Raw genomic sequence first — 115,343 nt, 5'->3', positions numbered from 1 at the left:
TGCAAGAGCAAGATGGGTCCCAGCCTTCGCTGGGACGACGGAGGGGAGTGCTGGCGCGTGATCCGCCCGAAGCCGTCATTCCAGCGAAAGCTGGAATCCATTGGCCGTGAGTGCCGTGGTGATCGCCGCAAGAGCAAAATGGGTCCCAGCCTTCACTGGGACGACGGAGGGGAGTGCTGGCGCGTGATCCGCCCGAACCCGTCATTCCAGGGAAAGCTGGAATCCATTGGCCGTGAGCGCCGTGGTGATCACCGCAAGAGCAAGATGGGTCCCAGCCTTCGCTGGGACGACGGAGAGGGAGTGCTGGCGCGTGATCCGCCCGAACCGTCATTCCAGCGAACGCTGGAATCCATTGGTCGTGAGCGCCGTGGTGGTCGCCGCAAGAGCAAGATCGGTCCCGGCGTTCGCTGGGACGACGGAGACGCAGATCAGCGCAACGACTTGCGCCGCTTCTCGTCCATCCACTTGTCGGCCTGCGCCGGGGAGTAGGCGCGCATCCAGGCGACCATCGCATCGAGGTCGTCGCCATGCCAGAGGTCGTTGCGTTGCTCGGGGTGCAGGAAGCGCTCCTCCACCATGCGGTCGATCATGCCCATCAGCGGCGCGTAGAAGCCTTCCACGTCGAGGAACGCGCAGGGCTTGTCGCCGATGCCGAGCTGGCGCCAGGTCAGCATCTCGAACATCTCGTCGAGCGTGCCGAAACCGCCGGGGAGAGCAACGAAAGCGTCGGACAGGTCGAACATGCGCTTCTTGCGTTCGTGCATGTTGGCGACCACTTCCAGCCGGGTGACGCCCTTGTGCGCGACTTCCCAGCCCACCAGTTGTTCGGGAATCACCCCGATGACTTCACCGCCAGCAGCGAGCACCGCGTCGGCGACGATGCCCATCAGACCGACGTTGCCGCCACCGTAGACCAGCTGCAGGCCTTCCTTCGCGATGCGGTCGCCCAAGGCGATGGCGCGTTCGGTGTAGGCGGGCTTGTTGCCCGCATTGGAGCCGCAGTAAACGCAGAGGGAACGCATGGGTCAGTCTTCCTTCAAGGGCGAGGGGACGGCGGACGCGACGTCGACGCGGCCGCAGTCCACGCTTTCGATGGTGCCGCCGCTGTAACGCAATGCGGACGTGCGGCGGACGCCCTGTGCATCGGTGGTCTGCCAGAAGTCGATCGCGAAGCTGCCTGCGGGTGGATCACCGGCCGCGCCGGCGGCGCTGTGGCCACTGAGCGTGCTGTCGGGTGGGCGTCGCATGATTGCCAGCGCTTCTCGAAGGTTCATGCCCACGTTCACCAGCGCGCATCTTGCGTGCGGATCATCGTGCCCGTCGGGAGATGTCATGGGGGTGGCCGATGTCGTCAGGGGAATCAGGAGCAGCAAGGAGAACATGGTTTTCCGTCGGCGGTGGAATCCCGGAAGCAGAACGGCCCGGAAGACCGGGCCGTTGGTGCGGAGCATCAGGATCAGTTGGCCTTGTGGATTGCGCGCTTGTCCACCGCCATGGCCGCATCGTGGATCGCTTCGGACAGGGTGGGGTGTGCGTGGCAGATGCGGGCCAGGTCGTCGGCGGAGCCGTTGAACTCCATCGTGATGACGCCTTCGTGCACCAGTTCCGACACGCCCACGCCGACCAGGTGCAGGCCGAGGATGCGGTCGGTCTCGGCATGCGCGAGCACTTTCACGAAGCCGGCCGGTTCGCCCATGGCAACGGCGCGTGCGATCGCCGCGAACGGGAAGCTGCCCGCCTTGTACGGAATGCCTTCGTCCTTGAGCTGCTTCTCGGTCTTGCCGACCCACGCGATTTCCGGCTCGGTGTAGATGACCCACGGCACGGTGTCGAGGTTGACGTGGCCGGGCAGGCCGGCGATCAGTTCGGCCACCGCGATGCCTTCCTCGAAGCCCTTGTGCGCCAGCATCGGGCCACGCACGCAGTCGCCGACGGCCCACACGCCATCCACGCCGGTGTGGCAGTGGTCGTCCACTTCGATCTGGCCGCGCTCGTTGAGCTTCACGCCGGTACCGTCGGCCAGCAGGCCCTTGCTGGCGGCCTTGCGGCCGACCGCGACCAGCAGCTTGTCGACCGTCAGGGTCTTCTCGCCTTCGGCATCGGCGTAGGTGACCACGACTTCCTTCTTCTTGCCCTTGCCGGTGACTTCGGTCTTGCTGACCTTGGCACCCAGGCGGATGTCCAGGCCCTGCTTCTTGAATTCCTTGGCGGCGGTCCTGGCGACTTCCGCGTCGGCGGCGGCCAGGAAGTCGGGCAGGGCTTCAAGGATCACGACCTCGGCGCCCAGGCGCTTCCACACGCTGCCCAGTTCCAGGCCGATCACGCCGGCGCCGATCACGGCCAGGCGCTTCGGCACTTCGGTGAAGTCCAGCGCGCCGACGTTGTCGACGATGGTCTCGTTGTCGAACTTGGCGAACGGCAGTTCGATGGAATCCGAACCGGCGGCGATGATGACGTTGGTGCCCTTCAGCTCGACTTCGCTGCCGTCGTGCTGCTTCACCTTGACCACGTTGCCCGGCTGCAGCTGGCCGAAGCCGTAGTACGGGGTGATCTTGTTCGCCTTGAACAGCATCGCGATGCCGCCGGTGAACTGCTTCACGATCTTGTCCTTGCGGCCAACCATCGCTTCGACGTCGATCTTCGCGTCCTTGAAGCTGATGCCGTGGTCGCCGAACAGGTGGCCCATGTTCCAGAACTGGCGCGAGGAATCCAGCAGCGCCTTGGAAGGCACGCAGCCCACGCGCAGGCAGGTGCCGCCCAACGCGGGCTTGCCGTCCTTGCCCAGCGCGGCGTCGATGCACGCGACCTTCATGCCCAGCTGCGCGGCGCGGATGGCGGCGTGGTAGCCGGCCGGGCCGGCACCGATGACGACGACGTCGAATTGTTCAGCCATTTCAGTGTCCTTTGCCTTTTCCCTTCTCCCCTCGGGAGAAGGTGCCCGAAGGGCGGATGAGGGGCGATGGAGTGGGAGACTCCAAATCAGAGGTGGGGCTGCCGCGTTCTATCGCGAGGCCAGAGGGTGTGACTCCGTTGCCCCTCTCCCCAACCCCTCTCCCGCAGGGAGAGGGGCTCACAAGCGGATTACATGCCCAGCAGCATGCGGTGCGGGTTTTCCAGCTGGTTCTTGATGTCCACCAGGAACAGCACCGCGTCCTTGCCGTCGATGATGCGGTGGTCGTAGCTCAGCGCGATGTACATCATCGGCGCGGCGATGACCTGGCCGTTCTCGACGATCGCGCGATCCTTGATGGCGTGCATGCCCAGGATGGCGCTCTGCGGCGGGTTGACGATGGGCGTGGACATCAGCGAACCGAAGGTGCCGCCGTTGGTGATGGTGAAGGTGCCACCCTGCAGGTCTTCCAGGCCCAGCTTGCCGTCGCGCGCCTTCTTGGCGTACTCGGCGATGCCCTTCTCGATGTCGCCGAAGCCCATGCGCTCGACATTGCGCAGCACCGGCGTGACCAGGCCCTTCTCGGTGGAGACGGCGATCGAGATGTCGGCATAGCCGTGGTAGATGATGTCGTTGCCGTCGACCGAGGCGTTGACCACCGGGTGGCGCTGCAGCGCGTTGGCGGCCGCCTTGGCGAAGAAGCTCATGAAGCCCAGCTTGATGCCATTGGCCTTCACGAAGTCGTCCTGCAGTTCCTTGCGCATCTCCATGACCTTGGCCAGGTTGACCTCGTTGAACGAGGTGAGCATGGCGATGGAGTTCTTGGACTGCATCAGGCGCTCGGCGATGCGCGTACGGATGCGGGTCATCGGCACGCGTTCTTCCGGACGCGCGCCACCACTGACGCCGGCGGTCTTGCCGCTGGCGTAGTTGATGAGGTCTTCCTTGGTCACGGCGCCCTTGCGGCCGGTGCCTTCGACGTTGGCCGGGTCGATGCCCTGGGTGACGGCGGTGAAGCGGGCGCCCGGCGGCAGGCCGTCGGTGCTGGCGGCAGCCGGAGACGGCTTGGTGCTGGACGGCGCGGCCGCGTCGGCCTTGGCGGCTTCGGCCTTCGGCTGCACTTCCTGCGCACCGGCGGCAGGCTTCTTCTCTTCGGCGGCAGCGGGCGCGGCGGCGGCCACGGCACCTTCTTCGATGATGGCCAGCAACTGCTGGCTGGTCACCGTGTCGCCTTCCTTGAACTTGATTTCCTTCAGCACGCCATCGACGGGCGAGGGCACTTCCAGCACGACCTTGTCGGTTTCCAGGTCCATCAGGTTCTCGTCGCGCTTGACCGCGTCGCCCACCTTCTTGTGCCAGGCGGCGATGGTGGCATCGGAGACGGACTCGGGCAGAACCGGAACTTTGACTTCAGTGGCCATGGGATGGGACGTCCTGGTGGTGTTGTTCTAGGAATTTTGGGGTTTATTCGGCAACGTTGTCGTTGCCGAGCTTGTTGACCAGCGCATCGGCGACCAGCTTCAGCTGTTCCTCGACATGCTCGGCGAAATGGCCGGCGGCAGGCGAGGGTGAGCGCGGGCGGCCGGCATAGTGCAGCGACTGCTTGTCCGCCAGGCATGCCTGCAGGTGATGCTTGATCTGGTACCACGCACCCTGGTTCTGCGGTTCTTCCTGGCACCAGACCACTTCGGTGGCCTTGCCGTAGCGCTTGAGTTCGGCAGCCAGCTGCTCGCGCGGGAACGGGTAGAGCTGCTCGATGCGCAGGAGGGCGACGTCGTCCTGACCGCGCTTCTGCTGGTCTTCCACCAGGTCGTAGTAGACCTTGCCCGAGCACGCGACGACGCGCTTGACCTTCTTGGCATCGGCGCCGGCGTCGGGGATCAGGTGCTGGAATTCGCCATTGGCCAGTTCGTCCAGGGTGGACACGGCCAGCTTGTGGCGCAGCAGCGACTTCGGCGTCATCACCACCAGCGGCTTGCGGGTGGTCATGCGCATCTGGCGGCGCAGCATGTGGTAGCACTGGGCGGGCGTGGTCGGCACGCAGACCAGCATGTTCTCCAGCGCGCACAGCTGCAGGAAGCGCTCCAGGCGGGCGGAGCTGTGCTCCGGGCCCTGGCCTTCGTAACCATGCGGCAGCAGCAGGGTCAGCCCGCTGATGCGGCCCCACTTGGCTTCGCCAGCGGCGATGAACTGGTCGATCACCACCTGCGCACCATTGGCGAAGTCGCCGAACTGCGCTTCCCAGATGCACAGCGTGTTGGGATCCGTGGTCGAGAAGCCGTACTCGAACGCCATCACCGCTTCCTCGCTGAGCAGCGAGTCGATGACGGTCGCCTGTTCCGGCTGCTCCACCAACTGGCGCAGCGGAAGGTAGTAACTGTCGGTCTTCTGGTCGTGCAGGATCGCGTGGCGGTGGAAGAACGTGCCGCGCCCCGCATCCTGGCCGACCAGGCGCAGCCCGTGGCCTTCGGCCAGCAACGTGGCGTAGGCCAGATTCTCGGCAAAGCCCCAGTCGGCCGGCTGTTGGCCGGCGGCCATCTTCACGCGGTCTTCGTAGATCTTCGCCACGCGCGGATGCAGCACCACGCCGGCCGGGATCGTGGTGATGATCTTCGCCAGCGAATCCAGCGACGTGCGCTTGACCTTGGTGTCGACCGGATCGCTGAGCTTGCCGGACAGGTAGCGCGACCAGTCGATCGCCAGCTCGTCGCCCTTCTGCTTGGCCAACTCGGTGGTGTACTCGCCCGAATCCAGCTTGTTGCGGTACTCGTCCACCAGCGCCTTGCCGCCCTCGGTGGGGATGATGCCCGCACTTTCCAGCTTGGCGGCATACATCTCGCGGGTGGTCGCGTGCTTGCGGATGGTCTGGTACATCACCGGCTGCGTCGCAGCGGGTTCGTCCGCCTCGTTGTGGCCGTGGCGGCGGTAGCACACCAGATCGATCACCACGTCCTTCTTGAACTGCTGGCGGAAGTCGTACGCCATCTGCGCCACGAAGACCACCGCTTCCGGATCATCACCGTTCACATGGAACACGGGGGCGCCGACCATCTTGGCGACATCCGTGCAGTACATGGTGGAACGGGCGTCTTCCTTGTTGCTGGTGGTGAAGCCGATCTGGTTGTTGATCACGACATGCAGCGTGCCGCCGACGGCGAAGCCGCGCGCCTGCGACATCTGGAACAGCTCCATCACCACGCCCTGGCCCGCGAACGCGGCGTCGCCATGCATGATGATCGGCAGCACGGTCTGGCGCGCGGTGTCGGTGCGGCGCTCCTGGCGCGAACGCACGCTGCCGGCCACGACCGGGTCGACGATTTCCAGGTGCGACGGGTTGAAGGCAAGCGCCAGGTGGACCGGGCCGCCGGGCGTGGCGATGTCGGCGGAGAAGCCCATGTGGTACTTCACGTCACCGGCGTGGGCCAGGCTGTTGTCGTGTTCGAACTTGCCTTCGAACTCGTCGAACAGCTTGCGCGGACTCTTGCCCAGGGTGTTGACCAGCACGTTGAGACGGCCGCGGTGGGCCATGCCGACCACGATGTCCTTGACCCCACCTTCGCCCGCGCTGCGGATCATGGTGTCGAGCAGCGGGATCAGCGCGTCGCCACCTTCCAGCGAGAAGCGCTTCTGGCCCACGTATTTGGTATGCAGGTAGCGTTCCAGGCCCTCGGCCGCCGTCAGGCGCTCCAGCGTGCGGCGCTTGGCCTCCGCGGACAGGCCGAACTGGCCACCGGCGGTTTCCAGGCGCTGGTACAGCCACTGGCGCTGGTCGACTTCCGGGATATGCATGAACTCGACGCCGATGGGGCCGGTGTAGGCCGCCTTCAGCCGAGCCAGCAGGTCACGCAGCTTCATGCGCGTGTTGCCGCCGACATTGCCGGTGCTGAACTCGCTGTCGAGATCGCGCTCGGACAGGTTGTGGAAGGCCAGGTCCAGGTCCGGCGGATTGACCGGCGGGGTCAGGCCCAACGGGTCGAGCTGCGCCCCCAGGTGCCCGCGCGAACGATAGGCGGTGATCAGGCGACCCACGTTGCGCTCGCGCTCGTCGCCGCCGGCGGCCACGACATGGCCGTTGTTGGCGGCCTGGCGGGCGGCGTCGGTGATCTGCTGGATCACCACCGAATGCGGGACATCACCCGCCTCGTGGCCCTTGAATCCGTCGAAGTAGGCCTTCCACTTGGGGCCCACGCTGTCCGGGGCGACGAGGTATTGCTCGTACAGGTCTTCGACGTAGGAGGCGTTGCCCCCGTTGAGCTGCGAGGATTGCGCGAACTGCTTCAGGAGATTGTCCACGATGGCGATGGCGTGCTGTGGGTAGTCGAGGGGGCGCTTGCGGCCCATATCGCGCTGTGTCTCACGCGCATGGACGAAAACCCGGAAATTATACCCCCATGCCGGGAGGGGGGCGTAACCGGATTGGACTAAAGGCGCAGGTTGCGGGCAGGCGATGCGGCCGGGCGTGGCGACGGCGGTGCCTGATCAGATGCCCAGCGCACGGTATTCCGTCACGGGACGCGCACGCTCCCACATCCGGGTGAACTCGTCGCTCAGCTGGCGGGCACGGCCGGCATGCGTCAGGTCGGCTTCGCCGTCGAAGCGATGGCCCAGCGGCCGGTGGTAGTAGCCGTGATCATCGTTGGCGACGAAGGCGGCCGTATAAGACAGGTCGACCGGGTCCTGCACTTCGCGGAAGGCGAACACGCTGGGCAGGCGCTGCCCGAGCCCGATCAGGGGAGCCAGCATGCGCTGGGGCGTGCCGGCATCCTGCAGCAGCACCTGGATCTGTGCGCCTGTCTGGCGGGTGGCGAAATGGCGGACTGCATCCACTACGGAGGGAGCATCCCACAGGCCCGGGTCCAGCGCGCGGCTGCAGATCACCAGCGTCCGCCGGGCCTGGGCCACGATGGCCGTGGTGATGGCGACCGCTTCGGCGCGATGGGCGATGGTGGCGGGTCCGGACAATGTGCGGCGCATGCCCTGGTGCTCGATGCCGGCTTCGAAGAAGCGCTCGCCTTCGGGCAGGAAACCCAGGCGGGCATAGAAGCCTTCGGCATCGACCTGTGCGTGCAGTGACACGTCGGGCCAGTGGCGACGGCGCGCTTCCTCCAGCAGCGCGCCCAGCATGGCCGCGCCGACACCGCGGCCACGCCAGGCCGGGAGCACCGCCATGCGACCGATCCGGTGGTCGGGCGTCAGGCGCGCAGTCCCGATGGCATGACCGGCGCCGTCGCGGGCGAGCACGTGATGGCTGAGCGGGTCCAGCGCATCGCGTTCCAGATCGCGGGGGACCTGCTGTTCCTGCACGAATACGGCATCCCGCACCTCGTGCAGCGGCGCGGAGGTGGTAGCGTAATCGACGGCTTCGACGTGATAGTCCTGCGCAGTCTTCATGCGTCTTCGTCCTGCGGGTCGGGATCGTCGTCGTCGAACGCCAGCTGATAGTGGCCCTGCGCGGCGAGCGCCATCACCGCGTCGCGGCCGGCATCGCTGAGCGCGCCGTACGTGGTGCTATCCAGTCCTTCCAGCGCCGCCAACTGCTGGGCGTCCTTCACCGGCAGGGCATAGTCCAGGCCATTGCAGAACAGGCTGGCGCTCTGGCGGCGGCGGCGCCATGCGAAACGCGAGAAAGGATGACGCAACAGGCGTGCTCCCTGTTGCAGGTCCCATTCCATTTCGATGCGGGACGGCGTCTCCGGCGCGGGCATGACATCGCCGGACGCGCGATACGTGGTGATGAAGCGGCCGAACCAGTCCCCCACGAGGTCGGGGTCGTTCATGCGCAGGGCATTCAGCGCCTCCACCACGCGCTCCATCGCACGGGCGTCGATTTCGTTGGGGTCCTGCGGAGCCGTCAGGTCTTCGTCGTGATAACGCACGGCCTCGTCGGCATCGGCGATGAGCGTGTCCAGGTAGTCGCCGATCAGTTCCGCCGACGAGGGCGCGCGCATGCCCACCGAGAACGTCAGGCAGGCGCTTTCCGCCACGCCGTGGTGGGGCACCAGCGGCGGCAGGTAGAGCATGTCGCCTGGCGACAACACCCATTCGTGCGTGGCATTGAAGTCGCGGAGCAGCTTGATCGCCACATCGTCCTGGAATGCCAGGCTGGGGGCGGCATTTCCCATCGCCACGCTCGCATCGATCATCCAGCGTCGTTCGCCCTGTGCCTGCAGCAGGAACACGTCGTAGTGGTCCACGTGCGCGCCGACCGAACCGCCGGTGGCGGCGAAGCTGATCATGATGTCGTCCACGCGCCAGCGCGGGAGGAAGCGGAACTTCTCCAGCAGCGCGCGTACGTCGGGATCCCACTTGTCCACGTCCTGCACCAGCAGGGTCCAGTCGTGGTGCGGCAGGCCGGGGAAATCCTCTTCCTGGAAGGGGCCGGTGCGTACATTCCACGTGCCGGTGTCGCGGTCCAGGCTGATCAGCCGGGCCAGGACGCCTTCCTCGCAGGCCAGCCCGGCGAGGTCTTCAGGCTGCACCGGGGTCTCGAAATCCGGGAACGCATTGCGGATCAGCAGTGGCCGCTTGTGCCAGTAGTCGCGCAGGAAGCGTTCGGCAGGCATGCCGAGCGGGAAATCGCGGGTCGCATCGATCTCGAAGGGAAGGGAGGAGGACCGCGAGGACTTTTTCTTTTTCATGGGTTCGGATTCGCGCGGCGGCAAACCGGGCATGGGAGAGGGTGGCCAGCGTCGCGAAGGACGAGGCGCCGGGCATTGATGCCGATCAAGGCAGCGCACTCGTCAGGGCGATGGCGTGGCGGCTTCATCGGCGAGCCGTTTGTCCAGGCGCACGGTGGCGGACTGCGCATACGCGCGGCAGGCGGCGGCGTCCACTAGCGGACTGTCCGCACGGGGGCCGATCCGCGTCCACAGGCGGCTCGCGGACGGGTGGGGCGTGACGAGAATGCCGCAATCGAGCGCAGCGATGCGTGCCAGCGTGTCGCGGAAGGCCGCGACGTAGCCTGGATGCGCGGCGTCGTCGCTGTAGCGATACACATCGTCGGAGATCGCGGTCAGGCTGTCGGCGTAGACCATCGGGTGGCAGGCGTCGCCTTCACAGGAGCGCCAGGTCCAACTGGTGCCGCCGGGTGTATGCCCGGGCGACGCGACCGCTTGCAGGGCCAGCGGGCCGACGCGCACCACGCCGTCATCGGCGAGCGTGATGACATGCCCGACCGGAGTGATGGGTTCCGCCACCTCCAGCTGCGGGTCGCGGCGGTCCGGCATGCCGCGTTTCAACGTGTCCACGGCGGGTGCGCGCGCATACACGGGCGCGCCGGTGGCACGCTGCAACTCCGCCAGGCTGCCGGCATGGTCGTAGTGCTCATGCGAGAACACGATGGCGCGCACATCCTCCGGCTTGAAGCCGAGCGTACGGATGTTGGCAAGGATCTGCGCGCCGGCCTGCGGCGTGGCGGCGTCGACCAGGATGTGGCCTTCGTCGGAGGTCACCAGCAGTGCGCTGATGCCGCAGGTGCCGACGTACCACGTGTTGCCGTAGACCCGCAGCGGCGTGGCAGGGTCGTTCCAGCCCTCGTCATCGGTGCAGGCCTTGGCGGCAGGCGTGTCGGAGGCGAGCGCGGCGGTCGGAAGGGCGAGGGCAAGCAAACCGCAGAGCAGCGTGGCGCGAAGCATCATGTGGCTATCTCGTCGTAGCCGCGATTGACGAACTGCAGCAGGCACCAGCCATGGCCCCAAGGGTCGGCCAGGCGGACGATGCGGCCCCAGTTCGTCTCGCGGATGGAGGTTTCCTGTACCAGACCCGCCTGCAGGGCGCGGTCGAGGGCAGGTTCAAGGGATTCCACCACCACGTCCAGGTGCACGGGCGTCCAGTGGCGGGTGTAGTCGCGCTGCGTGTCCGTCGTCGCGCCGGAACCCGCGGCGTTCTGCAGCAGGTAGATGGGCGCCTGCGCACCCAGCAGTTCCACGCCACCATCGCCGAAACGGCGCGCGGCGGCCAGGCCGAATGCGTGCGTGTAGAGCGCTTCCGCTGCGGCCAGATCGGGTACGTCGATGTTGATCAGCAGGTGCATCGTCGTCCCGTCCGGCTCGGCCCCGGTCAGATGCCGCGCGCCAGTCGTTCCGCCAGGCCGGTGTAGCTGCCGGGTGTCATCTTGTGCAGGCGCTGCTTGGCATCTTCAGGCAGGTCCAGCGTTTCGATGAACGCACGCATCGAATCGGCCGTGATGCCCTGGCCGCGGGTCAGCGCCTTGAGCTGTTCGTACGGGTTCGGCAGGCCGTGGCGACGCATCACCGTCTGCACGGCTTCGGCCAGCACTTCCCAGGCGGCGTCGAGGTCGGCGTCCAGGCGCTGCGGGTTCACTTCCAGCTTGCCCAGGCCGTTGGCCAGCGAATCCAGCGCCACCTGCGTGTGACCGAAGGCCGTACCCAATGCGCGCAACACGGTGGAGTCGGTCAGGTCGCGCTGCCAGCGGCTGATCGGCAGCTTGGCGCTGAAATGCTCGAACAGCGCGTTGGCGATGCCGAAGTTGCCTTCCGCATTCTCGAAGTCGATCGGATTGACCTTGTGCGGCATCGTCGACGAACCGACTTCGCCTTCCTTCAGGCGCTGCTTGAAATAGCCCAGCGAGATGTAGCCCCAGATGTCGCGGGCCAGGTCGATCAGGATGGTATTGGCGCGGCGCGCGGCGTCGCCGATTTCGGCCACGTTGTCATGCGGCTCGATCTGGGTCGTGTAGGGGTTGAACACCAGGCCCAGGCCTTCGACGAAGCGCTGCGCGAAGGCGGGCCAGTCCACGTCGGGGTAACTGGCCACGTGGGCGTTGTAGTTGCCCACCGCGCCATTGATCTTGCCGGTCAGCTCGACTGCGGCGATCTGCGCGCGCTGGCGCTCCAGGCGCGCCACCACATTGGCGATCTCCTTGCCCAGCGTGGTGGGCGATGCCGTCTGGCCGTGCGTGCGGGACAGCATCGGTTGTGCGGCCTGCGCATGGGCCAGCGTGCGCAGCGTCGCGGCGACGCCGTCCAGTGCGGGGAGCAGCACTTCGCGGCGCGCCTGTTCCAGCATCAGGCCGTAGGACAGGTTGTTGATGTCCTCGCTCGTGCAGGCGAAGTGGACGAATTCCAGCGCCGGCGCCAGTCCGGCATCGTCCTTCAGCTGTTCCTTGATGAAGTACTCCACCGCCTTGACGTCGTGGTTCGTGGTGCGCTCGATTTCCTTCACGCGTGCGGCGTCGGCAACGCTGAAGCCGTCGGCCAGCGCGCGCAGCTTCGCAGTCGCCGCCGCGGAGAAGGCGGGCAGCTCCACGATGCCCGGTTCGGCGGCCAGCGCCAGCAGCCACTCGACCTCCACCTTCACGCGGGCGCGTATCAGGCCGTATTCCGAGAAGATCGGACGCAGCGCATCGACCTTGCCGGCGTAGCGGCCATCGAGGGGGGACAGGGCGAGCAGGGACGAATCCGACATGGGCGCGGGGGAGGGAGCTGAAAGGGAGCGTTCCATTTTACCCCGGGAAGGCGGCGATCCGGCCTGGCGTATCCTGTGGCCCCCGCCAGCCGCCGGCTTCCTTGCCGTCGCGCAAGCCGTGAATCCCTCCAGGAGACGGTGATGACCCAGAAGAAGACCGCAGGCAAGCCCCGCGCCGCACGCACCCGTATCGAGCACGACAGCATGGGCGAACTGCAGGTGCCCGTGGACGCGCTATGGGGTGCGCAGACCCAGCGGGCCGTGCAGAACTTCCCGATTTCCGGGCGGCCGATGCCGCGCGGGTTCATCCGTGCGCTCGGGCTGGTGAAGGCGGCCGCCGCCGACGTCAACGCCGCCCTCGGCCTGCTGCCCAAGGGTATCGCCAAGGCCGTGCAGGCGGCCGCGCAGGAGGTTGCCTCCGGAGCGCACGACGCGCATTTCCCGATCGATGTCTACCAGACCGGATCGGGCACCTCGTCGAACATGAACGCCAACGAGGTGATCGCCACGCTGGCGACGCGTGCGGGCAAGGCGGCGGTACATCCGAACGACCACGTCAATCTGGGGCAGAGCTCCAACGATGTCATCCCGACCGCCTTGCGCGTCGCGGCGCAACTGGCGGTGATGGAGGACCTGCTGCCGGCCATCAGGCACCTGCGCAAGACCATCGATGCGCGTGGCAAGGCGCTGGCGAAAGTGGTCAAGACCGGCCGCACGCACCTGATGGATGCGATGCCGCTGACCTTCGGCCAGGAGTTCTCCGCGTGGTCGGCGCAGCTGTCCTCGGCCCAGGCGCGCATCGAGGACACGCTCACGCGCGTGCGCCGGCTGCCGCTGGGCGGCACGGCGATCGGGACCGGCATCAACGCCGATCCGCGCTTCGGCACACGCGTGGCAAAGGTGTTGTCCACGCGGACCGGTACGCGCTTCGAAAGTGCGCAGAACAAGTTCGAGGGGTTGGCGGCGCAGGACGACGCGGTCGAACTGTCCGGCCAGCTCAGCGTGCTGGCCGTCGCGCTGACCAAGATCGCCAACGACCTGCGCTGGATGAACTCAGGGCCGTTGGCGGGCCTGGGCGAAGTGGAACTGCCGGCGCTGCAACCGGGCAGTTCCATCATGCCGGGCAAGGTGAATCCGGTGATCCCGGAGGCCACGGTGATGGTGTGCGCGCAGGTGATGGGCTACCACACCGCCGTGACGGTGGCCGGCCAGACCGGCAACTTCCAGTTGAACGTCACCCTGCCGCTGATCGCGAACAACCTGCTGGACGGCATCCAACTGCTGTCGAACGTGACGCGGCTGCTGGCGGATGACTGCATCGCCGGCCTCAAGGTGCGTGGCGACCGTGTGCAGGAAGCGCTGGACCGCAATCCGATCCTGGTGACGGCATTGAACCCGGTGATCGGCTACGAGAAGGGCGCCGCCATCGCCAAGCAGGCCTACAAGCAGAACCGGCCGGTGCTGGATGTGGCGCGCGAAGTCACCGGGTTGCCGGAAAAGACGCTCAGGCCGCTGCTGGACCCGGCCGTGCTGGCCAAGGGGGGCATCCATGGCAAGCCGGGTGGCGGGGGCGGTTGAAGGTGTCGCCGCGCGTCAGTCGCGCGGCGGCCACTCGCCGGGGATCTTCGTCCCCGACAGCATCGCCAGCGCGCCTTCGCACATCTGCTGCTTCTGCTCGGGCGTGCCGGTGTCCAGCCGGCCCAGTCGTTGGGCCAGGGTGCGCTCCCGGTATCCGGCCAGCGTGTCGCCGGGTTCGAATTCGGCCAGTGTCAGCAGGCGTCCTCGTTCAATCTGGTCCTGGTGGGTGTTGACGTAGCGAAAGTACGCCGGCGCGGCGCGCTGCAGGTAGGTGGCATCGGTCGCGACACACTTCTCGATCAACACCGGCATCGCGAACGTCGCGACGTAGGCGATATGGTCCTGGAACGCGCGTTCGCGCACTGGATCGGCGGCATCCGCCGCATGCGCGGTGGAGATGCCCAGGGCGACAGCCAGGGCGATGGGCAATAGGGTCTTCATGTCGTTTTCCGCAGGGTTGGTATGCGCACTAGGGTGCTGGCGCGCCGCCCGGGCGGCGCGGGAGGCGTCAACGGGAGGGGGATTCCGCCGGCTCAGCGGCTGCGGCCGCATCGGCTTCCGCCGCCGCGTTCACGTTCGAGCCGTCCTTCGCATCACCGTGGATGGTTTCGCCGATCGCGCGTCCGACGTCTTCCCCTGCGGCATAGCTGCTGCTCTGGCTGCTGCGACAATCCTCGACGTCATCCAGGTCCATCGTCGCGTACGGCTGGAACGCGGGCAGTGACGCGGCGAGATCCTGCTGCGCCTTGTACAGGCCGGGCAGGCGCTCGCAGATCTTCATGGCCTCGGCTTCCACCTTCTTCGCTTCAGACTCGATCTGCTGCTCGATCTGGTCCGGATTGCCACTGAAGATGCCTTTCACTGCGGCACCGACGGCCTTGCCCGCCAGCTTGGCGCCTTCCTTGCCCGTCGCGATGCCCGCATCGGCAATGCCGCCGAGTTCACGGTGGTAGGCCACCAGCAGCGTGCGCTGGGCATCGGTCACCTCGACCGTCTTGCCGTCGATGATGAAGTCGCCCTTGGCCGAGATCTCCGCCTTCGGGTGACCGGTGGCGTTGAGCTTGAGGTTCTGGCCCCACAAGGCACCGGATACTTCGGCGCTGTCGCCGGGCTGCGGGCCCCGGGAACACGCGGCCAGCAACAGGAGGGAGAGTGCCGACGCGATCGGAATGATGCGGTTCATGTCGTTCCTTGAAAGTCAGTGATGCTTGGGAATGTCGAGCGCGCCCTTGACGCCTTCGTGGTCAATGTCGCCACTGCCGACGGAGCGGACGGTCAGGCCACCGCTGACGTTATGGACCTCCACGCCACCGGAGCCAACCGAGCCGACTACCACGTCACCGGTGATGTCGCGCAGATCCGCGCCGCCGGAGCCGATCGAGCCGATCTCGACGTCACCGCTGCCCGCCAGGCTGAAGCCGCCCGATCCGATGCTGCCGACATGGGTCGTGCCACGCACATTGTGCGCCTCCACATCGCCCGAGCCGATCGAGACCACGTTCAGGCTGCCGGCACCCTGGATATCGATATCGCCCGAGCCCACCGAGGTGGCGGCGAGTCCGCGGATGTCGCGGCCCACGGCGTGGCCGGAGCCGACATCGGCGCTGAACACCGGCGCGCCCGTGACCTCGGCTTCGCCCGAGCCGACCTTCACCTGCACGGGCAGGTGGTCGGGCAGGGTCGCCGTCAGGTTCATGTAGGCGTAGTTGCTGCCGAACGAAATACCGCTGAAGCTGCCTTCCTGGTACATCCGCACGATCAGCTTGTCGCCGGCACGCCGCTGTTCGATCTTCAGGCGAGCGAGCCGGTCGGCGTGACTGCTGCAGGCCCTGCCATCCATCGCGGCAGGCGCACCGGCGCGCGATTCCACCGTCAGATCGTGCGGGCCGACCTCGAACACCACGGTCTTTGCGTCGCCGATGTCGAGCGTCAGCTGGCGTGGCGCTTCGTGCTTGCAGTACCTGTCCGACGCCAGCGCGGGTGCGGACAGGGAGAGCAGGGCGAGCAGCGGGGAAGCGATAAGGGCGGTACGCATCGGCGGGTCTCCGGAATCAGGTCAGTCATGCGGAAGCTGCCGGCGGCGAGGGGCGGCGCGCCCGGCGGACTCAATGGGGGTTACCGCTTGGCAAACTCGCGGCGGACTTCCTTCTCGCAGTCCTCGACATCGTCCGCTTCCAGCGTGGCATAGGGACGGAATGGCGGCAGGCTGGCGGACAGGCGTTCCTGGCTGTCCAGCAACGCAGGCAGGCTGTGGCAGATCTGCCGAACGCCCGGTTCGATGGTTTCCCTCACGGTCTTTTCCACGCGGCGCTCCAGGCTGCCGGTCATGGCGCCGAACACCAGGCTGAAGATGCCCCGGTCCACCACATCCAACGCCGCTTGCGCGCTGCGCTCGCCGATATCGATGCCGGCCTTGGCGATGTCGATCATCTGGCCGCGATAAAGCAGCAGTTCCTGCCGCTGGCGGCCGTCGATGGCGACCGGCCTGCCTTCGATCAGGAAGTCACCAAGGGGAGTTATCTCCGCCTTCGGAAGTGATGTGTCCTTGCCGGCGGCGCGGTTGCCGGACGATGCCCCGAAGCGCATGTTCTCGCCCAGCTGCAGGTTGCCGGTTTCCAACTCACGGCGGGCAACGGCCAGTTCTGCCTGCACCTCGTTGCGCGCGCTCGCCAGGTCGGCACTGATCTCGCGGTCGATGCTGCCTTCCTTCGTGTTCGCGGCCTGCGCGGCGAGCGGCAGCAGACTCGCCAGCAGCAGGGGCATCAGGGCGCGGTGGATGCGTGTGGAATGCATGTCGGATCTCCTTCGTATGGGGGATCTGTGCGCGTCTTGCGCGAATCCCCCGGGGCATGCGTGCCGCGCATGATGCGGCCGACGGCAGAAAACTCAGAAGCTCCAGTTGCCGTCGCCGTTGGCATCGCCGCAGTCATCCACGTCGGACTGGTCCATGCCCGCGTAAGGCTTGAATTCGGGCAGTGCGGCGGCCAGCGCCTGCTGCGCGTTGAGCAGTCCAGGCAGGCGTGTGCACAGCTGCGCCACCATGGGCTTGATCTGCGCCTTGGCCTGTTCACCGACCTGCTGGCCGATCTCGTCGCCGGACTGGCCAGCCAGCACACCCTTCAAGGCCGAGGCCGCAGCATCGATGCCTACGCGGGCGCCTTCCATGCCGATGGCCATGCCGTCGCCGACCACGCCCAGCAGTTCACCGCGATAGGCCAGCACCAGCGCCTTCTGTTCCGGCGTGGTCGCGACCGCCTTGCCTTCGATCAACAGATCGCCGGTCGGGGTTATCTCGGCCTTGGGCAGGGATTCGTTTTCGTTGCGGTTGAGCGACAGGTTCTCGCGCGCCAGGCGTTCTCGCGCGGTGGCGATTTCCTCGCGGGCCTTCTCCATTTCCTGGCTGGCCTCGCCCAGGCCCTTGGCCACTTCGCCCATCGCTTCAGCGGCGATGCCGGTGGGCGCGTTGTCCTGCTTGTCCTGTGCCGGCTGGCAGGCCGCCAGCAGCAGGACGGCGGCGATGGAGGCGCTGCGGACCAGTAGAGCGTTCTTGCGCATGGGATGTCCCTTGTCGTGTCGGATCAAAGCGGGCGGCGGTGGGGAGCGCCGCCCCGGGGAGGCTTATTCGCTTTCGCGCCAGCGACGCAGGTAGATGGCACCGATGATCAGGGCCACGCCGATCACCGCGCCGATCCACAGATCGGCCGTGGCGAAGGCCTGCCAGCTGCGGGTCAGGTCGATGGCATTGGCCAGTTCGTCCGGGGAGTTGAAGTCGGCATGCGGGTTGGTGGCTCCGCCCGGCAGGGTGGGGAACCACGCGCCCGGGATCACGCTCGCCAGCCCGCGGTAGACCACCGTGTACCAGATCAGATCGTGGCGGACCTCCAGGCCCGGCAGGATGTCGGTCATGCTGATGATGACGCACGCCAGCACCGGCACCAGCACCGCCCAGAGGAACGGCTTGCTGCGCGACCAGGCCGAGCAGAACATCAGCCAGCCCACCGCCGGCAACGCCCAGAACACGTAGACGGGCAGGGAGGCAAGCACGCCGCCGATGATGCGCAGCGGATGCGAGTGGGTGAACACCGCGCCGCCGGCCGGCAAGCCGTTGATCGAAATGGTCAGCGCCGAGATCAGCCACATCGCCACGCCGATCAGGATGCCCACGCCCACCGCCAGCAACGGCGCCAGCAGCAGTGCCCACGCCAGCTTGGACAGCACCATGTGCGTGTCGGAGATGGGCAAGGACTTCCAGAACAGCACGCTGCGGTCGCGGCGGTCGTCGTACAGCGTGCCCAGCGCATAGAAGAACACCACGAAGGCCAGGACCACGCAGGCCAGGATCACGCCGCCCAGCAGCATGCCGTCGCCGATGCCGCCGACGATCTGGTGGGCCTTTTCCGGCGCCTCCTCGACGCTGAAGCCACCGCCGTTCATCTGGCCACGTGCGGCGATGCTGCCAATGACGGCCAGGATCAGGTTGAGCACCACGAAGATGCCGCCGGTGATGACGGGTGCCCAGAAGAAGCCGCCACGGTTCTCCCAGAATTCGCGCTTCAGCAGCCACGTGAACGCGCCCGGCTTGGAGGATTTGCCCAACGTCGAAGTCACGGCGTTCATGCGTAGGTTCCTTTCATGATGGCGACGAACAGGTCGGCCAGGCCAGGGGTACGGGTTTCGCCGAGGGCGGCGAGATGTCCTTTCGGCACGCCGTCGAACAGCAGCACGGTCTTGCCGAAGGGCAGGGCGCGTTCGTCGATGGGTTTCAGGGCGCGGGCCTGGTCGACCGCCTCGCCACTGACCAGCACTTCGGTGTAGCGCTCGGCCATGTCCTCCATTTGCGACGTGAGCACGATCTTGCCGTCGCGGATGAACATGACGTCGGTGAGGATGTGCTCGATCTCTTCCACCTGATGGGTGGTGACGATGATCGTCTTCTGTTCGTCGAAGTAGTCCTCCAGCAGGCGCTGGTAGAACTGCTTGCGGTACAGGATGTCCAGGCCCAGCGTGGGTTCGTCCAGCACCAGCAGCTTCGCGTCGATGGCCATCACCAGCGCCAGGTGCAGCTGCACGATCATGCCCTTGGACATTTCGCGCACGCGCAGGTTGGGCTTCAACTGGGTATTGGCGAGGAAACGCTCGCATTTGGCGCGGTCGAAGCGCGGATGCACGCCGCCCACGAAGTCGATGGCCTCCTTGACCTTCATCCAGCGCGGCAGCACCGCCACGTCGGCGATGAAGCAGACATCCTTCATCAACTCGTCGCGGTCCTTGCGCGGATCCATGCCCAGCACCTTCAGCTGGCCTTCGAATGGCGTCAGGCCCAGGATGGCCTTCAGCGCGGTGGTCTTGCCGGCCCCGTTGGGACCGATCAGACCGATGATCTTGCCCGCTTCGATCTCGAAGCTCGTGTTGTCCAGCGCAAGCTTGTTCCTGTAGGCCTTGCGCAGGCCGTGGGCCGACACCACGGCGTTGGCGATTGCGGCATTCATCACTTATTCCCCTTGGATTGCAGCAGATCTTCGATGGACAGGCCCAGGCGCTCGATGCGCTCGGCGACAGCGGGCCATTCCTCGGTCAGGAACCGCTCGCGCTCGGTGCCGCGCAGCTTCTTGGCCGCCTCGTCGGTGACGAACATGCCCAGGCCGCGGCGCTTCTCCACCAGGGCTTCATCTGCCAGCTCCTGGTAGGCACGCGAAACGGTGATCGGGTTGAGCTGGTACTCCGCCGCCACCTGGCGGACGGAGGGCAGCGCGTCACCCGGCTTCAGGATGCCGTCCAGCATCATCGCGATCACGCGATCCTTCAGCTGGCGGTAGATGGGAGCGCCGTCGCTCCATTGGATGGATGTCATGGCTCAGCTCCTCGGACGCAGTGATTGGCCAAAGGAGAAATAGGGCATGGCCAGCGATGCCCGGGTGCGGCGCTTGTGCTGCCGGGCTTCGGGCTTGCCGTCGTCGCCTGCGATCTCGAGGGCTTCGGATTCCAGCGCGCCCACCAGCGCGGCGGACTCCACCTCGGCCGTGCGTGCGCCGGTGACGGCCGCCAGCGCGCCCACCGCCAGCAGCAGGCCGCCGACGGCGATGCTGGGCAGGGCGTGGGTCAATTTCTGGTTCATGGCATCCCCCCGTGAGTTGGGTGAGTGGTGTTGTATTCAACTATAACACCAAAACACAGGGCGTCAACGGGGTGACCGGGTTTTGTCACCCAACTGAAGGCATACTTGTCATGTTCGTAATAGCGGGGTGAGGTCATGAAGTTCAAGTCATTGAAAATGCTGTCATTTCTTGCGCTCGTGAGCGTCTCCGCGACCGTGCTGGCAGCAGGTTTGCTGGACGTCGCCTACCGCCCACTGGCCGGCAAGGCACCCGTCAACCTGAAGGAAAAGTATGCGGGCCAGGTGTTGCTGGTGGTGAACACTGCCAGCAAATGCGGTTACACGCCGCAGTACGAAGGGCTGGAGGCGCTGCACAAGCGCTATGCCGGTCAGGGATTCGCGGTACTCGGTTTCCCCTCCAACGACTTCAAGGGTCAGGAGCCGGGCAGCGAGAAGGAGATCCAGGAGTTCTGCACGCTGACCTATGGCGTGAAGTTCCCGATGTTCGAGAAAGTGGTGGTGACGGGCGAGAAAGCGACGCCGCTTTACCGTTCGCTGGCGCAGGCCACGGGCACTGCCCCGGGATGGAACTTCCACAAGTACCTGATCAGCCGCGACGGTCGCGTGGTCGCGAATTTCCCCAGCAAGGTCTCGCCCGAAGACCCCGCCGTGGTGGAAGCGATCGAGCGCGAATTGAAGGCCCCGCGCGCCGCGCGTTGATGCAGTGCCTTCGCGGGTGGCTGGCATGCCACAATATGGGTTTGGCGCCGCCATCGTGGCGCAGGTTCCAGGAGCAGAAAGGATGAAGCGGTCGGTCCGCGGCGCAGCCGTGTTGTTGGCAATCTCGTTTTCGATGCTGGGAGGCAGCGTGTCTGCACAGGAAAAAACCGCGCTGGTCACCGAGCGCGACAAGGTGAGCTACGCGATTGGCGTGGATGTGGGCAATTCGCTGCAGCCGGTGGGGCCATTCCTCGATGTGGCCGCATTCGAGCGCGCGATCACCAACACGTTCGCCGGCAAGCCCGCGCTTATCTCCGAGCAGGAAGCGCAGGCGACTGACCAGTTGCTGCGGGTGAACCTCGCCGTGGCCGAAGGCCAGCCGGTCCCCGGCATGCCGCCGGGCAGCACGCCGCCGGCGGTCGACAAGACCAAGGTCGGCCTGTTCCTGGGCACCTATGTGGTGGGCCCCTCGCTGATGCCGTTCAAGGATGAGCTGGACACGGCCGTGCTCGCCCAGGCCGTGCGGACGCTGACCAGCAAGAGCGGCACGCCCCTGCTGAGCGTGGAGCAGGCGCAGGCCGAGATGCAGGCCTACATCGCCAAGCGCCAGGCCGGGGCGTCGCAGCGCAATCGCGACGAGGGCGCCAAGTTCCTCGCCGCCAACAAGACCAAGCCCGGTGTGGTCACCACCCCGTCGGGGCTGCAGTACATGGTGCTGCGCCAGGGCAACGGACAGCGGCCGATGTCCACCAGCCGCGTGCGGGTGAACTACGAAGGCAAGCTGCTCAACGGCGAAGTCTTCGACAGTTCGTATGCGCGGGGTGAGCCGGCCGAGTTCGGCCTGAACCAGGTCATCGCGGGCTGGACCGAAGGCGTGGCCCTGATGCCCGTGGGCGCCAAGTACCGCTTCTGGATCCCGTCCAACCTGGCCTATGGTCCCAATGGTGCACCCGGCGGCAAGATCGGCCCGGATGCGACGCTGACCTTCGACGTCGAATTGATGGGCGTGCTGCAATAAGTCGTTGGTGTAATCGCGGCTCCCCCGGCCAGGAAGTGCTTTCATGCGCGTTGCGATCTTCGGTACCGGTTACGTCGGGCTGGTGACAGGCACCTGCCTGGCCGAGGTCGGGCATGACGTGGTCTGCATGGACATCGACCCCGCGAAGGTCGATGGCCTCAATCACGGCGTCGTCCCCATCTACGAGCCCGGCCTGTCGCCGATGGTGAAGGCCAACCATGCCGCGGGGCGCCTGCGGTTCACCACCGTTGCGGAAGAGGCCATCGCGCACGGTGACGTGGTGTTCATCGCCGTGGGTACCCCTCCCGACGAGGACGGCAGCGCCGACCTGCAGTACGTCCTGGCGGTGGCCCACACCATCGGCCGCAACCTCCAGCAGCCTTGCATCGTGGTCAACAAGTCCACGGTGCCGGTCGGCACCGCCGACAAGGTGAGGGCGGCCATCGACGCCGAACTCGCGGCGCGCGGCGTGGAGATCGCGTTCGATGTCGTCTCCAATCCCGAGTTCCTCAAGGAAGGCGATGCGGTCAACGACTGCATGCGCCCTGACCGCATCGTCATCGGCGCGTCGGATCCGCAGGCCGTGGAGAAACTGCGTCGTCTCTACGCGCCCTTCAATCGCAACCATGAGCGCATCGTCGTCATGGACGTGCGCTCTGCCGAGCTGACCAAGTACGCCGCCAACGCGATGCTGGCCACCAAGATCAGCTTCATGAACGAGATCGCGAACATCGCCGAACGCGTCGGTGCCGACGTGGAGCATGTGCGGCAGGGCATCGGTTCCGACCCGCGCATCGGCTGGCATTTCATCTATCCCGGCGCAGGCTACGGCGGCTCCTGCTTTCCCAAGGATGTGCAGGCACTGGCACGCACCGCGCAGCAGCATGGTTACCAGGCCGAACTGCTGCAGGCCGTGGAGGCCGTCAACCACCGCCAGAAGGCCCATCTGTTCGAATTGATCCAGCGCCACTATGACCGCGGCGAGGACGAGGGCATCCGTGGCAGGACGTTCGCGGTCTGGGGGCTGTCGTTCAAGCCCAACACCGACGACATGCGCGAAGCCAGCAGCCGCAGGCTGCTCGCGGAGTTGTGGGACGCCGGTGCGAAGGTCCGCGCCTACGACCCGGAGGCCCGTGAGGAAGCCGCCCGGATCTTCGGTGAGCGCGACGACCTGGTGCTTTGCGATGACGCACGCACTGCCGTTGAGGGTGCCGATGCGCTGGTGGTGGTGACCGAGTGGAAGCAGTTCCGCAGCCCAGATTTCGCGCGCCTGCGCGACACCCTCGGCGATGCGGTGGTCTTTGACGGCCGCAACCTGTACGACCCCGGCGAAGTGGAAGCTGCGGGCATTGCGTATTACGGCATCGGGCGCGGGAGGTCCGTGCATGCAGACTGACCTGCCGTTGCAGGGCGACACGCTCGAGCGCCGCCTGGTGGAAATGGAAACCCGACTGGCGTTCCAGGAGCATTCGCTCAACGAGCTGAGCGAGGCGCTGGCGGACGCACGGGCCGAGAACCAGCGCACCGCGCTGCTGCTCCGGCACATGGTGGAGGAGCTCGGAAAGGTACGTACCTCGCTGTTCGAGGACCCTGCCAACGAACCGCCGCCGCCGCATTATTGATACGCTTGGGACACAGCAGTCCCCACGAAAGACCGATGACCGATTCACTCCGCGACCAGTTGCTGGGTCTGGGCTTCAAGCCTGCACCGAAGCCCGAGCGCAAACCCGACCGTCGGCCCGATCAGCGGCGCGACGCGCAGAAGCCGACCGGCAAGGGTGCCGCGCACCCGAAACCGGGCCACGGCGGCAAGCCGCGCCCGCCGCAGGGTGGAGGCAAGCCCAGGCCCAAGCGCAGCCAGGAAGACATCGACCTCGCCAAGGCCTACGCCATCCGCGCCCAGCGCGAGAAGGACGAGCGCATCGAAGCCGAGCGTGTGAAGCAGGAGGAAGCACGCCTGCGCCGCGAAGCGAGGGCGAAACTCGATGCGTTCCTGCAGGACAAGGGCCTCAATGACGCGGAAGCCGACATCGCACGCCATTTCCCGTATGGCGGCAAGATCAAGCGCATCTATGTCAACGCCGAACAGTTGAAGGCCCTGAATGCCGGCGAGTTGGGCGTGGTGCAGCAGAACGGCCGCTACCTGCTGGTCACCGCCGCGGTGCTCGCCGAAGCTGAAGCGATCTTCGCGCCCGCCGTCGCGCTGAAAGTCGATCCGGACGCCCCGGCCGATCAGGACCCCTATGCCGATCCGCAATACCAGGTGCCCGACGACCTGGTGTGGTGACGCGTACTGATCGTCGTCCCCGTCTCTGCCTGCTGCCCGGGCTGGATGGCACCGGTCGGCTCTACACCCCTTTGCTCGATGCATTCCAGGGCGATTGCGACGCCGAGGTGCTTGCGTATGACGCAGGGTGCTTCAGCGGCTATGCCGCGCTGGCGGAAGCGCTGGGTCCGGCATTGCGGCGGCACACGGATACGGTACTGATCGCCGAGTCGTTTGCGGGTCCCCTGGCCGTGATGCTCGCCCATCGCAACCCACGTCATGTCAGAGCCGTGGTGCTGGGGGCGAGTTTCGTCCGCGCACCGCTCCCTTTCAGCCACGCTTGTGCGGCGGTACTGGATCGATTGCCTGCCATGTCGTTGCCCGTGTTCGCACTGGAACGCGTTCTGGCAGGCGGGATGCTGCCGGCGCCATTGCGGAGAGAGTTGGATGCCGTCCTTGAGGCAATCCCCATCGACGTGTTGCGCCAACGCGCGCTGGCGGCGCTGCGCGTGGACGTCCGTCGTCAACTCGCTGCGCTGGACCTTCCGCTGCTCCATCTGCAGGCCCGCCGGGACAGGCTCATAGCAGCAAGGGCAGGTGACGAGATCGTTTGTCTGGCACGCAATGCGCAGCAGGTCGTCATCGACGCACCGCACTTCCTGTTCCAGGTGGCACCGGTGGCGGCGGCAGGCGAGATCGGGCGATTCCTGAAGAGGGTATGCATCCTGGAGGGTGCACGCCACGATTCTTAGGCCGAGGTGGATCGATCAGTCGTCGCTCGACTGCGCTGGAGACGTTCCGGGCCGGATCAGCCAGTTCCAGACGATGAATGCGGCGATCAACGCGATCACCGACGAAGCAAAGAATGCGGTCTCGCCCCCGAAGCGCCACAGCTGGCCTGCCAGCAATGCGCCCACCACGCCGCCCACGCCGGACGACAGACCATAGAACACGCCCTGGCCGTGTCCATTCATGCGGCCCGGGAAGAAGCGCACCAGCAACTGCATGGCGGCCGCGAAGAACGCGCCGAAGTTGAGCGCATGCGTCAGCTGCGCCAGCACCATCACCGGCGTGTTGTCGGGAAACAGGGCGGTAACCAGCCAGCGCACCGACGCACTGAGCAGCGCGACCATGAGGACGCGACTGGCATCCCAGCGCCGGAAGATGCGGCTGGCCAGGAAGAACACGCCGATCTCGGCCAGTACGCCGACCGTCCACAGCACGCCCTGTGTCGCGGTCGTGTAGCCGTGTTCCGAGAGGTAGATCGAGAAGAACGTGTAGAACGGGCCGAACGAGATCTGGGTGAGGAATGCCGCCACGAAGAACGCGATCACCCGTGGCCTGCGCAATCGCGCGCGGAAGCCGTCCTGCGGATCGATCGGGTGGTGTTCCGGCTCGCGTGCGTAGCGGTTCGACAACGCAGATGCGAAGACGGCCGCCAGCACCGGCAGCATCAGCCATGGCAATGCACCCACGCCCAGCCGGCGTGCGTCGATCAGCCAGCCGAACAGCGATACCACCAGGATGAAGCCGATCGAGCCCCACACGCGAATCAGGCCATAGCGGTCGCTGCGCGCACCGAGATGCGACATCGTGATCGACTCGAACTGCGGCATCACGGCGTTGTAGGCAAAGCAGAAGCCGAGCATCACCGCGAACAGGCCTGCGTGTTCCAGGGGCAGCAGGAACAGCGCAAAGCAGCCGAATGCCAGCGCGCAGCCCAGGTGCAGCCAGCGGATGGGATTCGGCGAGCGCGCGGCCAGCGTGGTCCACAGGCTGGGCGAAACGATACGCGTGGCGTACCACAGGCTCATCAGCACACTGATGGCGGCCACGCTGAGGCCGCGCGATTCCAGGTACAGGCTCCAGTACGGTGTGAAGGCGCCCAGTACCGCGTAGTACGAAAAGTAGAAGCTCGACAGGCGGACCGCGGGATACGCGGTCGGCGGGATGGCATCCCTCATGTCGCTGCTCGATATGCGGCGACGGGTGACGTCCGGCCTTCGGCAGCGGGCGAGGGTGGCATGAGGGACGCAGGCACGGGCGGGATGCACATTCTAGCGGAGCGCGCATTGCGCTCCGCTCTCCCGGGCCTCTCGAAAGGGGGTGAACGCGCCGCTGCGCGCGATGGCGCTTATTCCGGGTCGTAGTCCAGGTTGGACGCCAGCCATCTTTCCACCTGCGCCAGCTCCACGCCCTTGCGTTTCGCGTAGTCGGCCGCCTGCTCCTTCGATACTCGACCTACGACGAAGTACTGGCTTTGCGGGTGGCTGAAATAGTAGCCGGATACCGCCGCCGTCGGCAGCATCGCGAAACTCTCCGTCAGCGACATGCCGGCATTGCCAGGCGCGTCCAGCAGGCGGAACAGGGTGGCTTTCTCGCTGTGTTCCGGGCAGGCGGGATAACCCGGTGCCGGACGGATCCCGCGGTACTGCTCGGCGATCAAGGCCTCGTTGCCCAATGCTTCGTCGGACGCGAACCCCCAGAACTCCTTGCGCACGCGCTGGTGCAGCCGCTCGGCGAGGGCCTCGGCAAGCCGGTCGGCGAGGGCTTTCAGCAGGATGGCGTTGTAGTCATCGTGGTCGGCCTCGAACCGGGCGACATGTTCATCGATGCCGATGCCGGCGGTGACGGCAAAGGCGCCGATCCAGTCCTGCCTGCCTGAATCCTTCGGTGCGATGAAGTCCGCAAGGCAGAAGTCCGGACGCTCGGCAGGCTTGTCCACTTGCTGGCGCAGGAAACACAGGCGCTCGGTGGTGCCCGCGTGCTGGAGTTCTACATCATCGCCGACGCTGTTGGCCGGCCACAGGCCGAATACCGCTTTCGCCGTCAACCATTTCTCGGCAACGATGCGCCCCAGCATTGTCCGCGCGTCCTGGTACAGCTCGCTGGCCTGCGCACCCACCACGTCGTCGGTCAGGATGGCGGGATACTTGCCCGCCAGCTCCCATGCCTGGAAGAAAGGCGTCCAGTCGATGAACTCGACCAGTTCCGCCAGCGGGTAGTCCTCGAAGACGTGCAGGCCGGGCTGGTTGGGCGCGGGCGGTGAATAGTCGCCCCAACCGCCGTTGAACTTCTGGCCGCGCGCCTTTTCCAGCGAGACCAGCCGTTTCGCATCGCCACGGTTGCGGTGGCGTTCGCGGATTTCCGCGTAGTCGGCATCGTTGGCGGCCACGAACGCCGCGCGCATGTCGCGCGAGATCAGCGATTGCGCCACACCCACGGCACGCGAGGCATCCTTCACCCACACGGTGGGCGCATCGTAGTGCGGATCGATCTTCAGCGCAGTGTGCGCACGGGAGGTGGTCGCGCCCCCGATCAGCAGGGGCATGGAGAAGCCTTGCCGCTGCATCTCGCGCGCCACGTGGGTCATTTCCTCCAGCGACGGCGTGATCAGGCCGGACAGGCCGATCAGGTCCGCGTTCTCGGCCTTTGCGCTGTCCAGGATCTTCTGCGTGGGCACCATCACGCCCAGGTCCACCACGTCGAAGTTGTTGCAGGCCAGCACCACGCCGACGATGTTCTTGCCGATGTCGTGCACGTCGCCCTTGACGGTGGCCATGACGATCTTGCCGTTCGACTTGCCCACGTCGCCGGTGCGCAGCTTTTCGGCTTCGATGTAGGGCAGCAGGTAGGCCACCGCCTTCTTCATCACGCGGGCGGACTTCACCACCTGCGGCAGGAACATCTTGCCGGCGCCGAACAGGTCGCCGACCACGTTCATGCCGTCCATCAGCGGGCCTTCGATCACGTCCAGCGGGCGCACAGCCTGCGCGCGTGCCTCCTCGGTGTCCTGGTCGACGAAGGCGTCGATGCCGTGCACCAGCGCGTGCGCCAGGCGCTCGCGCACCGGCTTCTCGCGCCAGGCCAGGTTCTCCACCGGCGCTTCGCCTTTCCTGCCCTTGTAACGCTCGGCGATCTCAAGCAGCCGTTCGGTCGAATCCTTGCGACGGTTGAGGATCACGTCCTCCACGCGTTCGCGGAGCTCGGCGTCGAGGTCGTCGTAGACGGGCAGGCCGCCCGCATTGACGATACCCATGTCCATGCCGGCCTGGATGGCGTGGTACAGGAACACCGAGTGGATCGCAGCACGCACGGGCTCGTTGCCGCGGAACGAGAACGACACGTTCGACACGCCGCCCGAGACATGGCAATGCGGCAGCGTCTGCTTGATGATCCGGGTGGCTTCGATGAAGTCGACGGCGTAGTTGTCGTGTTCCTCGATGCCGGTGGCGACCGCGAAGATGTTGGGGTCGAAGATGATGTCTTCGGGCGGGAAGCCGACTTCCTCGGTCAGGATCCGGTAGGCGCGGGTGCAGATTTCCACCTTGCGCGCGCAGGTGTCGGCCTGGCCGGTTTCGTCGAAGGCCATCACGACGGCGGCCGCGCCGTAGCGCAGCACCTTGCGGGCATGCTCGACAAAGGCTTCCTCGCCTTCCTTCAGCGAGATCGAATTGACCACGCTCTTGCCCTGGAGGCACTTCAGGCCCGCTTCGATGACGCTCCACTTGGATGAATCGACCATCACCGGAATGCGGGCGATGTCGGGTTCGGACATGATCAGGTTGAGGAAGCGTGCCATCGCTTTCTCTGAATCGATCAGGCCTTCGTCCATGTTGACGTCGAGGATCTGGGCGCCGCTGGCGACCTGCTGGCGCGCGACCTCGACCGCTTCCTCGTAGCGCTCTTCCTTGATCAGCTTGCGGAACTGGGCGCTGCCGGTGACGTTGGTGCGCTCGCCCACGTTGACGAACAGCAGGTCCGGGGTGATGACCAGCGGTTCAAGGCCGGACAGGCGGGTGTGGCGGACGCGGGTATTCACGCGGCGGCCTCCAGCAGGGCAGGCAGGCGGCGGGGCGCGACGCCCGCGACGGCGTCGGCGATGGCCCGGATGTGTGCGGGCGTGGTGCCGCAGCAGCCGCCGACGAGATTGAGCAGGCCGGACTGTGCGAACTCCTTCAACGTGGCCGCCATTTCCTCGGGTGTCTCGTCGTACTCGCCGAACGCATTCGGCAAACCGGCGTTGGGGTGTGCGCTGACATACGCGTCGGCGACGGTCGACAGGGTTTCGACGTGTTCGCGGAGGTCTTTCGCACCCAGCGCGCAGTTGAGCCCGACGGACAGCGGGCGACCATGCGCGACCGACGTGTAGAACGCTTCGGCGGTCTGTCCCGACAGCGTACGGCCGGAGGCGTCGGTGATCGTGCCCGAGATCATCACCGGCAACCGTCCACCGCGCGCATCGAAGACTTCCTCGATGGCGTACAGGGCGGCTTTGGCATTGAGCGTGTCGAAGATGGTTTCCACCATCAACGTATCCGAGCCACCATCGATCAGGCCTTCAATGGCCTCGCGATAGGTGGCGCGCAACGCGTCGAAGCTGGTGTTGCGGTAGCCGGGATCGTTCACGTCCGGGCTGATCGAAGCGGTGCGGCTGGTCGGTCCCAGCACGCCGATGACGAAGCGGGGCTTGTCCGGCGTGGTCGCCTCGATGGCGTCGCAGCACTGGCGCGCGACGTGCGCCCCCGCCTTGTTCAACTCGTAGACCAGGTGTTCTAGGTGGTAGTCGGCCTGGCTTATCGAGGTTGCGTTGAAGGTGTTGGTTTCGACCAGGTCGGCACCTGCCTCCAGGTAGGCGCTGTGCACGCCGGCGATGACTACAGGCCGGGTGAGCAGCAGGAGATCGTTGTTGCCCTTGAGGTCGTGGCCGCAGCCCGCGCCGTGCTCATGCGTGTGCTGCGCATCGCAACCCTCGGCGAAACGGGTACCGCGGTAGTCGGCTTCCTGCAGGCCATGACGCTGGATCATGGTGCCCATCGCGCCATCGATGATCAGGATGCGTTCTTCCAGCGCCTTGAGCAGCAGGGACACGCGGGCGGGATTCAACCAGGGCAGGACGTTCATGGCTTTACCGCCGTGAGGGAAAGGACTTCGAAATGCGGTGGCCGGCGTTCACGGGTGACGGTTTCCGCATTGGCGATCTCCAGCCCGGCCTTCTCGGCGAACTTGCGGAGCTCCCTGTCCGAGAACCCGAGATTGACGTGCCCGTAGGCTTCCACGACCGAGCGGTGCTCGTGCTTGCCCAGACTGCTGAGCAGCAGGCGGCCTCCCTTGCGCAGCACGCGTGCGGCCTCGGCCACGGCCTGTGCGGGTTTGCTTGAATAGGTCAACGCATGCATCAGCACGACCAGGTCGAAGCTGCCGTCCTTGAATGGCAGTGCGTGCATGTCGCCTTCGCGCACTTCCACGTTCGGGAAGCGCCGCAGGCGTTCTCCGGCCGCAGCCACCACGCGGGTGCTGGTGTCGATGCAGACGTAGCGGCTCGCATGTGGCGAGAGCAACTCGGCCAGCACGCCGTCGCCGGATGCGATGTCCAGCACGTCGCCGGTCTCGAGCAGCGGCAGGGCGGTCCGGGCCAGGGCCTCCCAGGTGCGGCCGGGCGAATAGTGGCGCTCCATGTCGCCGGCCACGCTGTCGGCCCAGTTCTGGTCGGCGGCACGGTTGGCCAGCACGCTGGCCACGCGCTCGGCGTCCTGTCGCAGAAGCGGATCGTCACTGCCATCGCGCAGGCTGCGCCACAGTTCACGCTGCACCGTGTCCAAGTTGTCTTCGTCGAAACGGTAGTAGGCCGACACGCCCGCGCGACGGTCGCGTACCAGCCCGGCCTCCTTCAATTTTGCTAGGTGGGTCGAGACGCGCGGCTGGGCCAACTGGGTGATTGCCGACAACTCGGCGACAGTCAGCTCTTCGCGCGACAGCAGCGCCAGCAGGCGCACACGGGTGGCGTCGGCGAAGACTTTCAGTCGGGTCGACCAAGCCTCCAGATCCATAAATATCTTCCTATCGCGATATAGAGATATTCTGCCCCCGCGGCGGCGCCAAGGTCAACCAGTGGCATACGCCCGCGGATGGTCGCGGGTTACAATTGGTATTCAAGTACGTATGCCGAGGGGTACCCGTGGATTTCGCATTCACCGAAGAGCAGTTGATGATCCAGGACGTCGCGCGCCGGATCGCCCAGGAAAAGATCGCGCCCAGCGCGGAGCACCACGACAGGACCGGCGAGTTCCCGCTGGACAACATCCGCCTGCTGGGCGAGAACGGCCTGATGGGTATCGAGGTGCCGGCCGAGTACGGCGGGGCGGGCATGGATCCTATCGCCTACGTGCTGGCGATGATCGAGATCGCCGCAGGCGATGCGGCCCATTCGACCATCATGTCGGTCAACAATTCGCTGTTCTGCAACGGCATCCTGAAGTTCGGTACCGAGGAGCAGAAGCAGACCTGCGTGCGCGCCATCGCCGAAGGCCGCGAGATCGGCGCGTTCGCGCTGACCGAGCCGCAGTCGGGTTCCGATGCCACCGCGATGCGTTGCCGCGCGGTGAAGCAGGCCGATGGCAGCTTCGTCATCAATGGCAAGAAGAGCTGGATCACCTCCGGCCCCGTGGCCAAGTACATCGTGCTGTTCGCGATGAGCGAACCCGACAAGGGCGCGCGCGGCATCACGGCCTTCCTGATCGATACCGCCAAGGCCGGTTTCCACCGCGGCAAGACCGAGCCCAAGCTCGGCATCCGTGCCTCGGCCACCTGCGAGATCGAGTTCACCGACTACGTGGCTACGGCGGACGATGTGCTGGGCAAGGAAGGCGAGGGCTTCAAGATCGCCATGGGCGTGCTGGATGCCGGCCGCATCGGCATCGCGTCCCAGGCCATCGGCATCGCCCGCGCCGCTTACGAGGCCACCATCGCCTACGTGAAGGAGCGCAAGGCGTTCGGCGCGCCGATCGGCACGTTCCAGATGACCCAGGCCAAGATCGCCGACATGAAGTGCAAGCTGGACGCGGCCACGCTTCTGACGCTGCGCGCGGCGTGGGTGAAGGGCCAGGACCAGCGTTTCAGCAACGAGGCGGCGATCGCCAAGCTGACCGCGTCCGAGGCCGCCATGTGGATCACCCACCAGGCCCTGCAGATCCATGGTGGCATGGGCTATTCCAAGGAAATGCCGATCGAGCGCTACTTCCGCGATGCCAAGATCACCGAGATCTACGAAGGCACCAGCGAGATCCAGCGCCTGGTCATCGCCCGCAATGAGACCGGCCTGCGCTGAATCCAGCGCCTCCGGAAAACGAGCGCCGCCTACGGGCGGCGTTTTTTTTTCCGCAGATCCGTGAGCGAGGCCACATCGCGACCCCCATCTTTGGTCATGGGACGGGGCGGGGCGGGTTGGGTAGAGTGTCCGAATGCGGGGGTCTGTCCTCCGTATCCTTCCTGGAGACCCCGATGCGCAAAACCCTGATTGCCTGTGCCCTCGCACTTGCCCTGACCGCTTGCGACCGCGTCGCCACGCCGGAGACCGGCGCTGCCGGCGCCCCCGCCGTCGCTGCGTCCGCCGCCGACATCGCCGCCGAGAGCCAGCGGCTGAATGCCTGGTTCGAGACGAAGTACGAGGAACAGTTGAAGTTCAGCCCGATCCAGCTGACCTTCCAGGGTCGCAAGGACCTGTACGACCAGGTGGACGACATGTCCGAACAGTCGCAGCGCGATCAGGTGGCCTGGGCCAAGGCCAGCGTCGAGGAGATGGAGAAGACCTTCGACTACGCCAAGCTCGACGATGAGGCCAAGTTCTCCTACGACCTGTGGAAGCTCCAGTACGAAAACGCGAGGGACGGACTGGCCTTCCTGCAGGACGGCTACGCCTTCGACCAGATGAATGGTGCCCAGGGTTTCTGGCCGACCTTCCTGATCAGTTTCCACAAGGTCGACGAGGAAGCGGACTACACCGCCTACATCGCCCGCCTGAAGGCGACCAGCCGCGCCTTCGACCAGTTGCTGGAGCGGGCGCGCGCATCGGCCGGGCAGGGTATCCGTCCGCCCAAGTTCGCCTATGAAGGCGTGATGGAGCAGGCCAGGAAGGTCATCGCCGGTGCGCCGTTCTCGACCGGCAAGGATTCCGCGATCTGGGCTGACGCGCAGGCCAAGGCCGATGCGCTGGTCAAGGCCGGCAAGATCGATGCCGCCCGCGCCACCGCGCTGAAGGACGAGGCGCGCAAGGCGTTGCTGGAGCAGTTCAAGCCTGCGTACGACCGCCTGATCGCGTGGAGCGAGGAGGAGCTTCCGAAGGCTGCCGTCAACGCCACCGGCGTGGGCGCGACGCATCCGAACGGCAAGGCGTACTACGAGTACCAGCTGCGCCAGATGACCACCACCGGCATGACCGCGGACGAGATCCATGCGCTGGGACTGAAGGAGGTGGAGCGCATCAAGGGCGAGATGACGGCGCTGAAGGACAAGGTGGGCTTCAAGGGTGATCTGGATGCCTTCTTCGCCTTCATCGACAGCGATGCGCAGTTCAAGTACCCCAATACCGACGCCGGCCGTCAGGCCTATATCGATGACGCCACGGCGGCCATCGACAACATCAAGAAGGTGCTCCCGGACTACTTCGGCCTGCTGCCGAAGGCCGACCTGGTGGTCAAGCGCGTGGAGCCGTTCCGTGAGCAGGACGGCGCCGCCCAGCACTACTACCCGGGTACGCCGGATGGTTCGCGCCCGGGCGTGTACTACGCGCATCTGTCGGACATGGGCGCGATGCCCAAGCCCGAGCTGGAGGTGATCGCCTACCACGAGGGCCTGCCGGGCCACCACATGCAGATCGCCATCGCGCAGGAGCTGACCGGCGTACCGAAGTTCCGCACGCAGTACGGCGTCACCGCGTATGCGGAAGGCTGGGGTCTGTATTCGGAATGGCTGGCGAAGGAAATGCCGGGAACCTACAAGGACCCGTACTCCGAGTTCGGTCGCCTGAGTTCCGAGATGTGGCGCGCGATCCGCCTGGTGGTGGATACCGGCCTGCATGCCAAGGGCTGGACCGAGCAGCAGGCGGTGGAATACTTCGATGCCAACAGCGCGGTGCCGCGGGCGGCGATCGAGTCCGAAGTGAAGCGCTACCTGATCATGCCGGGGCAGGCCACGGCCTACAAGATCGGCATGATCAAGATCCAGGACCTGCGCAGGAAGGCGGAAACCGAACTCGGCGACAAGTTCGACATCAAGGGATTCCACGACACCGTGCTCGGCGGGGGCGCGCTTCCGCTGACGTTGCTGGAGCGTCGCGTTGATCAGTGGATCGCGAAGCAGAAGGCGGCCAAGCCGGCCTGATCATCGATCTCCAGTGATACCGAGAACCCCGGCGTTGCGCCGGGGTTCTTGTTTTCGGACTCAGTGCGCCTTGGTCAGCAGGTCGAGGTTTGCCGGCAGCCACGCATCCAATGCGGTCGGCGACCGGCCGGTGAGCTGGCGGTAGTCGTCCGTGACCTCGCCGAGATCGCCGGCAGCGGTCGCGGCGTCGAACGAGGCGAACACGTCGGCCAGCACCGGCGGAAAGCCGTGCGCTTTCAGGCCTTCGATCAACTTCTCTGGCGTGATGTCGACGACGGCAAGCGGCTTGCCGATGAGTGCCGAGGCGCGCGCGGCGACGTCGCGCGCCGACCACGCCTGTTCACCGGTCAAGGTGAGGATCTGGTTCGACGTATCCTCGGATGACAGTGCTACCGCCGCGGCGTGCGCCAGATCTTCGCGCGCGATGTAGGCGATGCGTCCTTCGCCCGCCGCCGTCGCCCACTCTCCGGATGCCAAGGCGCCCGGCAGGGAATAGGCCAGGTTCTCGAAGTACCAGGCGTTGCGCAGTACCGTCCAGCCGAGGGACGAGGCGGACAATGCCTGCTCGGTGCCCCAGTGGTCGGGCGCGAATGACACGTGCGATGTGGCGGCCGACGGCAGCGAGGTATAGACGACATGCCCGACGCCCACGTCCGCAGCGGCCTTCACGGCGGCGCGGTGCTGGGCGAGGCGCTTGCCCGGTTCCATCAAGGCATCGGTGCTGACGAGCAGCAGCCGGTCGGCCCCGGCGAAGGCGGCCGCCAGCGTGGCCGGCTGGTCGAAATCGGCGGCACGCACGGTCACGCCGCGCGCAGCCAGGCCCGCCAGCGATTCCGGAGTGCGACTGGTGACGATGAGCCGGTCGGCAGGAATCTGCAGCGTATCCAGAAGATGGCGGACGACGGCGCTGCCCAGCTGTCCGGAAGCGCCGGTGACCAGCAGGGTGGGGGCGGGGGCGTTCATGACAGGCTCCTGTTTTGGTAACGGAAAGGATGTTGGTTACGATATGGTAGTAAAGGCTGCCGCCCCCACAAGCAGGGAGCGTGAAGTAACCGGGTTACCAGTCAGTAACCATGCCCCGGAGTCGGACCATGACCCTGCATCGCCAATCGCTGATCCTCGTCGAAAACTGCCCTATCCGCGATGTGCTGGACCGGCTGGGCGACCGTTGGACGGTCCTGGTCCTGCACGAGCTGTCGGCGGGGACGCTGCGCTTTTCCGAGATCCGCAAGCGCATCGCCGACATCTCGCCGCGCATGCTGGCCCAGACGCTGCGGCACCTGGAACAGGACGGGTTGGTCAGCCGCGAGGTATTCCCGACGGTGCCGCCGCGCGTGGATTACGCGCTGACGTCACTGGGGCTGTCGTTCTTCGAGCGGGTGGAGATGCTGGCGCAGTGGGCTTCGGACCATCACGATGAGGTGCGTGCGGCGCGCAGGGCGTACGTGGCGCCGGCGACCAACGCGCCCAAGTAACCCTCTGTAGGAGGGGCTTCAGCCCCGATCGTGTACCTGTCTCGTCGGCTGTCGGGGCTGAAGCCCCTCCTACAAGAAAGCCCCGGCATGGCCGGGGCTTTTCTTCATTCCATCGACTGCATGCCTGGTCAATGCCCGTGCACGGGCTCAGCATCCACTGATGGCGACGCGTCATCCGCATCTTTGCGGTCGTGCGCATGGTCGCGGGCCAGGTACAGGTAGAACGCCGGCAGCACGAACAGGGTGAACAACGTACCGATGGTCATGCCCGAGGCGATCACCACGCCCATCGAGAAGCGCGACGCCGCACCTGGGCCGCTGGCGATCAGCAGCGGGATCATCGCGAACACGAGCGCGGCGGTGGTCATCAGCACCGGGCGCAGGCGGATGGCGGCCGCTTCCTCGATCGCTTCGCGCTTGGACAGGCCTCGCTCGATCTGCAGCTTGTTGGCGAACTCCACGATCAGGATGCCGTGCTTGGAGATCACGCCGACCAGCGTCACCAGACCCACCTGGGTGTAGATGTTGATGCTCATGCCGGGGAAGGCTTCGATCTGCATCATGCCCAGGATGCCGCTGAGGATCGCCAGCACGTTCACCGTCAACAGCGCGCCGCAGATCGCCATCGGCACGGTCAACAGCATGATCAGCGCATCGCGGAAGCTCTCGAACTGCGCCGCCAGCACCAGGAAGATCACGATCAGCGCCAGTGCCAGCGTGACCAGCATCGCCGCGCCTTCTTGCTTGTACTGTCGCGACTCGCCCGCGTAGTCCACCGAGTATCCCTGTGGCAGCACTTCCTTCGCGGCCTGCTCCAGGATGGCCAGCGCCTCGCCCTTGCTCACGCCGGGGCGCGGGGCGAAGGTGATGGACACCGCGTTGAGCTGCTGGAACCGCTTCAGCGATTGCGGCTGCGCGCTTTCCTTCAGCGTGACCAGGGTCGACAGCGGAATCAGTTCGCCGTCGCGGGTGCGCGTGTAGTAGTTCTCCAGGTCGCTGGCATTGAGGCGATCGCTGCGCTGCACCTGCGGGATCACCAGGTACGAGCGGTTCTGCATCGCGAAGCGGTTGGTATAGCCGCCGGACAGCATCGCCGCCATGTCGGCCGCCAGCGTGCGCATGTCGATGCCCAGGCTGGCCGCCTTGTCGCGGTCGATGTTGACCTCGATGCGCGGCTTGTCGATCTTCAGGTCCTTGTCCAGGAAGATGAAGCGCTTGCTCTCCATCGCCTTCATCAGGATCTGGTCGGCCAGTTCCGCCAACTGGCTCAGGTCGCCCACGCCCCCGATGACGAACTCGCCACCACCACCATCGCCGCCCGCGCTGGGCAGGGAGGGCGGGACCAGGGCGAAGATGTTCAGGCCGCTGACCTGGCTCATCTTGGGCTGCAGTTCCTGCTGCAGCACCGCGTTGGTCGAACGATCACGCTCGCTCCAGGGCTTCAGCACGAATCCGGCCATTGCCATCGGGCTGGCACCGCCGCCGCTGCCGCCGAAGCCGCCGTTGAACAGGAAGTAGTCCTGCACTTCCGGCACGCCCTTGGCGATGGCGGTCACTTCCTCGGTGTAGCGCTCGACATAGTCCAGCGTGGAGTAGGGGTCCGCGCTGGCGACGGAGAAGATGAAGCCTTCGTCCTCCAGCGGCGCCGGCTCCTTGGGCGCGGTCATGTACAGGAACACGCACGACACCAGCACCAGGATGCCGAACACGCCGATCACCGACTTGGTTTCCATCGTGCCGTGCAGGCGGCGCTGGTAGCCGGCATTGATCTTCTCGAAGCGCTCGTCCAGCCACTTTTCGAGCTTGCCCTTGCCGCCTTCGCTGTGCGGCTTGAGGATCTTGGCGCACATCATCGGGGTCAGCGTCAGCGCGATGACACCGGACAGCAGCACCGAACCGGCCAGGGTGAAGGCGAACTCGGTGAACAGCACCCCGGTCATGCCGCCCTGGAAGCCGATCGGCAGGTACACCGCCACCAGCGTGGTGGTCATCGCCACGACCGGCCAGGCCAGTTCGCGTGCGCCCTTGATCGCCGCCTCGTACGGCGACATGCCTTCCTCGATGTGGCGGTGGATGTTCTCCAGCACGATGATCGCGTCATCCACCACGATGCCGATCGCCAGCACCATCGCCAGCAGGGTCAGCAGGTTGATGGTGAAACCCATCAGCAGCATCAGGAACAGCGCGCCCACCAGCGACAACGGCACCGTCACCGCGGGAATCAGCACACTGCGCAGCGAGCCCAGGAACAGGAAGATCACCACGATCACGATGATCACCGCTTCCACGATGGTGCTGACGACCTCGTCGATGGCATCCTGGATCTGCTCGGTACTGTCGTAGGGGATCGTGGCCTTGATGCCTTCCGGCAGCTGGGGGACGATCTCGTTGTCCCACAGCGTGCGCACGTCCTTGATGACGTCCAGCGAGTTCGCGTCCGGCGACACGAAGATGCCCATGAACGTGGCGGCTTCGCCGTTGATGCGGACCGACGTGCCGTAGCTCTCCGAGCCCAGCTGCACGTCCGCCACGTCGCCCAGGCGGACGATGGCGCCGTTCTGCTCGCGGATGATCAGCTGGCGGAACTCGTCGGCATTGCGCAGGTCGGTGCGCGCGGTCATGTCGATGGCGACCATCTGTCCCTTCGTCGAGCCGACCGCGGCCAGCACGTTGTTGGACGACAGCGCCGTGGCCACGTCGCTGGCGGTCACCTGCAGGGCCGTCATGCGGTCAGGCTTCAACCATACGCGCATGGCGAACGTGCCGGCGCCGAGGATGTCGGCACGCTGCACGCCCGAGACCGTCACCAGCTTGGGCTGCACCACGCGGGTCAGGTAGTCGGTGATCTGGTTGTTGTCCAGGGTCTCGCTGGCGAAGGACACGTACATCGCCGCGATCTGCTGGCCCTGTTGCAGGTCGATCACCGGATCCTCGGATTCCGGCGGCAGCTGGCCGCGCATCTTGTTGACCTTGGCGGCGATCTGCGTGAGTGCCTCGTTCGGATCCTGGTCCAGCTTGATGTAGGCCTGGATCAGGCTGACACCGGCCGAACTGGTCGAACTCAGGTACTCGATGCCTTCGGCACTCGCCACCTCGCGTTCCAGCGGCGTGGTGATGAATCCCTGGATCAGGTCGGCGTCGGCACCGTAGTAGGTGGTGCTGATGTTCACCACGGCGTTGCGCAGCTCGGGATACTGGCGCACGTTCAACTCGGTGAACGAGCGCAGGCCGAACAGCAGGATGAACAGGCTGACGACGATCGCCAGCACCGGTTTGTTGATGAAGATGTCGGTGAATTTCATGCCGTCGCTCCGTCAACGGTTTTCGGGCTTGGGCTGGGCCTCGGTCACCGGCTGCACCTTGTTGTTCACCACCACTTCGGCGTCATTGCGCAGCTTCAGCAGGCCACTGGTGGCCACGCGTTCGCCGGGCTTCAGCCCTTCGGTGACGGCGATCAGGTCGCCGCGGGTGGTCCCCGTCTTCACGAAGCGCTGGCGTACCACCAGCTTCTTGCCGGTCAGCGGCTTGCCCTGCATGTCCTTCTCGCCTTCGGCGCGCTGGACTTCCTGGATCACGTACACCGCGTTGCCGTAGGGGTTGAAGCTGATCGCGGTCTGCGGCACCACCACCACCTTGCGGCTGTCGCCGGTATCGAAGCCCACGTGCGCGAATGCGCCGGGTCGCAGGTTGTATTCGGGATTGGCCAGCGTCGCCTGCACCTTGAAGTTGCGCGTGGCCGGGTCGACCTGCGGTTCCACCGCCGTGACTTCGCCTTCGAACACCTGGCCGGGCAGGGCGTCGACGGTGGCACGGATCTTCGCCCCCGGCAGCATCTGGCCCACGCGCTGCTCGGGCAGGGTGAAGTCGAGGTAGATGGGGTCCAGTGCCTGCAGGCTGACAATGGCATCGCCCGGCGTGAGGTACTGGCCCAGGTTGACCCTGCGGATGCCGAGCACGCCGTCGAACGGGGCGCGGATGGTCTTCTGCGCGATCAGGGCGCGCTGGGCTTCTACCTGTGCGTGCGATGTGGCGGCCACGGTGGCGCGCTCTTCGGCCTCGGCCTGCGAGACCAGCTTGTCGCGCGCCAGGGCCTGCCAGCGGTCGCGCTGCACCGCTGCCAGCCTGGCGGAGGCTTCGAGCGATTTCATCACGGCCAGTTCGTTGGCGGTATTGAGCTGGGCCAGCACAGTGCCGGCCTTGACCGGCTTGCCGACGTCGATGGACAGGCTGCGCACCACGCCCCCGGCTTCTGTGGTCACGTCGGTGCCGTTGATGGCCACGAACGTACCGACCGCCTGCTGGGCGTCGACCCATTCCTCCTGCTTGGCGGTCCAGTCGGTCACCGCCGCGGCCGGCTGCGGCATGTTGTCGAAGAAATCGTTCATGCCCTTGCCCATGATCGCCTTGACGGCGAACACGCCTCCGAAGATCACCACGACGGCGATCAGCATCAGGATCATGCGGCGGGTGGTGGAGGGCGTTTTCCTTGCGTGCGGATCTTTCCGTGTCATGGAGGGGTCTTCGTCAAGTCGGGGGAAGTCGTCAGGTCGACGAACGAGCGATGGCGCGATCGACATGATCAGGCGCGCGATTATCACGGATCGAGACCGGCGCACATAGTGCAGGAGGGCATGGCGCGTGGTCGGGCGCTGGCCAGCACGCTTGTCCGTGGCCCCGGAGGCCCGGGATGGAGCGGCTTCGCGGACAGCAGGGCGAGCTCCGTGCCCGCGATGGGGTGGCCCGCAAAAGGAAAGCCCCGGCATGGCCGGGGCTTTCTGCACCTCCACCCGTCTCAGCGTGAGGCGGGGTTTTCCTGCTCCAGCAGGTACTCCTTCGAGGGCTCGTCCATCTTGTCGCCCAGCATGCGCCGCACCGCGATGAAGAACACCGGGATCAGCAGCAGGCCCAGGAACGTGGCGAAGAACATGCCGCCGATGACACCGGTGCCGATCGCATGGCGCGCGTTGGCGCCGGCGCCGGTCGAGATCGCCATCGGTACCACGCCCATGATGAAGGCGAACGAGGTCATCAGGATCGGCCGGAAGCGCAGGTGCGAGGCCGAGATCACCGCTTCGCGCAGCGTCTTGCCCTGCTTGCGCTCCATCACCGCGAACTCGACGATCAGGATCGCGTTCTTCGCCGCCAGGCCGATGATGGTGATCAGGCCGATCTTGAAGAACAGATCGTTGGACAGGCCGCGCAGCAGCGTGAACGCGAGCGCGCCCAGGGCGCCCAGCGGGACCACCAGCAGCACCGCCACCGGGATGGACCAGCTCTCATACAGCGCCGCCAGGCACAGGAATACCACCACCAGCGACAGCACCATCAGCAGGGTGGCGCTGTTGCCGGCCAGGATCTCCTGGTAGGACATGCCGCTCCAGTCGTAACCGAAGCCTTGCGGCAACTGGTCGGTGACGATGTTCTCCATCGTGGTCATCGCCTGCCCGGACGAACCGCCCGGCGCCGCGGAACCGTTGATGTTCACCGCCGAATACCCGTTGTAGCGCGACAGCGAAGGAGGCACGGAAGCCCACTGCGACTGCACCACGTTGGACAGCGGGATCATCGCGCGACCGCCGCTGGCGTCGGTCTGCTGGCTGCTCGGCGTGTAGATGCGCGAAAGCGAATCGGCGCCGGTGCGGTAGGCGGCGTCGGCGCGCATGTTCACGCGCTTGATGCGGCCTTCGTAGAAGAAGTCGTTGACGTACACCGGCGCCAGCATCAGCTGGATGCCGTTGTAGATGTCGCTGACCGACAGCCCCATTGCCTGCGCCTGCACGCGGTCCACATGCAGCTGCAGCTGCGGCGCGTTCTCCAGCGTGTTGGGACGCACCGCCATCAAACTCGAGTCCTGCGCCGCCGCGCCCAGCAACTGGTTGCGGGCGGCCATCAGCGCCTCCTCGCCCAGGCCCGCGCGGTCCTGCAGCCACATGTCGAAGCCGCCGAACTGGCCCAGGCCCTGGATGGTCGGCAGGTTCACCACGAAGATCTGCGCACCCTTGATCCCGTACAGGCGCTGGTTGGCCTGCTGGATGAACTCCGGCACGGTCACGTCGCGGTCGTCCCAGGCCTTGAGCCGGATGAAGGCCATGCCGACGTTCTCGCCGCGGCCGACGAAACTGAAGCCCGCGATCTCCATCACGCCTTCGAACCCGTCCATCTGCTGCAGCGTGCCACGCACCTGGTTGAACACCTGCTTGGTGTTCTGCAGGGTGTTGCCCGGCGGCAACTGCACGATAGCCAGGGCATAGCCCTGGTCTTCCTCGGGCACGAAGCTGCTCGGCAGGCGCGTGAACAGGAAGCCGCACAGCACGGTCAGCAGGGCGAACACCACCATCCAGCGCGGCGCATGCTTGATGGCCGAGCCGATGTGGCCCACGTAGGTCTTCTCGACCTTGCCGTAGTACTTCTCGAAGACGCGGAAGACGATGTTCTTCTTCTCGTGGCTGTCGTGTTCGTGCTGCTTCAGGAAGGTGGCGCAGAGCGCCGGCGTGAAGCCCAGCGCCAGGAAGGCCGAGAAGGCCATCGAGATGGCGATGGTCAAGGCGAACTGCTTGTAGATCTCGCCCGAGGCGCCACCCTGCAGCGCGGACGGGATGAACACCGCCGCCAGCACCACGGTGATCGCGATCACCGCGCCGGTGATCTGGTCCATGGCCTTGATCGTGGCTTCCCGCGGCGGCAGTTTTTCCTCCGCCATGATGCGTTCGACGTTCTCGATCACCACGATGGCGTCGTCCACCACGATGCCGATGGCGAGCACCATCGCGAACATCGTCAGCTGGTTGATCGTGAAGCCGATCAGGCTCAGGCCCCAGAACGTGCCGAGCAGCGCGACCGGGATGACCAGGGTGGGGATGATGGTGGCGCGGAAGTTCTGCAGGAACACCAGCATCACCAGGAACACCAGGATGACGGCTTCGATCAGCGTCTTGACCACTTCCTCGATGGAAATCTTCACGAAGGTGGTGGTGTCGTACGGCGAGAACCAGCTGACGCCCGACGGGAAGCTGGGCTGGAGCTCATCCAGCTTGGCGCGCACGGCCTCGGCCACGTTCAGCGCGTTGGCACCGGGCAGCAGCTGCACCGCGAAGGCACCGACCGGCTTGCCGTTGTACTGCGTGTCGAAGCCATAGCCCTGTGCGCCGAACTCCACGCGCGCGACGTCCTTCAGGCGCACGGTGGAGCCGTCGCTGTTGGCGCGCAGGATGATCTGCTCGAACTGCTCCGGCGAGTTGAAGCGGCCCTCCGCCGACACCGTGGCGGTGAAGGCCTGGCCCTCGGGAGCCGGGTCCGCACCGATGGAGCCCGCGGCGAACTGCACGTTCTGGCCGCGCACGGCGGCCAGGACTTCGGTGGCCGACAGGTTGTAGCCCTGCAGCTTGCCCGGGTCCAGCCACAGGTTCATGGCGTACTCGGAGCCGAAGTGCTGTGTGCTGCCGACGCCGGGCACGCGCGAGATCTGGTCCAGCACGCGCGAGGCGATGATGTCGTTCAGGCGATTGCGGTCGATGCTGGGGTTGTCGGACTGCAGGCCCACCACCATCAGGAAGCCGGCGTTGGCCTTGGCCACCACCACGCCCTGGGCCGTGACTTCGCTGGGCAGTCGCGGCGTGGCCAGCGACACCTTGTTCTGCACCTGCACCTGGGCGATGTCCGCGTCGGTGCCGGTTTCGAAGGTCAGCGTGATCGAGGCCTGGCCGGAGGAACTGGAACTCGAACTGAAGTACAGCAGGTTGTCGATGCCGGTCAGCTGCTGCTCGATCACCTGGGTGACCGACCGTTCGGTGGTCTGGGCACTGGCGCCGGGGTAGGTCGCGCTGACCGTTACCTGCGGCGGCGCGATGGAAGGATAGGATTCGACGCCGAGGTTGAGGATCGCGATCACGCCGGCGAGCGAGATCAGGATCGACACGACCCAGGCGAAGATCGGGTGGTTGATGAAGAACTTGGGCATGGGGGAGGGTCCTTCTTACTCGGCCTTGCCTTGCGCCGGGGCGGCCTTGGCCTGCGCAGCCTTGGCGGCAGCGGCCTGCTCGGCGGTGATGCCCTTGGCGGGCGCGCCTTCCTTGACCTTCTGCAGTCCCTCGACGATCACCTGGTCGCCGGCGGCCAGGCCGTCGGTGATGAGCCAGTCATTGCCGACGGCCTGCTGCGTGGTCACGTTCTTGCGCACGACGTTGCCATCCTTGCCGACGATCATCGCGTAAGCGCTGACGGTGTCGCGCTGGATCGCGCTCTGCGGGATCAGGAAGGCGCCCTTCTGTTCGCCCAGCGTGGCACGCAGCGTGACGAAGGTGCCCGGCAGCAGGGTGCGGTCCGGGTTGGGGACGGTGGCGCGCAGGGAGACGCTGCCGGTGGCGGGGTCGACGACGGTGTCGGAGAAGTCCAGCGTACCGGTCTGGTCGATGGCCTGCCCGTTAGGCAGGAGGACCTGCACCGTGCGCTGGCCTTCGGCGGCCAGTTGCACCTGGCCTGCGCCCTGCGCCTGGCGCAATGTCTGCAACTCGCTCGAGCTCATCGAGAAGTTCGCATACAGCGGATCGATCTGGTCGATGGTGGTCAGCAGCGTGGCATCGCCCTGGCCGACCAGGGCGCCCTCGGTGACCTGCTGCTTGCCCGCGCGGCCGGAGATCGGCGCGGTGACGCTGGCGTAGCCCAGGTTGATGCGCGCGGTCTGCACGTTGGCACGGGCCTGCTGCACGGCAGCGGCGGCGCTGCGTTCGGCGGCTTCCGCGTTGTCCAGGTCGGACCTGGAGACGAACTTCTGCGGCGCCAGCTGGCGCGCACGATCAGCGGCCGCCTTCGAATTCGCGTAGGTGGCCTGGGCCGACGCGAGATTGGCCTGCGCGGCGCTCAACGAAGCCTGCAGCGGGGCGGGATCGATCAGGAAGAGGGTCTGGCCTTCCTTCACGTCGCTGCCTTCCTGGTACACGCGCTTCTGCACCACGCCCGCCACGCGGGCGCGGACATCGGAGCTGCGGAACGGCGACAGGCGACCCACCAGCTCGCGCTCCAGCGGCACGTCCTTGGGCGTCGCACTCATCACCACCACTTCGGGTGGGGGCATCTGCTGCTGTTCGGGCTTGCTGCACGCGGCCAGGGCCGCGAACAGGGCGCTGGCCAGTACCAGGGAACGGATGGGGGCGGTCATGGGGAAGCTCCGTTTCTTTTTCTTGATGTCGGGGAAGGGGTAGGCAGGGATCGCAGGCGCCGGCCGGGCACGGCAGGCGCGGGACTTTCGTGGTCTGGCGTGGCGGGAGCGAAGGCGCGCAGGAAGGCATCGACCGCAAACCCGGCCCAACGGCCGCGTGCTTTCGCGCTGGCGCGATGCGGCACGCCGAAATGCTGCCTGTCGAAATCGAGTCCCGTCATCATGCTGAGCAGCAGCTCCGCGGCGTAGTGCGGGTCGTCATGCCTCAGCCTGCCCTGGTCCATCGCGTGCTGCAGCCAGGCGGCAAGGCGCTGCACGAGAGTATCGCAGGCGTCACTGTAGAGCGCCTGCGCTTCCTGGGGAAATTGGTGCGCTTCTGCCATCAGCAGCCGGCGCGTGGCGACCACCGAGGGATCGCACAGGCGCCGCAGGTGTTCTTCGGCGAAGGCCAGCAGCGCCTGGCGCGGGTCTTCGACCGCGGGCGACAGGCGGGCCGTGGCGGGTTCCTGGTGTTCGGCGATCACGCTGCGCAGCAGTTCCTGCTTGCTGCCGAAGTGCGCGTACAGCGTCTGCTTCGAACAGCCCGCGCGTGCGGCCACGGCGTCCATGCTGATGCGGAAGCCCTGCTCGGCCATGAGCTCGCGCACAGCGTCGTGGACACGGCTGCGACGCTGATCGAGCGCGGGAGTGGTGGCGGGTTGCATGCGGGCTAGACTATACCGTCCAGTTTAGAATTACGACAGCCTTGTATTTGTGGCATTTCCGTGCACAAAGAGGCCGCTCGCCCGGTAAAGACCGCGTGACGATCCGGCGCTCCGTCCATGCGGCGGCGCACGGTGCGTCTTGCGATGGGCACTGCTCGCACGCGGCGGAGGTCACGGAGCGTGTGCAGCTAAACAATCATCCGCGCGATTGCAAGCCTTGCTTATGACGCCTCGCAGCAAGTTTTGTCATGGCGCCGGGGGATACAATGACCATTCGACTACCAATTGTTGAGCCACTCTCTGCATGAACGCTGTGCGCAGCCCGAAAAAAGCCTCGAAAAAGACGCCCAAACCGGAAGCCATCAAGGCCACCAGATCGGTGACCCCGAAGGCGACGCCCACCAAGAAGGTGGCCGCCCGACCGGTGAAGGCGGCGAAGGCCGCGGTGGAGAAGGGCAAGGCGGCGGCCGACGCGTTCTCCCTGTCGCCGATCCTCGCGGCGATCCGCAAGCGGGTGTCGGGGGCCTCCGCGCAGGCCGAGGCACAGACATTCGCCGAAGCGTTCTACAAGCGCATGGAAGAAGACGAGTATCCGCACCACACGGCGGACGGATGGGCGGCGATCGCCGCCGACACCCTGGCGTTCGCGCGTACCCGCAAGCCCGGCACCGCCAATGTGCGGATCTTCAATGCCATGCTGAAATCGCATGGCTGGGAATCGCCGCATACCGTGCTGCAGATCGTCAACGACGACATGCCGTTCCTGGTGGACTCCGTCAGCATGGCGCTGGCCGAGATGGGAGTGGGCGTACACGTGCTGGGCCATCCGCTGGTGCGCTTCACGCGCGACAAGGCGGGCAAGGTGCAGGCCGTGGGCGAGGGCAAGCCCGAATCGCTGATGCTGCTGGAGATCGATCGCCTGCCACCCGATGAGATGGCGGCCATCGAGAAGCGCATCCGTGCCGTGCTGGAAGAAGTCCGGGCGATCGTCCGCGACTGGAGCGCCATGCGCGAGAAGATGCTGTCGCTCGCCGACGACATGGCCACCCGCCGCATGCCGGTGGATGACGACGGGCGTCGCGAAGCGCAGGAGTTCATGCGCTGGGCCGCCGCCGACCATTTCACCTTCTTCGGCTATCGCGAATACCGGGTCGAGAAGGGCACCGGCATCCTGGCGGCCGTCGAGGACAGCGGCCTGGGCCTGCTGCGCGAAGGCGATACCACGCCGCCGCGCAACATCAAGACGCTGGCCGCGCACTACCTGCCGCAGGGCGGTTCGGTGGATGCGCTGATCCTCACCAAGACCAATCGCCGGTCCACCGTGCACCGCCCGGGCAACATGGATTACATCGGCGTGCTCGAGTTCGATGCGAAGGGAAACCCCGTCGCCGAGCAGCGCTTCATCGGCCTGTACACGTCCAGCGCCTACAACCGCCGTCCGTGGGAAATCCCGCTGGTGCGCGAGCGCCACGAATACGTGATGCAGAAGTCCGGCCTGTCGCCCAGCGGCCACAGCGGCAAGGCGCTGCGCCACATCCTGGAGACGCTGCCACGCGAGGAACTGTTCCAGTCCAGCGACGAAGAGCTCTACCGCACGGCGATGGGCATCCTCGGCCTGCAGGAGCGCGTGCGCAGCAAGCTGTTCCTGCGCCGCGACCGTTATGGCCGCTTCTATTCGGCCTTGGTCTACATCCCCCGCGAGCGCTTCAACACGGATGTGCGCCTGCGCATCGAATCGCTGCTGAAGGACGCCATGCGGGGCGAGTACGTCGACAGCAGCGTGCTGCTCGGCGAGTCGCCGCTGGCGCAGCTGCACATCACCATTCGCCCGAAGGCGGGCGAGCAGGTCGAAGTCGATACCTCCGCGCTGGAAGGCGACATCGCCCACCTGCTGCGCAACTGGCAGGACGACCTGCGTGAAACCCTGATCACGCGCCACGGCGAGTCGAAGGGCCTGTTGCTGGCGGGCGGCTATGGCCGTGCGCTGCCGGCGGGCTACATCGAAGTGGTGTCGCCGGAAGGTGCCGCGCGCGACGTGGAGCATCTCGCTGCACTCACCGGTCCGGACGACCTGCGCCTGAGCCTGCACGAGTCGCGCCGCAAGCGCCCGGGACAGGGTCGCCTGCGCCTGAACCTGTATCGCCAGGAAACCGACATCCCGTTGTCAGATGCGCTGCCGCTGATGGAGAACATGGGACTGCGCGTGATCTCCGAGCATCCGTTCCGTCTGGAGACGGGACAGGGCGCGCGTTACATCCAGGAATTCGAGGTGGAACCGCTCAGCGGCGAGTTCGACATCGCGCGCCTGGCCTCCACCTTCGAGGAGGCCTTCGCCCGGGTGTGGCGCGGGGATGCGGAGAACGACGGCTTCAACAGGCTGGTGCTGGGCGCCGGCCTGGCCTGGCGCCAGGTCGCCCTGCTGCGCGGCTACTGCAAGTACCTGTTGCAGACCGGCGTGCCGTTCTCGCAGAGCTACGTCGAGGAAACCCTCAACCGCTATCCGCTGCTTGCGCGCCTGCTGGTGGAACTGTTCGAGGCACGCTTCGATCCCGCCACCGGCAGCGAGAGCAAGGCGCAGATCAAGGAGGGCCAGGACCGTTTCGCTGCCGAACTCAAGGCGTTGGCCGGCAATGACGACGCTGCCCAGAAGATCCTGACCATGCTGGTCGACGCGCGCGGTGGCAAGCGCGACCTGCAGGTCGAGACTGCGCACCGGGCGCTGATCAAGCTGATGGACCGCGTGTCCAGCCTGGACGAGGACCGGATCCTGCGCGGTTTCATGGGCGCTATCGAAGCCACGCTGCGCACCAGCTTCTACCAGCGCGGCAAGGACGGGCAGCCGGCACACACCATCAGCTTCAAGTTCGACTCCGCCAAGGTGCCGGACCTGCCCAAGCCGCGTCCCTATCGCGAGATCTTCGTGTACGGCCCGCGCGTGGAAGGCGTGCACCTGCGCTTCGGCCCGGTGGCGCGTGGCGGCCTGCGCTGGTCGGACCGCCGCGAGGACTTCCGCACCGAGGTGCTGGGACTGGTGAAGGCGCAGATGGTCAAGAACACCGTCATCGTGCCGGTCGGCGCGAAGGGCGGCTTCTTCGTCAAGCGTCCGCCCGCCGGCGGCGACCGTGACGCCGTGCTGGCCGAAGGCATCGCCTGCTACAAGCTCTTCATCCAGGGCCTGCTGGACATCACCGACAACATCGTCGGCAACAGGATCGTGCCGCCGGTGGACGTGGTGCGCCACGACCAGGACGACCCGTACCTGGTGGTCGCCGCCGACAAGGGCACGGCCACGTTCTCCGACATCGCCAACGGCCTGGCCATCGCGCACGGTTTCTGGATGGGCGATGCGTTCGCGTCCGGCGGCTCGGTGGGCTACGACCACAAGGGCATGGGCATCACCGCGCGCGGCGCATGGGAGTCGGTCAAGCGCCATTTCCGCGCGATGAATCGCGACAGCCAGACAGAAGACTTCACCTGCGTCGGCATCGGCGACATGTCGGGCGACGTGTTCGGCAACGGCATGCTGCTGTCGGAACACATCCGCCTGCTGGCCGCGTTCGATCACCGCCACATCTTCCTGGACCCGAACCCCGATGCGGCGAAGTCGTTCAAGGAACGCGACCGCATGTTCAAGGTGCCGCGCTCCAGCTGGGCCGACTACGACGCCAAGCTGATCTCCAAGGGCGGCGGCATCCATCCGCGCAGCGCGAAGTCCATCGACATCACCCCGGAAGTGCGCGCCGCGCTCGGCATCGCCGACGGCGTGAAGTCGATGACGCCCAACGAACTGATGAGCGCCATCCTGAAGTCGCCGGTCGACCTGCTGTGGAACGGCGGCATCGGCACCTACGTGAAGGCCGCCAGCGAGACCCACGCTGATGTGGGCGACCGTGCGAACAACGGGTTGCGCGTCGATGGCCGCGACCTGCGCTGCAAGGTGGTGGGCGAGGGCGGCAACCTGGGCCTGACCCAGCTGGGCCGCATCGAGGCCGCGCAGCATGGTGTGCTGCTCAACACCGACTTCATCGACAACTCGGCCGGCGTGGACACTTCGGACCACGAGGTGAACATCAAGATCCTGCTCAACGGCGTGGTGCAGGCCAAGAAGCTGGGCATGGATGCGCGCAACAAGCTGCTGGCCGACATGACCGGCGAAGTGGCCGAGCTGGTGCTGTGGGACAACTACCGCCAGAACCAGGCGATCAGCCTGATGGAGCGCATGAGCGTCTCGCGCCTGGGCTCCAAACAGCACTTCATCCAGACGCTGGAATCGCAGGGCCTGCTGGACCGGCAGATCGAATTCCTGCCATCCGACGCCGAACTGGCCGAGCGCAAGGCGCGTGGCCAGGGCCTGACGCGTCCGGAACTGTCGGTGCTGTTGTCGTACTCCAAGCTGGTGGCGTTCCAGCAGTTGCTGGAATCCGACATCCCCGAGGATCCTTACCTGTCGAAGGAGCTGCAGCGCTACTTCCCGCAGCCGCTGCAGAAGAAGTACGCCTCGGAGATGGAGAAGCACCGCCTGAAGCGCGAGATCATCGCCACGGCGGTCACCAACACCACCATCAACCGGATGGGGGCCACCTTCCTGCTGCGCATGCAGGAAGACACGGGCCGCTCGCCGGCGGAAGTCGCCAAGGCCTTCACCATCACCCGCGAGACGCTGGACGCGCGGGCGTTGTGGAACCAGATCGACGCGCTGGACGGCAAGGTGCCGGAATCGGTGCAGATCGACGCCCTGCAGGTCATCTGGCAGGTGCAGCGCAACTTCACCCGCTGGCTGCTGACCCGCCAGGGTCCGATCCCGGCCATCGCCACCGCGGTGGAGCGTTATCACGACGGCTTCAACGAGATCCGTGCGGCCGACGGCGTGCTGCCGGACTCGCTGCGCCCGGCGTACAACGCCAGCCTGCAGGAATGGAAGGACAAGGGTCTGCCGCCTGCGCTGGCCGGCCAGATCGCGGCGCTGCCGTACCTGGAGCCCTCCTGCGACATCATCGAACTGGCCCGGGCGCGCAAGCTCAAGCCGGTCGAGGTGTCGAAGGCGCACTACCGCCTGGGCGAGGCGCTGCACCTGCCGTGGCTGCAGGACCAGATCGAAGCGTTGAAGGTCGATGGCCGCTGGCATGCCGTCGCGCGCGGTGTGCTGCGTGATGAACTGGCGGCGCACCAGCGCACGCTGACCAACCAGCTGCTGTCGCTGCCGGGCGGCAACGCCGACGCCAAGGTCAAGGCCTGGCTGGGCCGCGACGACGCCGGGCTGCGCTTCACGCTGAACATGCTCAACGAGCTGGCCGCGCAGAAGACGCTCGACTACCCCACCGCATCGGTGGCGGTGCAGCGGCTGGGGCAGCTGGCGTCCCAGGGCTGATTGCACGTCATGTGAGTGGAACGGGGCGGCCTTCGGGCCGCCTTTTTTGTGGCCGCCTTCCATGGCCGCCACCCGGTGGGCCAACGCTGCGCGTTGTCGAAAAACGCTCCCGGCGTTTTTTTCTGTACGCTGTGCAGGCCACGATGGAGCCACGGATGTCCACACCCCGCATCGCCTTCCTCGCCAGTCCCACGCCTGAGGCACAGGAGGCGCTGGCGACACTGCAGCGCGAACACGGTGCGCATGTGCCCGACCAGGCGGACGTGCTGTGTGCGCTGGGCGGCGATGGGTTCATGCTGCAGACGCTGCATCGGCACGGCGCGCTCGGCAAGCCGGTGTTCGGCATGAAGCTGGGCACCGTGGGTTTCCTGATGAACCACTATCGCTCGGACGGCCTGTTCGACCGGATTGCCGCGGCGGAACCGGCCAAGCTGCGGCCGCTGGAAATGCAGGCACTGACCGAGTCCGGCACGTCCACGTCATCCCTGGCCTACAACGAAGTGTCGCTGCTGCGCCAGACACGGCAGGCGGCGCACATCCAGATCGACCTCAACGGCGAAACCCGCCTGGACGAGCTGATCTGCGATGGCGTGCTGACCGCGACGCCGGCGGGCAGCACCGCCTACAACTTCTCCGCGCACGGGCCGATCCTGCCGCTGGGTTCGCACACCATTGCGCTGACGCCGATCGCGCCGTTCCGTCCGCGCCGCTGGCGTGGCGCCATCCTCAAGGCCGATACCGAGATCCGGTTCCGCGTGCTCGACCCTTACAAGCGCCCGGTCAGTGCCACTGCCGATTCGCACGAGGTGCGGGACGTGGTGGAGGTGACCATCCGCGAGTCGCGTGACCGCACGGTCACCCTGCTGTTCGACCGCGAACACAATCTCGAGGAACGCATCCTCAGCGAGCAGTTCATGACCTGAGGATTGTCCCGGCGGACATCGTGGTTTCGCCGCATTGCGGCTTGCCGGGTCATCCCACGCATGGTATCCAGCGCCCCATAGCGATTCGGTTCGCATCCGCCCGGGGAGGGGTCACGATGCAGTTGAAGTGCGCGTTGGCGCTGTGCGCCATGCTTGCCGCGACCGACGTGGCGGCCTGCAATCTGTCCACTGGCACCACCGCGTTCGCGGCCGGCGGTGCGTCGTCGGCGCTGGTCGAAGACGGCACCCTGAAGCCGCCCTTGCTGGAGGTGGTCAGCCTGACGCGAGGCGTGGACGGACACGCCTCGTGCGATGCCAGTGGCCTGCTGACGCTGGGCGTGGAGTGGCCTCGCGGCACGGATTACAAGCTGCGTGAACTGGGGTTCGAGTTCCGCGTGCTCGGTGAGGACGCCCTTGCGATCTTTCCCCGCGAGCCGGTGGCGGGGCGCGTTGAGGGCCGTCGCAGCGAGTTCGTGTTCCTCTGGCGCGATGGACCGCCTTCGGAACAGTCGCCGATCGACCTGTTGGTCGAAGTACGCGCCATCACGCCCGACAATCGCAGGGGGCCGCCGGCACAGGTGCGTATCGCCGCTGCACCGGGGGGATAGGGGCACGGCGTCTCGCGTCATGCGCCACAGATCGCCGATACTGTGCGCATGGCCGACAACACCCCCCGTTTGCTGACCGTCGCGGTCACGTCGCGCGCCCTGTTCGATCTGGAGGAAAGCCACGCGCTGTACGAGCGCGAGGGCGTACAGGCCTATTCCGACTACCAGCGCACGCACGAAGACGATGTGCTGGCGCCGGGCATCGCCTATCCCGTCGTGCGCAAGTTGCTGGCACTCAACGTGGGGGCGCCTCCGGAAGCGCCGCGCGTCGAAGTGATCCTGCTCTCGCGCAACTCGGCCGATACCGGCCTGCGCATCTTCAACTCCATCCAGCACTACGGCCTGGGGATCGTGCGTGCCACGTTCACGGCCGGCGAGCCCACCTGGCCCTACGTCAAGCCGTTCGGCACCGACCTGTTCCTGTCGGCCAACCCGGAATCGGTGCGGCGCTCACTGGAGCACGGCATCGCGGCGGCGACCATCCTGCCGGCAGGCGCACCGCAGCAGCGCCACGAACACCAGCTGCGCATCGCGTTCGATGGCGACGCGGTCATCTTTGGCGACGAGAGCGAGCGCATTTCCCGTGAACAGGGCGTGGAGGCATTCGGCCGGCACGAGCAACAGCGTGCACGCGAGCCCTTGTCCGGTGGTCCGTTCCGCAACTTCCTGTCGGCATTGCACCAACTGCAGCAGGTATTCCCGCCCGATGAGCGTTCGCCTATCCGCACCGCACTGGTCACCGCGCGTTCCGCGCCGGCGCACGAGCGGGTGATCCGTACGCTGCGCGAGTGGGGCGTGCGCCTGGACGAGGCGCTCTTCCTCGGCGGCCGCCACAAGGGGCCGTTCCTGGAAGCCTTCGGCGCCGACATCTTCTTCGACGATTCGCAACACAACATCGACAGCGCGCGCCACCATGTGGCCGCGGGTCATGTTCCGCACGGGGTGGCGAACCCGTAGGGCGGGCCTTCGCTCGCCCTAAAGCGGCAGGCGGATGTCGGTCAGCCGCCAGCGCAGGCCCTGGCGCGTGAAGACGAACACCACCGGGTCGCCCTCATCGTCGTGCACGGTGGCAGTGAAACGGGACAACGACTCGTAGCGGTGGCTGGCCTGCCTGAGCGGATCTGCCGGCGTCGGCGGGGCGTAGGTGTCGCCGCCCACGGTGTCGCCGACGGCGCGCTTCCACGTGGCGCGGCCTTCCAGGATCGCGGCGATACCCATCGGCGTGACCATCGTATCCACCCCGCGCCCCAGCATGCTGTTGGCGATCGAAAGCGCCGCGGCACCGAACAGGTTGCCGCTGACCTCCGGTCCGGCGCGCCGCGCGAGCGAGTCCTCCACCTGCGCGCGCAGGTTCACGCGCAACGAAGCGAAATCGACATGCTTCTGCAGCTTGCCGGTGTCCTGCTCCGCCAGCGCCGTACGGATGCCGTGGATGGCCAGGTAGGGCCCGGCGGCCACATAGCCCGCCAACCCCAGCAGGAGGGCGACCACCACTCCGATCACGAGCCACTTCTTCATCGGCAAACCTCCGGGTCAGAACTCCAGGTCCAGCGCAGCGCACAGGTAGTCCACGAACGGGCCAAGCGCCTTGAGATCGGCCGCCACGGTCTGGCGCAGCTTCGGACCGGTCATGGTGGCGTCGTCCAGCGAGCGCCAGAACACGAAATTGCGGTGCTTCAGGTCTTCGATGAACTCGAAGTCGGCGGGAAACCCGCGCGGAGGGCGGACCAGTTTCTCGCTCTCTTCGAACTCGAAGCGCCGCCGGAAAGGCGCATCGTGCGCCGCCTTCTTCCAACTGCCCGGGTTGTCCAGGATGAACTGCCGCACCCGCCGCTGCGTGTCCGGCTCGGGATGCCAGAGTCCGGCACCGACGAAACATTCGCCAGGCTGCAGGTGAAGGTAGAACGAGGGCGCGGGCACCTGTTTGTGGCGCTCGTGGAACAGACGTGCACCCTGCCAGGACTTGTACGGGGATTTGTCGTTGGAAAAGCGTGCGTCACGGTAGATGCGGAACAGCGACCCGCCTACCGTCTTCGGTTCGGAGCGGAAGTGCAGGCTCACTGCCGCCAGGTCGGGCTGCAGGTCCGTCAGGAGCCGGAGGAATGGCTGCCGGACGTGATCCTCGTACTGCGCCTTGTGGTCGTTGAACCAGGTCTTGTCGTTGTGGCGGGCCAGCCCGCGCAGGAACTTGAAGCTGGCATCGGAGAAGTAGGTGGCCATGGCCGCCATTCTAGACAAGCCGGCGTCATCAGGCCGACAAGGCTGCCCTCGATGTCGCCTGGCGTACTAGAGGCCGGCCTGCAGGTCCTGGCGCCACTGCTGGATCCTGTCCAGCAGCACGAGCCGGTCCGCATCGGCGGCGTGCGTCATCCGCAGTTCCGCAAGTTCGGCGTCGAAGCTGGCGAAGCTGTATTCGGACATCCCGCTGTCGGTCGCGAGGCGCTGCCGGCGATAGTCGTCCCAACGCTGGCGCTCGGCGGGAGACAGCGAGCCGGGCCAGTTGCGCGCGCGATAGCGGAACAGCAATTCGGGCAGGCGGGCATCGCGGAAGCCGAAATCGCGTTGGCCCAGCAGCGCAGGCGGCGTGGTCCGTACCTCGGTGAACCGGCGTTTGTCCGCGTCCGCCAGGAAAGCATCGTAAAGCGAGGCATCCACGTCGCCTGGAGTGAACTGCCGCTCGCCGGCAAACACCTGCCGCACCTTCTCCGCAAGCTCCGGGCCGGCCTCGCGCAGGACTTCCGCATGGCGCTCGCAGCGCACGGGATCGATGCCGAGCCGGTCCATGTCGGCGGGGCGCAGATGCGACCAGGCGACCAGCGCCGGTGCACGGTTCAGATGGACTTCCTTCAGTGGGATCCGCTGCTCGCCTTCCGGCAGATCGGCGGCCGGGGTGTAGAGACGGTCGGCGATCTGGTCGGGCGCCAAGGCCAGCAGCGCGGCCGGATCGCTTTCCAGGTCGAACACCACCACGCGATTGTCGATGCGCGGATGCCGCGCCAACGGCAGCACCGGCGCCGCACAGAGGCGGCTGGCGGGATAGCGCTGCGAGACATGCAGTACCGGTTGCATGGCCGTCACATCCAGCAGGCGCGCGGCGAAGCGCTTGTCGCGCAGTTGCAGTGCGTAGTCCCACAGGCGGGGTTGGGCCTGCCGCATCAGCCGGGCCAGGCCGATGGTGGCGTACACATCCGACAGAGCCTCGTGCGCATCGCCTTCGCGGACGCGGTTGGCCAGCGCCAGGTGTTCCAGCTTGAAGGACGTGGCACCGTCGTCCCGCTTCGGCCACACGATGCCGTCCGGCCGCAGCGCATGCATCAGCCGCATCACGTCCAGCAGGTCCCAGCGCGAGTTTCCGCCACGCCACTCGCGCTCGTAGGGCTCATGGAAATTGCGGAACAGGCCGTGACGCACGAACTCGTCATCGAAGCGCAGGCTGTTGTAGCCCAGCGTGCAGGTTTCCGGCCGCCCCATCTCGTCGGCAATGCGGGCGAAGGCTTCTGCTTCGTTGACGCCGTCGCGCAGCGCCTGTTGCGGCGTGATGCCGGTGATCAGCGTGGCGATGGGCGAGGGCAGCAGGTCATCCGCTGGCTGTACGAAGAAGCTGACCGGCTCCTCCATCAGTTCCAGCGCGGGCGTGGTACGCACGGCCGCGACCTGCGCGATCCGGCTGCGGCGCGGATCCGCGCCGAAGGTCTCGAGGTCGTAGAACAGGAAGCTGGCGCTCACCCCGCCATTTCCTCCAGCACCGGCAAGCGCGCGAGCACATCCGCATCGACCGCTGCCCAGTCGATTCCGTCGAGGGCACCGCGCCCGGCGGTATGCCGTACCAGAAGGTCGCGCTGCGCGTGGCTGCGATGCTGCGCCACCGAGTACGGGATGCGCATGAAACTGACCATCGTGTAGTGCGGCACGAAGCGGTGCGGATGGCGCTCCTGCAGCGCGCGCTCCAGTTCCCGCTGCAGCAGGAAGCCGCTGTCGTCCACCTTGTCGCGCATCTCCACGTAGTTCTCCAGCGCCATTTCCTGGATCGCCAGTGCATTGGGCTTGCGCTCGGCTTCGAAGGCGGCGAAAGCCTCCGCCAGGTCTTGCGTGGATTGCAGGTGGTGGGCGAGGGCGACGCAATCCTCGAACGCACAGTTCATGCCCTGGCCGTGGAACGGCACCATCGCGTGGGCGGCGTCGCCCAGCAGCACGGCCTGGCCCTGCAAGTGCCAGCGTTCGAGATACAGCGTGGCGAGCAGGCCGGTGGGGTTGGCGTCCCAGTCCTGCTCCAGTCGCGGGATCAGCGGCACCGCATCGGCGAAATCGCGCAGGAACAGCGCCTTCGCATCCGCGCCGCTGCGCACGCTGTCGAAGCCCGGATCACCTTCGTTGGGCAGGAACAGCGTCACCGTGAACGTGCGCTCGTCGTTGGGCAACGCGATGCACATGTAGTGGCCGCGCGGCCAGATGTGCAGGGCGTTCGGTTCCATGATGAAGCTGCCGTCGGCGGCAGGGGGAATCTCGAGCTCCTTGTAGGAGTGGTCGAGGAACTCGGTACGTTCACCGAGATCCTCCCGCTGTTGCATGGCGCCACGCAAGGACGAGCCGGCACCGTCGGCGCCGATCAGGGCGGTGAACCCGACAGGGTGGACGCCGCCATCCTGCTCGTCGACGAAGCGGGCGATGTGCGCGTCGAAATCTACGGATTCCAACCGGCGGTTGAACTGGATGACGGCGCCTGCGCGTTCGGCCAGATCCAGCAGCGTGATGTTCAAGTCGCCGCGATGGATCGACCAGATGACCTCGGAGTCGTCGCGCCCGTAGCGCTGCAACTGCAGCCGTCCGTCGAGGGCATGCACCATGCGCCCGCGCATCATTACTGCCTGCCGCATCACCGCATCGTCCGCATCCGCCATCCGCAGCGCATGGCGGCCACGTTCGGTCAGTGCCAGGTTGATCGAGCGGCCTCCCGCATAGCCTTGCACGCGCGGGTCGCCGCGTTTTTCGAACACCTCCACGCGCCACCCTGCGCGCGCCATCAGGGTGGCCAGCAGCGCACCGGCGAGGCCGGCGCCGATGATGGTGATGTGTCGCTTGCCGTCAGTGACCAAACTCGTTTCTCCGGATCAGAACCCCCGCCACGTCTCGACTTCCTCGACGAAGCGGTGGACATCCATGTAGCGGTTGTACAGCGGGGCGGGCGAGATGCGGATCACGTCCGGTTCGCGCCAGTCGCCGACCGTACCGACGGACAGCAGGTACTCGAACAGTTCGCGGCCGCGTTCGCGTCCGCCGGTCACTCGCAGCGAAAGCTGGGCGCCGCGCTGGGAGGTGTCTGCGGGCGTGATGATCTGCAGCACGTCCGACAGCCTTGCCTGGATCAGCGCTTCCAGCAAGCCGGTCAGCTTGAGCGACTTCGCGCGTATCGCCTCCATGCCACCCGCTTTGTCGAACAGCTCGAGCGAAGCGCGCAGCGGCGCCAACCCCAGGATCGGCGGGTTGCTGAGCTGCCAGCCCTCGGCGCCGGGCGTGGGCACGAAGGCCGGCTCCATCCGGAACCGGGTCTCCTTCTCGTGACCCCACCAGCCCGCAAACCTTGGCCTGTCCGTCCGGGCATGGCGCGCATGCACGAAGCAGCCCGCAACCGCGCCCGGCCCCGAGTTCAGGTACTTGTAGTGGCACCACACCGCGAAATCCACGCCGCTGTCGTGCAGGCGCAAGGGCAGGTTGCCCACCGCGTGCGCCAGGTCGACGCCGACGACGGCGCCCTGCGCATGGCCCAGCCGCGCGATCTCCACCAGATCGAAGGCCTGTCCGGTCCGGTATTGGACACCGGGCCACAGCACCAGCGCCAGGCGTGGGCCGTGCTCGACGATGGCGCGTTCGATGGCCGCCATCGACAACGTGCCATCGGGCAGGTCCGGTTCCACTTCGATCAGGTCGGTGGCGGGATCGAAGCCGTGGAAGCGTACCTGCGACTCCATCGCATGCCGGTCGGACGGGAATGCGCCGGCCTCCATCAGGATCGCCGGACGCTCCGCCGTCGGACGGTAGAAGCTGACCATCATCAGGTGCAGATTGGCGGTCAGCGTGTTCATCGCCACCACTTCCGCCGGCTCCGCACCGACCTGGCGTGCCAGCGGTTCGCGCACGAGTTCGTGGTACGTCATCCATTGCGCGTTGCCGGTGAAGTGGCCTTCGACGGCTTCGTTGGCCCACTTGTCCAGCACCTCGTTGAGGTAGGTGCGCGCTGCCTTCGGTTGCAGGCCGAGCGAGTTGCCGCAGAAGTAGACCTGGTCGTTGTGCTTGTGGCGCGGAATCAGGAACTCGTTGCGCAACGGACGCAAGGGGTCGGCGGCATCAAGGGCGATGATGTGGGTGCGGGACAGCGGGTCGGTCATGGAATGTGGTTTGGAGATGATCTTTGGGTTGTAGGAGCGACGTCAGTCGCGACCGTGGAGTGTCGGTGGAGATGACGTCGAATGGGCTGGCCTCCCACGAAGATACTGAAGGTCCTGGCAAGATCGTGCCGTGCGGTCGCGACTGACGTCGCTCCTACAGCGAGCCCTTTCACAGGAACCTCGAGGCGGGCAAGCCCAGCCATTCCAGCGCGGTGCCGTGATACAGGCGCGCCTGCCGGGCCTCGTCCAGGCCCAGGGCGGCGATGCCGGCACCGGGCTCCTGTTCGCCCAGCGGGAAGGGGTAGTCGGTGCCCAGCATCACGCGCTCGTGGCCGACCGTGTCGAGCAGGTAGTGCAGCGCGCGTGGATCGGCGACCCAGGAATCGAAGTAGACCCGGTCGAGGTACTCACGCGGATTGCGATGGTTGTCGGTGGCCACCAGGTCGGGCCGCATGTTGAAGCCGTGCTCGATGCGGCCGATGGTGTAAGGAAAGCTGCCGCCCCCGTGGGCGAAGCAGACCTTCAATCCGGGCAACCGTTCGAGCACGCCGCCGAAAATCAGGCAACAGGCGGCGCGCGATTGTTCGGCGGGCATGCCGACCAGCCAGGGCAGCCAGTACTTGGGCATCGATGCGGCGCCCATCATGTCCCAGGGGTGCACGAGGATCGCCGCGCCCAGTTCGCTGGCCGCCTGGAAGAACTCGAACAGTTCCGGTGCGTCGAGGTTCCAGTCGTTGACATGGCTGCCGATCTGCACGCCCTGCAGGCCCAACTGGTCCATGCAGCGCTCCAGTTCCTGCACCGCCAGTCGCGGCGATTGCATCGGCACCGTGCCGATGCCCGCATAGTGGCGCGGATAGTCGCGGCAGGCGGCGGCGGTATGGTCGTTGAGCGCCTGGTGCAGCTCCAGCGCATGGTGCGCCTTGGCCCAGTAGCTGAACATCACCGGCACGGTGCTGATGACCTGCACCTGCACGCCGAATTTGGCGTAATCGGCGATGCGTTCTTCCGGATCCCAGGTCTTGGGCCAGATCTCGCGGAAGAACTTGCCGTCCTTGTAGATGCGATGGCGGCCGTCGTCGCCGTGGTGGATCACGGGAAAGCGCAGGTCACCGTACTTGGCCGCCAGGTCGGGCCAGTCGCGGGGCAGGAAATGCGCGTGGGTGTCGATCTTCAGCATCGTGGGATTGTAGGGGTTGCCTGCGCGGGATTCGCGCTGCAGTGCCGAACGGGACCCATCCCCCGGGGCGCGCGCACCGCCACCTCAGGTGATGTCGGCTTGCGAATCGGCCTGCATCTCGTAGCGGCTCGGGCGGGGGTTCAGATGGCCGCAGGCCTTGCAGGTGCGCAGGTCGTCGCTGCGGTAGAAGGCCTCGAACACCCTGAAGAAATCCTGCTCGATGTCGTTCAGGTGGAAGTACTCCTCGTACACCTTCGCGTTGCAGTGTTCGCAGAACCACAGCAGGCCGTCGTCTTCGTGCGGCAGGCGCTTGCGTTCGATCACCAGGCCGACCGAGCCCGGCATGCGTTGCGGCGAATGCGGCACACGCGGCGGCAGCAGGAAGATCTCGCCCGCCCGGATCGGAATGTCACGCGGCGCGCCATTCTCCTGGATACGCAGCACCATTTCGCCTTCCAACTGGTAGAACCACTCCGGACCTTCGTCGTAGTGGTAATCGGTGCGCGCGTTCGGGCCGCCGACCACCATGACGATGAAGTCGCCGTCGTAGATGACCTTGTTGCCGACCGGCGGCTTCAGCAGGTGGCGGTGCTCGTCGATCCATGCCTGGAAGTTGAGCGGATTGGGCAGCATGTCAGCGGGCCTCGGACAGGTGCGCGATGCATTTCAGTTCGATGGCGATCGGGGTCGGCAGCGAGGTGATACCCAGCGTGGTTCGGCAGGGCGCCGCCGCCGGGTCGGGGAAATACTCCGCCCACACCTGGTTGTACGTCTTGAAGTCGTGCGCCATGTCGGTGAGGTACACCGTCACGTCCACCAGGTCTTCCCAGCGTGCGCCGCTGGCCTTCAGCACTGCGCGGACGTTGGCGAACACGGCACGGCACTGTGCGTCGATGTCGTAGCTGATGAGGCGTCCCTCGGCGTCGTGCACGTTGCCGACGATGGCATTGCTGGCCGGATCGCGCGGGCCGATGCCGGACAGGAACAGCAGGTCGCCCACGCGGCGCGCGTGAGGATACTGGCCGACGGGCTTCGGCGCGGCATCGGCATGGATGACATCACTCATCGCGCTTCCCCTTGCCCGGGACGCCGGCGAGCGCACGCTGGTACGCAGGCTGGAGTTCATCCTGCGCAGCCACGTCCATGCCGAGTTCGCGCACGCGGCCGTCGAACAGGCTGTAGACCCAGCCGTGGATCGCGAGCGGCTGGCCGCGTGCCCATGCATCCTGCACCACGGTGGTCTGGCACACGTTGAACACCTGCTCGATCACGTTGAGTTCGCACAGGCGGGCATGGCGCAGGGATTCGGTATCGACCTGTTCCAGCAGATCGTTGTGCTTGAGTGCGACATCGGCGACATGGCGCAGCCAGTTGTCGGCCAGCCCCACGCGCAGGCCGGTCATGGCGGCGTGCACGCCGCCGCAGCCGTAGTGACCGACCAGCAGGATGTGTTCGACCTTCAGGATATCGACGGCGAACTGGACGACCGACAGCGCATTGAGGTCGCCGTGCGACATCACGTTGGCGATGTTGCGATGGACGAAGACCTCGCCGGGATCGAGGCCGAGGATCTGGTTCGCCGGCACGCGCGAATCGGAGCAGCCGATCCACAGGTAGCGCGGTGATTGCTGCTGCGACAACCGCTTGAAGAAGCCGGGATCCTCCTGCTTGATGCGGGCGGCCCAGTCGCGGTTGTTCTGCAGCAGTTTCTCGAGTTCGGTCAGGTCGGACATGGGGTTTGATGGTCCTCAGCGCAACGCCACGCAGACGTTCTTGGGTTCGGTGAAAAAACGCATGGCCTCGTGGCCGCCTTCGCGGCCGAGACCGGATGCGCCCACGCCGCCGAACGGCGTGCGCAGGTCGCGGGTCATCCAGGTATTGATCCAGACGATGCCGGCACGCAGTTGCGACGCCAGTCGATGGGCCCGGTCCAGGTCGCGCGTCCATAGCGTGGCCGCCAGGCCGTAGTCGCCGGCATTGGCCAGCGCGAGCGCATGGGCCTCGTCCTCGAACGGCTGCAGGGTCACGACCGGGCCGAAGATTTCCTCGCAATTGGTGGCTGCCTGGGGTCCGAGGCCTTCGATGACCGTGGGCGCAATGAACCAGCCGGGCCGCTCCAGCGCATGCCCACCGAGCAGCACGTGGCCGCCTTCGGTTCGCGCCCGCGCGATGCAGGCCAGCACCTTGTCGAAGTGCGCCTGCGACACCATCGCGCCGAGGCGCGTGGTGGGATCGTCCAGTGCCCCCGCCTGCAGTCCCCGCGCGCGTTCGATCAATGCATCGCGGAATTCGTCGTAGATCGCCTGCTGCACCAGCAATCGCGACCCGCACAGGCAGATCTGCCCGGCGTTCTGGAAAGCGGAGCGGAGCAGCGTGTCGAGGTGCGCGCGCCAGTCGCTGTTGGCGAATACCAGCGTGGCGTTCTTGCCACCCAGTTCCAGCGAGACCTTTTTCAGCAGCGGCCCGGCGAGGCCTGCAATGCGACGGCCCACCCCGGTGCTGCCGGTGAAAGACACTGCCCTGATCGCAGGATGCAGCACCAGTGGCTCGCCCACCGCCGGGCCTGTGCCATGCACGATGTTGAGCACGCCGGGCGGAAGGCCGATCTCTGCGGTCAACGCGCCAAGCATCGAGGCCGTGGCGGGCGTGATCTCCGAAGGCTTGGCCACCACCGTATTGCCGGCGGCCAATGCCGGGGCGATCTTCCAGGTGAAGAGATATAGTGGCAGGTTCCATGGCGAAATCGCGGCGACCACGCCCAGTGGCTGCCGCAGCGTGTAGTTCAGCCCGGCTTCGCCATGGTGCGACTCGCTGGCGAACTGGGTTGCCGCGTGGGCGAAGAAGCGCAGGTTGGCAATGGCACGGGGAATTTCGATGTCGCGCGCCAGCGCCAGCGGTTTGCCGGCATCGCGCGATTCGGCGAGGGCGAATTCCTCAAGCCGGCCCTCGAGCGCATCGGCGAGTTTTTCCAGCCAGCGCGCACGCCCGGTCGTGGTCAGCGCCGCCCACGCGGGAAATGCCGATTCCGCCGCATCGACGGCAAGCACCACATCGCTTTCGGTGCCCTCGGCGACCTCGGCATAGACCTGGGCCGACGCGGGTTCAAACACGGGACGCCATGCGCCGCCGTGGCGCGGTTCGCCCGCGATGAAGTGGCTGAAGCGGTCCATGTCCACTAGCTTAACCCGGCTGGCAAGCCCCCTGTGCCGGCGGATCAGATCGATTGCATGCGTCCGCCATCCACGGCCAGGCTGACGCCGTTGATGTAGCCCGCGGCGGGCGAGGCGAGGAAGGCGATGGCGGCGGCGACCTCGTGCGCGTCCGCGAAACGACCTGCCGGCACGGTGGCCAGCATCGCGCTGCTGACGGTGGCCTCATCCTTGCCGGTGGCCTGCATGCGGTCATGCAGGATCTGCTCCAGCCGCTGCGTGCGCGTGTAGCCGGGCAGCACGTTGTTGACCGTGATGCCATTCGGGGCCAGTTCCTTCGACAGCGTCTTGGCCCAGCTGGCGACAGCGCCCCGGATGGTGTTGGACACCCCCAGATTGGCAATGGGTTCCCGCACCGAGGTCGAGACGACATTGACGATGCGGCCCCAGCCGGCTTCACGCATGCCGGGTACGGTTGCCTGAGCAAGCACCTGGTTGGCGAGCAGGTGCTGCTGGAAGGCGGCCAGGTAGTCATGCGCCACGGCCTCGATGGCTCGCCCACCCGGTGGGCCGCCGGTGTTGTTGACCAGGACGTGGATCCGGTGCGTGGCGACCAGCCCGGTGACGTTGTCGCGGAGCGTTGTCGCATCGGCGATGTCGACGGCCAGCGTGCCGTGGCGCTGGCCGGTGGCGACGACAGGCAGGGCGTTGGCCACGTCCCGCAGCACGTCGGATCGGCGCGCCAGCACGGTGACATCAGCGCCGAGCAGGGCGAGCTCGTGCGCGGCTGCGCGTCCGATCCCCTCGGACGCGCCGCATACCAGTGCGTGCCGGCCGGCAAGATTGAGATCCATGCATCGTTCCCCGATGGACAAGGCGTCGAGTGTAGCCCTGTGGGAGCGACGCAAGTCGTGATGCTTTCCCGGCAAACCCGGAGGACTGAAATCCCCCGTCGCGACTTACGTCGCTCCCGCGCCGTCCTTGCGGAGCTCCAGGCGCTCGCGCATCAGGCTGGCCACCGCCAGATTGTCTTCGCCGCCCAGCCGCTGCAGCGCGGCGGCGGCGCCCTCGACGTTGGCGACAGGATGGTTCTGGCTGAGCTTGAACTTCAGTTCGATGCGCTCGACGACGAAACGGAAACCCACGATGCCGCGCAGTTGCCGCACGTGGTCAGCGCGCTCGTGTTCGAACCGCCAATCGTTGCCGACGGAGGCCTCGTTCACCTGGCTCAGGCGATCGACGATCCCGGCCAGGGCGCCGGTCTCCTCGGTGATGTCCAGCGTGCCGTGCAGGTGCGCAACCGCGTAGTTCCACGTGGGCACGCGCGCGGCTTCTTCCTTGTCCGCATACCAGCCGGGCGACAGGTAGGCATGCGGGCCATGCACGATCATCAGTGCGCTGCCGGCATGCCGTGCCTGCGGGTTGGGCCTGGCCCAATGGCCTTCGATCAGCACGCGGTCGCCATCCCGGGTGTAGAGCACCGGCAGGTGGCTGACGAAGGGCAGGCCGTCGGCGACGGTGACCAGTGTGACGAAGGCGTCGCGTGCGATCAGCCGGTCCAGTCCGGCCAGGTCGGTCTCGGCGAACGCGCGCGGCGTATACATGGCGCGTGCCTCAGGCGCGGGCGCCCAGCGACTGCACCATCATCGGTCGCAGCACGTCGTCGCTGTCCGCATGCGGGGGAGAGACGTCGTGCAGCGAGAAGCCGCGCGCGAGCGCGTCATCTTCGTCCAGACCGTCCCAGGCGACGAATTCGGCATCGAACAGCGCGGCGCGCGCGGTGTCTTCGCTGTCATAGGGCAGGGTATGCCCATCGCTGTCCAGTACCTCGGCCGTGCCTGCCTCCAGTACGCGCAGGCGTGCCCAGATCAGCGTGCGGCCCAGTGAAGCCAGGTACCAGTGTTCGCTCATGTGGTCGCTCATCCCAGGGCCTCCGCCCACAGCCAGAGCAGCCCGGCCATGCCCAGCCCGACGAAGATCACGCACAGCGAGATCCGCGCCGGGGTGGCCAGGCCGGACAACGAGCTGTCGGTGATCCGGCGATAGCCACCGCCCAGCAACCAGCGCAGCGCGACCGGCTTCAGGAAGGCGCCTTCGCCCCATTGCGCGCCCAGCGCCGCATGGCGGTCGCGGACGTGCACCAGTGTCAGCGGCCAGAAGATCACGAACGCACAGAATCCGGCGATGGCGATGCCGACGAAGCAGAGGGCGAAGAACAGCAGCATCGATCAGAACTCCGCGTTGCCGGGTGCGCGCGGGTAAGGGATGGCGTCGCGGATGTTGCTCAGTCCGCAGACGTATACCACCAGGCGCTCGAAGCCCAGGCCGAAGCCGGCATGCGGCACGGTGCCATAACGGCGGAAGTCGCGGTACCAGCCGTAGTGCGCCGGATCCAGGCCGAACTGCGCCATGCGCGCGTCCAGGATGTCCAGGCGCTCCTCGCGCTGGCTGCCGCCGATGATCTCGCCGATGCCCGGGGCCAGCACGTCCATCGCGGCGACGGTCTTGCCATCGTCGTTCAGGCGCATGTAGAAGGCCTTGATGTGCTCGGGGTAATTGGTCACCACCACCGGGCGACCGACATGCTGCTCGGTCAGCCAGCGCTCGTGCTCGGTCTGCAGGTCCAGGCCCCATTCCACCGGGAACTCGAACTTGTGGCCCGACTTCTGCAGCAGGCCGATGGCATCGGTGTAGTCGATGCGCTCGAACGGCGCGTTGACGAAGGCTTCCAGGCGGGTGATCGCATCGGGCTGCACGCGTTCGGCGATGAAGGCCAGGTCGTCGCCGCGCTCATCCAGCACGGCGCGGAACATGTACTTCAGGAAGTCCTCGGCCAGCTGCGCGTTCGCGGCCAGGTCGTTGAAGGCGACCTCCGGCTCGATCATCCAGAACTCGGCCAGGTGGCGGGTGGTGTTGCTGTTCTCGGCCCGGAACGTCGGGCCGAAGGTGTAGACCTTGCTCAGGGCCAGCGCATAGGCCTCGGCATTGAGCTGGCCGGACACGGTCAGGAAGGTTTCCTTGCCGAAGAAGTCGCGCGAGAAATCCACCGCGCCGTCCTTGCCACGGGGCAGGTTCGCCAGGTCCAGCGTGGACACGCGGAACATCTGCCCGGCGCCCTCGGCATCGGAGGTGGTCACGATGGGCGTGCTGATCCAGTAGAAGCCGTTCTGGTGGAAGAAGCGGTGCGCGGCCTGGGCCAGGCAGTTGCGGATGCGCGCGACCGCGCCGAACAGGTTGGTGCGCGGACGCAGGTGGGCGAACTCGCGCAGGTATTCCAGCGAGTGCTGCTTGGGCTGCATCGGGTAGGTGAGGGGATCCTCCACCCAGCCGACGACCTCGATGGAAGACGCCTGGATCTCGAAGCTCTGGCCCTGGCCCTGCGAAGCGACGAGGATGCCCGTGGCGATGACCGCGCAACCGGTGGTCAGGTGCTTCACTTCGGACTCGTAGTTGGACAGGGTGTCCGGGGCCACCACCTGGATCGGCGCGAAGCACGAGCCGTCGCTGACGTTGACGAACGACAGGCCTGCCTTGGAGTCGCGCCGCGTGCGCACCCAGCCGCGCACCGTGACTTCGCCGCCGGCCGGGAGCTTGCCCGCCAGCGCATGTTCGACGCTCACCACCGTCATGGCTTGAATCCTTCCGTAAACAGACACATTAATGGAACGCGGAGTTTACAAGAGCCGCGCGGCCCACGCTGCGCGGCCACCGCTATAATTCCTTCCCAGTTGTCCCGCAGGAGCACCGCATGGCCATCACCCTCACGCCGGTTGCGCTGGAACGCGTGCAGCGTTTCGTCGAACAGACCCCGGGGGCACTTGGCCTGCGTTTCGGGGTGACCCGCACCGGCTGTTCCGGCTGGGGCCATGTGGCCGACCTGGCCCGCGACCAGCGCGAGGGCGACACGGTGTTCGACTTCCAGGGCGTGCGGATCTACGTGGATGCCGACAGCCTGGCGCTGGTGGATGGCACCGAGATCGATTTCGCGAAGCAGGGCCTGGGCGAGACCTTCCTGTTCAACAACCCCAACGCGGCCGCCGAATGCGGCTGCGGCGAGAGCTTCACCACCACGGCCGACGCGGCCTGAGTGTACTGGTGGGGGCCGGAGTTGCTGCCCCCTTGGGGTGTTGGTGGCCCGGTCTTGCCCCTAAGTCACTGACCTGACATAATTTCCGGCTCCCGATGGCCTGCTGGCCGCGGGTCCTTGCCCCACCGCACCCCGCCGGCGCCATCGCGGAGTGGTCGGGGGGCTGTCCCGCCCGGCGCGCACTCCGCATGCCGGGCCCACATCCGAAAGGTAAATAACGATGCGTCACTATGAAGTCGTGTTCCTGGTCCACCCGGACCAGAGCGAGCAGGTGCCGGCCATGATCGAGCGCTACAAGTCGCTGATCGAGACCGGCAACGGCAAGATCCACCGTCTGGAAGACTGGGGTCGCCGCCAGCTGGCGTACCCGATCCAGAACCTGGTGAAGGCCCACTACGTGCTGCTCAACATCGAAGCCGACCAGGCCGTCCTGAACGAACTGGTCGAGAGCTTCCGCTTCAACGATGCGGTGCTGCGCAATCTGGTCATCAAGCGCGATGGTCCGGATACCGAGCAGTCCCTGATCATGAAGAACAAGGACGAGAAGGGCGACAAGCCCGAGCGTGGCGAGCGCCGCCGCCGTGACGATGACGAAGGCGAGGCCAGCACCGAGGCTTCGACCGATTCCGACACCGCCGAAGCCGCCTGAGCACGCCATCTAGGAGCGCCACACCATGTCCAAGTTCTTCCGCCGCCGCAAGTTCTGCAAGTTCACCGCCGAAGGCGTGAAAGAGATCGACTACAAGGATCTCAACACCCTGCGCCAGTACCTGACCGAGAACGGCAAGATCGTGCCGAGCCGCGTCACCGGTACCAAGTCCCGCTACCAGCGTCAGCTGTCCACCGCGGTCAAGCGCGCCCGTTTCCTGGCGCTGATCCCGTACACGGACAACCACGACGTGTAATCCAGAACCTCCCCTCGCGGGGAGGTTCTTCTTCCTACTGTCATTCGGACAGCCAATCGCTGCAGGCCAGGCCTGCTAACGAATACGGAGCAATACGATGGAACTGATTCTTCTGCAGAAAGTGACCAACCTGGGTGTCCTGGGTGACAAGGTCAGCGTGAAGCCGGGCTACGGCCGCAACTACCTGGTGCCGCAGGGCAAGGCCGTGCCGGCCACTGCCGCCAACGTCGCCGAGTTCGAAGCCAAGCGCGCCGACTACGAAGCCAAGGCCAAGGCCGTGCACGACGACGCCGAAGCCCGCGCCGCCAAGCTGGAAGGTGCCAGCGTCACGATCACCGCCAATGCCGCGACCGAGGGCAAGCTGTTCGGTTCGGTCGGTCCGCGCGACATCGCCGACGCGTTCACCGCCGCTGGCCTGCCGCTCGAGAAGAGCGAAGTCATCATGGGCGAAGGCGCGCTGCGCAACATCGGCGAGTACGAAATCGCCGTGAAGCTGCACGCCGACGTGCAGACGACGGTCAAGGTCGTGGTGCAGGCGGAAGCCTGATCCAGCCAGCGCATCATCCGTGATGCCGACAGACGGGCGCCGCAAGGCGCCCGTTCTGTTTCTGCCGTCGGCGCATGCCGACAGGTGGCCCGCGCCGTCGCAGCGGGTGAGACGACAAAAGATCAGTCTGAAGATACTTATCCACAGGTTGTTCCGTCGCGTGCCCACAGGCCGGGCTCCTACGATGTCCGGTCCGGCCCCATTCCGACCTGGTTGTACTGTCCATGCCCGCACGTACCGGCTTCCGCACCGACCCGCACGACTCGCGCATCGAACAGCTGCGCGTTCCGCCGAATTCCATCGAGGCGGAACAGGCGGTGCTGGGCGGCCTGATGCTGGCGCCGGAAGCGTACGACCGCATCAACGACAAGCTCACGCCGAATGATTTCTACCGTCGCGACCATCAGCTGATCTATCGCGCCATCGGCGAACTCGCGGAACGGAACCGTCCGTTCGATGCGGTCACGCTGGGAGAGTGGTTCGAGTCGCAGGGGCACATGGAACTGGTCGCTGGCGGTGCCTACCTGGTGGAACTGGCCAGTACTACGCCGTCGGCGGCGAACATCACGGCCTATGCCGAGATCGTGCGCGACAAGGCGGTGATGCGCCAGCTCATCGAGGTCGGCACCGAGATCGTCAACGACGCCTTCCAGCCGGAGGGCAAGGAAAGCGACGAGATGCTGGCGGTCGCCGAACAGAAAGTGTTCGCGATCGCGGAGCAGGGCGCACGCGGACGTACCGACTTCGTGGCGATGAACGATGCGTTGAAGGATGCGTTCGAAGTCCTGCGCGTACGTTCGGAAAGCGGCGGCACCGTCACCGGCCTGCCGACCGGCTACACCGAGTTCGACATGATGACCGCGGGCCTGCAGCCCACCGACCTGGTGATCCTGGCGGCGCGTCCGGCGATGGGCAAGACCACGTTCGCGCTGAACATCGCCGAGTACGCGGCCATCAAGTCGAAGAAGGCCGTCGCGGTGTTCTCGATGGAAATGTCGGCCGGGCAGCTGGCGATGCGACTGATCTCGTCGGTCGGCCGCATCAATGCCACGCGACTTCGCACCGGTTCGCTGGAGGATGAGGACTGGAGCCGCGTCACCAGCGCGATCCGCATCCTCAAGGACCAGGCCAAGGTCTTCATCGACGACACGCCTGGCCTCTCGCCGGACGTGCTGCGTTCCAAGGCGCGCCGGTTGAAGCGGGAACACGACCTCGGCCTGATCGTCATCGACTACCTGCAGCTGATGTCCGTGCCGGGCAACAGCGAAAACCGCGCTACCGAGATTTCCGAGATCTCGCGGTCGCTGAAAGGACTAGCAAAGGAACTCAACGTGCCGGTGCTCGCACTGTCGCAGCTCAACCGATCGCTGGAAACACGCACCGACAAGCGTCCGGTGATGGCGGACCTGCGCGAATCGGGCGCCATCGAGCAGGATGCCGACATGATCGTCTTCATCTACCGCGACGACTACTACAACAAGGAAACCTCGCCGGACAAAGGCCTGGCCGAGATCATCATCGGCAAGCAGCGTTCGGGTCCGACCGGCTCGTGCAAGCTGCGCTTCTTCGGCGAATACACCCGCTTCGACAACCTGAGCCACGACAGCATCGGCGCGTTCGAATGACCCCATCGATGTTCGCGGCGGTGCTTGTCGCGTAGTACGCTGCACGGGGCAGGACCGGTCCTCGGGGGAGCCGATACCAGGCATTGAAGGGCGCTGCGGGGCGCCCGGACGCGGTGCCCGGTGCGGCGGTGGTCCGGAACACGAATGGCCAGATGGCCCGTCGCCGTGGCGATGGCAGTGGCGGAACAGAGCCGCCAGCGAATAGACGTGCAGGGGAATCCAGTGGCCAGTGCGTCGGGCGCGGGCACAAGCAGGCGGTTGCGTGGCTGGCGGGCCGCATGGGCCGGTCTGGTGCTGCTTGCGTGCATGCAGGTGGCGTCGGCCCTCGAGATCCACCGCCAGCTGTCGCAGTTCCACCACACGGCCTGGAACGTCAAGGACGGTGCACCGGGTCAGATCACCGCATTGGCGCAGACCGCGGACGGCTATCTCTGGCTGGCCACCCAGATCGGCCTGTACCGCTTCGATGGCGTGCAGTTCGAGCGTTATGCGCCTCCGGCCGGCGAGTCGCTGCCCGCGACCAGTGTTTCGGCCCTGTATGCGCCTCCCGAGGGGGGGCTCTGGGTGGGCTTCCGCTACGGTGCCGTCAGCCACATCCACGCGGGCGGACTGAATCACTACGGTGAAGCACAAGGTCTGCCCAGCGGAACCGTCTTCGGTTTCGCCCGCGATGCCGATGGCCGGCTGTGGGCCGCCACCTTCACCGGACTGGTCTATCTGGAACGGGGACGATGGCACGCGCTGGGGCCGGAATGGAAATTCCCCGGCCGGCAGGCGCGCACCGTGTTCAACGATGCGTCCGGTACGCTGTGGGTGGCGACCGAGCAAGGCGCCGCTTTTCTGCCGCGTGGAGCACGGGCCTTCCAGCGCGTGCAGGCGCCGGTAGGCAGGATCAGCCAGTTTTCGCAGGCGCCGGACGGCGGCATCTGGATTGCCGAGGCCGACCGCGCCGTACGCGTATTGCCCCTGCCGGGAGTTCCGATGTCGACCGCGGCGCTGCCGCTGTCATCGGCCGGCCTGCTGTTCGACCGCGACGGTGCGCTGTGGGCCACCACCCTGGGCGACGGCGTCTACCGGCTGGCGGGCGAAGGGCAACCGCACTTCGAGAGCTATCGCCAGCGCGACGGCCTCAGTTCGGACTATGCGTTGCCGCTGCTGGAAGACCGCGAGGGCACGATCTGGGTAGGCAGCAGTCGCGGACTGGACCGTTTCCGCCATGCCAACGTGGTGCTGGCCCGTCTGCCCGACGGCGCGCACGACTTCGCCATCGTCGCCGATGACGGCGCAGCCGTGCTGGCGGGAAGCCGCAACCGGCCCCTGATGCGGCTGCGGGACGGTGCGCTCGAGACGTTGTCGCTGCCTCCGCCGCTGACCGCAGCCTACAAGGACGACCAAGGCGTGGTCTGGCTCGGTGGTCCCAAAGGACTGTGGACATTGCGTGACGGCAGGTTGGCGCCCGCAGCACCCCTGCCGGTCAGCGCGTATTCGGGCGTGCAGGCGATCGCGCGGACGACCGACGGTACGCTGTGGGTGTCGTTGAACACGCCAGGCATCCATCGCCTGCGCGACGGCCACTGGACCCATCTGCAGGAACTGGCGGGTACGCGCGATGGCTCGTCGCCGCTGAGCCTGCTGGCCGACCGGGAAGGTCAGCTGTGGATGGGCTTCGCGCACAACCGCATCGCGCGGATGCGGGAAGGCAGCCTGCAGGTATTCGGCCCTTCAAAGGGTCTGGACGTCGGCAACGTCAGTGCGCTGCATCAGGGGCGTTCCGGCATCTGGATCGGCGGCGAGCGGGGTCTTGCGCGTCTGCGCGGCGACCGCATCCAGAGCCTGCGCGCGCGCGCGGACAGCCCGTTCCGTGGCATTTCCGGCATCGTGGAGACGGCGGACGGTGATCTCTGGCTCAACGGTGCGCGAGGCATCGTGCGGGTGCCGGCCAGCGCCATCGAGGCCGTGCTCAAGGATTCGCCGCACGCTGCGTACGATCTCTTCGACTTCCTTGACGGACTGCCTGGCGTCCCTGCGCAGTTCCGACCCATCCCGACCGCGCTGCAGGCCGGGAATGGAAAGCTCTGGTTCGCCACCACCAGCGGCGTGGTGTCGATCGATCCGAAGGCCATCCAGCGCAATCCGTTGCCACCGCCAGTGGCGATCCGCGCGCTGTCCGTCGACGGCCGGGACCATCGCCTGGAGGGCGGCCCGCTGTCGCTGCCTGCCGGCGCGCGCAACCTGCAGATCGGCTACACCGCGTTGAGCCTGGCCATCCCCGAGCGGGTCCGGTTCCGTTACCGGCTCGAAGGCTACGAGCAGGAATGGCAGGAGGCTGGCACGCGTCGCGTGGCGTACTACAACGATCCGGGGCCGGGGCACTACGTGTTCCGCGTGCTGGCGGCCAACAACGATGGGGTGTGGAACGAGACGGGCGCCAGCATCGCGTTCTCGATCGCGCCGCGGTACTACCAGACCCCATGGTTCGCCCTGCTGTGCATCGCCCTGATCGCCGGACTACTGTGGGTCGCCTACCTGATGCGTCTTCGCCGCGTATCCCGGCAGATCCATGACCGCCTGCAGGAGCGCCACCGCGAACGCGAGCGCATCGCCCGCGAGTTGCACGACACCCTGCTGCAGAGCGTGCAGGGGCTGATCCTGCGCTTCCATGCGGTGGCAGGATCGCTGGGGGCGAGCGCACCCGGGCGGGATGCCCTGGAGTCCGTGCTGGAGCGCGCCGACGACGTACTGGTGGAGGCGCGCGACCGTGTGCTCGACCTGCGTGCGACCCACCATGCGGGCGGACTGTCCGACGTGTTTGTCCGGATGGCGGCCGACCTGGCCAGCGATGCGGATGTCTCCTGCCGGGTGACGATGGAGGGACTGGCAGTGCCCCTGGATCCGATCGTGCAGGACGAACTGGTGCAGATCGGGCGCGAAGCGCTGGTCAACGCGTTCCGTCACGCGCACGCGGGGCATATCGAAGTCGTGATCGAACAGGCGACGGATGGCGTGCGCGTCCGCTTCATCGATGACGGCCGCGGCATCGAACCCGATGTACTGGCACGCGGAGGCAGGCACGGGCACTGGGGGCTGGCGGGCATGCGCGAACGCGCAGAACGGCTGGGCGCGACGCTGGACGTCGCATCGCGACCGGGCGAGGGCACCTGCATCGACGTCCGTGTGCCGGCGGCGCTCGCCTACCGCGCGCGGTCACGCCGGTGGCAACGCTGGTTGCTTGGGCGCCATGACGGGAAGGACGGGCGCTGAAGCAGCGGGCATCCGCATTCGCACCGCTACAATCACCCCATGCCTGGACCCGACCACATCGAGGGAATGGACTTCGCGACCTCGTTCCGTCCCGAAGCGAACGACCGTCCCACCCGCATCCGCGTGGACCTGGACGCGTTGAGCCACAACGTCCATGCGCTGCAGGTGCACGCGGGCGTGCCGGTGATGGGCATCGTCAAGGCCAATGCCTATGGGCACGGGCTGGTGCCCGTCGCACTGCACCTGCAGGCCGAGGGCATCGGGCAACTGGGCGTGGCGCTGGTGGAGGAGGGCATCGCGCTGCGGCGCGCGGGCGTGACGGTGCCGATCCTGGTGCTGGGCGGCATCCATGCACCGCAGGTCAGCCAGTTCCTGGCGTGCGATCTTGAGGTGACCGTCTCCTCCATTGCCAAGCTGCGCCAGGTGGAACTGGCGGCCGAATCGCTGGGACGTCGCGCGGTGATCCATCTGAAGGTGGACACCGGCATGGAGCGCATCGGCGTGCACAGCGAGAATGCCGGACCCTTCATCGAGGCCGCAGTCGCCTCACGCTGGTGCACCGTGAAGGGCGTCTATTCCCATCTGGCGTGTTCGGACGATCCCGCCTCGCCGATGACGCAGGGACAGCTCGCGCGCTTCCTCGACGCCTGCCGGCATTTCGAGCGCATCGGTGCGCCGATGCCGATCCGCCACTTGGCCAACTCAGGCGGCGTGCTGCATTTCCCTGAAACCTGCCTGGACATGGTGCGCCCGGGCATCGCGCTATACGGCGTGATGCCCGATCCCGCCTCGCGCCCGACCGTGGCGTTGAAGCCAGCGTTGTCGCTGGTTTCGAAAGTGGTCTATTTCAAGGTGGTCGGCGCCGGACGCACGGTCAGTTATGGCGCCACCTGGACCGCGCCGACGGATACCCGCATCGTCACCGTGCCGATCGGCTACGGCGACGGTTACCCGCGTTCGCTGTCATCGCGTGGCGAAGTGCTGGTGCGGGGTGCGCGCCATCCCATCGTCGGGCGCGTATGCATGGACCAGTTCATGGTGGACATCGGTCCCGGCGGCAGCGCCTACAACGAGGACGAAGTGGTGCTGATCGGCCGCCAGGGCGGCGATGGCATTACCTGCGAAGCCGTGGCGCTTGCAGCGGGCACCATCCCGTACGAGATCCTGACCGGGCTCAATGCCCGCATCCCGCGCGAATACATCGGCGGTGCATCCGGCATGGCGCCTGCGACGTAAGCAACCGGACCCGTCTTCGAGAGTTTCCTGCATGCCCAACGCCCTCGTCTGGTTCCGCCACGACCTGCGCCTGGACGAGAATCCGGCGCTGCAGGCCGCGCTGGATGAGGGCTTCACGCCACTGCCGGTGTACGTGCACGCGCCGGCAGAGGAAGGCGAATGGGTGCCCGGTGCCGCATCGCAGGCCTGGCTGGGCAGATCGCTGGCATCACTCGATGCCTCCCTGCGGCAGCGCGGTTCGCGCCTGCTGATCCGGCATGGACCCAGCCGATGCACGTTGCAGGATCTGATCGATGCATCCGGTGCCACCGCGGTTTTCTGGAACCGCAAGTACGAACCCGCCACGCAGCCACGCGATGCCGCGATCAAGCAGGCATTGCGTGACAACGGGCTGCGCGCGGAGAGCTTCAACGGCAGCCTGCTGATCGAGCCGTGGGACATCGCCACCCAGCAAGGCCAGCCCTACAAGGTATTCACGCCGTTCTGGCGCGCCGCCCAGACCCGATTGCGCCTGCCTGCGCCGTGGACGGCGCCACCGCGGTTGCCGGCGGTGGATGACGCCATCACCGGCGTGCCGCTGGAGGCATTGGAACTCCGTCCGCGCCCTTCGTGGGATATCGGGTTCTGGGAAACATGGACCCCGGGCGAAGCGGGGGCTCGCGAAGCGCTCGAGGTCTTCATCGAGGGGGCGCTCAACGGCTACCGCACCGATCGCGATCGCCCCGACCGAACCGGCACATCGCGACTGTCGCCGCACCTGCACTTCGGCGAGATCGCGCCGTGGCGGATCATGGCGGAGCTGGAGCGCGTTCGTTCGGCGGCCAACGGCGCCGACATGGAGGGCTACATCCGTGAGCTAGGCTGGCGTGAGTTCGCGTACCACCTCCTGCATCACTTCCCGCATACGACCACGCAGGACCTCAACCCGCGTTTCGCGCATTTCGACTGGGCGAAGGTGGACCTGGCCGCGTTCGAGGCCTGGCAGCGTGGCCGGACCGGCGTCCCGATCATCGATGCGGGCCTGCGCGAACTGTGGACGACCGGTTACATGCACAACCGCGTGCGCATGATCGTGGCCAGTTACCTGACCAAGCACCTGCGCTACCACTGGCTGCACGGCGCGCACTGGTTCTGGGACACGCTGGTCGATGCGGACCTGGCCAACAACACGCTGGGCTGGCAATGGACCGCCGGCACCGGGGCCGACGCCGCGCCGTACTTCCGCGTCTTCAATCCCGTCACCCAGGCGGAGAAGTTCGATCCCAGGGGCGAGTACATCGCGCGCTGGGTGCCGGAACTGGCGCCGTTGCCGGTGCCGCTGCGCTTCGCGCCCTGGCAGAAACCGGACCTGCTGGCGCACGTGGCGCCGGACTATCCACGCGGACCCATCGTGGACCTCGCCGAGGGCCGCGACGGTGCGCTGGCGGCGTACCGCGACAGTGTTGGCTGAGATGCGTTGACGCCTTTCGGCGCCGCGTGCTTCACTCGGCGCGGGAGAGGAGGGCAAGCATGGCCACGAAGAAGGCGCCGGCAAAGCCGCGTCGCGAGCCGATGTCGCGGGTGGATACCGCCTGGTTGCGGATGTGTCGTCCGACCAATCCGATGATGATCACCGGCGTGCTGATGTTCGACGAGCCGATGTCGCTCGACCGGCTCAAGCAGGTGGTGAAGAAGCGCTTCCTCGCTTATCCGCGCTTCCTGCAGAAGGCCGTGGACACGCCGGCCGGTGCCTCGTGGGTGACCGATCCCGACTTCGACCTCGACTGGCATGTGCGCCTGTCCGCACTGCCGGGACGGCGCGATCCGGCGTCCGAGAAGAAGGCGCTGGAGCGCTTCACCAGCCAGATGGCCTCCACCCCGCTGGACAAGACCAAGCCGCTCTGGCAGTTCCACCTGATCGAGCGCTATGGCACGGGTTCGGCGCTGGTCGCACGCATCCACCACAGCTATGCCGACGGGATAGCGCTGGTGCAGGTGCTGCTGTCGTTGACCGATACCAGCCGCAAGCCGGACGCCGGCAAGGACCTGCGCTCGGCATGGCTGAAGAAGGACGGCGTGGAGGTCGTGCGCCGGGTCGGCGCGATCGACCGCTACATGCAGTTGGGCGGCAAGGTGCTGGGCAAGGGCATGGAGATGTACCGCGATCCCTCGCTGGCCACGGTGCTGGCGAAGGAGGGTGGCGAGATCGGGCGCGAACTGTTGCATGCGCTGTCGCTGTCGGACGACCCGCCCACGCTGCTGCGCGGCAAGCTGGGCGTCAGCAAGCGGGTGGCCTGGGCCGAGCCGCTGGACCTGGAGGAAGTGAAAGCCGTCGGGCGCGCCTGCGACTGCACCGTCAACGATGTACTGATGGCGGCCGCAGCTGGCGCGCTGCGCAGCTACATGCTGGAGCGGGGCGAGCAGGTCGATGGCATCACCCTGCGCGCGACCGTGCCCGTGAACCTGCGACCGCTGGAGCACGCGCGCAAGCTGGGCAATCATTTCGGCCTGGTGTTCCTCGACCTGCCGGTCGGCGAAGACAACCCGGTCCGCCGGCTGGAGCGCGTGGCGGCATGCATGCGCGATCTCAAGAACTCACGCCAGGCCATCGTCGCGTTCGGGCTCCTGGCTGCGCTTGGCATGGCACCGTCGGCGGTCCAGGGCGTCGCGCTGGAGCTGTTCTCCCGCAAGGCCACGGCCGTGGCTACTAACGTGCCCGGTCCGCAGCAGCCGCTGTACATGGGCGGATCGCGACTGCGCGAGATGATGTTCTGGGTGCCGCAGACAGGTTCCATCGGCATCGGTGTCTCCATCCTCAGCTACAACGGCCGCGTGCACTTCGGATTGATCGCCGACGCCAAGCTGATCCCGGACCCGGACGCGGTGATCCGGCGTTTCGGCCCGGAGTTCGACAAGCTGCTGTACCTGTCGCTGATGGGCGACTGGGAGCGGACGCTGGACGCGCCGGCGGCGAGCGCATTGCTGTCCTGATCCCCGCCGCCACCTGAATGAACAGGGGAGAAATCGCGCGTTCTACACAGCGCGATGGTTAGGCTTGCGACCGTTCCGGGTATTCACCCGACGCCACAAGGAGGATCCATGAATACGATGCTGAAGACCGGCGCCCTGGCAGCGCTCACCGTCACCCTGCTGGGCGGTTGCGCCAGCTACACCGGCCAGACCAACGATCCCAACGACCCCAACCGCACCCGCACGGGTGCCCTGATCGGTGCCGGTATCGGTGCCGTGGCCGGCCTGCTGAGCGGCAGCGATGCCACCGAACGCCGCCAGCGCGCGCTGGTGGGTGCCGGTGTCGGCGGTTTGGCAGGTGGCTCCATCGGCGCCTACCAGGATCGCCAGGAAGCCGAACTGCGCCGACAGACGGCGGGCACGGGCATCGACGTCAGCCGTGACGGCGACGTCATCAAGCTCAACCTGCCCGATGGCGTGACCTTCGACTTCGGCAAGGCCGATCTGAAGTCGCAGTTCTATCCCGCGCTCAACAACGTGGCGTCCACGCTGCGCGAGTACAACCAGACCATCGTGGAAGTCAGCGGCCACACCGACAGCATCGGTTCCGACGCGGTCAACCAGCGCCTGTCCGAGCAGCGTGCGGCCGCGGTCGGCAACTACCTGATCGGCCAAGGCCTGCAGCGTGAGCGCTTCGAGATCGTCGGCATGGGCAAGCGGTATCCGGTCGCCAGCAACGATACCGATGCGGGTCGTGCAATGAATCGCCGCGTCGAAGTCCGCGTGCTGCCCGTGCGCTCGTAAGCCATCGTCGCAGCGTGTGGGAGACGGGCCGCGCAAGCGGCCCGTTTTCTTTGTCTGTTCCGCCGGGTGCTGTCAACCCGTTTCCAGCGCCGCCATCCGTTGCCACAATCGGCATCCCACCCGGTCCATCGGGTTTTCCAGTACGGACGCAATGCAAGACCGCAATCTCCACATCGCCCAGCACATCGCCGCCACCATTGCCGCCGAGATCGGTGCACAGACCGCGCAGGCCAAGGCCGCCATCGCGCTGCTGGACGAAGGCGCCACGGTGCCCTTCATCGCCCGCTACCGCAAGGAAGTCACCGGCGGACTGGACGACATCCAGTTGCGCAACCTCGAAATGCGCCTGACCTACCTGCGCGAACTCGAAGACCGCCGCGCCGCCGTGCTGGCCAGCATCGACGAGCAGGGCAAGCTGACCGACGCGCTGCGCGCCGACATCGAAGCCGCCGACAGCAAGGCCCGCCTGGAAGACCTGTACCTGCCTTACAAGCCCAAGCGCCGCACGCGCGCGCAGATCGCCCGCGAGGCCGGACTCGAACCGCTGGCCGACGGCCTGCTCGCCGATCCGACCCAAGTGCCCGAAACCGCCGCCGCGGCGTATGTCGATGCAGACAAAGGTGTCGCCGACGCCAAGGCCGCACTCGACGGCGCGCGCGCCATCCTGATGGAGCGCTGGGGCGAGAACGCCGCGCTGGTCGGCGAACTGCGCGCATGGATGACCGAGGTCGGCGTGATCCGCGCGAAGGTGGCACAGGGCAAGGAGAACGAAGGCGCCAAATACCGCGACTACTTCGACCACGCCGAATCGCTGGCGAAGATTCCCTCGCACCGCCTGCTGGCGCTGTTCCGCGCGCGCCGCGAAGAGATCCTGCTGCTCGACCTCGACCCGGGCATGGAGGCCGAGGCCGGCCACCAGCAGGCCGAGGGCCGTGTGGCGGTGCATGCCGGCGTGGCGGCGCAGGGGCGCGCCGCCGACAAGTGGCTGCTGGACGCGTGCCGCCTGACCTGGCGCGCCAAACTGCACATGCACCTGCTGCTGGATCTGTTCAACCAGGCGCGCGAAAAGGCCGAGGCCGAGGCGATCGCCGTGTTCGGCGACAACCTGAAGGACCTGCTGCTGGCCGCGCCCGCCGGGCCGAAGGCCGTGCTCGGCCTCGATCCGGGTCTGCGTACCGGCGTGAAGGTCGCCGTGGTGGATCGCACCGGCAAGCTGGTCGACCACGCGACCATCTACCCGCATGAACCCAAGCGCCAGTGGGACCCATCGCTGCACGTGCTGCGTGCGCTGTGCGCGAAGCACCAGGTGGAGCTGATCGCCATCGGCAACGGCACCGCCAGTCGCGAAACCGACAAGCTGGCCGGTGACCTGATCAAACAGGCGGCGGACCTGAAGCTGGAGAAGATCGTCGTCAGCGAAGCGGGCGCGTCGGTCTATTCCGCCTCGGAGTTCGCGTCGAAGGAATTCCCCGACCTGGATGTCAGCATCCGCGGCGCGGTCTCCATCGCGCGCCGACTGCAGGATCCGCTGGCCGAGCTGGTGAAGATCGAACCGAAGGCGATCGGCGTGGGCCAGTACCAGCACGACGTGGACCAGTTCCGCCTGGCCCGTGCGCTGGATGCGCGCGTGGAGGACTGCGTCAACGCCGTCGGCGTCGACGTCAACACCGCCTCGGCCGCGCTGCTGACGCGCGTGTCCGGCCTGTCGTCGACGGTGGCCGAGAACATCGTGCGCTTCCGCGACGAACACGGTGCCTTCCGCACGCGCAAGGCGCTGCTGGGCGTGCCGCGCCTCGGTGAGAAAACGTTCGAGCAGTGCGCGGGCTTCCTGCGCATCGCCGACGGCGACGAACCGCTGGATGCCTCGTCCGTGCATCCGGAAGCCTATCCGGTGGTGGAGCGCATCCTGTCCGGCAGCGGCAGGCAGGTGAAGCAGATCGTCGGCGACATCGTATTCCTGCGCGCGGTGAAGCCCGAGCAGTACACCGACGGGAAGTTCGGCGTGCCGACCATCCGCGACATCCTGAAGGAGCTTGAGAAGCCCGGCCGCGACCCGCGTCCCGAGTTCAAGGCCGCGCGCTTCGCCGACGGCGTCGAAGACATCAAGGACCTGCGCGAGGGCATGATCCTGGAAGGCGTGGTCAGCAACGTCGCCGCTTTTGGCGCGTTCGTCGATATCGGCGTGCACCAGGACGGCCTGATCCACATCTCCGCGCTGGCCGACCGCTACGTGAAAGACCCGCGCGAAGTGGTGAAGGCCGGCGACATCGTCAAGGTGAAGGTGCTGGAGGTCGACGTGGCCCGCAAGCGCATCGCGCTGACGCGCCGCCTCGACGATGCGCCAGCGCCGCAGGCACCGCGCGAGACGCGGGTGAACGATCCGCGTCCGTCGCGCGGACAGGAGCGTGGTCCTTCCCGCGACAACCGGCGTGGCCCGGCCCCGGCCAAGCCTGGCGCAGCGCCAGCCGACAATGCGCTGGCTGCGGCCTTCGCCCGCGCGAAGGGGCAGGGCTGATCGGAGTCAGCCCTCGCTCCCACCCGGGCATGCGTGATCAGCGGTCGCGCATCGTCGTCGCATAGGGCGCCAGGTAGCGGCTCAGCCCACCGGCGCGCAGGTGGGAGGCGGCCGCGTTCCAGTCGATCGGCGCGCCGGCCTTCAGCGCGTCCAGCACCGCCACCACCGATAGCTCGACTTCCGGCAACCCGCTCGCACCCGGTGCGTTGCGGCGCTGTTCGATCGCCTCGAACAGCACCGCATTGGCTTCGGCATAGGCCAGCGGCGCGGTGCGACCGTACGCATCGCGCCATGCGGGCGTCTCCAGCACCGCATTGACGTGCGACAGGATCAACCAGGTCGCGCGGCCGATCAGTTTCAGGTTGCCGGGCTGCACGCTGGTCATGGTATTGCCGACCACGCGGCCACGCTTGGCCATGACGCCGGTGGAATGGGCATTGAGCAGCATCTTCAGCGCGATGGTCTGGTCAAGCTCGAACGCATCGCGCTGCGGCACCGTCACCGCGATCACCGGCACGGGACGGGGCAGGGCGGCGGCATCGCGCACGACCTCGGAGGCCAGTGGACGTGCGGAGACCGACACCAGCACCAGGTCCGCGCCTGCTGAAGAGAAAGCGTGCAGCCACTGCCGGTTCGCCTCGTCATGCGCTTCATCGCCGAGCAGGATCAGCGCGCCGGAATCGCCCGCCTGCGGTCCGCTGCGGCGCATGTTGGCGTCGGAGTACGACAGGTCGTACAACGCCTGCTGTTCGTCGCCCGCGTTGGCCAGCCCGCGCAGCGCGGATTCGCGCAGATACGGGTCCTGGATGCCGGTTTCGAACGGTGGCAGGTACAGCGCCTTGTCCAGGCCATGGAAGGGGCGGTGCAGCAGTGCCTGCCACGCCTGTTGTGCATTGCCTGCGGGCGTCCATACCTGGATCCACGAACGCCGTTCCGGTGTGTCCACGGGGTCCAGCGGGCCGAGCCGGAAGGTCGGCGCGCGCTCGGTGACATCCACGAACACCGGCATCAACGCGCGCGTGGCGAGATAGGTGGCGCGATGTCCGGCGGCGTAACCGGCGGCTTCGCGGTCCGTCCACGCCGCGAGTTTCGGCGCGGCCGCCGCCACAGTCTGCTGGATGCCGGCGAAGCCGCGCAGGCGATCGGCGATACCCGACTCGCCGAAGCCCAGCGAGGCCAGTTCTTCCGCCGTCAGCACCTCGCTCAACAGCGTGCGCGTCGCATCCTCCAGCACCACGCCCAGCACGTACAGGCTGGTGGTGGTGGCCTGCATGCGGGTGGAACCGGTGATCGCCTGCGGCCCGGTGGGCAGCGGGATCTTGGCGATCCGCGGATCGTCCAGCACGCGACGGCTGCGCTCGAACGGACGCAGCACGTCGTCGGGATTGTTGTAGACGAACCACGTACGCCGCGCGTCCGCGCCGGCCTGGTCGGCGGCCGCCAGTGCGGTGCCGATCACGGCCGAGGTTTCGCCGCCTTCGGTGACAGCGAAGACCAGGTCATCGCGCTGGATGCCGTTGTCCTGCAACTGCAGGCGGCCGATCTCGGGGATGTCCTCGAAGCCTTCCAGCGAGGCGATCAGTGCACGGTCGCCACCGGTGATCTCGCCACGCACGCGCTCGCCCAGGCCGGGAAAGCGCGCCTCGATCTTGGCCATTGCCGGCGACGCCGCGGCGCGCTGCCAGAACGGGCGCCACAATCCGCTTTCGATCGTTTCAGCCAGGCGTCCGGTCGAGCCGGTGCCATAGAAGTACAGGCGATGCCCGTCGCGCAGCGCGCGGGTGATGTCGTGCGAGGCCGCTTCAAGTGCTGCCCGCCGTGCCGGATCGTCGGCCACGCCCTGCAGGGCCTTCGCGATGTCCTCGTCCACCGCCAGCAGCGCCGCCAGTCCGTCGGTGGTGTCGGCCGCGATGCGCGTGCTCAGGTCGAAGCTGCGCGGATGGCGCTGTTCGGTCAGCAGGCTGTGCAACTGGAACTGCTGCTTGTGCGCCACGAAGTCCTGCGACTGCGCCGAGGGCGTCACGCCCAGGCGGGACGGCGCAGGTTGCGCAGTGGCGGGGGCCAGGACACCGGCCATGGCAAGGAAGGACATGCTTCGCATGATGCATTTCGCCGTACGGGACATCGGATCCCTCATCAGACAACGGAAGACGGTGTCGAGACCGGCGATGTTCCCCTTGCGCGGCGCCCGACGCGGGCTGCTATCGTCATGACAACGATAGCAAACGAGAGCGACACTATGCCCCGGAACTCGCGACTGATGCATGCCGCGCCGCGCCACCCGCGCCGGCGCATCGCGATGCTGGCGCTCGGCGTGGTGTTGGCCTGCGGCGCGCGCGGGGCATCCTCCGCGATATCGCCGCCGGCTCCCGCAGCCTGCGATTGCGCCACCTCGGCACCGCTGCTGGGCATCGATGTCCTGCTCTCCTCGCGCCTGGACCTGCTGCGCGGCAAGCGCGTGGGTCTGGTGACGAATGCCACCGGCATGGACCATGCGTTGCGCAGCAGTGTGGACCGTTTCGCCGCACGCAGCGACTTCAGGCTCGTGGCGCTGTTCGGGCCGGAGCATGGCGTGCGGGGCGACGTGCAGGCCGGCGACAAGGTCGCCTCATCGCGCGATGCCGTGACCGGGTTGCCGGTGCACAGCCTGTATGGCGAGCACCGCGAACCGACGCCGGAGATGCTGGCCGGCGTCGACGTGCTGGTGTTCGACATCCAGGATGTGGGCACGCGGTTCTACACGTATCCGTACACGCTGGCGGGCGTGATGCGCGCGGCGAAGCGCGCCGGCATTCCGGTGATCGTGGCGGACCGGCCCGATCCGCTCGGTGGGGTGCGGGTCGAGGGCCCGGTGCTGGATCCGGCGCTGGCGTCGTTCGTGGGCATGTTCCCCATTCCGATCCGCCATGGCATGACCATCGGCGAGCTGGCGACGCTGTTCAATACCGGGTTCGGCATCGGCGCCGAGCTGCATGTGGTCGCGATGCAGGGTTGGCAGCGCGGCGATGAACCGCTGCGCGGTGCGTTGCCGTGGGTGCCTCCGTCGCCCAACATGCCCACGCCGGACACCGCGCTGGTGTATCCGGGCATGGGGTTGCTGGAAGGCACCAACGTGTCCGAGGGGCGCGGCACGACGAGGCCATTCGAAACCCTGGGCGCCCCCTGGGTGGATGCGCGCGCACTGGCGGAGCGGCTCAACGCACTCGGATTGCCCGGCGTGCGCTTCCGTCCCACTTGGTTCACGCCCACGTTCTCCAAGCATGCCGGCCAGGCCTGCGGCGGCGTGCAACTGCACGTGACCGACCGCGCGGCGTTCCTTCCCGTGCGTACCGGCATCGCGGTCCTGAAGGCCCTGCACGACCAGCATCCCAAGGAGTTCGCCTTCCTGCCCGGCCAGCCGCCGTTCTTCGACCGGCTGGCCGGCGTGGACGATCTGCGCGCCGCCATCGCGCGCGGCGACACCCTGGACGTTATCGAGGCGCGCTGGCAGCCGGGGCTGGCGGCGTTTGAGGCGCTGCGCCGGCAGCATCTGCTGTATCCGATGCCCTGAGCGCGCGGCCGTTTCACCGCGAGCCCCCGCGACGGAGCTCGGAGCGTGAGCGATGGGGCTCCGGGGCCCCAACGTTCGAGCGCCGAGGGCGATCTGTCTCACATTGAGAGCCAACGATGGGATTCGGAACGCCGTCGATGACACTCGGAATGCGATGAAGATGGCACTGCGATTGCGATCCGCGAAACTCCGAGCTTTGCGGATGGGGCTCGGAATGCGATCTGTCTCGCATTGAAAGCCATCGATGGCTTTCCGAGATCGATGGGATGGCATTCCGAAAGCGATCCTCGGAGCTCGCAGCCTCGCGGAGGAGGCCCGGAGCCCGATCTTTCTCACATCCAGCCCGAACGATCGCGCTCGCAGTGGCATCCTTCTCACATTGAGGGCCACCCAAAGGGCTCGGAATGACGAAGACAGCTGCGACCGGCAAAGGCGTGGGAGCTACGTGAGTCGCGAGGGGCGATCGGTCACGCTTCATCGCGACTGACGTCGCTCCCACACCCACATGCCAGACGACGCCCACGCGTGCTGCAGCCGCTACGTCGCCACTGCTTTCCGTTTGCGCGGGGTGCGTCGGGTCGTGCGCGGGGCTTCCGGTACCGCGGTCAGCGGGGCGACCGCCTGCTGGAGCTGTTCCAGTGACGACAGGGTGTCTGCGTAGGCGATGAAGTGCTGCAGATAGCCCGGCGACACCGCACGCATCAGGTGCAGGGCGCGATGCACCAGCATGCCGGAGTTCAACGGGCCGGCGTCTTCGGGCACGTTGTGCAAGGACGCGCGCAGCTGGCTGTCGATGCGGATCCGGGCCCAGGTATCGCGCGCTTCGGTCAGTTGCACAGGCGCGGCGGGGGATGCGTCAGCGGCTGGAACGTGCTCCGCGCGCGCCTGCAACGCGGCGACCAGCTCGCGCAGTCCGGAAGTCGGCACGGCCGCGCGCTCCGCTGCGGGTGCGGCGGACGGTCGTTGCGCCAGGGTCTTTTCGTACGCCCGGATCAACCCGGACAGTCGCGCTTCCAGCAGGCGACGGGCTTCTCCCTCGTGCGCGCTGATCCGTGCGGCGAGCGCCTGCAGGATGTCGAAGCGCGCCGGGTCCGCGCGGTCCGCGCCCTGGGCACGCCACGCCTGCAGCTGCGCCGTCAGCGGCAACGCGTCACCGTCCATCGTCACCGCTGCGTTTGGCGGGGCGGGGGATGGGGGCGATCTCGACACGGCGGTTGCGCGCGCGGCCTTCTTCGTCGGTGTTCGCGCTGACCGGTTGCTCGGCGCCGAACGCGGCAGCGAACACCGACGACGACGGCACGCCCTCGGCGATCAGCGTGCGCGTGACCGTGAGGGAACGCTGCGCCGAGAGTTCCCAGTTGTCCGCGAACTGGCGATTGCTGTTGCGCACCTGGCGATCGTCGGTGAAGCCACTCACCATCAGGATCTCGTCGCGCGTGCGCAGGTAGCCCGCGAGCGGAGTGGCGAGACCCTTGAGCAGGTCACGGCCCTCGGGCTGCAACTGGTCGGAGTTCAGCGCGAACAGCACGCTGCCGCGGATGCCGATGCGGCCATCCACCAGCGTCACGCGCCCTTCGGCCAGCGGCACCGCGAGGGCCTTCTCGAGCGCATCGCGCTGCTGCGTTTCCCGCTCGCGCCTGCGGACTTCCTCGTCCAGTCGCTGCGACAGTTGCGCCTGTACCGCGATCACGCCGACCAGCACCAGCACGAAGGCCCCCAGCAGCACCGACATCAGATCGCCGAAGCTGGCCCAGACGGGCGCGCCGAGGTCGGCGTCGTCTCCGGTCTCCACGCTCATGCGGCTTCGGCCCCGGACAGGCGTTGCAGGTCGACGGTGATCTGGCGCTGCGCGGACAGGCTCAGGTCGACCACTTCACGTGCCTGTGCCACGTAGTAGGCCAATTGCTCGTCACTGCGCACGAGCGAGCGCTCCAGCGCGCCTTCGAGGCTTTCCAGGCGCGCAAGCAGGGCATCGTTGGACTGGCCGAAGCGGGCGACCACGCTGCCCAGCGCATCGCCCAGGCCGGCGACCTCGGTGGCACCGGCAGCGACCTGCGCGGCGACGTGTTCGAGCTTGCCGGTCTCGGCCTGCACATGGTCGGTGAAGCGGGTGCCGACGCGGTCCAGCAGGTCGGCGGACGTGGCGACCAGCGCATCGATGGCGCCCCGCTGTTCGGTGGAGGCGTGGTTCACCGCGTCGAGCAGGGTCTGCAGTGTCTCCATCAGCTGGTTGCGCTCTTCCAGCATGGCGGTATCGCGGACCATGCTGTCGGACAGCTTCTGGCGGAGTTCCGCGATCACCTCGGCGGCGGCGCGCGGCGCTTCGGACGCCACCTGCACCAGGTGCGAAATCTCGGTGATGGTCTGCGCGGCGTGCGCCTGCGCCTGGGTGGTGATGTCCTGGGCACTGCGCGCGAGCGCGTCGCAGATCTCCTGTTGCAGGCGGGCGGACTGCGCGCCTGCACGTTCCCATTCCTCGCGCAGGGTGGCGCTCATCGCGGCCAAGCGCTCGGCCCACGCCGACAGCCGCTGTTCGTCCTGTGCCGCCAGCGTCTGCTGCAGACCGGCGTGCGAGTGCTCCATCGCCTGCAGCAACGCGGTGGCCTGGCGTTCGATGCCGCCTGCAGCCACCGCCAGCGCCTGTTCGTTGCGCGCGGCGATCGCGGCGCTGGTTGCGTCCTGTCGCGCAAGCGCCTGGTTCCAGCTGTCCGACAGTTCGGTGGCGTTGTGCTCCAGCCGCGTGGACACGCCATCGACAAGGGCCGCGCTCTGTTGCTCGAAGCGGCTGGCCAGCTGTTCGGAGAAGGCGTGCATCTGGCCGGTGAGGCTGTCATTGGTCTGGCGCTGCTGCTCGATCGCCGTGGCCCAGCTGGCGGCCGCGGCAGTCGAGGCGGCGCTGAAACCGGCGGTCAGGCCGTCGAGCTGGCGCTGCACCGCTTGCGTGACGGCGTCCTGCATCGCCGCGCTCTCGCGTGCAAGCCCTGAAAGCGTCGCTTCGGTCGCCGGCTGCAACGCGGCGACGACGGCACGGGCGCTGGCGTCGACACCCGACTTCAGGGCTTGCTCGAGCGAAGCGGCGAGCTGTACCTGCGCCGCCTCGGTGCGTTCGTGGAATGCCTGCTGGTTGACGACGAGGCGTTCGCCTGCGGCGTTGTTCTGGTGTTCGATCGACGCGACCATCGCCTGCAACCGGTCCACGAGGTCGGGCATCAGCGCGGCCTGCTGCTGCAGCAGGCGGAAGGATTCCTCGCGCTGGAACGATTGGGAGTGCACGCGCAGCGAGGTCGCGATTTCGCCGTCGAGCTGTTGCACGGCCTGCAGCCGTTCACGACGGCAGAGCGCCGCCAGCAGGCCGAGCACCGCCGAGGTGGCCACGCCCGCGATCGAGGTGCCGAAGGCGAAGGCGAGCCCCTTGACCGGCGCGGCCAGCGAACCGCGGATGGCGTCGAGATCCGTGGCGCTTTCCAGCGCCAGGCCGGTGCCGCGCAGCGTGGCCATCATGCCGAGGAGCGTGCCCAGCATGCCCAGCAGCACCAGCAGGCCGACCAGGTAAGGCGTCAGCGCCGGCGCGGGCAGGGCGACGCGCTCGCCTTCGATGCGTTGCCGCACCGACGGCCGCAGGCCCGGAGGCAGCAGCGCCAGCCATGCGTGCAGGCCACTGCCGGCGGCGGAGGTATCCGCGACGGCCTGCACCAGCATGGCGGTGGATTGCCGGTAGCGGTGCAGTTCGATCGCGCCGGCCACGTAGCAGCCGCCGATGACCAGCGTGACCACGACGCCCAGCGCATGCGTGCCGACATAACCGACCCCGATCCAGGTGACGATGGCGAGGCCCAGCAGGAACAGGGCAGCGAGGAGAGGGGTTCTGATCATGGTGTTCCGGAGGCGTGCGAAGTGCGAAGGGCGGCGAGCAGCGCTTCGATGGGGTGGAAGCGGACATCCAGCTCGGCGAGCAGGACGTCCTGCAGGTCACGGCGGAAAGAAGGGAGCCAGGCGTCGTCGGGCGCCTCGGCGTTGGCCCGCTTCAGCCGTTCGAAGTGCTGGCCGAGCAGGGTAGGGGTCGTGGCCAGCAGGGCGTGTTCGCGCGGGCTCAGCGTCATTTCCATGACGGCATCGACTTCGGCCAGCCTCGCCTGGTCGGATGAGCCCGTGGCCAGTGCATCGCGCAACCGCCCGCGCAACTGGCCGGTGGACGCCAGCATGGATCGCTGGAGGTCCACGCAGTGGCGACGGAACGGCGCGAAATCCTCGCCGGTCGGGTGTGCGGGCTTGTCGGTGCGCGTGATGGCGGTCTGCAAGGTGGTGCGTACGCGGGCGCAGGCGGCGGCTTCGCCCTCGGCCTGGATCGGGAAGGAGCCGGGCGATGGCGCCGCGTCGAGTGCGCGCGACAGCGCGATGGCGCGGTTCCAGTCGATCCACTGGCCCAGCTGCTCGGAAAGGGCGGGACCTGCGGAAGGCGCGCCGATATCGCCCAATCGGGCCAGGAGTCGGACGAAGGCCGGGGCCGACACCGGCGCCCGTTGTTGCACTGCTGCCACGCTGACGCTCAAAAAAGACGGCGATTTTACAGGAAGCACCAAGTCGACTGACCGGCAAATGGTCCGTTCATCGGTAATCTGAGCTGACGGATGCGGGCAGGCAAAGAAAAAGCCGGAACCGCGAGGTTCCGGCTTTTCTTCAAATGGTGGAGGTGGGCGGAATTGAACCGCCGTCCGAAGGCACTCCATCCCCGGTACTACATGCTTATCCCGCCGTTGAGTCTCGTCCTGCAGCAGCACGGTGGGCAAAGCGCACCGCAGAACCAGCCTGTTTTAGGTTGACCGGGTGCTGACAGGCAGCCACTCCCGGCGATTCCGTGATGATGACCTTACGCTGCGAGCACGGACACAAGCAGTTTCAGGGCTTACGCCTTAAGCGGCGAGAGCGTAGTTGTCGTCGTTGGCAACTAGAGTTTTGCCGCTGGATTTACGAGGAAAGCTGCCCCCTCGGCATGCACCAGGCAACTTCGCAACCCCCGTCGAAGCCAGTGCACCCCCGGGAGTCAGAAACGTCCTGACACGAGCAAGTGTAGGGGCGGGCACCTCGCTTCACAAGGCACGGCGGAGCCGACGTTCAGCCTCTGGGGTCAAGCCATCGTGGTTTCGAGCCAAGCCCCCTTGGTAAGGGGGCGAATTCGCGCGTCAGCGCGAATGGGGGATCGGCAGCGCACGTCGGGGCCCAAGATTTGCTAAGCAAATCTTGGGGGCTTCATCGCGAAGCGATGGAGCTACGCGTCCTTGTTGTGCCGGCGCATGACGCGCGACTTCTCGCGCGCCCAGTCGCGGTCCTTCTCGGTGGCGCGCTTGTCGTGGGTCTGCTTGCCCTTGGCCAGCGCCAGTTCGGCCTTCACCTTGTTGCCTTTCCAGTACAGCGAGGTGGGCACCAGCGTGTAGCCATCGCGCTCGACCTTGCCGATCAGGCTGTCGATCTCGTTCCGGTGCAGCAGCAGCTTGCGCGTACGGCGGTCATCGGCGACGACATGGCTCGAGGCCTGGATCAACGGGGTGATCTGCGCGCCGAACAGGAAGATCTCGCCATTGCGGATGGTGGCGTAGGCCTCGGTAATGTTGGCGCGGCCGGCGCGGATGGCCTTCAGCTCCCACCCCTGCAGGGCGAGGCCCGCCTCGTGGCGCTGCTCAAGGTGGTATTCGTGGCGCGCGCGCTTGTTCAGCGCGATCGTGCCCGTTGCTTTATTCTTGTCCGGTTTCTTTGCCATCCGTCCTATTGTCGCCGAAGGCGGAACCCTACGCGAGCCACATGCACACGATTCGCCGCAGCGCCCTGGTCGAACACTCGGCCACCCGGATGTTCGACCTGGTCAATGACGTGGCGGCCTATCCCCGCCGGTTCGACTGGTGCAGCGCCGCCCGGATCATCGAGCAGGACGAAAGCCGCCTGGTGGCCCGGCTGGACCTGGGGCTGGGCTCACTGAGCACATGGTTCACCACCGAGAACACGCTGGACCGTCCGCACCGCATCGACATGAACCTGGTCGATGGGCCATTCCGCAAGCTGCATGGGCGCTGGGATTTCCATGCGCTGGATGAGTCGGCCTGCAAGGTCACGCTGACGCTGGAATTCGAGCCTTCCAGCCGCCTGCTGGCGCCGGCGATGGCGATCGGCTTCCAGACGCTGGCGGATCGCATGGTGGACGACTTCGTGCGCGCCGCCGACCGCGGGGAATGAGATGCGCGTGGAGGTGATTCGCGCCTGGCCGCACCGGTTCGAGACGGTGCAACTGGATTTGCCGCCCGGCGCTACGGTGGCCGATGCGCTGGTTGCGAGCGGTTTCGACGACGTGCAATCGGCGGCGATCGCGATTCACGGCGTGAACGCGACGGCAGGAACGGTGTTGAACGAGGACGACCGCGTGGAAGTGCTGCGGCCGCTGTTGATCGATCCGAAGGACGCGCGCCGTCGACGGGCGCGCAGATAGCAGGTCAGCCCCGCCTCAGCGGCGGCCGCCCTTCTTCTTTTCCTTGGCCAGGTTGGGGCCGAACTTGCGCACGTCGCGCGACAGCTGGAGGTCGGCTTCGGGGAAGTATTCGCCTTCCCAACTGGCCAGCACATCGCCGTTGAACACGAGGGTGAGATTCTTGATCTCGGTCGTGCCACGGCGATTGGTGCGGTTGCTGGCGGTGTAGTCCCAGCGGTTGGCATGGAACGGATCGGCGATCGACGGGCTGCCGAGCAGCGACTGCACCTGCTGCTTGCTCTGGCCCACCTGCAACTGGTCAACGGCCGTCTTCTCGAGCAGGTTGCCCTGGTAGATCGGCTGCTTGTAGAGAATGCCGCAGCCGGCAGTGGCGGAAGCGAGGACGGCGACCAGCAGGAATTTGCGCATGGGGCAGGTACGGTAGGAAACCGGGCCGATGATACACTCCCGCGCACCGCCGCAACCGAGCTTCAGGCAGCTGGCGCTAAACCGAGAGTGAACGGAGACGCCATGGAATCGCAGGACCTTCGCAAAGTCGGCCTCAAGGTCACCCACCCGCGCATGCGCATCCTGGAGTTGCTGGAGCAGAAGAACTCCCAGCACCACCTGAGCGCGGAAGACATCTACCGTCAGCTGCTGGACCACGGCGACGAGATCGGCTTGGCCACGGTGTACCGCGTGCTGACCCAGTTCGAGGCGGCAGGTCTGGTGCTGAAGCACAACTTCGAGGGCGGCCAGGCCGTCTACGAACTCGACCGCGGCGGCCACCACGACCATATGGTGGACGTGGACACGGGCAAGATCATCGAGTTCGAAAGCACCGAGATCGAAAAACTGCAGCGCGAGATCGCCGCCAAGCACGGCTACGAGCTGGAAGAGCACTCGCTGGTGCTGTACGTGCGCAAGAAGCGCTGATAGCCCGGAAATCCCGGGCTGTGGGAGCGACGCAAGTCGCGACGAGGCTTCATCGACCCCACTTCGCGACTTGCGTCGCTCCCGCAAGTAAACAACAAGGGTGGATCAGACCGCGTTGGCGAGCAGCCGCTTGGCCGCGGCATGGGCTTCCTTGCTGACCTCCACGCCGCCCAGCATCCGGGCGAGTTCTTCCTCGCGCTGCTTCGCGCCCAGCTTCTCGACCGCGCTCTGGGTCATGCCCTCCACCGGCGCTTTGCTGACGCGGTAGTGCGCGTGGCCTTGCGCGGCCACCTGGGGCAGATGGGTGACGCACAGCACCTGTCGCTGGGCACCGAGTGCGCGCAGTTTCTGGCCGACGATCTCGGCGACCGCGCCGCCGATGCCGGCATCGACTTCGTCGAAGATCATGGTGGGAACCGCATCCAGGCCAAGCGCGGCTACTTCGATCGCCAGCGAAATGCGCGCGAGTTCGCCGCCGGAGGCGACCTTGCGCAGCGGGCGGGGCGGCTGGCCGGCGTTGGCGGAGACCAGGAATTCGATGCGTTCGGCGCCGGTCGGATCCGGGCGTTCGCCGTCCTGAGGCTCCAGCTCGATCCCGAAGCGGCCACCGCCCATGCCCAGCTCGGCGATGAGTGCGGTGGTGGTGTCGCCCAGTGCTTTGGCGGCGCGCTGGCGCGTGCGGGTCAGTGCGGCGGCGGCATCGCGCCAGTGTCCCTTGGCCGCGTCGATCTCGCTGTTGAGCTGGAGCAGGCGCTCGCCCGCACCACGCAGTGATTCCAGCTCGGCCGCCAGCCGGTCGTGCTGCTCCTGCAGGCCTTCCAGCGGCACCCGGTGCTTGCGCGCGAGGTCGTGCACGCGGGCGAGCTTGCGCTCCAGCGCATCGAACTGCAGGGGTTCGCCGTCCAGGTCGTCCCGGACCTGGCCGAGCAGCGACAGGGCTTCCTCGACCTGGATCGCCGCGCCGTCCAGCAGCGCATCCACATCGCGCAGGCGCGGCTCGTGTTCGGCCTGGCGGGCGAGGTCGGCGCGCACCTGCTGCAGATGGCGCGTCAACGAGGGGGCGTCGTCACCGGCCAGTTGACCCAGCGCCGCGTCACAGGCCTGGATCAGGCCGGTGGCGTGGGCCTGGCGGCGATGGCTGGCCACCAGGGCCTCCAGCGCGGCCGGCGACAGGTCTTCGCGCTGCAACTCGGCCAACTGGTGCTCCAGGTAATTGATCCGGTCCGAGACATCGCCCTGGCCGGACAACTGTTCGCGTTCGCGCAGGAGGGCGCTCCAGCGAAGCGCCGCGTCGCGCACGGCGCTGCGCTCGTCGCCGTTGCGGGCGAAGGCATCCAGCAGTGCCAACTGGCTCTGGCGGGCGAGCAGGGCCTGGTGTTCATGCTGGCCATGGATTTCCACCAGGCGGGCCGCGAGATCGGAAAGCTGCGACAGCGTCACGCTGCGGCCATTGATCCAGGCGCGCGAGCCGCCGTCGGCACGGATCACCCGGCGCAACTGGCACTGTCCATCGTCGTCGAGCTCGTTGTCCGCGAGCCAGGTGTGCGCCGGAGAGCCCGCCGAAGCCAGGAACTCGGCGGACAGCTCGGCGCGCTCCGCGCCATGCCGGACCACCCCGCTGTCGGCCCGCAGGCCCGACAGGAAGCCCAGCGCGTCCACCAGCAGCGATTTGCCGGCGCCGGTTTCTCCTGAAATGACGGTCATGCCATCGCCGAACTCCAGCTCGGCGGCGCGGACGACGGCGAAATCCTTGATGGCGAGGTGTCTGAGCATGCGGCGGATTGTAAGCGGTGCCGGCTCAGGTTCTGAGACGCGGGGAGCGCCCGGCTTGCAAAGCCGCAGGCGCGACGTTATCTAACGGGCATGAACTCACCGTCGCCCCCGCTGGATCCGCGCGCCCGCCAACTGCTGCGCACGCTGATCTCGCGCTATATCCGCGACGGCGAGCCGGTGGGGTCGCAGACGCTGGCCCGGCACGCCGGACTGGAAGTCAGTTCGGCGACGATCCGCAACATCCTCTCGGAACTCGAGGAGGTCGGGCTGCTCAGTTCGCCGCACACCTCCGCCGGGCGCATCCCCACGGCACAGGGCTACCGGGTGTTCGTGGACAGCCTGGTACAGGTGAAGTCGCTGGGAGAGGGCGAAGTGGCCCGGCTGCGTTCGGAGCTGCCGGCCGGCGCCGGGACCCAGGCGCTGCTCGGCAACGCCTCCGAGCTGCTGTCGGCGATGACCCACTTCGTCGGCGTGGTCAGCGTGCCGCGGCGCGAGCAGTTCGCGTTCCGCTACATCGACTTCGTGCCGCTGGATGGCCAGCGGGTGATGGCCATCCTGGTATTCGCCGACAACGACGTGCAGAACCGCGTCATCGAAACGCGCCGGGCCTACGACCGGTCCGAACTCGAGCGCATCGCCAACTACCTGAACACCCAGTTCGCCGGCCGGCCCCTGTCCGAGATCCGCGCGAACCTGCTGCATGACCTGCGCAGGGCGCAGACCGAGATGGAGGGGTTGCTGGCCGAATCCATCGAACTGGCGGAGCAGGCCCTGACGCCGCCCAACGACGACGTGGTGCTGGCAGGACAGACCCGCCTGATGGGCGTGCAGGAACTGTCCGATCTGGAACGGCTGCGCGACCTGTTCGAGGCATTCGCCCGCAAGCGCGAGATCCTGCAGTTGCTGGAGCGCACGATCCGAGCGCCGGGCGTACGCATCTTCATCGGCGAGGACACCGGCCTGGCGCCGCACGACGGCGTCTCGGTGGTGACCGCCCCCTACATGGCGGGCGGGCAGGTGCTGGGCGTGCTGGGCGTCATCGGGCCTACCCGGATGGCGTATGACCGGGTCATTCCGGTGGTGCAGGCGGCGGCGGATGTACTCGGTGCGGCCTTGAATCCGGAAACGCCGGCCCCATAGGTTGGTGCTTGGGCGGCCGGACTTGCCGCGATGGGACCCGAAATGAACCAACACGAACACGATTCCGACCTGGGCGGCGGCAACGAGCCGCAGGACGTCGAAGGCGCGCTGATCGCCGAACTGGAAACCCTCCGCAACGAAGTGGACCAGCTGCGCGCGGCGTCGCTGCTCGAGCGCGCCGACCTGGACAACCAGCGCAAGCGCGTGGCGCGCGATATCGAGCAGGCGCGCAAGTTCGCCAACGAACGCCTGCTGGGCGACCTGCTGCCGGTATTCGACAGCCTGGACGCCGGGCTGGCAGCGGCGGGCAATGAGCCCAGTCCGCTGCGCGACGGGCTCGAGCTGACGTACAAGCAGTTGCTGAAAGTGGCCGGCGACAATGGCCTGACCCTGCTCGACCCTGCCGGCGAAGCCTTCAATCCCGAGCATCACCAGGCCATCAGCCAGGCCGATGCCCCCGGCGCGGACCCCGGCAGCGTGGTGCAGGTGTTCCAGAAGGGCTACGTACTCAATGGCCGCCTGCTGCGCCCGGCCCTGGTCGTCGTTGCAAAACACGACTGAACGCCTTCGCGGGGCGCTTGAACGGCGTCATCGCACCCTTATATCGAGACCATCCACCCGGCCACCGGCCGGATCCAGACAGAATTTGCTAGGGAGCATTCACCATGGGCAAGATCATCGGCATCGACCTCGGCACGACCAACTCGTGCGTGGCGATCATGGACGGCGGCAAGGCCCGCGTCATCGAAAACTCGGAAGGCGACCGCACCACGCCCTCCATCGTCGCCTACACCAAGGACGGCGAAGTGCTGGTGGGCGCGTCGGCCAAGCGCCAGGCGGTCACCAACCCGAAGAACACCTTCTACGCGGTGAAGCGCCTGATCGGCCGCAAGTTCACCGACGCGGAAGTGAAGAAGGACCTGGACCTGGTCCCGTACGCCATCATCCCGCATGAAAACGGCGACGCGTGGGTACAGACTTCCGACGGCAAGAAGCTGTCGGCGCAGGAAATCTCCGCGCGCATCCTGGAGAAGATGAAGAAGACGGCCGAAGCCTTCCTGGGCGAGACCGTCACCGAAGCCGTCATCACCGTGCCGGCCTACTTCAACGACAGCCAGCGCCAGGCCACCAAGGACGCCGGCAAGATCGCCGGCCTGGACGTCAAGCGCATCATCAACGAACCGACCGCGGCCGCGCTGGCCTACGGCCTGGACAAGGGCGACGGCGGCGCCGACCGCAAGATCGTCGTCTATGACCTGGGCGGCGGCACGTTCGACGTGTCCATCATCGAGATCGCCAACGTCGACGGCGAGAAGCAGTTCGAAGTGCTGGCGACCAACGGCGACACCTTCCTGGGTGGCGAAGACTTCGACAAGCGCGTCATCGACTACCTCGTCGAGGAGTTCCAGAAGGACCAGGGCATCGACCTGCGCAAGGATCCGCTGGCCCTGCAACGCCTGAAGGACGCCGCAGAGCGCGCCAAGATCGAACTATCCAGCTCGCAGCAGACCGAAGTGAACCTGCCGTACGTCACCGCCGACGCCTCGGGCCCGAAGCACCTCAACATCAAGCTGACCCGCGCCAAGCTGGAAGCGCTGGTGGAAGACCTGGTGAAGAAGACGATCGAGCCGTGCCGCATCGCGCTGAACGATGCCGGCCTGCGCGCCAGCGACATCGGCGAGGTCATCCTCGTCGGCGGCCAGACCCGCATGCCGAAGGTGCAGCAGGCGGTGGCCGAGTTCTTCGGCAAGGAGCCCCGCAAGGACGTCAACCCCGATGAGGCCGTGGCGCTGGGTGCCGCGATCCAGGGCGGCGTGCTGGCCGGCGACGTCAAGGACGTGCTGCTGCTCGACGTGACTCCGCTGTCGCTGGGCATCGAGACGCTGGGCGGCGTGTTCACCAAGATCATCGAGAAGAACACCACCATCCCGACCAAGGCCTCGCAGACCTTCTCCACCGCCGAGGACAACCAGTCCGCGGTGACGGTGCACGTGCTGCAGGGTGAGCGCGAGCAGGCCCGCTTCAACAAGTCGCTGGCCAAGTTCGACCTGTCCGGCATCGAGCCGGCGCCGCGCGGCATGCCGCAGGTGGAGGTGTCGTTCGATATCGACGCCAACGGCATCCTGCACGTGTCGGCCAAGGACAAGAAGACCAACAAGGAACAGAAGGTCGAGATCAAGGCCGGCTCGGGTCTGTCCGAGGACGAGATCGCGCGCATGGTGGCCGATGCGGAGGCGCATCGCGAGGAAGACAAGAAGTTCCAGGAACTGGTGCAGACGCGTAACCAGGCCGACGGCCTGCTGCACGCCACCCGCAGCGCCATCACCGAACACGGCAGCAAGGTGCCGGGCGACGTGATCGGCCGTGTCGAAGCCGCGATCGCCGACCTCGACACGGCGATGAAGGGCGACGACAAGGCGCAGATCGAAGCGAAGTCCAAGGCGTTGGAGGAAGCCGCCCAGTCGCTGTATGCGGCCGCCGCGTCGGAGCAGCCGGGCACCGCCGATGCGGGCCAGGGCAACCCCGCGGACGACGTGGTCGATGCGGAATTCACCGAGGTGAAGGAGGACAAGAAGCCGTGATGAGTGATTCGGGATTCGTGATTCGGAAAGGTGGAGCGCAAGCTCCACTTCTTCCGTCGCGGATCCTGGACATCGAACAGGCAGTTGCTTTTGCGAATCACCCATAACCCCTCACGAATCACGGCTCCATGAGCAAACGCGACTACTACGAAGTCCTGGGCGTGGCCCGCGACGCCAGTGACGAAGACCTGAAGAAGGCCTATCGCCGCTGCGCCATGAAGCACCACCCGGACCGCAATCCGGGCGATGCCGCCGCCGAGGCCGCGTTCAAGGAGTGCAAGGAGGCCTACGAGGTCTTGTCGGACGGCGCCAAGCGCCGCACCTACGACGCCCATGGGCATGCCGCGTTCGAGCACGGCATGGGCGGCGGCGGTGCCGGTGGCCCCGACATGGGCGATATTTTCGGCGACATCTTCGGCAACATCTTCGGCGGAGGCGGTGCCCGCGCGGCGCGGCGCGGCGCGGATGTCGGCTACGTGATGGAGCTGGACCTGGAGGAGGCCGTCGCCGGGGTCGAGAAGCGCATCGACATTCCCTCGCTGGTCGCCTGCGCGCCGTGCAAGGGCTCGGGTTCGGCCGATGGCAAGGTGGAGACCTGTGGCACCTGCGGTGGACGCGGCAACGTCCGCATGCAGCGCGGCATCTTCGCCATGCAGCAGGCGTGTCCAGCCTGTGGTGGCCGCGGCCAGATCATCCGGAATCCCTGCACGGAATGCCATGGCGCCGGGCGCGTGGAAGAAGAAAAGGTCCTGTCGGTCAAGATTCCGGCCGGCGTCGACAACGGTGACCGCATCCGCCTGACCGGCGAAGGTGAAGCCGGCCCGCCGGGCACGCCGCCGGGTGACCTGTACGTGGAAGTGCGCGTGCGCGAACACGACATCTTCCAGCGCGATGGCGATGACCTGCACTGCGAAGTGCCCATCCGCATTTCGCAGGCGGCGCTGGGCGACACCGTGCGCGTTCCCACGCTGCATGGCGAGGCGGAGATCCGCATCCCCGCGGAAACGCAGACCGGCAAGCTGTTCCGCCTGCGCGGCAAGGGCGTCAAGTCCGTGCGCAGCCGCAGCGAGGGCGATCTGTACTGCCGCGTGGTGGTGGAAACGCCGGTCAACCTGACCCCCGAACAGCGGGAACTGCTGGAGAAATTCGAGGCCACGTTCAGCGGCGACGAAGCGCGCAAGCACTCACCGAAATCGGCCACGTTCCTGGATGGCGTCAAGGGCTTCTGGGACCGCATGACCTCCTGATTTCCTGCGTTACCCCGCCGCCCGCGCGGGCGAGCAGCTTGTGGCATCCTGCGACGGCCCCGGCGACCCCGGGGCCGTTTTCATTCAGGTCCACGATGAAGGGAGGCCGCGTGCATACGAACAAGGGGAAGTGGTGGGGAGTATTGGCGCTGGTCGTGCTGGCGCCCGCATGGGCGGCCGATGACCGGCCGTTGCAGGTCGAGCGCGAGTCGACGCGATTCGTGCTCAATGCCGATGGCAGTTTCGTGCAGGAGCAGGAAACTGCGATCAAGGTGCTGAAGGACAGCGCCCTGGAAGCCGCTAAGGATGCGTCGGTCAGCTACAGCACCAGCATCCAGAAGGCCGAGGTGGTCGAAGCCTACACGTTGAAGCCGGATGGCCGCCGCGTCGATGTGCCCAAGGGCAACTACCAGGTCAGCAGCAGTTCGGGGCGGGAGGGCGATTCGCCCATCTACTCCGACCAGACGACGCTTACCGTCGTGTTCCCGGAACTCGCCGTCGGCGACATCACGGTGTTCACGTACCGGGTGACGGCCACCCAGCCGATGTTTCCGGGCCATTTCTCGGTGATCCGCAATTACAGCCCGGCCGCGTACTACGGCGACGTGCAGGTGACCATCGATGCGCCGGAGGCGATGCAGGCCACGTGGCGCAACTGGCAGATGACCCAGCCCGCGGTCCAAACGCGCGACGGCCGCCGGATCGTGCGCTGGCAATGGAGCAACCGCCAGCCAGTCGACCGCGAGAGCCTGCGCGATACGGTCTTCACCGCCGACCGCTACCCGGGCTACGCGTTCTCCACCTTCGCCAGTTACGCCGACATCGCGGCGGCCTATGGTGGCCCGGCCAATGCCAAGGCGGCACTGACGCCCCGCTTGCGCACGCTCGCCGCGGAGATCGCGGGCAAGAGCAAGGACCCGCGCGAGACGGCGAAGAAGCTCTACGAATGGGTCTCCACGAAGATCACCTATGCGGGTAACTGCATCGGCCTGGGCGCCGTGGTGCCGCGCGACCTGGAGGTGGTCCTCGACAACCGCATGGGCGACTGCAAGGACCACGCGACCCTGCTGCAGGCGCTGCTGAAGGCGCGCGGCATCGACAGCACCCAGGCGCTGATCAATGCGGGAGGCACGTACACACTGCCGGACATCCCGGTCGCGTCGGTCGTCAACCACGTGATCAACTACATCCCCAGCCTGGACCTGTACGTGGACTCCACCGCGGCCACGGCACCCTTCGGCAGCCTGCCGGACGGCGCTGCTGGCAAGCCGGTGCTGCTGGTGGACGGCCATCGCGACGGCGCCACGACGCCGGCGACGCAGGTGGGCTCGGAATGGCAGAAGTTGCGCACGGCCATCCGCATCCAGCCCGACGGCTCGATCAAGGGCACGCAGCGGGTGGAACTGAGCGGGCGCATGGCGGTCGCGGCGCGGTCGCAGTTCCGCAACTTTGGCGCGGGCGACGCCGACAAGCTGGTCCGCAACTACTTCCGGGGGAACGCCCTGACCGCGAATGGCAAGGTGACGTACGACGATCCGGTGCCGATGCTGGAGACCTTCAACATGGAGGCGGACTTCGAGGTCGACCGGATGATTCCGACGACCGGCGGCTTCCAGGTGCAGCCCTGGTTCCTCAGTTTCACCCCGGTCTCCATGCTGGTGGCCTCGCAGCTCGGCGACCCGGACCAGCCGGAAGGCGAGAGCAGTTGCGGCGCTTACCACTCGGACGAGGAATACACGTTCGAGTTTCCTGCCTTGATGCGGATCATCGCCGTGCCGAAGGACGTCAGCCTGCACGAGGGTACGCTGAGCTACGCCTCGACGTTCCGCCAGGAAGGCGCCCGCTTGTATGTCCGGCGCACACTGGATGACCGGACGCCGGGACCGGTGTGCTCGCCCGAGTACAACGAGGGTTTCTCCCAGGTCATGCGGAAGATCATGCCCGACCTGCGCGCGCAGGTGGTCTACCTGACAGAGGAAGGAGCGGTGAAGCAGTGAGCGCCGATCGGTGCAGCGCGTGACGCCCAATCTCCCTCCGCTGATCGGCATCGTCGGCAGCGCAGGCGCCTATGGCCGCTGGCTGCAGCATTTCTTCCGCGTGCGCATGGGTCTGGAGGTGATCGGCCACGACCCGGCCGATCCCGCCTCGGCGGACGAGGCCGAACTCGTGCGGCGGGCGGATGTCCTGGTTTTCTCGGCGCCGATCCGCCACACCGGGGCGCTGGTCGCCCGGTATGCGGCGCTTGCCGGGGGAAGCGAGGCTGGCCGGTTGTGGCTGGATGTCACCTCGATCAAGGCTGTGCCGGTAGCGGCGATGCTGGCCTCGCGCGCCGAGGTGGTCGGCCTGCATCCGATGACCGCGCCGCCCAAGGCCCCGACCCTGAAGGGCAGGGTGATGGTGGTCTGCGAGGCGCGCCTCGACACATGGCGGCCTTGGGTGGTGTCGCTCCTTGCTGCAATCGAGGCGGAATGCGTGCAGGCGACGCCCGAGCAGCACGACCGGGTCATGGCGCTGGTGCAGGCCATGGTGCATGCCTCGCATCTGGCCCAGGCGGGCGTCCTGCGCGCGCAGTCGGCGCGGGTCGGCGACCTGGCCGCGTTGATGCCGTTCCGCTCCGCATCCTTCGAGATGGATGCGGCGATCATCGCGCGCATCCTGTCGTTGAATCCGGCCATCTACGAAGACATCCAGTTCGGGAACCCCTATGCCGGCGAAACACTGCGGGCGCTGGGCACGCAGATCACCCGGATGGCATCGCTGGTGGGCGAGGGGACGGACATGGCGCGCGCGGCGTTCCGCCAAGAATTCCTGCGCGAAAACCGCGACGCCTTCGGCGACACGACACTGGCCGAGGGCAACTACAGCTACGAGCGCATCGGCTACCTGCTGGCCGATCTCGCCGGCGCGCAGGCGCTCAGCGTGCACCTGCCGGAAGACAGGCCGGGCTCTCTGCGTGCTCTGCTGCACGTGTTCGAGCGGCACGCCGTCAGCCTGTCATCGATCCATTCATCGCGCACGCCGGAGGGCGAAGTGCATTTCCGCATCGGATTCGATGCGGACGTGGACCGCATGGCGCTGGCCCGCGTGGTGGGTGACATCGACGGCACGGGCCTGGGGAAGGTGTTGGCATGAGCGCGCCGACGGAGATGAGGGCCTTGACCATCGATGGAGTACTCGCTGGGAAGGCTGTCGAGTTCACCCGTCCCGGCAGTCGCAGCGCGATCGCGAAATCACCGCTGGAGGGCAGGCAGCGGGTCACCCTGCTGGGCATCCTCGGTGACCAGCAAGGCGACCTGCGCGTGCATGGCGGGCCGGACAAGGCCATCCATCACTACCCTGCGGACCACTACGCCCGATGGCGCGACGATATCGGGGCGCATCCATTGCTCGATGCTCCCGGTGCATTCGGCGAAAACATCAGTACGCATGGCATGGCCGAGGACGCGATCTGTCTTGGCGACCGCTTCCGGCTGGGCACGGCGCTGGTGGAGGTATCCCAGTCCCGGCAGCCGTGCTGGAAACTGTCGGACCGTTTCGCCGTGTCCGACATGGCCCGTCGCGTGCAGGACTCGGGGCGGACCGGCTGGTACTACCGCGTGCTCGAAGAGGGAGAAGTGCAGGCAGGTGACCGCATGACGCTGGAGGCGCGGCCACATCCCGCGTGGCCACTCGCGCGCCTGATCGAGCTGCTGTACCGGCGATCGCCAGAGCCCGGCCTGCTGCGCGAGGTGCTGGTGCTGCCACTGGTACCGTCATGGCGGACGCTGTTCGAACGCCGCCTTGCGCAGGGCGCCATCGAGGATTGGGGCAAACGGTTGACGGGCGCTTCTTCGCACGAATGAAGCAACGCACGGCGCTTCATGCGTACGGCGTCTCGCCAGATACATGCGTTTACTCGACAGGGTGGTGGCGTCCCACTAGCATCGCGTGTGTCCGGTGCCGGCACGCATGGCATCGCTTTCATCATCCGCAGGGAGTGTGGGGAGATGAGCCGGGATAACAGGTTGACGTCGTTGTCGTCAGTGCGGCCTGACATGCGAAGCGGCGAAGCGGCATCGTCGGCTGCCGACGATATTGCGTTGCTGCAGCGCATCGTCGCGGCGCAAAGCGAAATCGCCGCCGCAGGTCCCGAACCGCAGGAGGTCGTGGACGCGATCACCCATCGTGCGCAGGAACTCACCCGCTCAGCCGGCGCGGTGCTGGAAATCCGCGACGGCGACGTGATGCGCTACTGGTCGGCCAGCGGGATCGCGCAAGGACAGGTCGGCTTCAGCCTGCCGGTGTCCGGCAGCTTGTCCGGCCGCTGCATCGAAGAGCAGCAGGTGTTGAGATGCGATGACAGCGAAGTGGATCCGCGCGTCAATCGTGACGCGTGCCGCAGCGTGGGGTTGCGTTCGATGCTGGTCGCGCCGCTGAGCTTCCGCGGACAGGTGGTGGGTGTGCTGAAGGTCCTGGCGACCACGCCCGCCGCCTACGCGGACACGGATTGCAGGACGCTCGAGCATTTGAGCACGCTCGTGGCCGCGAGCATGTACAAGGCCATCGAACATGCGCAGATGCGCGCAGCGCTGGATGCCCGCATGGGTCAGGGCGAACGCGAGCGGCGCCATGCGCAGGACGCCCGGGAGCGACTGCTGCAGGTGCTGGAAGGGGCGCAGCTCACGGCAGCCCTGCAGCCGATCGTCAGGCTCGCCGACGGCGTGGTGGTGGGCTACGAGGCGCTTGCGCGGTTTCCGCTGGAGTACGACCTGTCGACAGGCCGCTGGTTCGAGGATGCGGCGAGCAGCGGCTTGAGCGTGGAACTGGAGCTGGCCGCCGCAGCGGTCGCCCTGGCGCGGTTGCCCTCCCTTCCCGATGACGCCTTCCTCGCCGTCAACGTATCGCCCGAAACCGCCTGCAACGCACGACTCCACGACCTGCTCGCCGGTCACGCCCCGCAACGGCTGGTGCTGGAAATCACCGAACACACCGCCGTGGAAGATTACGCGCGCCTTGGCCAGTGCCTGTCCGCGCTGCAGCAGGCCGGCGTCCGCATCGCCGTGGACGATACCGGGGCAGGTTTCGCCAGCTTGCGCCATGTGCTGAGGTTGGCGCCGGACATCATCAAGCTCGACATCACGCTGGTGCGTGAAATCGACCAGCGTCCACGCGTGCAATCGCTCGTGGCGGCGCTCCTGACGTTCGCGCAGGGCACGCAGGCGGAACTGATCGCCGAAGGCGTCGAGAACGAACGGCAACTGCAGACGCTGAAGGAGCTCGGGGTGCCGTTCGCACAGGGATTCCACCTGGGCTATCCGCAGGTTCCCTGATCCGGACATTCCCGGTTCGCGTTGGCATCACGCGCCCGCTACCATGCCTGCATGGACACTTCCCCGACACGTCTCCTGATCCACGGTGCCTCCGGCCGGATGGGCCAGGCCTTGCTTCGACTGGCTGCCGAGCAGCCTGCGGTGTACCAGACCGTGGCGGCCGTGACGCGGCGCGCGCCTGCGCAGCGGGTGGTGGATGGCGTGCCCCACTTCGCGGCCAGCGAACTGGCGGGCGTGCCCGACTTCGACGTGGCGATCGATTTCAGCCTGCCGGAAGGGTTCGACCCGGTGCTGGCGCTGTGCACCGACCGTGGTCGGGCACTGGTCTCCGGCACCACCGGCATATCCCCGGTGCAGCAGGAGGCATTGGCCGCGGCCAGTGGACGCATTCCGCTGGTGTGGGCGACGAATTTCAGCCTGGGCGTGGCGGTGCTGGCCGATGTGGTCGAACGCGTGGCGGCGGCGTTGCCGGGGTGGGACGTGGACATCGTGGAGTCGCACCATGTCCACAAGAAGGATGCCCCGTCCGGCACCGCATTGACGCTGGGACAGGCCGCCGGCAGTGCGGGCGCGCAGGTGCACTACGCCAGCCTGCGGGCCGGCGACATTGTCGGTGAACATACCGTGCAGTTCGCCGGGCTCGGCGAGCGCATCGAGCTGACCCACCGTGCCACGCATCGCGATGTCTTCGCGCGTGGTGCCCTGCACGTCGCGCGCGTGCTGTCGGGACGCCCGCCGGGCGCCTATCACGTGCGGGATCTGCTGGATTGAAGGCTGGCCGGGCGTCCCGATATGGACGCCGGAATATGAACACGCCTCGCTGCGGGCGGGCGCTGTCCGTCGGACAGGCAAAAAAACGGTGGCGCTGAACAGGCCATCCCCGTACAATTCCCGCTCGCCTGTTACCCATCGCCACGGACCGGATAAATGCCGCGTTCGCGGTTTCTTGCAGCCGCAAGTCGGTGGGGCAGGGTTCCTCCACCCCAAGGCGAACCCCGTGACACGACCCGCAATTCTCGTACTCGAAGACGGCACCGTATTCGAGGGCGACTCCGTAGGCGCCGACGGCCTTTCGGTCGGCGAAGTGGTGTTCAACACCGCGATGACCGGCTATCAGGAAATCCTGACCGACCCGTCCTACGCCCGCCAACTGGTCACCCTGACCTATCCCCACATCGGCAATACAGGCTGCACCGACCAGGACGACGAAGCCGCCAAGGTCTGGTGCGCCGGTCTCATCGTGCGCGACGTGCCGCGCCGCCCCAGCAGCTGGCGCAGCCAGCAGGCTCTGCCGGAGTGGCTGCAATCACGCGGCATCGTGGCCATTGCCGGCATAGACACCCGCAAGCTGACGCGCATCCTGCGCGAGCGCGGTGCGCAGAACGGCGCACTGATGGCGGGCGAGGGCATCAACGCGGAGATGGCGCTGGAAGCGGCGCGCAAGTTCCCCGGCCTGAAAGGCATGGACCTGGCCAAGGTGGTCAGTACCGACAAACCGTATCCCTGGCGCGACGGCCAGTTGGACCTGGACCGCAACGCGTTCGTGCAGGCGCCGGCGAAGTTCAAGGTCGTGGCGTACGACTTCGGCGTGAAGCACAACATCCTGCGCATGCTGGCCGAACGCGGTTGCGACGTGACCGTGGTGCCCGCGCAGACCAGCGCCGCGGACGTGCTCGCGCTGCAGCCGGATGGCGTGTTCCTGTCCAACGGCCCGGGCGACCCCGCGCCGTGCGACTACGCCATCACCGCCATCCGCGAGCTCATCGCGAAGAAGGTGCCGACGTTCGGCATCTGCCTGGGCCACCAGCTGCTGGCCCTGGCGGCCGGCGCGCAGACCATGAAGATGGGCCACGGCCACCACGGTGCCAATCACCCGGTGCAGGATCTCGACAGCGGTCGCGTGATGATCACCTCGCAGAACCACGGCTTCGCGGTGGATGAAGCGACGCTGCCGGCCAACGTGCGCGTGATCCATCGTTCGCTGTTCGACGGCACCAACCAGGGCATCGAACTGACGGATGCCCCCGCCTTCTCGTTCCAGGGACATCCGGAGGCATCGCCGGGCCCGCACGATGTATCGCCCTTGTTCGACCGGTTCGTGGCCTCGATGGAGGCACGCTGATGCGCGTGCGCCTTGCTGTCACCGCTGTGCTGATGGCGCTTGCGCTGCCGGCTGCCGCCGCCGCGCCCGGTGAAAAGCAGATCGACGAGATGACCGACCTGCTGGTCAGCATGTTGCCGGTCGGCGCCATCATGGAAGAGGCGGCCGGTGAGAATCCCGCCTGGCCGGTGCAGGACAAGCCGGATGCCGTCACGCCCGTGCAGTTGGCCTGCCTGCGCAGCGAACTTTCCCGCGACGGCTTCCGCCGTGTGAAGCGGGCTGAAGTGGTCGAGTACGCACAGGCACATCCGGGCCGGTTCGACGAAGAATTGCGCCTGGTCCGCACGGCGGCGCCGGTGTTCGGCAGCATCGTGCAGGCCGGCATCGCCTCGGCGAAGACGGAAACCGACCTGGATCCCGCCGACCTGATGCGAACGGCCAGTGCCGACCAGTTGCTGGCACTGCTCACCATCGCGCGCGATCCCGAGTACCGCGATTTCCGCGCACTGAGTGGCTTCGGCGACGTGCTCGCCGGCGACGGCGACAAGGCCGACGGCAAGTCGGTGGGCGAGATGGCGGCCATCAAGATGATGTTCCAGGGCATGAAGGCGTGCGATGTGTCGCCAGGTGCCCTGATGTGATGTGCACCCGTGCGCGCCCATGCGCGCCGGGACAAGAGGTGGAGCGTGGCCCGTCCATCGCCCCTGTCGGACGCGCCCCTGGAGCAGATGCCCAGGGCGGCGGCCCCACACAATCCGAGAAGTAGATTCCCATGCCCAAGCGCAACGACCTTAAAACCATCCTGATCATCGGCGCAGGCCCGATCGTCATCGGCCAGGCCTGCGAGTTCGATTATTCCGGCGCGCAGGCGTGCAAGGCGCTGCGCGAAGAGGGATACCGGGTGGTGCTGGTCAACAGCAATCCGGCGACCATCATGACCGACCCGGAAATGGCGGACGCGGTCTACATTGAGCCGATCAACTGGCAGACGGTCGAGAAGATCATCGCCAAGGAGAAGCCCGACGCGCTGCTGCCGACCATGGGTGGCCAGACCGCGCTGAACTGCGCACTGGATCTGGCCGACAACGGCGTGCTGGAGAAATACGGCGTCGAACTGATCGGCGCCAAGCGCGAAGCCATCCGCATGGCCGAGGATCGCGAGCTGTTCCGCGTGGCGATGGGCGAGATCGGACTGGAATGTCCGAAAGCCGCCGTGGCCCACACGCTGGAAGAAGCGCTGGAGATCCAGACCCGCGTCGGCTATCCCACCATCATCCGCCCCAGCTTCACCCTGGGCGGCAGCGGCGGCGGCATCGCCTACAACCGCGAAGAGCTGATCGACATCGTCACCCGCGGCCTGGAACTGTCGCCGACCACCGAGGTGCTGGTGGAGGAATCGGTGCTGGGATGGAAGGAATTCGAGATGGAAGTGGTCCGCGACACGGCGGACAACTGCATCATCGTCTGCTCCATCGAGAACCTTGACCCGATGGGCGTGCACACCGGCGACAGCATCACGGTCGCACCCGCGCAGACCCTGACCGACAAGGAGTACCAGCGCCTGCGCGATGCCTCCATCGCGGTGCTGCGCAAGATCGGCGTGGATACCGGTGGCTCGAACGTGCAGTTCGGCATCAATGCACAGACGGGCCGCGTGGTCGTCATCGAGATGAATCCGCGCGTGTCGCGTTCGTCCGCGCTGGCCTCGAAGGCTACCGGCTTCCCGATCGCCAAGGTCGCGGCCAAGCTGGCCGTGGGTTACACGCTGGATGAACTGAAGAACGAGATCACCGGTGGCCTCACCCCGGCGTCGTTCGAGCCGGCCATCGACTACGTGGTCACCAAGATCCCGCGCTTCGCGTTCGAGAAGTTCCCGCAGGCCGACGCACGCCTGACCACGCAGATGAAGTCGGTGGGCGAGGTGATGGCGATGGGCCGCACCTTCCAGGAATCGCTGCAGAAGGCGTTGCGCGGCCTGGAAACCGGCAAGGTCGGGCTCGATCCGACCGGCCTGGACCTCGCCAGCGAAGACGACCTGACCACGCTGCGGCGCGAACTGAAGGCCCCCGGCCCGGAGCGTCTGTTCCATGTCGCCGACGCCTTCCGGGCCGGCATGACCGTGGAGCAGGTGCACGCGCTGTCGTTCATCGATCCGTGGTTCCTCGACCAGATGGAAGAGATCATCGCCGCCGAGCAGCAACTGGCCACCGATGGGCTCGGCTCGCTGGACAAGGCGCGCATGCGCCATCTCAAGCGCATGGGTTTCTCGGATGCGCGCCTGGCGCAACTGGCGAACACGAATGAGACCGCCGTGCGCGTGCTGCGCAAGGCGCTGGGGGTGAAGCCTGTCTACAAGCGCGTGGACTCGTGCGCGGCCGAGTTCGCCACCAGCACCGCGTACCTGTATTCGACCTACGAGGACGAGTGCGAGGCCGAGCCGACCAACCGCGACAAGATCATGATCCTGGGCGGTGGCCCGAACCGGATCGGGCAGGGCATCGAGTTCGACTACTGCTGCGTGCATGCAGCGCTCGCGCTGCGCGAGGACGGATTCGAGACCATCATGGTCAACTGCAATCCGGAAACCGTGTCCACCGACTACGACACCTCGGACCGCCTGTATTTCGAGCCGCTCACGCTGGAAGACGTGCTGGCGATCGTCGAACTGGAGCAGCCCAAGGGCGTGATCGTGCAGTACGGCGGGCAGACCCCGCTGAAGCTGGCGCAGGCCCTGGAAGCCAATGGCGTGCCGATCATCGGCACGTCGCCGGACTCCATCGACCTGGCCGAAGACCGCGAGCGTTTCCAGCAACTGGTCGACAGGCTGGGCCTGAAGCAGCCGCCGAACCGCATCGCCCGGAACGACCAGGAAGCCCTGCTGCTGGCCCGCGAAATCGGCTATCCGCTGGTGGTGCGTCCGTCGTATGTGCTGGGCGGACGCGCGATGGAGATCGTCTATGGCGAATCCGACCTGGCCCGCTACGTGCGCGACGCGGTCAAGGTCTCCAACGATTCGCCGGTGCTGCTCGACCGCTTCCTCGACAATGCGGTGGAAGTGGACGTGGACATCATCGCCGACCCGGAAGGCAACGTGCTGATCGGTGGCGTGATGGAGCACATCGAGGAGGCGGGCGTGCACTCGGGCGATTCGTCCTGCTCGCTGCCGCCGTACTCGCTGTCGGCCAAGACGCAGGACGAACTGCGCCGGCAGGTGGTGGAACTGGCCAAGGCACTGAAGGTCGTCGGCCTGATGAACACCCAGTTTGCCATCCAGGCCGCCGAGGATGGCGGTGACGACATCGTCTACCTGCTGGAAGTGAACCCGCGCGCCTCGCGTACGGTGCCGTTCGTGTCCAAGGCCACCGGCATGCCGCTGGCCAAGATCGCGGCCCGCTGCATGGCCGGCAAGACGCTGGCCGGGCAGGGCGCCACCCGGGAGATCGTGCCGGACTACTACTCGGTGAAGGAGGCGATTTTCCCGTTCGCCAAGTTCCAGGGCGTGGACCCGATCCTGGGCCCGGAAATGCGTTCCACCGGCGAAGTCATGGGCGTGGGCCGCAGCTTCGGTGCCGCCATGGCGCGCGCGCAGGAAGCAGGTGGCATCAAGGCGCCGCCGGTCGGCAAGGTTTTCATCTCGGTACGCGACCCGGACAAGAAGCGCGTGCTGCCGGTGGCGCAGGAGCTGGTCGGCCGCGGTTACAGCATCGTGGCCACCGCCGGGACCGCCGCATGGCTGCGTGAGCGCGGCATCGACTGCGAGCAGGTGAACAAGGTGGTCGAGGGCCGTCCGCACGTGGTGGACCTGATCAAGAACGGCGAGATCGTGTATATCGTCAACACGACGGAAGGACGCCAGGCCATTGCCGACTCCTTCTCGATCCGGCGCGAGGCGTTGCAGCACCGCGTCACCTACTCAACCACCGTTGCCGGCGCCAAGGCGCTGGTGCATTCGCTGGAATACCGTGGCACGGGCCCGGTGCTGGCGTTGCAGGAACTGCACAAGGAGCTTCAAGGGTGAGAGCCCCATTGACCATGCAGGGCGCGCAGCGCCTGCGCCAGGAACTGGATCTGCTGAAGACGGTGAAGCGGCCGGAAGTGATCACCGCCATCGCCGAAGCGCGCGCGCACGGTGACCTGAAGGAAAACGCCGAATACCATGCCGCCCGCGAGCAGCAGGGCTTCATCGAAGGCCGCATCAAGCAGCTGGAAGGCGAGCTGTCGCACGCCGAGATCATCGACGTCAGCAAGCTCAACGCCGGCACGCGCATTGTGTTCGGCGCCCGCGTGGTGCTGGCCGATGTCGACACCGATGAAGAAAAGCGCTACCAGGTGGTCGGCGACCTCGAGGCGGACATCAAGCTGGGCCTGATCGCGATCTCCTCGCCGCTGGCCCGAGCGCTGATCGGCAAGCACGAAGGCGACAGCGTCACGATAGACGCGCCTGCCGGCCAGCGCGAATACGAAATCGTCAGCGTTTCCTACGCAGACTGAGCCGATGGCGCAGGCCACGCTGCTGTTGCCTCCGCGTACCCGCCTGGTGGGACAGGCACTGCCGGCCGATGTGGCGCGGGCGCTGGGGCGCGCGGATCGCGCGGCCGGTGAGGCGGGCGAGCATGCGCAGCTGCGGCGCCACTTCCAGTTGGTGCCGGACCATTGGCCGGTCGCAGCCCTGACGCGCCAGCGCGACGCACGGGATGCCGCCGGCGCGTTGTGGCTGCGTGCCGATCCTGCGCGCGTCTCGCCCGACATGAACGGTGCGCGCATGCTGGCGTATGGCGAGGCGCTGGCGCTGGGCGACGAAGACACCGCGCAGTTGCTGCCCGCACTGAAGCCGCTGTTCGGCGATGCCGGCATGCTGCTGGACGCACCGGATCCCGCCCGCTGGTACCTGCGCCTGCCGCCCGAGGCGAAACTCCCGGTGTTCGCGCCGGTGAATGACGTGCTGGGCGACGATCTGTTCGCGCACCTGCCGGAAGGCGAAGCGGGCCGCCGTTGGCGTGCCCTGCTCAGCGAAGCGCAGGTGCTGCTGCACAACCATCCCTGGAACGCACAGCGCGTCGCGCAGGGCAAGCCGCCGGTGAACTCGCTGTGGTTCTGGGGCGGCGGCGTGCTCCCGGACTTCGTACGCACCGGTTTCCGCCAGGTCAAAGGCAACGATGTGCTTTTGCAGTCGCTGGCGCATGCGGCCGGGGTGGAACCTGTGCACGCGAGCGGGGAGGGCGGCGTGGATGCGCTGATCGATCTGCGTCATCTGCGCAACCTGGATCTGCTGTGCCGTGACGCACTGCAGCCCCTGCTGGACGCCCTGCACAAGCGCGAGCTGGACGTGCTGACCCTGGATTTCGAGGATGGCGCGCTGTTCGCGCTGCGCCGCGAGCAACGCTGGCGCCTCTGGCGCCGCCCGATGCAACGCCTGGACACGCTACGCCCGGACCACGTTCCGGCATGACCTCGCCCAGGATCCGCCGTCGGACCATCGCGGCGAATGGTCAGTGGCCCGAGGGTGTGCCGTTGCTCCTGCAACGCCTCTACGAAGCCCGCGGTGCACTCTCGATGGACCAGGCGCAACCACGCCTGGCGCAGTTGCTGCCACCCGACCAGCTCGGGGGCCTTGGCGGCGCCACCGCGTTGCTCGCCGATGCGATCGCGCAGGACCGGCACATCGTCATCGTGGGCGACTTCGATTGCGATGGCGCCACGGCGTGCGCGGTCGGCGTGCGCGGCCTGCGCCTGCTTGGCGCGCGGCACGTGACGCCTGCGGTGCCCAACCGCATGGTGCATGGCTACGGATTGTCGCCCTCGCTGGTGGATGAACTCGCCGCACTGCAACCCGACCTGCTCGTCACGGTCGATCACGGCATCGCATGCCATGCCGGCATCGCGGCGGCGAAGTCGCGGGGCTGGCAAGTGCTTGTCACCGACCACCACCTGCCCGGCGACGCCTTGCCGCCGGCCGATGCCATCGTCAATCCGAACCTGCGCGATGACCCGTTTCCCAGCAAGGTGCTGGCCGGTGTCGGGGTGATGTTCTACGTGCTGCTGGCGTTGCGACGGCTCCTGCGCGAACGGGGCACGTTCGACGGCGCGGGGCCGGATCTCTCCACGCTGCTGGATCTGGTCGCCGTGGGTACCGTGGCCGATCTCGTGCCGCTGGATGCGAACAACCGCGCCCTGGTCGGCGCAGGCTTGCGCCGGCTGCGGGCCGGGCAGGCGTGTGCGGGCCTGCAGGCACTGATGCGCGTGGCGGGCCGCGAGCCGGCGCGCCTGACCGCAGCCGACATCGGTTTCGCCATCGCGCCACGGTTGAATGCGGCCGGACGGCTGGAGGACATGGCCCTCGGCATCGCCTGCCTGCTGACCGACGATGCCACGCAGGCCGAAGAGATGGCGCGCGTTCTGGAAGGCATCAATGCCGAGCGTCGTGGCGTGCAGCAGCAGATGGTGGATGAGGCGCAGGCCGCGCTCGCGCGCATCGATGTCGCGGAAGGCGGGCAGGTGCCGCTCGCCCCGTGCCTGTTCGATCCGGAATGGCATCCCGGCGTGGTGGGCCTGGTCGCCTCGAAGATGAAGGAACGCCTGCATCGCCCGGTCGTGGCCTTCGCACCCGCAGAGCCGGGCAGCACCACGCTGCGCGGGTCGGCGCGCTCGATTCCCGGCTTCCACATCCGCGACGCGCTGGCGGCCATCGACACTGCGAACCCCGGCCTGATGCAGCGCTTCGGCGGCCATGCGATGGCGGCGGGGCTGTCGCTCGATGAAAGTGCACTGCCGGTGTTCCGTGACGCCTTCCACCGCCATGCCGCCGCGATGCTCGACGACGCCTTGCTGCAGGAAGAACTCCTGAGTGACGGCGAACTCCAGCCCGGCGAACTGGACCGCATGCACGCGGAAGCACTGCGTGGCGCGGGGCCATGGGGGCAGGGATTCCCGGAACCCATGTTCGATGGCGTGTTCGACGTGCTGGACTGGCGCGTGGTGGGCGAGAAGCACCTGAAGTTCTCGTTGCGCCTGCGCGGACAGGCCACACCGTTGAACGCGATCCAGTTCAACGGGTGGCACGACCAGCCACCGCCTTCCCGCATCCAGGCCGCCTATCAGCTGGACACCGACGACTGGCAGAACCGTCGCGGCATCCAGTTGCTGGTCCGGCACTGGCAACCGGCCGATTGAGGGCGCCGATCAGCGCTCCGGCCAGGCCAGGGGCTCCGGATTGCGGGACGGCACTTCGCCGGCACGCTTCAGTCCGAACAAGGGCCGCAGCCATCCCGCGCGGCGGATCACTTCATAGCCGGCGAAGCACGCGGCGAAGGTGATCGCCACCAGCAAGGGACCTTCCACCATCGGCGGTATCGCCAACGGTTTCAGCTGGTGGGCGACGACCACGGTCACCGTCTGATGCAGGATGTAGACGGGAAATACCGCCGGCACCAGATAGCGCAGCGCACGGTTGTCGGCAGGACGCCAGTGCCGGGCGAAACCCAGTACCGCCACGATGGCGCACCACTGGTTCAGGCCCCAGGCCATCCGCATCCCCATGCGTGCCCAGTCGGGCGGTGCCGCGTCGGCAAAATGCGCGAAATAGGCGACCAGCCCGGCCCAGCTGAGCAGCCAGGCAACGAGGGCTGGCCAGCGCTGGCGTTCGATGGCATCCCACACCCCGTCCGCACGGGCGATGAGGAAGCCGAGCAGGAACACGCCGAAGTACTGCACATGGTTGTACCAGTCGTCCACCAGGGCGTGCGTCTGCTCGAAGCGGCCGATCATCAGCACACGTGCCACGCCGAGGAACAGGACGGGACCGGCCAGCACGCCGATGCCGGAAAGCCAGCGGCCCAAGTGGCGCTCCGCTGCATTGATGGCGCGGGGCACGAGCTTCCAGAGCAGCCACAGTGCAACGGTGTAGACCCACAGGTAGGCGACGAACCACAGATGGTTCCATGTCGGGACCTCCAGGCAGCCGTCGGCATCGCAGAAGCCGTCATGACCGGTCAGGTAGCGCGCGTAGAACGCCAGGTAGCCCTCGTGGTAGCCGCCAGGCAACTGTTCGACCACCTCGTAGTAGGACTGCGGCGGCACGATCACCAGCATGCCGAAGACAAGCGGCACCAGCAGCCGCCACGAACGGGTCCCAAGAAAGCGCATCCGGCCACCGGCAGCATCGGCGGCCTGCCGCGCCTTGCCGAGCAGGAACGCCGTGGCGCAGCCGGACACCAGGAACAGCAGCGACAGTCGCCAGGGGGAGCTGAGCATCATGAACGGTTCCAGCGCGTGGCTGGCGCCGGGGCTTTTCACGTGCCAGTCCCAGGTCACGTAGTACATGCCCACGTGGTAGAGCACCAGCAGCCCGAAGGCGCAGACGCGGACCCAGTCCAGATCGTGGCGACGTTGCATGGTGCTCTCCTTCATCGGCAAGGCGGCCAGCGTCGGGCGCCGTGCGTGTGCACGCCATCGCGAAGGGACGCGTGGTGGAGGGGCAGGGGCCAATCGAGGGAAGCAAGGGACGAGTGGCGGCGGTGTTGCGGGAGGCGCGGGCTAGAATGCGCGCATGATGGAACGGTCCCCACCCACCTACGAACGCTATCTGCCCTGGCGGCGATGGGTGGAGATCGGGTTCTGGGTGGCGATGATCGGCGCCAACTGCATCGGCAACAGCATGACCACGCTGATCGACATGCGGCGGCAGGGCTCCGGCGTGGAGGCCTGGGAGCCGGCCGTCTGGGAAGCGAGCAGTGCGCTGGTGTGGCTGCTGGTCCTGATACCGGCGATCGCCTGGTACACCCGACGCTTCCCGCTGCATTGGGAAAACTGGCGCCGGCGGATACCCGAGTACCTGCTGGCGAGCATCGTGGTCTGCATCATCCACGTCGCCGGCATGGTCGCGCTGCGCGTGATGGCCTACCGCAGCCAGGGCATGACCTACGAGTTCGGCCCCTGGCCTCGCGAACTGGTCTATGAGTACCTGAAGGATATCCGCAGCTTCGCCACGATCGTCGTACTGGTGGAAGGCTACCGCTTCCTGCTGCGCCGCTGGCAGGGTGAAGCCAGCCTGCTGGCCGAGCCGGACGAAGGTCCGCCGCTGGAGCCGGTGGACCGCCCGGAGCGCTTCCTGGTGCGCAAGCTGGGCCGCGAGTTCCTGGTGGCGGCCAACGATATCGAGTGGCTGCAGGCCGCAGGCAACTACGTCAATCTGCGGGTACGCGGCCACGACTACCCGTTGCGGAGCACGAT

At 66.9% G+C, this 115,343-nt stretch carries 97 protein-coding genes, 1 other RNA gene and 2 pseudogenes (2 of these 100 cut by a window edge); 46 read left to right on the top strand and 54 right to left on the bottom strand.

The window, feature by feature from the left end:
• Positions 1–489 carry the 3' portion of a hypothetical protein gene (locus ACIPRS_RS00740; protein ID WP_446537179.1) on the top strand. 69 nt of this gene lie to the left of the window's left edge, so 489 of the gene's 558 nt are visible here — the last part of the coding sequence; the start codon falls outside the window, past its left edge; the stop codon is at positions 487–489.
• Here the strand turns inward: ACIPRS_RS00740 and ACIPRS_RS00735 are convergent.
• From ACIPRS_RS00735 to purB, 10 genes and pseudogenes are all read right to left on the bottom strand, one after another.
• The gene (locus ACIPRS_RS00735) at positions 429–1,022 is read right to left on the bottom strand and encodes an LOG family protein (protein WP_337729891.1); all 594 of its coding nucleotides are present in this window, start codon (positions 1,020–1,022) and stop codon (positions 429–431) included. The two genes, ACIPRS_RS00740 and ACIPRS_RS00735, sit on opposite strands and share 61 nt — an antisense overlap.
• Before the next feature lie 3 nt (positions 1,023–1,025).
• Entirely contained in the window at positions 1,026–1,247 is a 222-nt protein-coding gene (locus tag ACIPRS_RS00730; RefSeq protein WP_446537178.1) for a hypothetical protein, read from the bottom strand.
• Positions 1,248–1,456: 209 nt separating this feature from the next.
• Positions 1,457–2,893 (bottom strand): dihydrolipoyl dehydrogenase, encoded by a 1,437-nt coding sequence (gene lpdA, locus ACIPRS_RS00725; RefSeq protein ID WP_337729889.1) that lies wholly within the window; start codon positions 2,891–2,893, stop codon positions 1,457–1,459.
• Between the two features lie 188 nt (positions 2,894–3,081).
• Positions 3,082–4,311 (bottom strand): dihydrolipoyllysine-residue succinyltransferase, encoded by a 1,230-nt coding sequence (gene sucB / locus ACIPRS_RS00720; RefSeq protein WP_446537177.1) that lies wholly within the window; start codon positions 4,309–4,311, stop codon positions 3,082–3,084.
• 43 nt (positions 4,312–4,354) lie between these two features.
• Positions 4,355–7,183, bottom strand: a complete 2,829-nt coding sequence (locus ACIPRS_RS00715) for a 2-oxoglutarate dehydrogenase E1 component (protein WP_446537977.1) — start codon at positions 7,181–7,183, stop codon at positions 4,355–4,357.
• A gap of 186 nt (positions 7,184–7,369) precedes the next feature.
• Positions 7,370–8,281: a GNAT family N-acetyltransferase gene (locus ACIPRS_RS00710; RefSeq protein ID WP_446537176.1), complete on the bottom strand. Its 912-nt coding sequence runs from the start codon at positions 8,279–8,281 to the stop codon at positions 7,370–7,372.
• A pseudogene (locus ACIPRS_RS00705) lies at positions 8,281–9,528 on the bottom strand (ribosomal protein uL16 3-hydroxylase); the annotation flags it as partial. The pseudogene ACIPRS_RS00705 and the gene ACIPRS_RS00710, both read right to left, overlap by 1 nt.
• A 102-nt stretch (positions 9,529–9,630) precedes the next feature.
• The gene (gene bla / locus ACIPRS_RS00700; protein ID WP_446537175.1) at positions 9,631–10,527 is read right to left on the bottom strand and encodes a subclass B3 metallo-beta-lactamase; all 897 of its coding nucleotides are present in this window, start codon (positions 10,525–10,527) and stop codon (positions 9,631–9,633) included.
• Positions 10,524–10,922 carry a VOC family protein gene (locus tag ACIPRS_RS00695; protein ID WP_446537174.1) on the bottom strand — a complete coding sequence of 133 codons (399 nt, stop codon included), beginning with the start codon at positions 10,920–10,922 and terminating at the stop codon, positions 10,524–10,526. The genes bla and ACIPRS_RS00695 overlap by 4 nt, the downstream gene beginning before the upstream one ends.
• A gap of 26 nt (positions 10,923–10,948) precedes the next feature.
• Positions 10,949–12,316, bottom strand: coding sequence for an adenylosuccinate lyase (gene purB, locus ACIPRS_RS00690; RefSeq protein ID WP_446537173.1), 1,368 nt, complete (start codon positions 12,314–12,316; stop codon positions 10,949–10,951).
• Positions 12,317–12,457: 141 nt separating this feature from the next.
• Here purB and ACIPRS_RS00685 point away from each other — a divergent pair, with 141 nt between their 5' ends.
• Complete coding sequence (locus ACIPRS_RS00685; RefSeq protein ID WP_446537172.1) at positions 12,458–13,894, top strand: class II fumarate hydratase; 1,437 nt, start codon at positions 12,458–12,460, stop codon at positions 13,892–13,894.
• A gap of 15 nt (positions 13,895–13,909) precedes the next feature.
• Here the strand turns inward: ACIPRS_RS00685 and ACIPRS_RS00680 are convergent, their stop codons facing one another.
• The 9 genes from ACIPRS_RS00680 to ACIPRS_RS00640 form a co-directional block, all read right to left on the bottom strand.
• Positions 13,910–14,335, bottom strand: coding sequence for a hypothetical protein (locus ACIPRS_RS00680; protein ID WP_337729882.1), 426 nt, complete (start codon positions 14,333–14,335; stop codon positions 13,910–13,912).
• A gap of 67 nt (positions 14,336–14,402) precedes the next feature.
• Positions 14,403–15,077, bottom strand: coding sequence for a hypothetical protein (locus ACIPRS_RS00675; RefSeq protein WP_446537171.1), 675 nt, complete (start codon positions 15,075–15,077; stop codon positions 14,403–14,405).
• A 15-nt stretch (positions 15,078–15,092) separates the two neighbouring features.
• Positions 15,093–15,929 carry a hypothetical protein gene (locus ACIPRS_RS00670; RefSeq protein WP_446537170.1) on the bottom strand — a complete coding sequence of 279 codons (837 nt, stop codon included), beginning with the start codon at positions 15,927–15,929 and terminating at the stop codon, positions 15,093–15,095.
• An 80-nt stretch (positions 15,930–16,009) separates the two neighbouring features.
• Positions 16,010–16,687, bottom strand: a complete 678-nt coding sequence (locus ACIPRS_RS00665) for a hypothetical protein (RefSeq protein WP_446537169.1) — start codon at positions 16,685–16,687, stop codon at positions 16,010–16,012.
• 93 nt (positions 16,688–16,780) lie between these two features.
• Positions 16,781–17,449 carry a hypothetical protein gene (locus ACIPRS_RS00660; RefSeq protein WP_446537168.1) on the bottom strand — a complete coding sequence of 223 codons (669 nt, stop codon included), beginning with the start codon at positions 17,447–17,449 and terminating at the stop codon, positions 16,781–16,783.
• Positions 17,450–17,512: 63 nt separating this feature from the next.
• On the bottom strand, positions 17,513–18,511 hold the full coding sequence (locus ACIPRS_RS00655) for an ABC transporter permease (RefSeq protein WP_446537167.1): 999 nt from the start codon (positions 18,509–18,511) through the stop codon (positions 17,513–17,515).
• Positions 18,508–19,383, bottom strand: coding sequence for an ABC transporter ATP-binding protein (locus ACIPRS_RS00650; RefSeq protein WP_192201065.1), 876 nt, complete (start codon positions 19,381–19,383; stop codon positions 18,508–18,510). The genes ACIPRS_RS00655 and ACIPRS_RS00650 overlap by 4 nt, the downstream gene beginning before the upstream one ends.
• On the bottom strand, positions 19,383–19,745 hold the full coding sequence (locus ACIPRS_RS00645; RefSeq protein WP_192201066.1) for a GntR family transcriptional regulator: 363 nt from the start codon (positions 19,743–19,745) through the stop codon (positions 19,383–19,385). The genes ACIPRS_RS00650 and ACIPRS_RS00645 overlap by 1 nt, the downstream gene beginning before the upstream one ends.
• A gap of 3 nt (positions 19,746–19,748) precedes the next feature.
• Positions 19,749–20,009, bottom strand: a complete 261-nt coding sequence (locus ACIPRS_RS00640) for a hypothetical protein (protein ID WP_446537166.1) — start codon at positions 20,007–20,009, stop codon at positions 19,749–19,751.
• Positions 20,010–20,165: 156 nt separating this feature from the next.
• Between ACIPRS_RS00640 and ACIPRS_RS00635 the strand changes: the two genes are divergently transcribed.
• The 6 genes from ACIPRS_RS00635 (at position 20,166) to ACIPRS_RS00610 (ending at position 24,744) form a co-directional block, all read left to right on the top strand.
• Positions 20,166–20,708: a glutathione peroxidase gene (locus ACIPRS_RS00635; RefSeq protein ID WP_446537976.1), complete on the top strand. Its 543-nt coding sequence runs from the start codon at positions 20,166–20,168 to the stop codon at positions 20,706–20,708.
• An 82-nt stretch (positions 20,709–20,790) separates the two neighbouring features.
• Positions 20,791–21,726: an FKBP-type peptidyl-prolyl cis-trans isomerase gene (locus tag ACIPRS_RS00630; RefSeq protein ID WP_446537165.1), complete on the top strand. Its 936-nt coding sequence runs from the start codon at positions 20,791–20,793 to the stop codon at positions 21,724–21,726.
• Between the two features lie 43 nt (positions 21,727–21,769).
• The gene (locus ACIPRS_RS00625; RefSeq protein ID WP_446537164.1) at positions 21,770–23,122 is read left to right on the top strand and encodes a UDP-glucose dehydrogenase family protein; all 1,353 of its coding nucleotides are present in this window, start codon (positions 21,770–21,772) and stop codon (positions 23,120–23,122) included.
• Positions 23,112–23,348: a SlyX family protein gene (locus ACIPRS_RS00620; protein ID WP_142125341.1), complete on the top strand. Its 237-nt coding sequence runs from the start codon at positions 23,112–23,114 to the stop codon at positions 23,346–23,348. The genes ACIPRS_RS00625 and ACIPRS_RS00620 overlap by 11 nt, the downstream gene beginning before the upstream one ends.
• A gap of 35 nt (positions 23,349–23,383) precedes the next feature.
• Complete coding sequence (locus ACIPRS_RS00615) at positions 23,384–24,013, top strand: DUF2058 domain-containing protein (RefSeq protein WP_337729873.1); 630 nt, start codon at positions 23,384–23,386, stop codon at positions 24,011–24,013.
• Positions 24,010–24,744 carry an alpha/beta fold hydrolase gene (locus ACIPRS_RS00610; RefSeq protein WP_446537163.1) on the top strand — a complete coding sequence of 245 codons (735 nt, stop codon included), beginning with the start codon at positions 24,010–24,012 and terminating at the stop codon, positions 24,742–24,744. Before ACIPRS_RS00615 ends, ACIPRS_RS00610 begins: the two co-directional genes overlap by 4 nt.
• 15 nt (positions 24,745–24,759) lie before the next feature.
• On the opposite strand, the gene ACIPRS_RS00605 is transcribed toward ACIPRS_RS00610, so the two are convergent.
• The 4 genes from ACIPRS_RS00605 to ACIPRS_RS00590 all read right to left on the bottom strand — a co-directional run bounded on the left by ACIPRS_RS00605 (position 24,760) and on the right by ACIPRS_RS00590 (position 30,822).
• On the bottom strand, positions 24,760–25,956 hold the full coding sequence (locus tag ACIPRS_RS00605) for an MFS transporter (RefSeq protein WP_446537162.1): 1,197 nt from the start codon (positions 25,954–25,956) through the stop codon (positions 24,760–24,762).
• Positions 25,957–26,126: 170 nt separating this feature from the next.
• Positions 26,127–28,814 carry a methionine synthase gene (gene metH, locus ACIPRS_RS00600; protein WP_446537161.1) on the bottom strand — a complete coding sequence of 896 codons (2,688 nt, stop codon included), beginning with the start codon at positions 28,812–28,814 and terminating at the stop codon, positions 26,127–26,129.
• On the bottom strand, positions 28,811–29,896 hold the full coding sequence (locus ACIPRS_RS00595) for a homocysteine S-methyltransferase family protein (RefSeq protein ID WP_446537160.1): 1,086 nt from the start codon (positions 29,894–29,896) through the stop codon (positions 28,811–28,813). The genes metH and ACIPRS_RS00595 overlap by 4 nt, the downstream gene beginning before the upstream one ends.
• Positions 29,893–30,822, bottom strand: coding sequence for an ArsR/SmtB family transcription factor (locus ACIPRS_RS00590; RefSeq protein ID WP_446537159.1), 930 nt, complete (start codon positions 30,820–30,822; stop codon positions 29,893–29,895). Before ACIPRS_RS00590 ends, ACIPRS_RS00595 begins: the two co-directional genes overlap by 4 nt.
• Before the next feature lie 128 nt (positions 30,823–30,950).
• On the opposite strand from ACIPRS_RS00590, the gene ACIPRS_RS00585 reads away from it, so the two are divergent.
• Both ACIPRS_RS00585 and ACIPRS_RS00580 read left to right on the top strand, forming a co-directional pair.
• Positions 30,951–32,099 (top strand): acyl-CoA dehydrogenase family protein, encoded by a 1,149-nt coding sequence (locus tag ACIPRS_RS00585; RefSeq protein WP_192201078.1) that lies wholly within the window; start codon positions 30,951–30,953, stop codon positions 32,097–32,099.
• A 173-nt stretch (positions 32,100–32,272) separates the two neighbouring features.
• On the top strand, positions 32,273–34,150 hold the full coding sequence (locus tag ACIPRS_RS00580) for a DUF885 domain-containing protein (RefSeq protein ID WP_446537158.1): 1,878 nt from the start codon (positions 32,273–32,275) through the stop codon (positions 34,148–34,150).
• A gap of 60 nt (positions 34,151–34,210) precedes the next feature.
• Here the strand turns inward: ACIPRS_RS00580 and ACIPRS_RS00575 are convergent, their stop codons facing one another.
• Entirely contained in the window at positions 34,211–35,113 is a 903-nt protein-coding gene (locus ACIPRS_RS00575; RefSeq protein ID WP_446537157.1) for an SDR family oxidoreductase, read from the bottom strand.
• 128 nt (positions 35,114–35,241) lie between these two features.
• Between ACIPRS_RS00575 and ACIPRS_RS00570 the strand changes: the two genes are divergently transcribed.
• Positions 35,242–35,625 (top strand): winged helix-turn-helix transcriptional regulator, encoded by a 384-nt coding sequence (locus tag ACIPRS_RS00570; protein WP_337729864.1) that lies wholly within the window; start codon positions 35,242–35,244, stop codon positions 35,623–35,625.
• A 128-nt stretch (positions 35,626–35,753) separates the two neighbouring features.
• Here ACIPRS_RS00570 and ACIPRS_RS00565 read toward each other — a convergent pair whose 3' ends face one another.
• The 5 genes from ACIPRS_RS00565 to ACIPRS_RS00545 form a co-directional block, all read right to left on the bottom strand.
• Positions 35,754–38,927, bottom strand: a complete 3,174-nt coding sequence (locus ACIPRS_RS00565) for an efflux RND transporter permease subunit (protein WP_337729863.1) — start codon at positions 38,925–38,927, stop codon at positions 35,754–35,756.
• Positions 38,928–38,939: 12 nt separating this feature from the next.
• The gene (locus ACIPRS_RS00560) at positions 38,940–40,136 is read right to left on the bottom strand and encodes an efflux RND transporter periplasmic adaptor subunit (protein ID WP_446537156.1); all 1,197 of its coding nucleotides are present in this window, start codon (positions 40,134–40,136) and stop codon (positions 38,940–38,942) included.
• 281 nt (positions 40,137–40,417) lie between these two features.
• Positions 40,418–43,582 carry a multidrug efflux RND transporter permease subunit gene (locus ACIPRS_RS00555; protein ID WP_337729861.1) on the bottom strand — a complete coding sequence of 1,055 codons (3,165 nt, stop codon included), beginning with the start codon at positions 43,580–43,582 and terminating at the stop codon, positions 40,418–40,420.
• Positions 43,583–43,597: 15 nt separating this feature from the next.
• Positions 43,598–44,779: an efflux RND transporter periplasmic adaptor subunit gene (locus tag ACIPRS_RS00550; RefSeq protein ID WP_337729860.1), complete on the bottom strand. Its 1,182-nt coding sequence runs from the start codon at positions 44,777–44,779 to the stop codon at positions 43,598–43,600.
• Positions 44,776–45,483 (bottom strand): TetR/AcrR family transcriptional regulator, encoded by a 708-nt coding sequence (locus ACIPRS_RS00545; RefSeq protein ID WP_446537155.1) that lies wholly within the window; start codon positions 45,481–45,483, stop codon positions 44,776–44,778. The genes ACIPRS_RS00550 and ACIPRS_RS00545 overlap by 4 nt, the downstream gene beginning before the upstream one ends.
• Positions 45,484–45,787: 304 nt before the next feature.
• Here ACIPRS_RS00545 and ACIPRS_RS00540 point away from each other — a divergent pair, with 304 nt between their 5' ends.
• From ACIPRS_RS00540 to ACIPRS_RS00525, 4 genes are all read left to right on the top strand, one after another.
• Entirely contained in the window at positions 45,788–50,851 is a 5,064-nt protein-coding gene (locus ACIPRS_RS00540; protein WP_446537154.1) for an NAD-glutamate dehydrogenase, read from the top strand.
• A 155-nt stretch (positions 50,852–51,006) separates the two neighbouring features.
• Positions 51,007–51,774, top strand: a complete 768-nt coding sequence (locus ACIPRS_RS00535; protein ID WP_337729858.1) for an NAD kinase — start codon at positions 51,007–51,009, stop codon at positions 51,772–51,774.
• A 116-nt stretch (positions 51,775–51,890) separates the two neighbouring features.
• Positions 51,891–52,382 carry a hypothetical protein gene (locus tag ACIPRS_RS00530; protein ID WP_446537153.1) on the top strand — a complete coding sequence of 164 codons (492 nt, stop codon included), beginning with the start codon at positions 51,891–51,893 and terminating at the stop codon, positions 52,380–52,382.
• Positions 52,383–52,430: 48 nt separating this feature from the next.
• Positions 52,431–53,339: a 5'-nucleotidase gene (locus tag ACIPRS_RS00525; RefSeq protein ID WP_142125360.1), complete on the top strand. Its 909-nt coding sequence runs from the start codon at positions 52,431–52,433 to the stop codon at positions 53,337–53,339.
• A gap of 18 nt (positions 53,340–53,357) precedes the next feature.
• On the opposite strand, the gene ACIPRS_RS00520 is transcribed toward ACIPRS_RS00525, so the two are convergent.
• The 15 genes from ACIPRS_RS00520 to asnS all read right to left on the bottom strand — a co-directional run bounded on the left by ACIPRS_RS00520 (position 53,358) and on the right by asnS (position 66,723).
• Positions 53,358–53,900 carry a DUF2939 domain-containing protein gene (locus ACIPRS_RS00520; RefSeq protein WP_446537152.1) on the bottom strand — a complete coding sequence of 181 codons (543 nt, stop codon included), beginning with the start codon at positions 53,898–53,900 and terminating at the stop codon, positions 53,358–53,360.
• 15 nt (positions 53,901–53,915) lie between these two features.
• Complete coding sequence (locus ACIPRS_RS00515) at positions 53,916–54,602, bottom strand: DUF2461 domain-containing protein (RefSeq protein WP_337729855.1); 687 nt, start codon at positions 54,600–54,602, stop codon at positions 53,916–53,918.
• Positions 54,603–54,668: 66 nt separating this feature from the next.
• Positions 54,669–56,108 carry an exodeoxyribonuclease I gene (gene sbcB / locus ACIPRS_RS00510; RefSeq protein ID WP_446537151.1) on the bottom strand — a complete coding sequence of 480 codons (1,440 nt, stop codon included), beginning with the start codon at positions 56,106–56,108 and terminating at the stop codon, positions 54,669–54,671.
• The gene (locus ACIPRS_RS00505; protein WP_446537150.1) at positions 56,105–57,475 is read right to left on the bottom strand and encodes an FAD-dependent oxidoreductase; all 1,371 of its coding nucleotides are present in this window, start codon (positions 57,473–57,475) and stop codon (positions 56,105–56,107) included. The genes sbcB and ACIPRS_RS00505 overlap by 4 nt, the downstream gene beginning before the upstream one ends.
• Before the next feature lie 15 nt (positions 57,476–57,490).
• Complete coding sequence (gene kynU, locus ACIPRS_RS00500; protein WP_446537149.1) at positions 57,491–58,765, bottom strand: kynureninase; 1,275 nt, start codon at positions 58,763–58,765, stop codon at positions 57,491–57,493.
• Positions 58,766–58,934: 169 nt separating this feature from the next.
• Positions 58,935–59,945 carry an amidohydrolase family protein gene (locus tag ACIPRS_RS00495; RefSeq protein WP_337729851.1) on the bottom strand — a complete coding sequence of 337 codons (1,011 nt, stop codon included), beginning with the start codon at positions 59,943–59,945 and terminating at the stop codon, positions 58,935–58,937.
• An 84-nt stretch (positions 59,946–60,029) separates the two neighbouring features.
• On the bottom strand, positions 60,030–60,578 hold the full coding sequence (locus ACIPRS_RS00490; RefSeq protein ID WP_192201095.1) for a 3-hydroxyanthranilate 3,4-dioxygenase: 549 nt from the start codon (positions 60,576–60,578) through the stop codon (positions 60,030–60,032).
• Between the two features lies 1 nt (position 60,579).
• Positions 60,580–61,011, bottom strand: coding sequence for a RidA family protein (locus ACIPRS_RS00485; protein ID WP_446537148.1), 432 nt, complete (start codon positions 61,009–61,011; stop codon positions 60,580–60,582).
• The gene (can, locus tag ACIPRS_RS00480) at positions 61,004–61,669 is read right to left on the bottom strand and encodes a carbonate dehydratase (RefSeq protein ID WP_337730847.1); all 666 of its coding nucleotides are present in this window, start codon (positions 61,667–61,669) and stop codon (positions 61,004–61,006) included. Before can ends, ACIPRS_RS00485 begins: the two co-directional genes overlap by 8 nt.
• A 24-nt stretch (positions 61,670–61,693) precedes the next feature.
• Positions 61,694–63,115: an aldehyde dehydrogenase gene (locus ACIPRS_RS00475; protein ID WP_446537147.1), complete on the bottom strand. Its 1,422-nt coding sequence runs from the start codon at positions 63,113–63,115 to the stop codon at positions 61,694–61,696.
• A 44-nt stretch (positions 63,116–63,159) separates the two neighbouring features.
• Positions 63,160–63,948, bottom strand: coding sequence for an SDR family oxidoreductase (locus ACIPRS_RS00470; protein WP_446537146.1), 789 nt, complete (start codon positions 63,946–63,948; stop codon positions 63,160–63,162).
• Positions 63,949–64,053: 105 nt separating this feature from the next.
• The gene (locus ACIPRS_RS00465; RefSeq protein ID WP_446537145.1) at positions 64,054–64,698 is read right to left on the bottom strand and encodes an FMN-binding negative transcriptional regulator; all 645 of its coding nucleotides are present in this window, start codon (positions 64,696–64,698) and stop codon (positions 64,054–64,056) included.
• A 10-nt stretch (positions 64,699–64,708) separates the two neighbouring features.
• Positions 64,709–65,017 (bottom strand): hypothetical protein, encoded by a 309-nt coding sequence (locus ACIPRS_RS00460; protein WP_192201100.1) that lies wholly within the window; start codon positions 65,015–65,017, stop codon positions 64,709–64,711.
• Complete coding sequence (locus ACIPRS_RS00455; protein WP_192201101.1) at positions 65,014–65,319, bottom strand: hypothetical protein; 306 nt, start codon at positions 65,317–65,319, stop codon at positions 65,014–65,016. Before ACIPRS_RS00455 ends, ACIPRS_RS00460 begins: the two co-directional genes overlap by 4 nt.
• Positions 65,320–65,322: 3 nt before the next feature.
• Positions 65,323–66,723: an asparagine--tRNA ligase gene (gene asnS / locus ACIPRS_RS00450; protein ID WP_337729843.1), complete on the bottom strand. Its 1,401-nt coding sequence runs from the start codon at positions 66,721–66,723 to the stop codon at positions 65,323–65,325.
• 119 nt (positions 66,724–66,842) lie between these two features.
• On the opposite strand from asnS, the gene ACIPRS_RS00445 reads away from it, so the two are divergent.
• The 11 genes and pseudogenes from ACIPRS_RS00445 to ACIPRS_RS00395 all read left to right on the top strand — a co-directional run.
• On the top strand, positions 66,843–67,181 hold the full coding sequence (locus ACIPRS_RS00445) for a HesB/IscA family protein (RefSeq protein ID WP_337729842.1): 339 nt from the start codon (positions 66,843–66,845) through the stop codon (positions 67,179–67,181).
• A 220-nt stretch (positions 67,182–67,401) separates the two neighbouring features.
• Positions 67,402–67,830, top strand: coding sequence for a 30S ribosomal protein S6 (gene rpsF / locus ACIPRS_RS00440; protein WP_142125379.1), 429 nt, complete (start codon positions 67,402–67,404; stop codon positions 67,828–67,830).
• Positions 67,831–67,855: 25 nt separating this feature from the next.
• On the top strand, positions 67,856–68,086 hold the full coding sequence (rpsR, locus tag ACIPRS_RS00435) for a 30S ribosomal protein S18 (protein ID WP_055942998.1): 231 nt from the start codon (positions 67,856–67,858) through the stop codon (positions 68,084–68,086).
• Positions 68,087–68,183: 97 nt separating this feature from the next.
• Positions 68,184–68,633 (top strand): 50S ribosomal protein L9, encoded by a 450-nt coding sequence (rplI, locus tag ACIPRS_RS00430; RefSeq protein WP_337729841.1) that lies wholly within the window; start codon positions 68,184–68,186, stop codon positions 68,631–68,633.
• Positions 68,634–68,857: 224 nt separating this feature from the next.
• Positions 68,858–70,258: a replicative DNA helicase gene (locus ACIPRS_RS00425; protein ID WP_298122208.1), complete on the top strand. Its 1,401-nt coding sequence runs from the start codon at positions 68,858–68,860 to the stop codon at positions 70,256–70,258.
• A 144-nt stretch (positions 70,259–70,402) separates the two neighbouring features.
• On the top strand, positions 70,403–73,519 hold the full coding sequence (locus ACIPRS_RS00420; protein ID WP_446537144.1) for a sensor histidine kinase: 3,117 nt from the start codon (positions 70,403–70,405) through the stop codon (positions 73,517–73,519).
• Positions 73,520–73,558: 39 nt separating this feature from the next.
• Positions 73,559–74,755: an alanine racemase gene (gene alr, locus ACIPRS_RS00415; RefSeq protein ID WP_446537143.1), complete on the top strand. Its 1,197-nt coding sequence runs from the start codon at positions 73,559–73,561 to the stop codon at positions 74,753–74,755.
• 31 nt (positions 74,756–74,786) lie between these two features.
• Entirely contained in the window at positions 74,787–76,205 is a 1,419-nt protein-coding gene (locus ACIPRS_RS00410; RefSeq protein ID WP_446537142.1) for a cryptochrome/photolyase family protein, read from the top strand.
• Positions 76,206–76,264: 59 nt separating this feature from the next.
• Positions 76,265–77,725, top strand: coding sequence for a WS/DGAT/MGAT family O-acyltransferase (locus ACIPRS_RS00405; protein ID WP_192201109.1), 1,461 nt, complete (start codon positions 76,265–76,267; stop codon positions 77,723–77,725).
• A 108-nt stretch (positions 77,726–77,833) separates the two neighbouring features.
• Entirely contained in the window at positions 77,834–78,508 is a 675-nt protein-coding gene (locus ACIPRS_RS00400) for an OmpA family protein (RefSeq protein ID WP_192201110.1), read from the top strand.
• Positions 78,509–78,659: 151 nt separating this feature from the next.
• Positions 78,660–80,852, top strand: a pseudogene (locus tag ACIPRS_RS00395) (Tex family protein); the annotation flags it as partial.
• Between the two features lie 208 nt (positions 80,853–81,060).
• On the opposite strand, the gene ACIPRS_RS00390 reads toward ACIPRS_RS00395, so the two are convergent.
• A complete protein-coding gene (locus tag ACIPRS_RS00390; protein ID WP_446537141.1) occupies positions 81,061–83,115 on the bottom strand; it encodes a hypothetical protein in 2,055 nt (684 codons plus the stop codon).
• Between the two features lie 147 nt (positions 83,116–83,262).
• Between ACIPRS_RS00390 and ACIPRS_RS00385 the strand changes: the two genes are divergently transcribed.
• Entirely contained in the window at positions 83,263–84,573 is a 1,311-nt protein-coding gene (locus tag ACIPRS_RS00385) for an exo-beta-N-acetylmuramidase NamZ family protein (RefSeq protein WP_446537140.1), read from the top strand.
• A 537-nt stretch (positions 84,574–85,110) separates the two neighbouring features.
• Here the strand turns inward: ACIPRS_RS00385 and ACIPRS_RS00380 are convergent.
• From ACIPRS_RS00380 to smpB, 6 genes are all read right to left on the bottom strand, one after another.
• Entirely contained in the window at positions 85,111–85,734 is a 624-nt protein-coding gene (locus ACIPRS_RS00380) for a DUF2894 domain-containing protein (protein WP_446537139.1), read from the bottom strand.
• Positions 85,724–86,371: an OmpA family protein gene (locus tag ACIPRS_RS00375; protein WP_337729834.1), complete on the bottom strand. Its 648-nt coding sequence runs from the start codon at positions 86,369–86,371 to the stop codon at positions 85,724–85,726. The genes ACIPRS_RS00380 and ACIPRS_RS00375 overlap by 11 nt, the downstream gene beginning before the upstream one ends.
• Positions 86,368–88,446 (bottom strand): DUF802 domain-containing protein, encoded by a 2,079-nt coding sequence (locus ACIPRS_RS00370; protein ID WP_446537138.1) that lies wholly within the window; start codon positions 88,444–88,446, stop codon positions 86,368–86,370. The genes ACIPRS_RS00375 and ACIPRS_RS00370 overlap by 4 nt, the downstream gene beginning before the upstream one ends.
• On the bottom strand, positions 88,443–89,111 hold the full coding sequence (locus ACIPRS_RS00365) for a DUF3348 domain-containing protein (protein WP_446537137.1): 669 nt from the start codon (positions 89,109–89,111) through the stop codon (positions 88,443–88,445). Before ACIPRS_RS00365 ends, ACIPRS_RS00370 begins: the two co-directional genes overlap by 4 nt.
• Before the next feature lie 144 nt (positions 89,112–89,255).
• Positions 89,256–89,609: a transfer-messenger RNA gene (gene ssrA / locus ACIPRS_RS00360) on the bottom strand.
• Positions 89,610–89,839: 230 nt separating this feature from the next.
• Positions 89,840–90,328 (bottom strand): SsrA-binding protein SmpB, encoded by a 489-nt coding sequence (gene smpB, locus ACIPRS_RS00355; RefSeq protein ID WP_142125393.1) that lies wholly within the window; start codon positions 90,326–90,328, stop codon positions 89,840–89,842.
• A 41-nt stretch (positions 90,329–90,369) separates the two neighbouring features.
• On the opposite strand from smpB, the gene ACIPRS_RS00350 reads away from it, so the two are divergent.
• On the top strand, positions 90,370–90,798 hold the full coding sequence (locus ACIPRS_RS00350) for a type II toxin-antitoxin system RatA family toxin (RefSeq protein ID WP_337729831.1): 429 nt from the start codon (positions 90,370–90,372) through the stop codon (positions 90,796–90,798).
• Position 90,799: 1 nt separating this feature from the next.
• Entirely contained in the window at positions 90,800–91,048 is a 249-nt protein-coding gene (locus ACIPRS_RS00345; protein WP_446537136.1) for an RnfH family protein, read from the top strand.
• A gap of 15 nt (positions 91,049–91,063) precedes the next feature.
• Here ACIPRS_RS00345 and ACIPRS_RS00340 read toward each other — a convergent pair whose 3' ends face one another.
• Entirely contained in the window at positions 91,064–91,456 is a 393-nt protein-coding gene (locus ACIPRS_RS00340) for an outer membrane protein assembly factor BamE (protein ID WP_192201119.1), read from the bottom strand.
• Positions 91,457–91,558: 102 nt separating this feature from the next.
• Between ACIPRS_RS00340 and fur the strand changes: the two genes are divergently transcribed.
• Entirely contained in the window at positions 91,559–91,963 is a 405-nt protein-coding gene (gene fur / locus ACIPRS_RS00335; RefSeq protein ID WP_142125397.1) for a ferric iron uptake transcriptional regulator, read from the top strand.
• A gap of 105 nt (positions 91,964–92,068) precedes the next feature.
• On the opposite strand, the gene recN is transcribed toward fur, so the two are convergent.
• The gene (gene recN / locus ACIPRS_RS00330) at positions 92,069–93,736 is read right to left on the bottom strand and encodes a DNA repair protein RecN (protein WP_446537135.1); all 1,668 of its coding nucleotides are present in this window, start codon (positions 93,734–93,736) and stop codon (positions 92,069–92,071) included.
• 90 nt (positions 93,737–93,826) lie between these two features.
• Here recN and hrcA point away from each other — a divergent pair, with 90 nt between their 5' ends.
• From hrcA to recJ, 15 genes are all read left to right on the top strand, one after another.
• Positions 93,827–94,876, top strand: a complete 1,050-nt coding sequence (hrcA, locus tag ACIPRS_RS00325; protein ID WP_446537134.1) for a heat-inducible transcriptional repressor HrcA — start codon at positions 93,827–93,829, stop codon at positions 94,874–94,876.
• Positions 94,877–94,918: 42 nt separating this feature from the next.
• Positions 94,919–95,437, top strand: a complete 519-nt coding sequence (grpE, locus tag ACIPRS_RS00320) for a nucleotide exchange factor GrpE (RefSeq protein ID WP_142125400.1) — start codon at positions 94,919–94,921, stop codon at positions 95,435–95,437.
• A gap of 104 nt (positions 95,438–95,541) precedes the next feature.
• Positions 95,542–97,458, top strand: a complete 1,917-nt coding sequence (gene dnaK, locus ACIPRS_RS00315; protein WP_446537133.1) for a molecular chaperone DnaK — start codon at positions 95,542–95,544, stop codon at positions 97,456–97,458.
• A gap of 128 nt (positions 97,459–97,586) precedes the next feature.
• Positions 97,587–98,705, top strand: a complete 1,119-nt coding sequence (gene dnaJ, locus ACIPRS_RS00310; RefSeq protein WP_192201123.1) for a molecular chaperone DnaJ — start codon at positions 97,587–97,589, stop codon at positions 98,703–98,705.
• A gap of 110 nt (positions 98,706–98,815) precedes the next feature.
• Positions 98,816–100,702, top strand: coding sequence for a DUF3857 domain-containing transglutaminase family protein (locus ACIPRS_RS00305; RefSeq protein ID WP_446537132.1), 1,887 nt, complete (start codon positions 98,816–98,818; stop codon positions 100,700–100,702).
• A 10-nt stretch (positions 100,703–100,712) separates the two neighbouring features.
• Positions 100,713–101,837: a prephenate dehydrogenase gene (locus ACIPRS_RS00300; protein ID WP_446537131.1), complete on the top strand. Its 1,125-nt coding sequence runs from the start codon at positions 100,713–100,715 to the stop codon at positions 101,835–101,837.
• Positions 101,834–102,547, top strand: a complete 714-nt coding sequence (locus ACIPRS_RS00295) for an MOSC domain-containing protein (protein ID WP_446537130.1) — start codon at positions 101,834–101,836, stop codon at positions 102,545–102,547. Before ACIPRS_RS00300 ends, ACIPRS_RS00295 begins: the two co-directional genes overlap by 4 nt.
• 192 nt (positions 102,548–102,739) lie before the next feature.
• Entirely contained in the window at positions 102,740–104,014 is a 1,275-nt protein-coding gene (locus ACIPRS_RS00290) for an EAL domain-containing protein (protein ID WP_446537129.1), read from the top strand.
• Between the two features lie 51 nt (positions 104,015–104,065).
• Entirely contained in the window at positions 104,066–104,785 is a 720-nt protein-coding gene (dapB, locus tag ACIPRS_RS00285) for a 4-hydroxy-tetrahydrodipicolinate reductase (RefSeq protein WP_337729820.1), read from the top strand.
• A gap of 226 nt (positions 104,786–105,011) precedes the next feature.
• The gene (gene carA, locus ACIPRS_RS00280; protein WP_446537128.1) at positions 105,012–106,136 is read left to right on the top strand and encodes a glutamine-hydrolyzing carbamoyl-phosphate synthase small subunit; all 1,125 of its coding nucleotides are present in this window, start codon (positions 105,012–105,014) and stop codon (positions 106,134–106,136) included.
• Entirely contained in the window at positions 106,136–106,756 is a 621-nt protein-coding gene (locus tag ACIPRS_RS00275) for a hypothetical protein (protein WP_446537127.1), read from the top strand. Before carA ends, ACIPRS_RS00275 begins: the two co-directional genes overlap by 1 nt.
• A gap of 131 nt (positions 106,757–106,887) precedes the next feature.
• The gene (carB, locus tag ACIPRS_RS00270) at positions 106,888–110,133 is read left to right on the top strand and encodes a carbamoyl-phosphate synthase large subunit (RefSeq protein ID WP_446537126.1); all 3,246 of its coding nucleotides are present in this window, start codon (positions 106,888–106,890) and stop codon (positions 110,131–110,133) included.
• Positions 110,134–110,141: 8 nt separating this feature from the next.
• The gene (gene greA, locus ACIPRS_RS00265) at positions 110,142–110,606 is read left to right on the top strand and encodes a transcription elongation factor GreA (protein ID WP_185742123.1); all 465 of its coding nucleotides are present in this window, start codon (positions 110,142–110,144) and stop codon (positions 110,604–110,606) included.
• Between the two features lie 4 nt (positions 110,607–110,610).
• Positions 110,611–111,564 (top strand): phosphoglycerate mutase, encoded by a 954-nt coding sequence (locus tag ACIPRS_RS00260; protein WP_446537125.1) that lies wholly within the window; start codon positions 110,611–110,613, stop codon positions 111,562–111,564.
• Positions 111,561–113,285 carry a single-stranded-DNA-specific exonuclease RecJ gene (gene recJ / locus ACIPRS_RS00255; RefSeq protein ID WP_446537124.1) on the top strand — a complete coding sequence of 575 codons (1,725 nt, stop codon included), beginning with the start codon at positions 111,561–111,563 and terminating at the stop codon, positions 113,283–113,285. The genes ACIPRS_RS00260 and recJ overlap by 4 nt, the downstream gene beginning before the upstream one ends.
• Positions 113,286–113,294: 9 nt before the next feature.
• Here the strand turns inward: recJ and ACIPRS_RS00250 are convergent, their stop codons facing one another.
• Complete coding sequence (locus ACIPRS_RS00250; protein ID WP_446537123.1) at positions 113,295–114,506, bottom strand: acyltransferase family protein; 1,212 nt, start codon at positions 114,504–114,506, stop codon at positions 113,295–113,297.
• A 154-nt stretch (positions 114,507–114,660) separates the two neighbouring features.
• Here ACIPRS_RS00250 and ACIPRS_RS00245 point away from each other — a divergent pair, with 154 nt between their 5' ends.
• Positions 114,661–115,343, top strand: partial view of a LytTR family DNA-binding domain-containing protein gene (locus ACIPRS_RS00245; RefSeq protein ID WP_446537122.1) — the 5' portion only. It continues 202 nt past the right edge of the window; the window shows 683 of its 885 coding nt (coding positions 1–683); the start codon lies at positions 114,661–114,663; its stop codon lies beyond the right edge, outside the window.

The organism is Pseudoxanthomonas sp. LARHCG66, from assembly GCF_052871755.1.
Note: the sequence above shows the minus strand (reverse complement) of the source record. Positions and strands in the feature narration are given on the sequence as shown.

Excerpts from the sequence above, each read along its gene's own strand:
- ACIPRS_RS00385 (WP_446537140.1), top strand. The coding sequence starts at position 83,263 with ATGCCCCGGAACTCGCGACTGATGCATGCCGCGCCGCGCCACCCGCGC.
- ACIPRS_RS00420 (WP_446537144.1), top strand. The coding sequence starts at position 70,403 with ATGGCCAGATGGCCCGTCGCCGTGGCGATGGCAGTGGCGGAACAGAGC.
- ACIPRS_RS00560 (WP_446537156.1), bottom strand. The coding sequence starts at position 40,136 with ATGACACGGAAAGATCCGCACGCAAGGAAAACGCCCTCCACCACCCGC.
- ACIPRS_RS00260 (WP_446537125.1), top strand. The coding sequence starts at position 110,611 with ATGGCGCAGGCCACGCTGCTGTTGCCTCCGCGTACCCGCCTGGTGGGA.
- ACIPRS_RS00620 (WP_142125341.1), top strand. The coding sequence starts at position 23,112 with ATGCAGACTGACCTGCCGTTGCAGGGCGACACGCTCGAGCGCCGCCTG.
- ACIPRS_RS00290 (WP_446537129.1), top strand. The coding sequence starts at position 102,740 with ATGCGAAGCGGCGAAGCGGCATCGTCGGCTGCCGACGATATTGCGTTG.
- ACIPRS_RS00380 (WP_446537139.1), bottom strand. The coding sequence starts at position 85,734 with ATGGACGGTGACGCGTTGCCGCTGACGGCGCAGCTGCAGGCGTGGCGT.
- recN (WP_446537135.1), bottom strand. The coding sequence starts at position 93,736 with ATGCTCAGACACCTCGCCATCAAGGATTTCGCCGTCGTCCGCGCCGCC.
- hrcA (WP_446537134.1), top strand. The coding sequence starts at position 93,827 with ATGAACTCACCGTCGCCCCCGCTGGATCCGCGCGCCCGCCAACTGCTG.
- ACIPRS_RS00570 (WP_337729864.1), top strand. The coding sequence starts at position 35,242 with ATGACCCTGCATCGCCAATCGCTGATCCTCGTCGAAAACTGCCCTATC.
- ACIPRS_RS00590 (WP_446537159.1), bottom strand. The coding sequence starts at position 30,822 with ATGGATCTGGAGGCTTGGTCGACCCGACTGAAAGTCTTCGCCGACGCC.
- ACIPRS_RS00515 (WP_337729855.1), bottom strand. The coding sequence starts at position 54,602 with ATGGCCACCTACTTCTCCGATGCCAGCTTCAAGTTCCTGCGCGGGCTG.
- ACIPRS_RS00640 (WP_446537166.1), bottom strand. The coding sequence starts at position 20,009 with ATGAACCAGAAATTGACCCACGCCCTGCCCAGCATCGCCGTCGGCGGC.
- ACIPRS_RS00710 (WP_446537176.1), bottom strand. The coding sequence starts at position 8,281 with ATGAAGACTGCGCAGGACTATCACGTCGAAGCCGTCGATTACGCTACC.
- ACIPRS_RS00445 (WP_337729842.1), top strand. The coding sequence starts at position 66,843 with ATGGCCATCACCCTCACGCCGGTTGCGCTGGAACGCGTGCAGCGTTTC.
- ACIPRS_RS00655 (WP_446537167.1), bottom strand. The coding sequence starts at position 18,511 with ATGAACGCCGTGACTTCGACGTTGGGCAAATCCTCCAAGCCGGGCGCG.
- ACIPRS_RS00350 (WP_337729831.1), top strand. The coding sequence starts at position 90,370 with ATGCACACGATTCGCCGCAGCGCCCTGGTCGAACACTCGGCCACCCGG.
- ACIPRS_RS00485 (WP_446537148.1), bottom strand. The coding sequence starts at position 61,011 with ATGAGTGATGTCATCCATGCCGATGCCGCGCCGAAGCCCGTCGGCCAG.
- ACIPRS_RS00605 (WP_446537162.1), bottom strand. The coding sequence starts at position 25,956 with ATGAGGGATGCCATCCCGCCGACCGCGTATCCCGCGGTCCGCCTGTCG.
- ACIPRS_RS00670 (WP_446537170.1), bottom strand. The coding sequence starts at position 15,929 with ATGCGTACCGCCCTTATCGCTTCCCCGCTGCTCGCCCTGCTCTCCCTG.
- ACIPRS_RS00375 (WP_337729834.1), bottom strand. The coding sequence starts at position 86,371 with ATGAGCGTGGAGACCGGAGACGACGCCGACCTCGGCGCGCCCGTCTGG.
- ACIPRS_RS00390 (WP_446537141.1), bottom strand. The coding sequence starts at position 83,115 with ATGTCCTTCCTTGCCATGGCCGGTGTCCTGGCCCCCGCCACTGCGCAA.
- lpdA (WP_337729889.1), bottom strand. The coding sequence starts at position 2,893 with ATGGCTGAACAATTCGACGTCGTCGTCATCGGTGCCGGCCCGGCCGGC.
- ACIPRS_RS00565 (WP_337729863.1), bottom strand. The coding sequence starts at position 38,927 with ATGAAATTCACCGACATCTTCATCAACAAACCGGTGCTGGCGATCGTC.
- ACIPRS_RS00455 (WP_192201101.1), bottom strand. The coding sequence starts at position 65,319 with ATGCTGCTGTTCTTCGCCCTCTGCTTCGTCGGCATCGCCATCGCCGGA.
- ACIPRS_RS00730 (WP_446537178.1), bottom strand. The coding sequence starts at position 1,247 with ATGCGACGCCCACCCGACAGCACGCTCAGTGGCCACAGCGCCGCCGGC.
- ACIPRS_RS00495 (WP_337729851.1), bottom strand. The coding sequence starts at position 59,945 with ATGCTGAAGATCGACACCCACGCGCATTTCCTGCCCCGCGACTGGCCC.
- recJ (WP_446537124.1), top strand. The coding sequence starts at position 111,561 with ATGACCTCGCCCAGGATCCGCCGTCGGACCATCGCGGCGAATGGTCAG.
- ACIPRS_RS00475 (WP_446537147.1), bottom strand. The coding sequence starts at position 63,115 with ATGGACCGCTTCAGCCACTTCATCGCGGGCGAACCGCGCCACGGCGGC.
- ACIPRS_RS00580 (WP_446537158.1), top strand. The coding sequence starts at position 32,273 with ATGCGCAAAACCCTGATTGCCTGTGCCCTCGCACTTGCCCTGACCGCT.
- ACIPRS_RS00645 (WP_192201066.1), bottom strand. The coding sequence starts at position 19,745 with ATGACATCCATCCAATGGAGCGACGGCGCTCCCATCTACCGCCAGCTG.
- ACIPRS_RS00660 (WP_446537168.1), bottom strand. The coding sequence starts at position 17,449 with ATGCGCAAGAACGCTCTACTGGTCCGCAGCGCCTCCATCGCCGCCGTC.
- ACIPRS_RS00625 (WP_446537164.1), top strand. The coding sequence starts at position 21,770 with ATGCGCGTTGCGATCTTCGGTACCGGTTACGTCGGGCTGGTGACAGGC.
- ACIPRS_RS00470 (WP_446537146.1), bottom strand. The coding sequence starts at position 63,948 with ATGGATCTCAATCTTGCCGGCCGGCACGCACTGGTATGCGGCGCGTCC.
- ACIPRS_RS00410 (WP_446537142.1), top strand. The coding sequence starts at position 74,787 with ATGCCCAACGCCCTCGTCTGGTTCCGCCACGACCTGCGCCTGGACGAG.
- carB (WP_446537126.1), top strand. The coding sequence starts at position 106,888 with ATGCCCAAGCGCAACGACCTTAAAACCATCCTGATCATCGGCGCAGGC.
- fur (WP_142125397.1), top strand. The coding sequence starts at position 91,559 with ATGGAATCGCAGGACCTTCGCAAAGTCGGCCTCAAGGTCACCCACCCG.
- alr (WP_446537143.1), top strand. The coding sequence starts at position 73,559 with ATGCCTGGACCCGACCACATCGAGGGAATGGACTTCGCGACCTCGTTC.
- ACIPRS_RS00340 (WP_192201119.1), bottom strand. The coding sequence starts at position 91,456 with ATGCGCAAATTCCTGCTGGTCGCCGTCCTCGCTTCCGCCACTGCCGGC.
- ACIPRS_RS00460 (WP_192201100.1), bottom strand. The coding sequence starts at position 65,017 with ATGAGCGACCACATGAGCGAACACTGGTACCTGGCTTCACTGGGCCGC.
- ACIPRS_RS00425 (WP_298122208.1), top strand. The coding sequence starts at position 68,858 with ATGCCCGCACGTACCGGCTTCCGCACCGACCCGCACGACTCGCGCATC.
- ACIPRS_RS00400 (WP_192201110.1), top strand. The coding sequence starts at position 77,834 with ATGAATACGATGCTGAAGACCGGCGCCCTGGCAGCGCTCACCGTCACC.
- kynU (WP_446537149.1), bottom strand. The coding sequence starts at position 58,765 with ATGACCGACCCGCTGTCCCGCACCCACATCATCGCCCTTGATGCCGCC.
- dnaK (WP_446537133.1), top strand. The coding sequence starts at position 95,542 with ATGGGCAAGATCATCGGCATCGACCTCGGCACGACCAACTCGTGCGTG.
- smpB (WP_142125393.1), bottom strand. The coding sequence starts at position 90,328 with ATGGCAAAGAAACCGGACAAGAATAAAGCAACGGGCACGATCGCGCTG.
- ACIPRS_RS00525 (WP_142125360.1), top strand. The coding sequence starts at position 52,431 with ATGGCCGACAACACCCCCCGTTTGCTGACCGTCGCGGTCACGTCGCGC.
- ACIPRS_RS00695 (WP_446537174.1), bottom strand. The coding sequence starts at position 10,922 with ATGCACCTGCTGATCAACATCGACGTACCCGATCTGGCCGCAGCGGAA.
- ACIPRS_RS00650 (WP_192201065.1), bottom strand. The coding sequence starts at position 19,383 with ATGAATGCCGCAATCGCCAACGCCGTGGTGTCGGCCCACGGCCTGCGC.
- ACIPRS_RS00275 (WP_446537127.1), top strand. The coding sequence starts at position 106,136 with ATGCGCGTGCGCCTTGCTGTCACCGCTGTGCTGATGGCGCTTGCGCTG.
- ACIPRS_RS00680 (WP_337729882.1), bottom strand. The coding sequence starts at position 14,335 with ATGAAGACCCTATTGCCCATCGCCCTGGCTGTCGCCCTGGGCATCTCC.
- ACIPRS_RS00615 (WP_337729873.1), top strand. The coding sequence starts at position 23,384 with ATGACCGATTCACTCCGCGACCAGTTGCTGGGTCTGGGCTTCAAGCCT.
- ACIPRS_RS00635 (WP_446537976.1), top strand. The coding sequence starts at position 20,166 with ATGCTGTCATTTCTTGCGCTCGTGAGCGTCTCCGCGACCGTGCTGGCA.
- ACIPRS_RS00595 (WP_446537160.1), bottom strand. The coding sequence starts at position 29,896 with ATGAACGTCCTGCCCTGGTTGAATCCCGCCCGCGTGTCCCTGCTGCTC.
- bla (WP_446537175.1), bottom strand. The coding sequence starts at position 10,527 with ATGATGCTTCGCGCCACGCTGCTCTGCGGTTTGCTTGCCCTCGCCCTT.
- ACIPRS_RS00370 (WP_446537138.1), bottom strand. The coding sequence starts at position 88,446 with ATGATCAGAACCCCTCTCCTCGCTGCCCTGTTCCTGCTGGGCCTCGCC.
- purB (WP_446537173.1), bottom strand. The coding sequence starts at position 12,316 with ATGTCGGATTCGTCCCTGCTCGCCCTGTCCCCCCTCGATGGCCGCTAC.
- rpsR (WP_055942998.1), top strand. The coding sequence starts at position 67,856 with ATGTCCAAGTTCTTCCGCCGCCGCAAGTTCTGCAAGTTCACCGCCGAA.
- ACIPRS_RS00575 (WP_446537157.1), bottom strand. The coding sequence starts at position 35,113 with ATGAACGCCCCCGCCCCCACCCTGCTGGTCACCGGCGCTTCCGGACAG.
- asnS (WP_337729843.1), bottom strand. The coding sequence starts at position 66,723 with ATGACGGTGGTGAGCGTCGAACATGCGCTGGCGGGCAAGCTCCCGGCC.
- ACIPRS_RS00520 (WP_446537152.1), bottom strand. The coding sequence starts at position 53,900 with ATGAAGAAGTGGCTCGTGATCGGAGTGGTGGTCGCCCTCCTGCTGGGG.
- ACIPRS_RS00685 (WP_446537172.1), top strand. The coding sequence starts at position 12,458 with ATGACCCAGAAGAAGACCGCAGGCAAGCCCCGCGCCGCACGCACCCGT.
- dapB (WP_337729820.1), top strand. The coding sequence starts at position 104,066 with ATGGACACTTCCCCGACACGTCTCCTGATCCACGGTGCCTCCGGCCGG.
- ACIPRS_RS00295 (WP_446537130.1), top strand. The coding sequence starts at position 101,834 with ATGAGCGCGCCGACGGAGATGAGGGCCTTGACCATCGATGGAGTACTC.
- ACIPRS_RS00490 (WP_192201095.1), bottom strand. The coding sequence starts at position 60,578 with ATGCTGCCCAATCCGCTCAACTTCCAGGCATGGATCGACGAGCACCGC.
- ACIPRS_RS00555 (WP_337729861.1), bottom strand. The coding sequence starts at position 43,582 with ATGCCCAAGTTCTTCATCAACCACCCGATCTTCGCCTGGGTCGTGTCG.
- ACIPRS_RS00550 (WP_337729860.1), bottom strand. The coding sequence starts at position 44,779 with ATGACCGCCCCCATCCGTTCCCTGGTACTGGCCAGCGCCCTGTTCGCG.
- ACIPRS_RS00405 (WP_192201109.1), top strand. The coding sequence starts at position 76,265 with ATGGCCACGAAGAAGGCGCCGGCAAAGCCGCGTCGCGAGCCGATGTCG.
- ACIPRS_RS00465 (WP_446537145.1), bottom strand. The coding sequence starts at position 64,698 with ATGTATACGCCGCGCGCGTTCGCCGAGACCGACCTGGCCGGACTGGAC.
- ACIPRS_RS00665 (WP_446537169.1), bottom strand. The coding sequence starts at position 16,687 with ATGCATTCCACACGCATCCACCGCGCCCTGATGCCCCTGCTGCTGGCG.
- ACIPRS_RS00530 (WP_446537153.1), top strand. The coding sequence starts at position 51,891 with ATGCAGTTGAAGTGCGCGTTGGCGCTGTGCGCCATGCTTGCCGCGACC.
- ACIPRS_RS00545 (WP_446537155.1), bottom strand. The coding sequence starts at position 45,483 with ATGCAACCCGCCACCACTCCCGCGCTCGATCAGCGTCGCAGCCGTGTC.
- grpE (WP_142125400.1), top strand. The coding sequence starts at position 94,919 with ATGAACCAACACGAACACGATTCCGACCTGGGCGGCGGCAACGAGCCG.
- dnaJ (WP_192201123.1), top strand. The coding sequence starts at position 97,587 with ATGAGCAAACGCGACTACTACGAAGTCCTGGGCGTGGCCCGCGACGCC.
- ACIPRS_RS00250 (WP_446537123.1), bottom strand. The coding sequence starts at position 114,506 with ATGCAACGTCGCCACGATCTGGACTGGGTCCGCGTCTGCGCCTTCGGG.
- ACIPRS_RS00535 (WP_337729858.1), top strand. The coding sequence starts at position 51,007 with ATGTCCACACCCCGCATCGCCTTCCTCGCCAGTCCCACGCCTGAGGCA.
- rplI (WP_337729841.1), top strand. The coding sequence starts at position 68,184 with ATGGAACTGATTCTTCTGCAGAAAGTGACCAACCTGGGTGTCCTGGGT.
- ACIPRS_RS00675 (WP_446537171.1), bottom strand. The coding sequence starts at position 15,077 with ATGAACCGCATCATTCCGATCGCGTCGGCACTCTCCCTCCTGTTGCTG.
- ACIPRS_RS00345 (WP_446537136.1), top strand. The coding sequence starts at position 90,800 with ATGCGCGTGGAGGTGATTCGCGCCTGGCCGCACCGGTTCGAGACGGTG.
- rpsF (WP_142125379.1), top strand. The coding sequence starts at position 67,402 with ATGCGTCACTATGAAGTCGTGTTCCTGGTCCACCCGGACCAGAGCGAG.
- ACIPRS_RS00540 (WP_446537154.1), top strand. The coding sequence starts at position 45,788 with ATGAACGCTGTGCGCAGCCCGAAAAAAGCCTCGAAAAAGACGCCCAAA.
- ACIPRS_RS00735 (WP_337729891.1), bottom strand. The coding sequence starts at position 1,022 with ATGCGTTCCCTCTGCGTTTACTGCGGCTCCAATGCGGGCAACAAGCCC.
- ACIPRS_RS00630 (WP_446537165.1), top strand. The coding sequence starts at position 20,791 with ATGAAGCGGTCGGTCCGCGGCGCAGCCGTGTTGTTGGCAATCTCGTTT.
- sucB (WP_446537177.1), bottom strand. The coding sequence starts at position 4,311 with ATGGCCACTGAAGTCAAAGTTCCGGTTCTGCCCGAGTCCGTCTCCGAT.